80 protein-coding genes (1 of these 80 running past the window's edge) are annotated in these 115,343 nt (G+C 35.5%); 49 read left to right on the plus strand and 31 right to left on the minus strand.

The genetic code is table 11. The annotated features are described in order from the left end of the window. The 9 genes from BXU10_RS17490 to BXU10_RS17595 form a co-directional block, all read left to right on the plus strand. Window positions 1–363: hypothetical protein (locus tag BXU10_RS17490; protein ID WP_123922043.1), on the plus strand; the 363-nt coding region annotated here is incomplete at its 5' end. A 188-nt stretch (window positions 364–551) separates the two neighbouring features. After that, window positions 552–1,844, plus strand: coding sequence for a hypothetical protein (locus BXU10_RS17495; RefSeq protein ID WP_078226714.1), 1,293 nt, complete (start codon window positions 552–554; stop codon window positions 1,842–1,844). 104 nt (window positions 1,845–1,948) lie between these two features. Next, complete coding sequence (locus tag BXU10_RS17500) at window positions 1,949–2,371, plus strand: hypothetical protein (protein WP_078226713.1); 423 nt, start codon at window positions 1,949–1,951, stop codon at window positions 2,369–2,371. Next, window positions 2,368–3,837 carry a gliding motility protein SprC gene (gene sprC, locus BXU10_RS17505; protein ID WP_078228872.1) on the plus strand — a complete coding sequence of 490 codons (1,470 nt, stop codon included), beginning with the start codon at window positions 2,368–2,370 and terminating at the stop codon, window positions 3,835–3,837. Before BXU10_RS17500 ends, sprC begins: the two co-directional genes overlap by 4 nt. A 1-nt stretch (window position 3,838) precedes the next feature. Next, the gene (locus BXU10_RS17510) at window positions 3,839–8,011 is read left to right on the plus strand and encodes a type IX secretion system membrane protein PorP/SprF (protein ID WP_078228873.1); all 4,173 of its coding nucleotides are present in this window, start codon (window positions 3,839–3,841) and stop codon (window positions 8,009–8,011) included. A 129-nt stretch (window positions 8,012–8,140) separates the two neighbouring features. Next, window positions 8,141–38,302, plus strand: coding sequence for a T9SS type B sorting domain-containing protein (locus BXU10_RS24845; RefSeq protein WP_123922044.1), 30,162 nt, complete (start codon window positions 8,141–8,143; stop codon window positions 38,300–38,302). Between the two features lie 43 nt (window positions 38,303–38,345). Beyond that, window positions 38,346–39,320: a type IX secretion system membrane protein PorP/SprF gene (locus BXU10_RS17585; protein ID WP_223255506.1), complete on the plus strand. Its 975-nt coding sequence runs from the start codon at window positions 38,346–38,348 to the stop codon at window positions 39,318–39,320. Window positions 39,321–39,476: 156 nt separating this feature from the next. After that, window positions 39,477–40,580, plus strand: coding sequence for a sensor histidine kinase (locus tag BXU10_RS17590; RefSeq protein ID WP_078228874.1), 1,104 nt, complete (start codon window positions 39,477–39,479; stop codon window positions 40,578–40,580). Then, complete coding sequence (locus BXU10_RS17595; RefSeq protein WP_078228875.1) at window positions 40,577–41,269, plus strand: LytTR family DNA-binding domain-containing protein; 693 nt, start codon at window positions 40,577–40,579, stop codon at window positions 41,267–41,269. Before BXU10_RS17590 ends, BXU10_RS17595 begins: the two co-directional genes overlap by 4 nt. An 85-nt stretch (window positions 41,270–41,354) precedes the next feature. On the opposite strand, the gene BXU10_RS17600 is transcribed toward BXU10_RS17595, so the two are convergent. After that, window positions 41,355–42,038: a LytTR family DNA-binding domain-containing protein gene (locus tag BXU10_RS17600; protein WP_078228876.1), complete on the minus strand. Its 684-nt coding sequence runs from the start codon at window positions 42,036–42,038 to the stop codon at window positions 41,355–41,357. Continuing rightward, entirely contained in the window at window positions 42,035–43,087 is a 1,053-nt protein-coding gene (locus BXU10_RS17605; RefSeq protein ID WP_078228877.1) for a sensor histidine kinase, read from the minus strand. The genes BXU10_RS17600 and BXU10_RS17605 overlap by 4 nt, the downstream gene beginning before the upstream one ends. A gap of 305 nt (window positions 43,088–43,392) precedes the next feature. Between BXU10_RS17605 and BXU10_RS17610 the strand changes: the two genes are divergently transcribed. The 12 genes from BXU10_RS17610 (at window position 43,393) to BXU10_RS17665 (ending at window position 58,310) form a co-directional block, all read left to right on the plus strand. Beyond that, window positions 43,393–44,796, plus strand: coding sequence for a DUF3500 domain-containing protein (locus tag BXU10_RS17610; protein ID WP_078228878.1), 1,404 nt, complete (start codon window positions 43,393–43,395; stop codon window positions 44,794–44,796). Between the two features lie 19 nt (window positions 44,797–44,815). Further along, window positions 44,816–46,162, plus strand: a complete 1,347-nt coding sequence (locus tag BXU10_RS17615; protein ID WP_078228879.1) for a HupE/UreJ family protein — start codon at window positions 44,816–44,818, stop codon at window positions 46,160–46,162. Between the two features lie 29 nt (window positions 46,163–46,191). Beyond that, window positions 46,192–48,405 carry a TonB-dependent receptor domain-containing protein gene (locus BXU10_RS17620; RefSeq protein WP_078228880.1) on the plus strand — a complete coding sequence of 738 codons (2,214 nt, stop codon included), beginning with the start codon at window positions 46,192–46,194 and terminating at the stop codon, window positions 48,403–48,405. A 253-nt stretch (window positions 48,406–48,658) separates the two neighbouring features. Further along, entirely contained in the window at window positions 48,659–49,414 is a 756-nt protein-coding gene (locus BXU10_RS17625; RefSeq protein ID WP_031457572.1) for an intradiol ring-cleavage dioxygenase, read from the plus strand. Between the two features lie 13 nt (window positions 49,415–49,427). Then, window positions 49,428–50,120 carry a hypothetical protein gene (locus BXU10_RS17630; RefSeq protein WP_078228881.1) on the plus strand — a complete coding sequence of 231 codons (693 nt, stop codon included), beginning with the start codon at window positions 49,428–49,430 and terminating at the stop codon, window positions 50,118–50,120. A 6-nt stretch (window positions 50,121–50,126) separates the two neighbouring features. Next, window positions 50,127–50,630: a hypothetical protein gene (locus BXU10_RS17635; RefSeq protein ID WP_078228882.1), complete on the plus strand. Its 504-nt coding sequence runs from the start codon at window positions 50,127–50,129 to the stop codon at window positions 50,628–50,630. 247 nt (window positions 50,631–50,877) lie between these two features. Continuing rightward, window positions 50,878–52,065, plus strand: coding sequence for a phosphoglycerate kinase (gene pgk, locus BXU10_RS17640; protein ID WP_078228883.1), 1,188 nt, complete (start codon window positions 50,878–50,880; stop codon window positions 52,063–52,065). A 110-nt stretch (window positions 52,066–52,175) separates the two neighbouring features. Beyond that, the gene (locus tag BXU10_RS17645; protein WP_078229254.1) at window positions 52,176–53,987 is read left to right on the plus strand and encodes a LysM peptidoglycan-binding domain-containing protein; all 1,812 of its coding nucleotides are present in this window, start codon (window positions 52,176–52,178) and stop codon (window positions 53,985–53,987) included. Window positions 53,988–54,035: 48 nt separating this feature from the next. Next, on the plus strand, window positions 54,036–55,010 hold the full coding sequence (locus BXU10_RS17650; RefSeq protein WP_078228884.1) for a DUF4837 family protein: 975 nt from the start codon (window positions 54,036–54,038) through the stop codon (window positions 55,008–55,010). Window positions 55,011–55,061: 51 nt separating this feature from the next. Further along, entirely contained in the window at window positions 55,062–55,703 is a 642-nt protein-coding gene (locus BXU10_RS17655; protein WP_078228885.1) for a DUF1579 domain-containing protein, read from the plus strand. A 155-nt stretch (window positions 55,704–55,858) separates the two neighbouring features. Further along, window positions 55,859–56,305, plus strand: coding sequence for a GNAT family N-acetyltransferase (locus tag BXU10_RS17660; RefSeq protein ID WP_078228886.1), 447 nt, complete (start codon window positions 55,859–55,861; stop codon window positions 56,303–56,305). A gap of 346 nt (window positions 56,306–56,651) precedes the next feature. Continuing rightward, window positions 56,652–58,310 carry a S41 family peptidase gene (locus BXU10_RS17665; RefSeq protein ID WP_078228887.1) on the plus strand — a complete coding sequence of 553 codons (1,659 nt, stop codon included), beginning with the start codon at window positions 56,652–56,654 and terminating at the stop codon, window positions 58,308–58,310. Here BXU10_RS17665 and BXU10_RS17670 read toward each other — a convergent pair. The 3 genes from BXU10_RS17670 to rnpA form a co-directional block, all read right to left on the minus strand. Then, window positions 58,307–59,110 (minus strand): OmpA family protein, encoded by an 804-nt coding sequence (locus BXU10_RS17670; protein WP_078228888.1) that lies wholly within the window; start codon window positions 59,108–59,110, stop codon window positions 58,307–58,309. The two genes, BXU10_RS17665 and BXU10_RS17670, sit on opposite strands and share 4 nt — an antisense overlap. Window positions 59,111–59,115: 5 nt before the next feature. Continuing rightward, on the minus strand, window positions 59,116–60,753 hold the full coding sequence (locus BXU10_RS17675) for a S41 family peptidase (RefSeq protein ID WP_078228889.1): 1,638 nt from the start codon (window positions 60,751–60,753) through the stop codon (window positions 59,116–59,118). Window positions 60,754–60,854: 101 nt separating this feature from the next. After that, window positions 60,855–61,259: a ribonuclease P protein component gene (rnpA, locus tag BXU10_RS17680; protein WP_078228890.1), complete on the minus strand. Its 405-nt coding sequence runs from the start codon at window positions 61,257–61,259 to the stop codon at window positions 60,855–60,857. Between the two features lie 126 nt (window positions 61,260–61,385). Between rnpA and BXU10_RS17685 the strand changes: the two genes are divergently transcribed. From BXU10_RS17685 to BXU10_RS17700, 3 genes are all read left to right on the plus strand, one after another. Continuing rightward, window positions 61,386–62,126 (plus strand): 1-acyl-sn-glycerol-3-phosphate acyltransferase, encoded by a 741-nt coding sequence (locus BXU10_RS17685; protein ID WP_078228891.1) that lies wholly within the window; start codon window positions 61,386–61,388, stop codon window positions 62,124–62,126. A gap of 53 nt (window positions 62,127–62,179) precedes the next feature. Then, window positions 62,180–63,172, plus strand: coding sequence for an acyl-ACP desaturase (locus tag BXU10_RS17690; RefSeq protein WP_078228892.1), 993 nt, complete (start codon window positions 62,180–62,182; stop codon window positions 63,170–63,172). A 225-nt stretch (window positions 63,173–63,397) separates the two neighbouring features. Continuing rightward, the gene (locus BXU10_RS17700) at window positions 63,398–64,051 is read left to right on the plus strand and encodes an HD domain-containing protein (protein WP_078228894.1); all 654 of its coding nucleotides are present in this window, start codon (window positions 63,398–63,400) and stop codon (window positions 64,049–64,051) included. A 110-nt stretch (window positions 64,052–64,161) separates the two neighbouring features. On the opposite strand, the gene BXU10_RS17705 is transcribed toward BXU10_RS17700, so the two are convergent. The 5 genes from BXU10_RS17705 to BXU10_RS17725 all read right to left on the minus strand — a co-directional run bounded on the left by BXU10_RS17705 (window position 64,162) and on the right by BXU10_RS17725 (window position 68,408). Further along, the gene (locus tag BXU10_RS17705; protein ID WP_078228895.1) at window positions 64,162–64,284 is read right to left on the minus strand and encodes a FeoB-associated Cys-rich membrane protein; all 123 of its coding nucleotides are present in this window, start codon (window positions 64,282–64,284) and stop codon (window positions 64,162–64,164) included. Between the two features lie 6 nt (window positions 64,285–64,290). Next, entirely contained in the window at window positions 64,291–66,390 is a 2,100-nt protein-coding gene (gene feoB / locus BXU10_RS17710; protein WP_078228896.1) for a ferrous iron transport protein B, read from the minus strand. Further along, window positions 66,390–66,629 carry a FeoA family protein gene (locus BXU10_RS17715; protein ID WP_031457556.1) on the minus strand — a complete coding sequence of 80 codons (240 nt, stop codon included), beginning with the start codon at window positions 66,627–66,629 and terminating at the stop codon, window positions 66,390–66,392. Before BXU10_RS17715 ends, feoB begins: the two co-directional genes overlap by 1 nt. Before the next feature lie 102 nt (window positions 66,630–66,731). Further along, on the minus strand, window positions 66,732–67,397 hold the full coding sequence (locus BXU10_RS17720; protein WP_078228897.1) for an SCO family protein: 666 nt from the start codon (window positions 67,395–67,397) through the stop codon (window positions 66,732–66,734). 72 nt (window positions 67,398–67,469) lie between these two features. Then, window positions 67,470–68,408: a DMT family transporter gene (locus BXU10_RS17725; protein WP_078228898.1), complete on the minus strand. Its 939-nt coding sequence runs from the start codon at window positions 68,406–68,408 to the stop codon at window positions 67,470–67,472. 158 nt (window positions 68,409–68,566) lie between these two features. Between BXU10_RS17725 and BXU10_RS17730 the strand changes: the two genes are divergently transcribed. After that, complete coding sequence (locus tag BXU10_RS17730; RefSeq protein ID WP_078228899.1) at window positions 68,567–70,627, plus strand: M13 family metallopeptidase; 2,061 nt, start codon at window positions 68,567–68,569, stop codon at window positions 70,625–70,627. A 70-nt stretch (window positions 70,628–70,697) separates the two neighbouring features. Here the strand turns inward: BXU10_RS17730 and BXU10_RS17735 are convergent, their stop codons facing one another. Beyond that, window positions 70,698–71,105, minus strand: coding sequence for a c-type cytochrome (locus BXU10_RS17735; protein ID WP_078228900.1), 408 nt, complete (start codon window positions 71,103–71,105; stop codon window positions 70,698–70,700). Window position 71,106: 1 nt separating this feature from the next. Then, window positions 71,107–72,099 (minus strand): porphobilinogen synthase, encoded by a 993-nt coding sequence (gene hemB, locus BXU10_RS17740; protein WP_078229255.1) that lies wholly within the window; start codon window positions 72,097–72,099, stop codon window positions 71,107–71,109. A gap of 224 nt (window positions 72,100–72,323) precedes the next feature. Here hemB and BXU10_RS17745 point away from each other — a divergent pair, with 224 nt between their 5' ends. Both BXU10_RS17745 and BXU10_RS17750 read left to right on the plus strand, forming a co-directional pair. After that, window positions 72,324–72,956 (plus strand): hypothetical protein, encoded by a 633-nt coding sequence (locus BXU10_RS17745; protein WP_078228901.1) that lies wholly within the window; start codon window positions 72,324–72,326, stop codon window positions 72,954–72,956. 14 nt (window positions 72,957–72,970) lie between these two features. Further along, window positions 72,971–74,767, plus strand: a complete 1,797-nt coding sequence (locus BXU10_RS17750; RefSeq protein ID WP_078228902.1) for a hypothetical protein — start codon at window positions 72,971–72,973, stop codon at window positions 74,765–74,767. Between the two features lie 57 nt (window positions 74,768–74,824). Here BXU10_RS17750 and hemF read toward each other — a convergent pair whose 3' ends face one another. The 10 genes from hemF to BXU10_RS17800 all read right to left on the minus strand — a co-directional run bounded on the left by hemF (window position 74,825) and on the right by BXU10_RS17800 (window position 82,422). Then, entirely contained in the window at window positions 74,825–75,727 is a 903-nt protein-coding gene (gene hemF / locus BXU10_RS17755; RefSeq protein ID WP_078228903.1) for an oxygen-dependent coproporphyrinogen oxidase, read from the minus strand. 10 nt (window positions 75,728–75,737) lie between these two features. Then, window positions 75,738–76,136, minus strand: coding sequence for a hypothetical protein (locus BXU10_RS17760; RefSeq protein WP_078228904.1), 399 nt, complete (start codon window positions 76,134–76,136; stop codon window positions 75,738–75,740). Window positions 76,137–76,169: 33 nt separating this feature from the next. Then, window positions 76,170–76,556, minus strand: a complete 387-nt coding sequence (locus BXU10_RS17765; RefSeq protein ID WP_078228905.1) for a hypothetical protein — start codon at window positions 76,554–76,556, stop codon at window positions 76,170–76,172. Window positions 76,557–76,570: 14 nt separating this feature from the next. Then, a complete protein-coding gene (locus tag BXU10_RS17770) occupies window positions 76,571–76,933 on the minus strand; it encodes a hypothetical protein (RefSeq protein WP_078228906.1) in 363 nt (120 codons plus the stop codon). A 39-nt stretch (window positions 76,934–76,972) separates the two neighbouring features. Further along, complete coding sequence (gene hemE, locus BXU10_RS17775) at window positions 76,973–77,998, minus strand: uroporphyrinogen decarboxylase (RefSeq protein ID WP_031456722.1); 1,026 nt, start codon at window positions 77,996–77,998, stop codon at window positions 76,973–76,975. An 86-nt stretch (window positions 77,999–78,084) separates the two neighbouring features. Continuing rightward, entirely contained in the window at window positions 78,085–78,750 is a 666-nt protein-coding gene (locus BXU10_RS17780; RefSeq protein WP_031456721.1) for a uroporphyrinogen-III synthase, read from the minus strand. Continuing rightward, window positions 78,750–79,673: a hydroxymethylbilane synthase gene (gene hemC, locus BXU10_RS17785; protein WP_078228907.1), complete on the minus strand. Its 924-nt coding sequence runs from the start codon at window positions 79,671–79,673 to the stop codon at window positions 78,750–78,752. Before hemC ends, BXU10_RS17780 begins: the two co-directional genes overlap by 1 nt. 43 nt (window positions 79,674–79,716) lie before the next feature. After that, window positions 79,717–81,021 (minus strand): glutamyl-tRNA reductase, encoded by a 1,305-nt coding sequence (gene hemA / locus BXU10_RS17790; RefSeq protein WP_078228908.1) that lies wholly within the window; start codon window positions 81,019–81,021, stop codon window positions 79,717–79,719. A 360-nt stretch (window positions 81,022–81,381) separates the two neighbouring features. After that, window positions 81,382–81,969, minus strand: coding sequence for a hypothetical protein (locus tag BXU10_RS17795; protein WP_078228909.1), 588 nt, complete (start codon window positions 81,967–81,969; stop codon window positions 81,382–81,384). A gap of 18 nt (window positions 81,970–81,987) precedes the next feature. Continuing rightward, window positions 81,988–82,422, minus strand: coding sequence for a hypothetical protein (locus BXU10_RS17800; protein ID WP_078228910.1), 435 nt, complete (start codon window positions 82,420–82,422; stop codon window positions 81,988–81,990). Window positions 82,423–82,789: 367 nt separating this feature from the next. Between BXU10_RS17800 and BXU10_RS17805 the strand changes: the two genes are divergently transcribed. The 8 genes from BXU10_RS17805 to BXU10_RS17840 all read left to right on the plus strand — a co-directional run bounded on the left by BXU10_RS17805 (window position 82,790) and on the right by BXU10_RS17840 (window position 89,413). Beyond that, window positions 82,790–83,656: an AraC family transcriptional regulator gene (locus BXU10_RS17805; protein WP_031456716.1), complete on the plus strand. Its 867-nt coding sequence runs from the start codon at window positions 82,790–82,792 to the stop codon at window positions 83,654–83,656. A 68-nt stretch (window positions 83,657–83,724) separates the two neighbouring features. Continuing rightward, the gene (locus BXU10_RS17810; RefSeq protein WP_123922045.1) at window positions 83,725–84,120 is read left to right on the plus strand and encodes a hypothetical protein; all 396 of its coding nucleotides are present in this window, start codon (window positions 83,725–83,727) and stop codon (window positions 84,118–84,120) included. 232 nt (window positions 84,121–84,352) lie between these two features. After that, a complete protein-coding gene (hemH, locus tag BXU10_RS17815) occupies window positions 84,353–85,366 on the plus strand; it encodes a ferrochelatase (protein WP_078228912.1) in 1,014 nt (337 codons plus the stop codon). Window positions 85,367–85,441: 75 nt separating this feature from the next. Next, window positions 85,442–85,990, plus strand: coding sequence for a CopD family protein (locus tag BXU10_RS17820; protein WP_031456713.1), 549 nt, complete (start codon window positions 85,442–85,444; stop codon window positions 85,988–85,990). A gap of 129 nt (window positions 85,991–86,119) precedes the next feature. Next, window positions 86,120–87,535: an ATP-binding protein gene (locus BXU10_RS17825; RefSeq protein ID WP_078228913.1), complete on the plus strand. Its 1,416-nt coding sequence runs from the start codon at window positions 86,120–86,122 to the stop codon at window positions 87,533–87,535. A 10-nt stretch (window positions 87,536–87,545) separates the two neighbouring features. Then, window positions 87,546–88,328, plus strand: coding sequence for an enoyl-CoA hydratase/isomerase family protein (locus BXU10_RS17830; protein WP_078228914.1), 783 nt, complete (start codon window positions 87,546–87,548; stop codon window positions 88,326–88,328). 100 nt (window positions 88,329–88,428) lie between these two features. After that, window positions 88,429–88,830 carry a hypothetical protein gene (locus BXU10_RS17835; protein WP_078228915.1) on the plus strand — a complete coding sequence of 134 codons (402 nt, stop codon included), beginning with the start codon at window positions 88,429–88,431 and terminating at the stop codon, window positions 88,828–88,830. A 55-nt stretch (window positions 88,831–88,885) separates the two neighbouring features. Then, window positions 88,886–89,413, plus strand: a complete 528-nt coding sequence (locus BXU10_RS17840; protein WP_078228916.1) for a hypothetical protein — start codon at window positions 88,886–88,888, stop codon at window positions 89,411–89,413. A 61-nt stretch (window positions 89,414–89,474) separates the two neighbouring features. Here the strand turns inward: BXU10_RS17840 and BXU10_RS17845 are convergent, their stop codons facing one another. The 3 genes from BXU10_RS17845 to BXU10_RS17855 form a co-directional block, all read right to left on the minus strand. Continuing rightward, complete coding sequence (locus BXU10_RS17845; protein ID WP_031456708.1) at window positions 89,475–90,128, minus strand: metal-dependent transcriptional regulator; 654 nt, start codon at window positions 90,126–90,128, stop codon at window positions 89,475–89,477. A gap of 94 nt (window positions 90,129–90,222) precedes the next feature. Further along, window positions 90,223–92,091: an Nramp family divalent metal transporter gene (locus BXU10_RS17850; protein ID WP_078228917.1), complete on the minus strand. Its 1,869-nt coding sequence runs from the start codon at window positions 92,089–92,091 to the stop codon at window positions 90,223–90,225. Window positions 92,092–92,165: 74 nt separating this feature from the next. After that, on the minus strand, window positions 92,166–92,558 hold the full coding sequence (locus BXU10_RS17855; RefSeq protein ID WP_078228918.1) for a Fur family transcriptional regulator: 393 nt from the start codon (window positions 92,556–92,558) through the stop codon (window positions 92,166–92,168). 96 nt (window positions 92,559–92,654) lie between these two features. Between BXU10_RS17855 and BXU10_RS17860 the strand changes: the two genes are divergently transcribed. From BXU10_RS17860 to BXU10_RS17890, 7 genes are all read left to right on the plus strand, one after another. Then, on the plus strand, window positions 92,655–93,008 hold the full coding sequence (locus tag BXU10_RS17860; RefSeq protein ID WP_031456705.1) for a MerC domain-containing protein: 354 nt from the start codon (window positions 92,655–92,657) through the stop codon (window positions 93,006–93,008). Window positions 93,009–93,019: 11 nt separating this feature from the next. After that, window positions 93,020–93,925 (plus strand): NAD(P)/FAD-dependent oxidoreductase, encoded by a 906-nt coding sequence (locus BXU10_RS17865; RefSeq protein ID WP_078228919.1) that lies wholly within the window; start codon window positions 93,020–93,022, stop codon window positions 93,923–93,925. 115 nt (window positions 93,926–94,040) lie between these two features. Beyond that, on the plus strand, window positions 94,041–96,263 hold the full coding sequence (locus tag BXU10_RS17870; protein ID WP_078228920.1) for a TonB-dependent receptor: 2,223 nt from the start codon (window positions 94,041–94,043) through the stop codon (window positions 96,261–96,263). A 108-nt stretch (window positions 96,264–96,371) separates the two neighbouring features. Continuing rightward, on the plus strand, window positions 96,372–96,836 hold the full coding sequence (locus BXU10_RS17875; RefSeq protein ID WP_031456702.1) for a thioredoxin family protein: 465 nt from the start codon (window positions 96,372–96,374) through the stop codon (window positions 96,834–96,836). Between the two features lie 17 nt (window positions 96,837–96,853). After that, on the plus strand, window positions 96,854–98,011 hold the full coding sequence (locus tag BXU10_RS17880; protein WP_078228921.1) for a lycopene cyclase family protein: 1,158 nt from the start codon (window positions 96,854–96,856) through the stop codon (window positions 98,009–98,011). 238 nt (window positions 98,012–98,249) lie between these two features. After that, complete coding sequence (locus BXU10_RS17885; RefSeq protein ID WP_031456700.1) at window positions 98,250–98,660, plus strand: BrxA/BrxB family bacilliredoxin; 411 nt, start codon at window positions 98,250–98,252, stop codon at window positions 98,658–98,660. A gap of 270 nt (window positions 98,661–98,930) precedes the next feature. After that, window positions 98,931–100,292 carry a rhodanese-related sulfurtransferase gene (locus tag BXU10_RS17890; RefSeq protein ID WP_078228922.1) on the plus strand — a complete coding sequence of 454 codons (1,362 nt, stop codon included), beginning with the start codon at window positions 98,931–98,933 and terminating at the stop codon, window positions 100,290–100,292. 85 nt (window positions 100,293–100,377) lie between these two features. On the opposite strand, the gene BXU10_RS17895 is transcribed toward BXU10_RS17890, so the two are convergent. The 5 genes from BXU10_RS17895 to BXU10_RS17915 form a co-directional block, all read right to left on the minus strand. Next, window positions 100,378–101,334: a hypothetical protein gene (locus tag BXU10_RS17895; protein ID WP_123922046.1), complete on the minus strand. Its 957-nt coding sequence runs from the start codon at window positions 101,332–101,334 to the stop codon at window positions 100,378–100,380. Between the two features lie 19 nt (window positions 101,335–101,353). Further along, window positions 101,354–102,301: a DUF6175 family protein gene (locus BXU10_RS17900; protein WP_078228924.1), complete on the minus strand. Its 948-nt coding sequence runs from the start codon at window positions 102,299–102,301 to the stop codon at window positions 101,354–101,356. A 66-nt stretch (window positions 102,302–102,367) separates the two neighbouring features. Further along, window positions 102,368–102,520, minus strand: a complete 153-nt coding sequence (locus BXU10_RS25055) for a hypothetical protein (protein ID WP_189328108.1) — start codon at window positions 102,518–102,520, stop codon at window positions 102,368–102,370. Between the two features lie 276 nt (window positions 102,521–102,796). Next, the gene (locus tag BXU10_RS17910) at window positions 102,797–103,309 is read right to left on the minus strand and encodes a hypothetical protein (RefSeq protein ID WP_078228926.1); all 513 of its coding nucleotides are present in this window, start codon (window positions 103,307–103,309) and stop codon (window positions 102,797–102,799) included. A gap of 16 nt (window positions 103,310–103,325) precedes the next feature. Next, complete coding sequence (locus BXU10_RS17915; protein ID WP_078228927.1) at window positions 103,326–104,573, minus strand: hypothetical protein; 1,248 nt, start codon at window positions 104,571–104,573, stop codon at window positions 103,326–103,328. Between the two features lie 560 nt (window positions 104,574–105,133). On the opposite strand from BXU10_RS17915, the gene BXU10_RS17920 reads away from it, so the two are divergent. The 7 genes from BXU10_RS17920 (at window position 105,134) to BXU10_RS17950 (ending at window position 115,068) form a co-directional block, all read left to right on the plus strand. After that, complete coding sequence (locus BXU10_RS17920) at window positions 105,134–106,492, plus strand: regulatory iron-sulfur-containing complex subunit RicT (protein ID WP_078228928.1); 1,359 nt, start codon at window positions 105,134–105,136, stop codon at window positions 106,490–106,492. Beyond that, complete coding sequence (locus BXU10_RS17925) at window positions 106,476–106,955, plus strand: gliding motility lipoprotein GldH (RefSeq protein ID WP_078228929.1); 480 nt, start codon at window positions 106,476–106,478, stop codon at window positions 106,953–106,955. The genes BXU10_RS17920 and BXU10_RS17925 overlap by 17 nt, the downstream gene beginning before the upstream one ends. A gap of 9 nt (window positions 106,956–106,964) precedes the next feature. Continuing rightward, entirely contained in the window at window positions 106,965–109,274 is a 2,310-nt protein-coding gene (locus BXU10_RS17930) for a penicillin-binding protein 1A (RefSeq protein ID WP_078228930.1), read from the plus strand. Between the two features lie 167 nt (window positions 109,275–109,441). Beyond that, a complete protein-coding gene (locus BXU10_RS17935) occupies window positions 109,442–110,143 on the plus strand; it encodes a CoA transferase subunit A (protein ID WP_078228931.1) in 702 nt (233 codons plus the stop codon). A gap of 90 nt (window positions 110,144–110,233) precedes the next feature. Continuing rightward, window positions 110,234–111,124 carry a class A beta-lactamase, subclass A2 gene (gene bla / locus BXU10_RS17940; RefSeq protein WP_078228932.1) on the plus strand — a complete coding sequence of 297 codons (891 nt, stop codon included), beginning with the start codon at window positions 110,234–110,236 and terminating at the stop codon, window positions 111,122–111,124. A gap of 91 nt (window positions 111,125–111,215) precedes the next feature. Next, complete coding sequence (locus tag BXU10_RS17945; protein WP_078228933.1) at window positions 111,216–111,869, plus strand: CoA transferase subunit B; 654 nt, start codon at window positions 111,216–111,218, stop codon at window positions 111,867–111,869. Window positions 111,870–112,302: 433 nt separating this feature from the next. Further along, window positions 112,303–115,068, plus strand: coding sequence for a M4 family metallopeptidase (locus BXU10_RS17950; RefSeq protein ID WP_078228934.1), 2,766 nt, complete (start codon window positions 112,303–112,305; stop codon window positions 115,066–115,068). A gap of 184 nt (window positions 115,069–115,252) precedes the next feature. Here the strand turns inward: BXU10_RS17950 and BXU10_RS17955 are convergent, their stop codons facing one another. Next, window positions 115,253–115,343, minus strand: partial view of a TonB-dependent receptor gene (locus BXU10_RS17955; RefSeq protein WP_078228935.1) — the final stretch only. The gene runs 2,564 nt beyond the window's last position; the window shows 91 of its 2,655 coding nt (coding positions 2,565–2,655); the start codon falls outside the window, past its right edge; it ends in the stop codon at window positions 115,253–115,255.

A 115,343-nucleotide genomic window follows, 5' to 3' on the forward strand; every position in this document is an offset into this window, starting at 1 on the left:
ATTAGTACTACAGCTCTTATTCGTAAATATCACGATCAAAAGGAATTGAGTGGAATGCAAAAAGGAGAATTATTAGAGTTGTATATTGAGCGTATTAAAGTTTTAGTAAAAACACTTCCTTACATTGCTTTGGTTACCAAACCTGGTGTTACTATGGCAGACTTAGGTATACCAGACGATAATGAACACAAAAAATCTTTAGAAAATCAAGCTTTAGGAACTAGTGCATTTTTAGATACTACTGTAGATTTTCAAAGAAAAATGATGCCTTATTCAGACAAGGCAAATTTAATAGCAGCAATTTTATTTTACGAAGGAACATTGAAATCTTTACATGAATTCAACGAATTGAACGAAATGTAATTTTTTAAATATTTTTGAAACCCTTTTTAAAATGTTTACGTAAATGGATTAAATTTCATTTAGCATTTTAAAAAGGGTATTAAAAACAGCTCGTTCTCGATGTATTCTGATTTTTTTGGAAAACGCGGGATGAGTTTTTATAATTTACGCATACCCAAATTTATTATTAACCCTAATACCCCCTTATCATGAAAAAATTTACTCAAATTATCTGCGTTCTTTTGACAGTTGCAAGTATGAGTGCTCAACAAGAAAAAGGAATTATGGGCTACAACAATTGGTTGAATAACTGGACCGAATTTAAGCCTAACAAAGTTGAATACGGTGAAGCCAACCAAATTTTAGCTGGAAACATTTCAACAAACACAAAACTGCTTAAGAAAAACATTTATGTTTTGCAGGGAAATGTTTATATTACTAACAATGCTGTTTTATCAATTGAGCCGGGAACATTAATTATCGGTGATTTCGAAACAAAAGGAACATTGGTAGTCACAAAAGGTGCATCAATTATTGCAGACGGTTTAGAGACTGACCCAATTGTATTTACTTCTAACAGAAGTCAGAAAAAAGCTGGTGACTGGGGAGGTATTGTGATTCTTGGCGATGCTCCGATTAATAAATTTGGAAATGTTGGTTCTTATAATTTAGATCTTGATCCTACAAAAACTACTTATGGTGGTGATAATGTTGCAGGAAACTCAGGGATATTAAGATTTGTAAGAATTGAATTTGCCGGTAAAAAAGTAAAAGGTTCAGGAACTTTCAATGGTCTAACACTTGCTGGTGTTGGAAATAAAACAATCTTAGAAAATGTAATGGTAAGTTATTCTGCAGGAGATTCATTTGGATTTTTTGGAGGAGATCTTAATGCTACTAAATTAGTTTCTTATAAATCTATCAATGATGATTATAAGTTTACTCAAGGAGTTCAATGTCGTTTGCATAACTCACTTGCAGTAAGATCTTCTTACTTATCAAGTAACAAAGATGGATCCCGTTGTTTAGAAGTTGCTTCATATGAGAAAAAGAGTGAAACAGATTTTACTAAAAAACAAACTTTAGTTGTAGCATCAAACATTACAATGCTTAATGATAGTGAAAATATAAATGCAGATATTCAGTCAGGTTTAGTAAAAGAAGCTGTATATATTGCTGAAAATGCTTCATTGGAAATAAAACGTAGTGTAATTTCAGGTTTTAATCCTGCAGTTTTATTAGATAGTAAAACAGAGATTAACGATGCTAATCTCAAGAAAATTAAATTTGAAGAAATGTTTTTCAACCTATGTAAAGGTAATATATTTACAGAATTCAATTCTAACAATGAAGATTTAGAGAGTTGGTATGGTAACAGTGTGTTTTTTAACGTATACTCTCAAAGTGATAACAAAGAAACTTTTATAGATATTTTTAATCCAAAAAAACCAGATTTCAGACTTCAATTAGGAAAAATTACTGCTTCAAGCGGTAATAGATAATAGATTTAGATTTTTATTTCAAAGCGTAAATTTTATTAATAAAAGTCCCCAGACAATTTATGTATATGTCTTAAGACAGGACCCAAATAAAGATCAAATAGAATATGGCTCCAAGTATTAAAAAGTATTTTATATATACAATATTTTTGGTTTCCCCTTTATCGTTAAGTTTATATGCCCAATGCAAAATTGAAAAACCTATAAATTCAAATGTTGCTGTTGGTCAACAAGATCATACGTTAAAAAATTTAAACCAAATAACGGAAATTACATCTGTAATTGATTTAGAGTATTCTAAACAGTTTATAGTAGAGCTATCCATCCCCAAGGGTAGCTTTGCTGTAGAAGCTGAAGGAATTGACAAAACAAATAGAGCTGTCAATTCAGAAAAAGAATCAAAAAAAATCTCATCTTATTCTGTTCTTGCAAAAGATATTATTGAGAATTATAAATATGACTTTTCTGAAACTTTTATAGACATTTTGTTTTTTGAAGATATAGACTTAGCAAGAATTCGTACTATATGATGCAAAAAACTACTCTTTCTCTGATAAAAACATTACTTTTTTCAGGAGTATTTTTATTTACCGTTTACCATTCTAATGCGCAAACAATTTCAGCCAGTAAGTTTGATTTTGTAAATATTTGCGCAGGAGATATAGTAAGCGGCATACCCTTTAATGAGTATAATGTGACCTTTACATATAGCGATTTCTCTTCAGATGTCGTTTTTGATGTAGAATTAAGTGATGAGAACGGAGTATTTGTAACTTCGGCTCCAATTCTTGCTACAAAATTAGATGTAAGTAATCCGTCTGTAACTCAGCAAACAATAAAATTTGCTATTCCTGCCGGAATCAAAGGATCTAATAATTATAGCATAAGAGTTAGAAGTAACAAAGGAATAAATAGTACAAGAATTAGAAATTTTGCTAACGCAACTTCTTTTGCAGTATACTACAAAGATTATGTAAAAGCATTTACAATTAATAATCAAGGCACTTCTGCAACATTTTGTTCAGGAGGAAGCCTTACTCTTTCTGTTGATAATCCGACACCAAATACAACTAATTCATCTCCGGCAAATTATCCAAACCTTAAATACAAATGGTATAAAGATGACGTATTAATTTCAGGACAAAGTGATAAAATTTTGACTGTTAATGCTACTGGAAGCTATTATGCGGAGTTGGATTATGGAGTATGCTCAGATGTTAATTTTAGTTCTAATCGTGTTACTGTAACGAGTGCATCCGGATCAGGTTCATCTACAACTATTAGCTCCAGTTTAGGAAATCCTTTTTGTGCAAACGGAAGTAACACTATCCTGACTGCTACTGGTGGTGGAAATAGCTATATATGGAAAAAAGATGGTTCTGTAATTGCAGGAGCAACTAGCAGGACATACAGTACTATTGAATCAGGAGTTTATACAGTAGATATTAATTTTGGCGGCTGTTCGGGTTCAGGAAGTATAAATCTGATACGGAATAGTTTCGATGCTAGTATTGATGTTGCTGATGAAACATCTATCGACGAAGGTGAAACTTTAAGTGTAACTGTAACAGATGATGCTTCAAACCCAACTTATGAATGGTATTTGAATGGTAATCTTATTGCAGGAGCAACTACTGATACTTATTTAATATCTTTTAGAGGAAAATATAAAGTAAAAGTTTCTCAGGCAGGTGGGTGTATTTCTACAAAAGAATTTAGTTTTAAAGTTAACGGGCCAGCGGGTAATGCTACAGTAATTCCAAATATCATTAAGCTAAGTGATTCTCCATATTGGAATATCCCTGATGTTTATAGAAATGAAAGCACAAAGGTTATAATTATAAGCTCAAGTGGCGAAAAGGTTCTGGACGTTGTCAATTATCAGGGTGATTGGCCACAGACAGGATTAGATATTAAAAATGTAAATCCGGTATATTACTATGTTATTAAAGGCGATGCAGGTGAAAAAAAAGGATCAATAACGGTGCTGAAATAATATGAAGAAATTTTTACTATTCTTAACTTTATTATGCGGTACATCACAGTTACTCTATTCTCAGGATACAAATGAGAATGGAGTTGTTTCGTTTTCATTACCTGTCCGAAATTCATTAAAGTTTAATAGATATTTAATCAACCCAACATTCAGTTTTGTTCGTGAGCAAAACCCAATGGTAAGTTTTTATAATAAAAGACAATACGTACAATTTGATGATGCACCTAATACTTACCTTTTTAATTATTCAGGACGTTTAAAAGAAAATGATGGTTATGCTATAGGTTTGTTTCAGCAAAATTACGGTTTAATGACCGTTTTTGGAGGAGTTGTCAATTTTGCCCATAATATTGTTCTACAGGAAGACAGTAATTTAACTTTTGGATTAAACGTTGGTGCTTATCAAAGTGGTTTAGACAAAGGAAAAATAATATCTGATGATGTAGTATTAGATACTGATTATCCATCAAATACTTTAATTGCTATAAATCCAGGTATTAATTACGGAACTGCTTTTCTTGATTTCGGATTATCCATGAATAATTTGGTACTGTATAATTTTGGTTCTGGAATGGTAAAAGACGATCCTGAAAAAGCCATTCAACTGCATGCTATGTACACAGGCTACATAGACAGTTACGGATTTTTTGATCAAAGTAAATTTTCAGGAATTGTAAAAACAGAAATTAAAAAAGACAATACGATTATTTCTGGACTTGCCATGCTTACTATGCCTCAGGGAATTTGGGCACAAGCAGGTTATAATACTCTATATGGTCTTTCCGGTGGATTAGGAGTTAACATAACAGCTAATATCGCAATTGAATACAATTATGAAAGAGGTTTAGGTAATTTCACAAATTTAGGAGCTTCTCATGAATTTGTTATTGCGTACAAATTTAAAAATACAAGATACTATTATGGAGATGATGAAGAAGGTTCTTTAATAGATACTTCAAAACCAAAACCTGTAATAGCAAAAAAATCGACTCCTACTGTTACAAGAGTAGATGGTGCTACAAAAGCAAAATTAGCTGCAGAAGCAAAAGCAAAAGCTGATGCTGAGGCACAGAAAGTTAGATTAGCTGCTGCAGAAAAAGTTAAGGCAGATGCAGAAGCAGCAGCAAAAGCAAAATTAGATGCTGATAATAAGGCTAAAGCCGATGCAGAAGCATTAAAAATCAAATTAGCAGCAGAAAACAAAATTAAAGCCGATGCAGAGGCTACTAAATCGAAATTATTAGCAGAAGCCAGAGCCAAAGCTGATGCAGAAGAGGCTAAACGTAAAGCAGAAGCCAAGGCAAAAACAGAAGCTGCAGATTTGCAATCTATCATAGCTGCTGATGCTAAAGCAAAAGCCGATTCAGATGCATTACAAGCCAGAATAGCTGCAGAATCAAAAGCTAAAGCTGCGGCTGAAGCTAAAACAAAAGCTGCGAAAGATGCAGCAATCAAAGCTAAGGCTGCTGCTGATGCTAAAGCCAGAACAGCTGCATTATTAGCAGAAAAGGAAAGATTAGCTGCTGAAGCTAAATTAAAAGTAGATGCAGAAGAGAGACAAGCCAGAATTGCTGCAGAAGCCAAGGCAAAGGCTGATGCAGAAGCGTTACAGGCCAAACTTGTTGCTGATGCTAAAGCAAAAGCTGATGCAGAAGCCCTTAAAATAAAACTTGCAGCCGATGCTAAAGCGAAAGCCGATGCAGAAGCGTTACAGGCTAAACTTGTTGCTGATGCTAAAGTTAAAGCTGATATGGAAGCATTACAAGCGAAATTACTTGCTGATGCTAAAGTTAAAGCTGATGCAGAAGCAACTAATAAAGCAAAAGCAGAACAAGAAGCAAAACAGTTAAAATTAGCTGAGGAAGCAAAAGCTAAAGCGAAAGCTGATGCAGAAGCCCTTCAGGCCAAACTTGCAGCAGACGCTAAAGCAAAAGCTGATGCAGAAGCTCTTAAAGCGAAATTAGCAGCAGACGCTAAAGCAAAAGCTGATGCAGAAGCCCTTCAGGCCAAACTTGCGGCAGACGCTAAAGCGAAAGCTGATGCAGAAGCTCTTCAGGCAAAACTTGCCGCAGATGCGAAAGCTAAAGCTGATGCAGAAGCTCTTAAAGCGAAATTAGCAGCAGACGCTAAAGCCAAAGCTGATGCAGAAGCCCTTCAGGCCAAACTTGCTGCAGACGCTAAAGCGAAATCCGATGCAGAAGCGTTACAGGCTAAACTTGCAGCAGATGCTAAAGCAAAAGCTGATGCAGAAGCTGATGCAGAAGCTCTTAAAGCGAAATTAACAGCAGACGCTAAAGCCAAAGCTGATGCAGAAGCCCTTCAGGCCAAACTTGCTGCAGACGCTAAAGCGAAATCCGATGCAGAAGCGTTACAGGCTAAACTTGCAGCAGATGCTAAAGCAAAAGCTGAGGCAGAAGCTCTTAAAGCGAAATTAGCAGCAGACGCTAAAGCCAAAGCTGATGCAGAAGCCCTTCAGGCCAAACTTGCGGCAGAAGCCAAAGCGAAATCCGATGCAGAAGTGTTACAGGCTAAACTTGCAGCAGATGCTAAAGCAAAAGCTGATGCAGAAGCTCTTAAAGCGAAATTAGCAGCAGACGCTAAAGCAAAAGCTGATGCAGAAGCGTTACAGGCTAAACTTGCAGCAGATGCGAAAGCTAAAGCTGATGCAGAAGCTCTTAAAGCGAAATTAGCAGCAGAAGCGAAAGCCAAAGCTGATGCAGAAGCCCTTCAGGCCAAACTTGCTGCAGACGCTAAAGCGAAATCCGATGCAGAAGCGTTACAGGCTAAACTTGCAGCAGATGCTAAAGCAAAAGCTGATGCAGAAGCTCTTAAAGCGAAATTAGCAGCAGACGCTAAAGCTAAAGCTGATGCAGAAGCCCTTCAGGCCAAACTTGCGGCAGAAGCCAAAGCGAAATCCGATGCAGAAGCGTTACAGGCTAAACTTGCAGCAGATGCTAAAGCAAAAGCTGATGCAGAAGCTCTTAAAGCGAAATTAGCAGCAGACGCTAAAGCAAAAGCTGATGCAGAAGCCCTTCAGGCCAAACTCGCAGCAGATGCTAAAGCAAAAGCTGATGCAGAAGCTCTTAAAGCGAAATTGGCAGCAGACGCTAAAGCAAAAGCTGATGCAGAAGCCCTTCAGGCCAAACTTGCAGCAGATGCGAAAGCTAAAGCTGAGGCAGAAGCTCTTAAAGCGAAATTGGCAGCAGAAGCGAAAGCCAAAGCTGATGCAGAAGCCCTTCAGGCCAAACTTGCGGCAGATGCTAAAGCGAAATCTGATGCAGAAGCATTAGCCGCTGCAGCTCAAAAAGATGAAACTGCGAAAGAATTAGACAACTTAACACAATTAGTTGAAAATTCAGGGAAAGCACAGTCAGACTTAATTGCTCAGTTCAATTCTACAGTTGCTAATAAGCAAAAAGACTTGAATGATATGAAGGAAGAAAATGATTTGAGTGAAAAAGGTATTTACAAAGAACCTAAACCATTTAAGAGTGTAAGTGCTGAAAATGCTCAGATAGAATCATTAAAAGGTCAAATAGCAGATGCTAATTTTGCTCAAAAGACTGCTATTGCTAATTTGACAAACTTATACAACGAAAGACTTAAAAAAGTTCCTAATAAAGATGATGCTTTAAATAGAGCTTATTTAGAAAAAATAAATCAATTGAAAGCAGCTCAGTTAAAAGCTGAACAAGATAATATCGCTTTGATTGCAAATTTAGAGCGTATTAAAACAGAGACAGAAATTGAGAAAAAACGTAGAATTAAACGTGCGGCATATGAAAACGATCAAGGAAGATATGCACAAGATCTTGCAGCTCTTAAACGTATAAAAGAAACAACAAAATTGAGTAGCACGCCATTAACAGAAAGCGATTTTGACTTTGGAGAAGACCAGTCAAACATGCAAATTATTAAGAATATTAAAAATTCTGAAAGTGGTTATTATCTAATTATTGCTGTTCATAACAGCGTTGAAAAACGTGATGAATTTTTAACAAAAGCAGTTGCTGCAGGTCGTTCAGATGTTAATTTCTTTTACAATGTAACGACAAGTAAATATTACATTTATTATGAAAAACATGAAGATTTATCAGAAGCAACTAAAGCGTTAGAAGCAAAAGGAAATAAACCTTACAATAGCAGAATGGCTATTGTAAAAGTTGAAAATTAATAATAGAAATAAAAAGCCAGTATTTCTTAAAATTCAAGAGATACAAAAAAATAAATATTTTTAAAGTGCCAAAGTTTTATTTTTTAACGCCCCTTAAAAAATAAAATGCAGCCCCAAAAAAAGTAAACCATGAAAAAACCTACGATTCTGAAAATTGCATTATTGTTTTTGTTCTTTTTACTAAGCAATGTTGGGTCTTCCCAGAATTTAAAACCTTTTGTTAGGCAGTATAATCAACAGCTCAAAGGAGATTTTCTTGTAATTGGGAATAACATACTTAATAGACGTTCTGTAAGTAATAATGGTACTGTTACCGGTCCTAATACAGCTTATAATGGCACTGGTTTGAATGGTGATTTTGATATGCGCTATATTAATATCGACAATGGTGCTACTTCCGGAATTTTTAGTTCGAGTAGTGCTAACTTAACCGTACCAAATAATCAGGCTCCTGCAGATCCATGTTATAGAATTGCCTATGCCGCTTTATATTGGTCCGGCACTTTAAAATCTCCTGCTGACAGATCAAATATTAATAAAGTAAAAATTAAGGTACCCAACACTGCTAATAATTCTTATCAGGATATAACAGGTACAATTATTCACGATATCACAACTAGTGCTGGGGGTATTAACCCGGATAATACTCAGGCATATGCTTGCTTTGCTGAAATAACAAGTTTGCTAAGTCCTACAAATCCTAATGGAACATATACCGTTGCCAATGTCGTTGCAAGTCAGGGATTTAATGGGGGGACAGGTAATTCTGCGGGTTGGTCGCTTTTTATAGTTTATGAAGATTCCAGTTTACCATCAAAGGCAATTTCTACATTTAATGGATTTACTGCGAGGGCACAAGGCGGTGGGCCAAATAATACTGTCATTAGTGGTTTTACTACTATACCTACTGGTCCTGTTCAGGCAAGGTTTGCATTTGCTGCTCTTGAAGGAGATTATGGTTATACAGGGGATTATCTTCAGATAAACGGAACTACAATCACTCCAGCAAGAAGGCCTTTACAAGGTGGTCAAAATAATTTTTTCAACAGTTCGATAAATTCTCTAAATACATCTTTTACAAATAGAGTTCCAAATAGTACTAATACTTTAGGTTTTGACACAGGTGTTATTGATATAGATCCTTCGTCAAATATTATTAAAAATAATGATACATCTGCGACAATAACTTTAGGTACGAGTAGTGATATTTTTATTTATTATTTTACAGCATTTTCTGTAGACATTATTGCACCTAAAGTTATTCTAACCAAAGGAGTAAGAGATGCAAGTAACAATGATGCAAGTAACGCGCCTGTTAATTTGGGTGATGTTTTAACCTATGAGTTAGGTTTTAAAAATGATGGTAATGATAATGCCAGAAACTATGTAATTACAGACGAATTACCTATTAATACCGAGTTTAATTTTCCTACTGACATCCTTACATTGCCTACCGGGATGACAATGCCAACTACTGCAGCGGGTAATCAATATGTGCAATATAATGCTACTACAAGGGTTTTAACTTTTACGGTACCAAATAATTTATTAGAAATAAATGATCCAGTATCACAAATTCGTTTTAAAGTTAAAGTAGTAGATGATTGTTCTAAATTAACTAATGCTTGTTCTAATTTAATAAAGAATACAGCATATTCTAATTATTTAGGAACTAATAACACGGGTACATTTAATGACCAAAGTTATACTTCGGTTGCGGGTTGTACTATTGTACCTCAATCTACCAATTTCTTAGTTGGTGTAGATGCGTGTAAAAATAGAAGACAAGAATTGTGTGGTGCAGGTATGACAATTTCTGCATCTGGAGGCTACAAATCTTATTCATGGTCTACCAGTTCTACAGGTTCCCCAGTCATTGGCACTTCGCAAACATTGACAATAACACAACCAGGAACTTATTATGTTTATAATACAGCGAATCCTCCTTGTGTAGATTTACAGGAAATTATAACGGTTGAACCTTATAATCAGTTTAAAACAAATCCGATAATTGAATATGCTGATAATAAAGAATCAAACGGAAGTATTATTGTTTGTCCGGATAATGGAAAACCGCTTCCTAAAATTTTTCTCTGTGGAGCAAATGATTCAAGGTTATTAGACACAAAAATTACAGGAGCGACTAGTATCGTTTGGGAAACTACTACTTGTCTTCCTCCTGCGGCTTTGTCAGACCTTTGTGCAAATGAAGGTAGTACATGTGAAAATCAATGGGTGTCCGCAGGACCTAATGGACCTACTTTTAATGCTAACACAGCAGGACAATATAGAGTGACAATTAGTTCAGGAATTTGTTTTAACCGTTATTATTTTAATGTTTATAAAAGTAATTTAACGATAAATGAAACTCACAAAGATATTATTTGTAATAACAAAGGTAATATAACGGTAGATAAATTAACAGGATATGAGTATGTTTTAGCTAATGCAAGCGGAAACAATATTACTGGTTATCAGGATAGTAATGTATTTGATATATGGAATCCAGGTACTTATATTGTCAAGTATCGTCTTAAAGGTGTTGCAAAAACTTGTGAATACAAAACAAATACCATTGAAATCCGTCAAATAAATTTAGATGCTAAAGTTGATAATCCTAACGTACAGCCACTTTGTTATGGAGAGAAAGGAAGTATTCAGGTAAGTGCCAGTGATGGTCTTTCAGGATACTACTTCGCTTTATATGATGGTGGGACACTGTTACAACAGGTAGGTCCATTATCAAGCCGTGTTCATGAATTTTCAAATTTAACGCCTGGAAAATATTATGAAGTTGAAGTAACTACCAGAGATGAAAATAATAATGTTCAATGTAGACAGCGCGTTGGTAAATATATCAATGGGACTGCTTCAGATATAAAACTTACAGGACTTATTATAGAACCACTTACAAGTTGTAGTGAAGGAAAGATTAAAATTTCCGCACAAGACGGCAATTGGGGATTCTCCTTTTTTGTTAATGGCTCAACAGAACCTCAGGCATCTTCTTTAAATGGTAATACAGACTCTAATGCTATTATAATTTTAGCTCCAACCCCAGGAAATTATACAGTTTTAGTACGTGATTCGAAACTTTGTACAAAAACAATTACTGTAAATGTTCCTGATAATACCAAACCAATTTATAGCTATACTAAAACAGATAGTAATTGTTATAATGATGGTGCTCGCATAGATGTAAATTTAATTAGCGGAGGTAATGGATATTCAATACAATATAGTATCAATAATGGCGGTACTTTTCAGTCAAGCCCTACGTTTTTAAATTTAACACCAGGAACTTACAATTTAGTAGTAAGATACGGTATTACGTATACTTCAGAATGGAATGGCCAGCAAACCAAATATTGTACCGATCCTGCACAACAAATTACCATTTTAGGACCAACCTCTGCTGTAACTGCTTCGGCAGGTGTTGCAGAATTAGCAGGTTGTGGACCTTTACAGGGAGGCCAGCCAACAGGATTAATCAGATTTACCAATGCACAGGGTGGAACATCCCCTTATCAATATAGTTTTGATGGTGGAGCAACATGGCAGGCTTCTCCAGAAAAGTATGTAGTATCATCAACTGCTTCTTATGATTTACGTGTAAAAGATAGTAAAGGATGTATTTATAAAATTCCTTATGATATCATTTTAGATCCTAAACCTGAGGATCCGGTTATTGATAGTAATATTAATCCGGTATTTAATTGTGATGGTACCGCTACCGCTACTGTTGTAGTCAATACTCCAACAACTTCTGGATCAACAACCTATACTTATGAGTACTATTTAAAAACAGGATCAGCAGCTCCTGTTCCAAATACTCCAATAACAAATAATGTCTTTACTGATGTTCCTTCAGGAAACCACACTGTAATTGTAAAATACAATATCACTACAGTTTCTACTTATAGCAATTTGTTGCAGGAAGATTTTGGAAAAGGCGGTTATACAACTATTCCGGGAATTAGTCCTCTATATTGTTTTGAAGATGAAACAACACCACACCCTGCCAGTTGGCCAGCATTATGCGGTAGTATTACAGATTATCAAATCAATGATGGTAAATATGCAGTAGCAAGTTCAATTAAAACTAATTTTGGAGGCACTTGGCTGGTAGCTAAAGATCATACTACACCATCTGACCCATTAGGAAGATTTTTATGTGTAAATGTTGGAGGTTCAGCTGGAGTTGGAGGTATATTATATAGTAAGCCAATCAAGGATGTTATACCTAATCAACCTGTAATTATTTCGTTATGGGCAGAGAATTTGATTAAGAGTAGTGCTGGATCCGGTTATGCTGATCCAAAATTAACGATTCAATTAATTAATAACTTAAATGGTGTTGGTGGTACAGAGACCATTGTTGCTACAACCCCTGTAGCCGCTCCTTGGGTTGTTCCTAAATCTGACAAATGGGAATATAATGAACTATCATTAAACCCGGGAACTTATAATAACTTAAGTTTTGTTATTCGTTCATATGATACTAATTTTAATGGAAATGATGTACTTCTTGATGATATTTGGGTTCGTCAGATACCAAAATCATGTGGTAATGAAAAAAGTTTCCCAATTGTTATTGATTCAAACAGCGCTTTTAATGTACCAACTCCTGGAATTCAGGATGCGAAATGTAGTACTTCAAATGATGGAAGTATTACTATTAATGCAACTAATTTTAATACCACGACAGGATTTTATTATTCTACAGATAACGGTTTGAATTGGCATACTTCAACTACTTCACCAGTAACTATTTCTGGATTAGGTGAAGGTACTTATAAGGTAATTGTAAAACATAATACTACAGATCCTGCAGGAAAATGTGAATTTAGATTTGATTCAGTTATTAAAGCACCTCAGGCAATTCTTATTGTTCAGGTAGATAAAACAGCACCAACTTGTACTGTACCAGCAACTATAACTGTTACTACTGTTACAGGGGGTACAGGAAGTTATCAATATCAGTTAAGCGATGGTTCAGGAATTGTAAAACCATTCCAGTCAAGCAAGACGTTTACAAATGTAGCACAAGGAACATACACAGTTCTGGTAAGAGATGCCAATAACTGTTTATCTCCAGCCTCTGCACCTATAACAATAAGTACATTAACTTCTCCATCTGCAACTTTAGCAGCAACTACCGACTGGTGTTATACGCCATCAAATCCTGCTAGTTTAGTTGTTACTGCAACTGGAGGTGTTGGGCCTTACACTTATAAATTAGACAATAATACACCAGTTACTACAAATACTTTTAATAATGTAGCGCCAGGTACACATACTATTTTAGTGACAGACAGTAATAATTGTACTGCGCCTGCAATTACGAATATTGTTATTGAACCTCAATTACAATTGAATGCAACTTTAGTACAAGATTTAACATGTTTGGTTGATGCTTCAATTAATACAGCAGTAACAGGCGGTTATGCAGGACCTTATACTTATACCGTTTCTCGTAATGGTGGTACAGCAACAGCTGTTGCTTCTTTTCCTTATACGGCTGCACTTGCCGGAAATTATGTATTTACAGTTACAGACAGCAAAGGTTGTAATGCAACAAGTAATACTATCGTAGTTTCCCCAAAAACAACGCCAGCTTTAACAACTAATAAAACAGATATTACCTGTAATAATGCAAATGATGGTACTATTACAGTAACGGCTTCAAATGGTGCCACTACTGTTTATACGTATGCAATTAAATTAAGTTCTGCGGCTGCTTATACTACTCAGTCAACAAATCAGTTTACAGGTTTGTCTGCAGGTACTTATAATATTAAAGTAATTGACAGTAAAGGCTGTGAATCTGCAGTAAGTAATGTTACGATAGTAAATCCAATGGCCGTTACAGGAAATATTGGCACTAATCAGTTAAAATGTAGTGCTTCTGGAACTGTTTCTGCAGTAGTTACGGTTACTGCTTCAGGAGGATCAGGATCTTACCAATATAGTTTTAATGGAACATCTAATTTTACAAATACAAATACTTACTCTACTTCAGTTGCTGGAACAGTTACGGCATATATTAAGGATGCGAATGACTGTCAATTTGGACCATTATCTGTAATTATTGGTGCATTAGAACCAATTACAGATATAACAATTGTTGATAATGGTTATGATTGTTCAGCTACTCCAGTAGGAGGTCAAGTAACAATTACGGCTGTAAAAACAGGTGCTCCAAATCCTTTCAGTTATCAAATTATATCAGGTCCTGCAGGATATAACGCAACAGCAAATACTACAGGGATTTTCCAAGGCTTAGCTGCTGGAAGTTATGTTTTCCAGGCTACAGATACCCAAACGGATTGTAAATTTACAAAAACACATACTATCAGCGGAATTCCTGCCATTACAGCCGGAGGTTCTGTTACTGCACCAATTTCATGTTATGGAGGGACAGGTAATATTGAGTTTACAGTTTCAGGAGTTAGTACAAGTGGTTACGATTATGTTGTTAAAAATCCATCAAACGCAACGGTAGATTCTAATACTAATCAAACGGCAAATACTGTTAATTTGAATAATTTATCTGCGGGTAGTTATACCATTACAGTAACCGATATTAAGACAAAATGCCCTGCTAATTATAGCGTTACGCTTACACAGCCATCAGCAGTATTATCTATTACAAATGCTGTTGGTACCAATATAAATTGCAATAATGACAATTCACAAATAACGGTAACTGTTACAGGCGGTACGCCGGCATATACTTATGCATATGCGATAAACCCATCTACAGTTCCTACATCAGCATATGCTTCAGGTTCAGTTTTCACGATTGATACAAATTCAGGAGCGAATTTGGCTTGGGATATTTATGTAAAAGATGCCAATGGATGTATAGCAAAAAGGAGAGTTGACATTATAAGCGACAACACGCCTACAGTTACGGCTTCTGTAAGCAACCAATGTACAGGCTCGGGCAGTGGCTTTACCATTACCGCTACAGGTACAGGTTTGGCCCCATTGAGTTATAGTATTGGCGGAGCTACTGGCACATTCCAGACAGGCAATACTTTTAGTGTTTCGGCAGGTACTTATACGGTTCATGTTAAGGATGCCAACGGTTGTATCGTTCCATCAGCAGCAGTAACTGTTTATCCACAGTTGACAGCAAATGCAGCAGTAACCAGAGAGCTTAGCTGTTCAGCTACAACACCTCAGGCACAAATTACCGTTACGGCATCAGGAGGCAGAACAGTCTATACGTATGAAGTTTCTAGTAATGGAGGTTCTAGCTACACAGCAATGGCAAGTAATGTTTATACGACAGCTACGGCAGGCACTTATACTTTTAGAGTTACAGATTCTAATACTCCAGGGTGTACAGTTACCACTACAGCTACAGTAAATACGATTTCAGATCCTACAGTCACAGCTACCCAGGTAAATGTGAGCTGTAACGGAGGAGCATCCAATGGTTCAGTTACCTTGACAGGTGCTGGCGGTTCAGGTGGTTATACTTACAGTAATAATGCTACAAGCGGATTTACTGCCACGGCTATCTTTACAGGATTGGCTGCAGGTTCTTATACTTTTTATGTTAAGGACAGCAAGGGTTGTACAGGTCTGGTAAATGTAACCATTACCCAGCCAACAGCCTTGACTACTACGGCATCAGCGACCGCATTTAGCTGTAATACCACAAATGTTAAACAGTCTGCAGTTGTTACTGTTGCAGTACCAACTACAGGAACTGCTCCATATACATATAGTTTTGAGGGAAGTGCTTTTACAGGAACCAGAACTTTCACGGTTTCCGATAACGGAACAGACCAGACTATAAACTATATAGTAAAAGACAACAATGGCTGTACTTTCCCAGGATCAGTTGTTATCAACAGATTAAATCCACCATTAATTTCAGGTATTACCCATACCGATATTTACTGTACGCCAGCTTCTCGTACTACCAGTACCGTTACTGTTGCTAAGACAGCAGGAACAGGAGTTGGTACGACCTTTACATATGAAATTACAGCACCGGCAGCTTCAGTTACTTCAAACAATACGGGTATTTTCACTGGATTGTCCGGAGGCGTTACTTATAGCTTTAAAGTGACCGATGCAAGCGGCTGTTATACTACAGGTTCTCATACAGTTCCTGTTGTTACCCCAATAGCAGCGATTGCTACCAAGTTGAACGATGTATATTGTAATGGAGGTTCTACAGGTTCTATTAGATATGATGTAAGCCAGTTTACTACTACTTACAGTTATAAGGTCAACACAAATCCTGCAGTTACGGCTCAGAGTGGAGCTTCGTTTACCTTGCCAAACCTTGGAGTAGGTTCTTATAATGTTGTTTTCACAGATGAGACTACAGGATGTACAGCATCTACATCTATCACTATTACCCAGCCTAGTTTATTAGGAGCTACAGCTTCATCGGTAAATGCCAATTGTAATGTTGCTACCTCTAAGGTTACCGTAACTGCTACCGGCGGTACACCGGTTTATACGTATGCTTACAAACAGGACGGTGTTGCTCCTGTAGCATCAGATTATATTGCCAGCAATAGTTCGGATTTAAACCCGACTACAAATACCAACTGGGATGTTTGGGTAAAAGATGCCAATGGCTGTACATTTAAAGTAGATGTTACTATTGCAACAGATAATGCGCCTACAGTTACGGCTTCTGTAAGCAACCAATGTACAGGCTCGGGCAGTGGCTTTACCATTACCGCTACAGGTACAGGTTTGGCCCCATTGAGTTATAGTATTGGCGGAGCTACTGGCACATTCCAGACAGGCAATACTTTTAGTGTTTCGGCAGGTACTTATACGGTTCATGTTAAGGATGCCAACGGTTGTATCGTTCCATCAGCAGCAGTAACTGTTTATCCACAGTTGACAGCAAATGCAGCAGTAACCAGAGAGCTTAGCTGTTCAGCTACAACACCTCAGGCACAAATTACCGTTACGGCATCAGGAGGCAGAACAGTCTATACGTATGAAGTTTCTAGTAATGGAGGTTCTAGCTACACAGCAATGGCAAGTAATGTTTATACGACAGCTACGGCAGGCACTTATACTTTTAGAGTTACAGATTCTAATACTCCAGGGTGTACAGTTACCACTACAGCTACAGTAAATACGATTTCAGATCCTACAGTCACAGCTACCCAGGTAAATGTGAGCTGTAACGGAGGAGCATCCAATGGTTCAGTTACCTTGACAGGTGCTGGCGGTTCAGGTGGTTATACTTACAGTAATAATGCTACAAGCGGATTTACTGCCACGGCTATCTTTACAGGATTGGCTGCAGGTTCTTATACTTTTTATGTTAAGGACAGCAAGGGTTGTACAGGTCTGGTAAATGTAACCATTACCCAGCCAACAGCCTTGACTACTACGGCATCAGCGACCGCATTTAGCTGTAATACCACAAATGTTAAACAGTCTGCAGTTGTTACTGTTGCAGTACCAACTACAGGAACTGCTCCATATACATATAGTTTTGAGGGAAGTGCTTTTACAGGAACCAGAACTTTCACGGTTTCCGATAACGGAACAGACCAGACTATAAACTATATAGTAAAAGACAACAATGGCTGTACTTTCCCAGGATCAGTTGTTATCAACAGATTAAATCCACCATTAATTTCAGGTATTACCCATACCGATATTTACTGTACGCCAGCTTCTCGTACTACCAGTACCGTTACTGTTGCTAAGACAGCAGGAACAGGAGTTGGTACGACCTTTACATATGAAATTACAGCACCGGCAGCTTCAGTTACTTCAAACAATACGGGTATTTTCACTGGATTGTCCGGAGGCGTTACTTATAGCTTTAAAGTGACCGATGCAAGCGGCTGTTATACTACAGGTTCTCATACAGTTCCTGTTGTTACCCCAATAGCAGCGATTGCTACCAAGTTGAACGATGTATATTGTAATGGAGGTTCTACAGGTTCTATTAGATATGATGTAAGCCAGTTTACTACTACTTACAGTTATAAGGTCAACACAAATCCTGCAGTTACGGCTCAGAGTGGAGCTTCGTTTACCTTGCCAAACCTTGGAGTAGGTTCTTATAATGTTGTTTTCACAGATGAGACTACAGGATGTACAGCATCTACATCTATCACTATTACCCAGCCTAGTTTATTAGGAGCTACAGCTTCATCGGTAAATGCCAATTGTAATGTTGCTACCTCTAAGGTTACCGTAACTGCTACCGGCGGTACACCGGTTTATACGTATGCTTACAAACAGGACGGTGTTGCTCCTGTAGCATCAGATTATATTGCCAGCAATAGTTCGGATTTAAACCCGACTACAAATACCAACTGGGATGTTTGGGTAAAAGATGCCAATGGCTGTACATTTAAAGTAGATGTTACTATTGCAACAGATAATGCGCCTACAGTTACGGCTTCTGTAAGCAACCAATGTACAGGCTCGGGCAGTGGCTTTACCATTACCGCTACAGGTACAGGTTTGGCCCCATTGAGTTATAGTATTGGCGGAGCTACTGGCACATTCCAGACAGGCAATACTTTTAGTGTTTCGGCAGGTACTTATACGGTTCATGTTAAGGATGCCAACGGTTGTATCGTTCCATCAGCAGCAGTAACTGTTTATCCACAGTTGACAGCAAATGCAGCAGTAACCAGAGAGCTTAGCTGTTCAGCTACAACACCTCAGGCACAAATTACCGTTACGGCATCAGGAGGCAGAACAGTCTATACGTATGAAGTTTCTAGTAATGGAGGTTCTAGCTACACAGCAATGGCAAGTAATGTTTATACGACAGCTACGGCAGGCACTTATACTTTTAGAGTTACAGATTCTAATACTCCAGGGTGTACAGTTACCACTACAGCTACAGTAAATACGATTTCAGATCCTACAGTCACAGCTACCCAGGTAAATGTGAGCTGTAACGGAGGAGCATCCAATGGTTCAGTTACCTTGACAGGTGCTGGCGGTTCAGGTGGTTATACTTACAGTAATAATGCTACAAGCGGATTTACTGCCACGGCTATCTTTACAGGATTGGCTGCAGGTTCTTATACTTTTTATGTTAAGGACAGCAAGGGTTGTACAGGTCTGGTAAATGTAACCATTACCCAGCCAACAGCCTTGACTACTACGGCATCAGCGACCGCATTTAGCTGTAATACCACAAATGTTAAACAGTCTGCAGTTGTTACTGTTGCAGTACCAACTACAGGAACTGCTCCATATACATATAGTTTTGAGGGAAGTGCTTTTACAGGAACCAGAACTTTCACGGTTTCCGATAACGGAACAGACCAGACTATAAACTATATAGTAAAAGACAACAATGGCTGTACTTTCCCAGGATCAGTTGTTATCAACAGATTAAATCCACCATTAATTTCAGGTATTACCCATACCGATATTTACTGTACGCCAGCTTCTCGTACTACCAGTACCGTTACTGTTGCTAAGACAGCAGGAACAGGAGTTGGTACGACCTTTACATATGAAATTACAGCACCGGCAGCTTCAGTTACTTCAAACAATACGGGTATTTTCACTGGATTGTCCGGAGGCGTTACTTATAGCTTTAAAGTGACCGATGCAAGCGGCTGTTATACTACAGGTTCTCATACAGTTCCTGTTGTTACCCCAATAGCAGCGATTGCTACCAAGTTGAACGATGTATATTGTAATGGAGGTTCTACAGGTTCTATTAGATATGATGTAAGCCAGTTTACTACTACTTACAGTTATAAGGTCAACACAAATCCTGCAGTTACGGCTCAGAGTGGAGCTTCGTTTACCTTGCCAAACCTTGGAGTAGGTTCTTATAATGTTGTTTTCACAGATGAGACTACAGGATGTACAGCATCTACATCTATCACTATTACCCAGCCTAGTTTATTAGGAGCTACAGCTTCATCGGTAAATGCCAATTGTAATGTTGCTACCTCTAAGGTTACCGTAACTGCTACCGGCGGTACACCGGTTTATACGTATGCTTACAAACAGGACGGTGTTGCTCCTGTAGCATCAGATTATATTGCCAGCAATAGTTCGGATTTAAACCCGACTACAAATACCAACTGGGATGTTTGGGTAAAAGATGCCAATGGCTGTACATTTAAAGTAGATGTTACTATTGCAACAGATAATGCGCCTACAGTTACGGCTTCTGTAAGCAACCAATGTACAGGCTCGGGCAGTGGCTTTACCATTACCGCTACAGGTACAGGTTTGGCCCCATTGAGTTATAGTATTGGCGGAGCTACTGGCACATTCCAGACAGGCAATACTTTTAGTGTTTCGGCAGGTACTTATACGGTTCATGTTAAGGATGCCAACGGTTGTATCGTTCCATCAGCAGCAGTAACTGTTTATCCACAGTTGACAGCAAATGCAGCAGTAACCAGAGAGCTTAGCTGTTCAGCTACAACACCTCAGGCACAAATTACCGTTACGGCATCAGGAGGCAGAACAGTCTATACGTATGAAGTTTCTAGTAATGGAGGTTCTAGCTACACAGCAATGGCAAGTAATGTTTATACGACAGCTACGGCAGGCACTTATACTTTTAGAGTTACAGATTCTAATACTCCAGGGTGTACAGTTACCACTACAGCTACAGTAAATACGATTTCAGATCCTACAGTCACAGCTACCCAGGTAAATGTGAGCTGTAACGGAGGAGCATCCAATGGTTCAGTTACCTTGACAGGTGCTGGCGGTTCAGGTGGTTATACTTACAGTAATAATGCTACAAGCGGATTTACTGCCACGGCTATCTTTACAGGATTGGCTGCAGGTTCTTATACTTTTTATGTTAAGGACAGCAAGGGTTGTACAGGTCTGGTAAATGTAACCATTACCCAGCCAACAGCCTTGACTACTACGGCATCAGCGACCGCATTTAGCTGTAATACCACAAATGTTAAACAGTCTGCAGTTGTTACTGTTGCAGTACCAACTACAGGAACTGCTCCATATACATATAGTTTTGAGGGAAGTGCTTTTACAGGAACCAGAACTTTCACGGTTTCCGATAACGGAACAGACCAGACTATAAACTATATAGTAAAAGACAACAATGGCTGTACTTTCCCAGGATCAGTTGTTATCAACAGATTAAATCCACCATTAATTTCAGGTATTACCCATACCGATATTTACTGTACGCCAGCTTCTCGTACTACCAGTACCGTTACTGTTGCTAAGACAGCAGGAACAGGAGTTGGTACGACCTTTACATATGAAATTACAGCACCGGCAGCTTCAGTTACTTCAAACAATACGGGTATTTTCACTGGATTGTCCGGAGGCGTTACTTATAGCTTTAAAGTGACCGATGCAAGCGGCTGTTATACTACAGGTTCTCATACAGTTCCTGTTGTTACCCCAATAGCAGCGATTGCTACCAAGTTGAACGATGTATATTGTAATGGAGGTTCTACAGGTTCTATCAGATATGATGTAAGCCAGTTTACTACTACTTACAGTTATAAGGTCAACACAAATCCTGCAGTTACGGCTCAGAGTGGAGCTTCGTTTACCTTGCCAAACCTTGGAGTAGGTCCTTATAATGTTGTTTTCACAGATGAGACTACAGGATGTACAGCATCTACATCTATCACTATTACCCAGCCTAGTTTATTAGGAGCTACAGCTTCATCGGTAAATGCCAATTGTAATGTTGCTACCTCTAAGGTTACCGTAACTGCTACCGGCGGTACACCGGTTTATACGTATGCTTACAAACAGGACGGTGTTGCTCCTGTAGCATCAGATTATATTGCCAGCAATAGTTCGGATTTAAACCCGACTACAAATACCAACTGGGATGTTTGGGTAAAAGATGCCAATGGCTGTACATTTAAAGTAGATGTTACTATTGCAACAGATAATGCGCCAACAGCAGTTACAGCTATTGGAGCTGGTTGTTTGGGTACTCCGGGAGGATATACTATCACTGCATCAGCAACAGGAGGAACAGGAACGTTATCTTACAGTATTAATGGAGGAGGTTCTTATCAGGTATCTAATATTTTTACAATAACATCGATAGGTACATATACTATTCGTGTAAAAGATGCTAACGGTTGTACTGCAGACAGCAACCCGGTTACAGTAGCTCCGCAATTAACGTTAAGTGCAGTTTTAAATAAAGATATTACTTGTAATCCGGCACCAACTGCTGCACAAATTACGTTAACTCCAACAGGTGGTGCAGGATCGTTTACTTATACAAGTTCTCCAAATACCGGTACTTTTGCAGGTAATGTATTTACAACAAATACGCCAGGAAATTATATTTTTACAGTTACGGATTCTAATACATGTTCGGCTTCAACAACAACTGCAATTGTTGTTACTCCAACGGTTAATCCTGTAATTGATGATATTGCTTTACCAGGAAACATTGGAGTTACTCAAATACAATCTATTAATTGTAATGGAGATGATACTGCAGCAATTGCAATTGCAATAGATAATACGAAAGGTCTAGCTCCTTTCATATTCAATATAAGAAATAATACAACGGGAGTTGATTACGGTACACAAACCTCAGGTTTGTCTGCTGGTGTTTATACAATTACACTAACTGATGCTAGAGGATGTACGGATACTGAAGACATTACAATTGTTGAACCAAATCTTATTGTGGTTGATTTTGATGTTGATCCTATTACTTGTGGCGCCGGAGGGATTTCATTAGGAAGAATTATCGTAAATGGAGTAACCGGTGGAACTCCAAATTTTACTTATCATGTTACGGGAGTGAATGGCTACAATCAGAAGTTCACAAATCAGCCAGGTACATCACAAGTATTTGATATCGTTAATTTTGGATTGTATGAATTAATTGTTACTGATGCAAATGGTTGTCAGAACCTGCACCAAAACATTTTGGTTGCATCACCACCAGATGATTTAGATATTACTGTTTCACCATCTCCGGTAGTTTGTTCGGGAACTGGGTCTGCACTTGTCGCTGTAAGTTCTTCTCCGACAAGTACCATTGGTAACGGACCATTTTATTTCAGTTTATATACAGGATCTGTTCCTTCATATCCATCAGGTGTATGGTTGGCAGAAGATGCAGTTGGTAGTAAAAAAACTACATTTAGTAATTTGATTGCAGGTGTGACTTATACTTTTGTAGTATATGATGCAGATGCAACTCATGGAGGTACAGGAACAGGATGTTATTATTTCGAAACATCACAATTTCCAATTGGAACAAATTCAACAATTACGGTCACTCCTTTAACAGAAAGTAATATTACTTGTAAAGGAGCAGCAAACGGAAATGTAACATTCACAATGAATCATACTTATGGAGTAGCTACACCAGTTACATACCAAATTTACAATTCACAAAATGTTACACCGGTTGGTGGATTAGTTAGTACAATTATTCCGGCTAGTGGATCATTGGCTGTAAATAATTTTGGAACATTGCCATTCGGTAATTACTTTGTGTTAATTACTGAAGATGCGGGTGCAACAAATGCAGGTTGCAGTGTTGCTTCAGCACCATTTGAAATTACAGAATCTGCTATTGATTTATCAGTTGCAGTTTCAAAAATTAAAAATGTAAATTGTAATGAAGACGGTGTTATTGCTGCTCAGGCTAAAGATGGTACAGCACCTTACACCTATCAATATTTGTTAGCATCAGCTACAGCACCAACAGCAAGTACAGCAGGTTGGAATGGAAATACAACTTTTGCAACAAGTGTAACAGGAAATTATATTGTTTACGCAAAAGATGCTTATGGTTGTATTAAAACTGCAGCTGTAACATTAGATGCAGATGATGCACCTATAGTTACTCCACCAGCAACTTCGGTTTGTTATGATGGAACACCTTTTACCATTACTTTTTCAGGAACAGTTGATCCTGACTTAGTAGGAGGAGCTACTTATAGTGTTAACGGAAGTGCTTTCCAAAGTTCACCAAGTTTTACATTTAATGCCTCAGGGACTTATAATTTAGTGATTAAAGATGGAAACGGATGTACGGATGATGTTGATTTTGAAGTATATCCTAAGTTAAACTTATCTGCTTCATTGACTAAAGAATTAGATTGTACACCAAGCCCAGAAGCAGAAATAACTTTAACGACTACAGGAGGAAATACAACACCTGCTGCTAATTATACTTATGAAGTATCTTTCAATAGCGGAGGATTCGTTTCAGCTTCTAATCCATATTTAGCTGCGGTAGCAGGAAATTATGTTTTTAGAGTTACAGACGCTAACAATGCAACAGTATGTCAAACGACAACAAGTTTTGATTTAGACCCGATTACACCAACGGTATTTACTACAACAGAAACAAATGTAAGTTGTAATGGTTTTGCCGATGGTACTATTACTGTGAATGTAACTTCAGGAGTAGGTCCTTACGAATATCGATTGGATGCGGGAGCTTTCCAAGCTTCTAATGTCTTCACAGGATTAGCAGCTGGAACAACTTATACTATTACGGTTAAAGATGCAAAATCATGTCTTTATCCAAAAACTCCAATTACGATCACAGAGCCTTCAGTATTGGCAGCTACCGATGTTGTTACGCCATTTGGCTGTAATTCGGGCAATGTTGCACAACCGGCAGTTGTTACAGTAACGGCTACTGTGGGTACAGGTACAGCACCATATACTTATAGTTTTAACGGATCTGGTGTTTATAGTTCAGTTAATACTTTGGTTGTAGCGGATAACGGTACAGACCAGATTATTGCTTACTCTGTTAAGGATGCCAATGGCTGTATTGTTAACGCAAGCACTACGGTAAATAGATATTTACCATTGACCGGTATTACGTTTGCTGTGACTACAGCACCTGTTTGTCCGACCAATGTTGCCGATATTACTCTGACAGTATCTGGCGGATATGTGCCTATGGCTAAATACGAGATCATTTCACCAATCACTGTTGACAATGGAACTAATCCATTGTTTACCGGCTTGGCTCCAGATACTTATTTATTCAAGGTGACCGATGCTAATGGCTGTTCAATTGAAAGAAATTATACAATTGTTCCGGTAACCCCAATTGCTATTGCAGGAGTTATGCTTACTGATATTTCATGTAATGCTGCAGACGGTACTACCAATAACGGTTCAGCGCAGTTTACCGTTACAGGATTCAGTGTATCTGGTAATTATAGTGTTGTAACTTCTCCGACAGTTGCAGCAGCACAGGTTTCACAAGCTGGTGATGTTATTACATTAACAGGATTATCAGCAGGTACTTATACCGTAACAGTACAGGACAATACGACTCATTGTTCAGAGAGTGCCGCTATTACTATAACAGAACCGAACCCTATTGCTTTCACCGCAGTTGGAACTAAAGTTTTCTGTTCACAGGATATTTCTAATATCACAGTTAGCGCAGTAACAGGGGGAACAGGCTCTTATACTTATGCAGTTGTAAACGGTGGTTCAGCCGCTCCTGTTGCATCAGCTTACAGTACTAATTCAGTACTTTCAGTAGATACTAACCTGGCAGACCTGTCATGGGATGTTTATGTAAAAGATGCTAACGGCTGTATCCATATGGAGAATGTTATCATCACAAACAATGCTGCTCCGTCTATTAATCCGGCAGCACCGCAGTGTTATGCAGGTTCAGCCTTGACAGTTGACTTAGATGCCTTGACTACGAGCTATAATGGTGTTAAATCATACACAGTAAACGGATCGGCTATAGCTACATCAACAGCTACATTTACATCACCGGGTACTTATACCTTAGGAATTAAGGATGATAATGGCTGTGAGGCATTTGTAAACTATACAATTGAAAAACAATTGTTGGCTACAGCTACATTGACCAAAGACTTGTATTGTGCAGGATCAGTTAATGCTACTATTGATGTTGTTATTACAGATGGGGTTGCACCATATACTTACCAAATGTATGTAGACGGAGTTGCTTCAGGATTAGCAACGCCAACAGCAACAGGCTTTACAGCTTCAGTTTCAGCAGCAGGCAGCTATACTTTTGTCATTACAGACAGCAATGCGGCAGTTTGTTCAGTAACAACAAACGCAGCAGTTGTAACTACCCCTGCAACGCCAACGGCTAATGCAGTTCCAACGGCAGTAATCTGTAACGGAGAGAATAATGGAACAATCACAGTAACGCCATCAAACGGAGTTGCACCTTATACTTATGTTCTTAGCGGAACAGGAGCTAACACAACAGGTGATGCTACAGGAATCTATACGGGATTGATTGCAGGAACAACTTATTCAGTTGTAGTAACGGATGCCAAAGGATGTCCTTCAGCGGCTATTCCGGTAACGATCACAGAGCCTTCAGTATTGGCAGCTACGGATGTTGTTACGCCATTTGGTTGTAATTCGGGCAATGTTGCACAGCCGGCAGTTGTTACAGTAACGGCTACTGTGGGTACAGGTACAGCACCATATACTTATAGTTTTAACGGATCTGGTGTTTATAGTTCAGTTAATACTTTGGTTGTAGCGGATAACGGTACAGACCAGATTATTGCTTACTCTGTTAAGGATGCCAATGGCTGTATTGTTAACGCAAGCACTACGGTAAATAGATATTTACCATTGACCGGTATTACGTTTGCTGTGACTACAGCACCTGTTTGTCCGACCAATGTTGCCGATATTACTCTGACAGTATCTGGCGGATATGTGCCTATGGCTAAATACGAGATCATTTCACCAATCACTGTTGACAATGGAACTAATCCATTGTTTACCGGCTTGGCTCCAGATACTTATTTATTCAAGGTGACCGATGCTAATGGCTGTTCAATTGAAAGAAATTATACAATTGTTCCGGTAACCCCAATTGCTATTGCAGGAGTTATGCTTACTGATATTTCATGTAATGCTGCAGACGGTACTACCAATAACGGTTCAGCGCAGTTTACCGTTACAGGATTCAGTGTATCTGGTAATTATAGTGTTGTAACTTCTCCGACAGTTGCAGCAGCACAGGTTTCACAAGCTGGTGATGTTATTACATTAACAGGATTATCAGCAGGTACTTATACCGTAACAGTACAGGACAATACGACTCATTGTTCAGAGAGTGCCGCTATTACTATAACAGAACCGAACCCTATTGCTTTCACCGCAGTTGGAACTAAAGTTTTCTGTTCACAGGATATTTCTAATATCACAGTTAGCGCAGTAACAGGGGGAACAGGCTCTTATACTTATGCAGTTGTAAACGGTGGTTCAGCCGCTCCTGTTGCATCAGCTTACAGTACTAATTCAGTACTTTCAGTAGATACTAACCTGGCAGACCTGTCATGGGATGTTTATGTAAAAGATGCTAACGGCTGTATCCATATGGAGAATGTTATCATCACAAACAATGCTGCTCCGTCTATTAATCCGGCAGCACCGCAGTGTTATGCAGGTTCAGCCTTGACAGTTGACTTAGATGCCTTGACTACGAGCTATAATGGTGTTAAATCATACACAGTAAACGGATCGGCTATAGCTACATCAACAGCTACATTTACATCACCGGGTACTTATACCTTAGGAATTAAGGATGATAATGGCTGTGAGGCATTTGTAAACTATACAATTGAAAAACAATTGTTGGCTACAGCTACATTGACCAAAGACTTGTATTGTGCAGGATCAGTTAATGCTACTATTGATGTTGTTATTACAGATGGGGTTGCACCATATACTTACCAAATGTATGTAGACGGAGTTGCTTCAGGATTAGCAACGCCAACAGCAACAGGCTTTACAGCTTCAGTTTCAGCAGCAGGCAGCTATACTTTTGTCATTACAGACAGCAATGCGGCAGTTTGTTCAGTAACAACAAACGCAGCAGTTGTAACTACCCCTGCAACGCCAACGGCTAATGCAGTTCCAACGGCAGTAATCTGTAACGGAGAGAATAATGGAACAATCACAGTAACGCCATCAAACGGAGTTGCACCTTATACTTATGTTCTTAGCGGAACAGGAGCTAACACAACAGGTGATGCTACAGGAATCTATACGGGATTGATTGCAGGAACAACTTATTCAGTTGTAGTAACGGATGCCAAAGGATGTCCTTCAGCGGCTATTCCGGTAACGATCACAGAGCCTTCAGTATTGGCAGCTACGGATGTTGTTACGCCATTTGGTTGTAATTCGGGCAATGTTGCACAGCCGGCAGTTGTTACAGTAACGGCTACTGTGGGTACAGGTACAGCACCATATACTTATAGTTTTAACGGATCTGGTGTTTATAGTTCAGTTAATACTTTGGTTGTAGCGGATAACGGTACAGACCAGATTATTGCTTACTCTGTTAAGGATGCCAATGGCTGTATTGTTAACGCAAGCACTACGGTAAATAGATATTTACCATTGACCGGTATTACGTTTGCTGTGACTACAGCACCTGTTTGTCCGACCAATGTTGCCGATATTACTCTGACAGTATCTGGCGGATATGTGCCTATGGCTAAATACGAGATCATTTCACCAATCACTGTTGACAATGGAACTAATCCATTGTTTACCGGCTTGGCTCCAGATACTTATTTATTCAAGGTGACCGATGCTAATGGCTGTTCAATTGAAAGAAATTATACAATTGTTCCGGTAACCCCAATTGCTATTGCAGGAGTTATGCTTACTGATATTTCATGTAATGCTGCAGACGGTACTACCAATAACGGTTCAGCGCAGTTTACCGTTACAGGATTCAGTGTATCTGGTAATTATAGTGTTGTAACTTCTCCGACAGTTGCAGCAGCACAGGTTTCACAAGCTGGTGATGTTATTACATTAACAGGATTATCAGCAGGTACTTATACCGTAACAGTACAGGACAATACGACTCATTGTTCAGAGAGTGCCGCTATTACTATAACAGAACCGAACCCTATTGCTTTCACCGCAGTTGGAACTAAAGTTTTCTGTTCACAGGATATTTCTAATATCACAGTTAGCGCAGTAACAGGGGGAACAGGCTCTTATACTTATGCAGTTGTAAACGGTGGTTCAGCCGCTCCTGTTGCATCAGCTTACAGTACTAATTCAGTACTTTCAGTAGATACTAACCTGGCAGACCTGTCATGGGATGTTTATGTAAAAGATGCTAACGGCTGTATCCATATGGAGAATGTTATCATCACAAACAATGCTGCTCCGTCTATTAATCCGGCAGCACCGCAGTGTTATGCAGGTTCAGCCTTGACAGTTGACTTAGATGCCTTGACTACGAGCTATAATGGTGTTAAATCATACACAGTAAACGGATCGGCTATAGCTACATCAACAGCTACATTTACATCACCGGGTACTTATACCTTAGGAATTAAGGATGATAATGGCTGTGAGGCATTTGTAAACTATACAATTGAAAAACAATTGTTGGCTACAGCTACATTGACCAAAGACTTGTATTGTGCAGGATCAGTTAATGCTACTATTGATGTTGTTATTACAGATGGGGTTGCACCATATACTTACCAAATGTATGTAGACGGAGTTGCTTCAGGATTAGCAACGCCAACAGCAACAGGCTTTACAGCTTCAGTTTCAGCAGCAGGCAGCTATACTTTTGTCATTACAGACAGCAATGCGGCAGTTTGTTCAGTAACAACAAACGCAGCAGTTGTAACTACCCCTGCAACGCCAACGGCTAATGCAGTTCCAACGGCAGTAATCTGTAACGGAGAGAATAATGGAACAATCACAGTAACGCCATCAAACGGAGTTGCACCTTATACTTATGTTCTTAGCGGAACAGGAGCTAACACAACAGGTGATGCTACAGGAATCTATACGGGATTGATTGCAGGAACAACTTATTCAGTTGTAGTAACGGATGCCAAAGGATGTCCTTCAGCGGCTATTCCGGTAACGATCACAGAGCCTTCAGTATTGGCAGCTACGGATGTTGTTACGCCATTTGGTTGTAATTCGGGCAATGTTGCACAGCCGGCAGTTGTTACGGTAACGGCTACTGTGGGTACAGGTACAGTACCATATACTTATAGTTTTAACGGATCTGGTGTTTATAGTTCAGTTAATACTTTGGTTGTAGCGGATAACGGTACAGACCAGATTATTGCTTACTCTGTTAAGGATGCCAATGGCTGTATTGTTAACGCAAGCACTACGGTAAATAGATATTTACCATTGACCGGTATTACGTTTGCTGTGACTACAGCACCTGTTTGTCCGACCAATGTTGCCGATATTACTCTGACAGTATCTGGCGGATATGTGCCTATGGCTAAATACGAGATCATTTCACCAATCACTGTTGACAATGGAACTAATCCATTGTTTACCGGCTTGGCTCCAGATACTTATTTATTCAAGGTGACCGATGCTAATGGCTGTTCAATTGAAAGAAATTATACAATTGTTCCGGTAACCCCAATTGCTATTGCAGGAGTTATGCTTACTGATATTTCATGTAATGCTGCAGACGGTACTACCAATAACGGTTCAGCGCAGTTTACCGTTACAGGATTCAGTGTATCTGGTAATTATAGTGTTGTAACTTCTCCGGCAGTTGCAGCAGCACAGGTTTCACAAGCTGGTGATGTTATTACATTAACAGGATTATCAGCAGGTACTTATACAGTAACAGTACAGGACAATACGACTCATTGTTCAGAGAGTGCCGCTATTACTATAACAGAACCGAACCCTATTGCTTTCACCGCAGTTGGAACTAAAGTTTTCTGTTCACAGGATATTTCTAATATCACAGTTAGCGCAGTAACAGGGGGAACAGGCTCTTATACTTATGCAGTTGTAAACGGTGGTTCAGCCGCTCCTGTTGCATCAGCTTACAGTACTAATTCAGTACTTTCAGTAGATACTAACCTGGCAGACCTGTCATGGGATGTTTATGTAAAAGATGCTAACGGCTGTATCCATATGGAGAATGTTATCATCACAAACAATGCTGCTCCGTCTATTAATCCGGCAGCACCGCAGTGTTATGCAGGTTCAGCCTTGACAGTTGACTTAGATGCCTTGACTACGAGCTATAATGGTGTTAAATCATACACAGTAAACGGATCGGCTATAGCTACATCAACAGCTACATTTACATCACCGGGTACTTATACCTTAGGAATTAAGGATGATAATGGCTGTGAGGCATTTGTAAACTATACAATTGAAAAACAATTGTTGGCTACAGCTACATTGACCAAAGACTTGTATTGTGCAGGATCAGTTAATGCTACTATTGATGTTGTTATTACAGATGGGGTTGCACCATATACTTACCAAATGTATGTAGACGGAGTTGCTTCAGGATTAGCAACGCCAACAGCAACAGGCTTTACAGCTTCAGTTTCAGCAGCAGGCAGCTATACTTTTGTCATTACAGACAGCAATGCGGCAGTTTGTTCAGTAACAACAAACGCAGCAGTTGTAACTACCCCTGCAACGCCAACGGCTAATGCAGTTCCAACGGCAGTAATCTGTAACGGAGAGAATAATGGAACAATCACAGTAACGCCATCAAACGGAGTTGCACCTTATACTTATGTTCTTAGCGGAACAGGAGCTAACACAACAGGTGATGCTACAGGAATCTATACGGGATTGATTGCAGGAACAACTTATTCAGTTGTAGTAACGGATGCCAAAGGATGTCCTTCAGCGGCTATTCCGGTAACGATCACAGAGCCTTCAGTATTGGCAGCTACGGATGTTGTTACGCCATTTGGTTGTAATTCGGGCAATGTTGCACAGCCGGCAGTTGTTACGGTAACGGCTACTGTGGGTACAGGTACAGTACCATATACTTATAGTTTTAACGGATCTGGTGTTTATAGTTCAGTTAATACTTTGGTTGTAGCGGATAACGGTACAGACCAGATTATTGCTTACTCTGTTAAGGATGCCAATGGCTGTATTGTTAACGCAAGCACTACGGTAAATAGATATTTACCATTGACCGGTATTACGTTTGCTGTGACTACAGCACCTGTTTGTCCGACCAATGTTGCCGATATTACTCTGACAGTATCTGGCGGATATGTGCCTATGGCTAAATACGAGATCATTTCACCAATCACTGTTGACAATGGAACTAATCCATTGTTTACCGGCTTGGCTCCAGATACTTATTTATTCAAGGTGACCGATGCTAATGGCTGTTCAATTGAAAGAAATTATACAATTGTTCCGGTAACCCCAATTGCTATTGCAGGAGTTATGCTTACTGATATTTCATGTAATGCTGCAGACGGTACTACCAATAACGGTTCAGCGCAGTTTACCGTTACAGGATTCAGTGTATCTGGTAATTATAGTGTTGTAACTTCTCCGGCAGTTGCAGCAGCACAGGTTTCACAAGCTGGTGATGTTATTACATTAACAGGATTATCAGCAGGTACTTATACAGTAACAGTACAGGACAATACGACTCATTGTTCAGAGAGTGCCGCTATTACTATAACAGAACCGAACCCTATTGCTTTCACCGCAGTTGGAACTAAAGTTTTCTGTTCACAGGATATTTCTAATATCACAGTTAGCGCAGTAACAGGGGGAACAGGCTCTTATACTTATGCAGTTGTAAACGGTGGTTCAGCCGCTCCTGTTGCATCAGCTTACAGTACTAATTCAGTACTTTCAGTAGATACTAACCTGGCAGACCTGTCATGGGATGTTTATGTAAAAGATGCTAACGGCTGTATCCATATGGAGAATGTTATCATCACAAACAATGCTGCTCCGTCTATTAATCCGGCAGCACCGCAGTGTTATGCAGGTTCAGCCTTGACAGTTGACTTAGATGCCTTGACTACGAGCTATAATGGTGTTAAATCATACACAGTAAACGGATCGGCTATAGCTACATCAACAGCTACATTTACATCACCGGGTACTTATACCTTAGGAATTAAGGATGATAATGGCTGTGAGGCATTTGTAAACTATACAATTGAAAAACAATTGTTGGCTACAGCTACATTGACCAAAGACTTGTATTGTGCAGGATCAGTTAATGCTACTATTGATGTTGTTATTACAGATGGGGTTGCACCATATACTTACCAAATGTATGTAGACGGAGTTGCTTCAGGATTAGCAACGCCAACAGCAACAGGCTTTACAGCTTCAGTTTCAGCAGCAGGCAGCTATACTTTTGTCATTACAGACAGCAATGCGGCAGTTTGTTCAGTAACAACAAACGCAGCAGTTGTAACTACCCCTGCAACGCCAACGGCTAATGCAGTTCCAACGGCAGTAATCTGTAACGGAGAGAATAATGGAACAATCACAGTAACGCCATCAAACGGAGTTGCACCTTATACTTATGTTCTTAGCGGAACAGGAGCTAACACAACAGGTGATGCTACAGGAATCTATACGGGATTGATTGCAGGAACAACTTATTCAGTTGTAGTAACGGATGCCAAAGGATGTCCTTCAGCGGCTATTCCGGTAACGATCACAGAGCCTTCAGTATTGGCAGCTACGGATGTTGTTACGCCATTTGGTTGTAATTCGGGCAATGTTGCACAGCCGGCAGTTGTTACGGTAACGGCTACTGTGGGTACAGGTACAGCACCATATACTTATAGTTTTAACGGATCTGGTGTTTATAGTTCAGTTAATACTTTGGTTGTAGCGGATAACGGTACAGACCAGATTATTGCTTACTCTGTTAAGGATGCCAATGGCTGTATTGTTAACGCAAGCACTACGGTAAATAGATATTTACCATTGACCGGTATGGATTTATCAGCTACTCCTATTTATTGTAATACAGCAGGTACTGTTGCGACAGTAACAGTGAATTCAGTTTCAGGAGGAATAGCACCTTATACTTACGAAATTATTTCACCAGCTTCAGCAGTTACTGCTCCAAGTACAACAAATAGTTTTACTAACTTATCTCCTGAGGTTTATGTTATTAAAGTGACAAGTGCCAACGGTTGTAGCATTACTAAGACAATTGTTGTTGAAGAAGCTGATAAAATATTGGTAACAGCTCAATTAATTAATGACGTTTATTGTAATGGAGGTACTACAGGTACTGTAGATTTCACAGTATCAAACTATATTACAGCTGGTAATTATACATTTGCTTTATCTCCTAATGTGGGAACAATGACTCAAAATGGTGATGTCATTCGTTATACTGATTTACCGAAGGGTAATTATACTCTTACGGTTACTGATGGTATATCAGGATGTACAAAACCAGTTGCTATAACAATTAACGAACCGGCAGCTGCTTTAAGTTCAACTTCAATTGCAACAAATATTAATTGTAATGAAGATAATGCGACTATTACAGTAACTGCAAACGGAGGAACTGCACCTTACAGATATGCTGTAGCAAAAGCTGGTGATCCGGTTCCAACAAGTTTCGTGACTAATAATCAGTTGGTTGTAGATACCAATAATGGTGTTGATGTAAACTGGATTGTCTATGTATTAGACAGTAATAATTGTGATGCAAATAATGCTCTGACTATAATTCCGGATACCAATCCAACTATTGCAAGCGCAGTAGCTACACAATGTCCAAGTTTAACAGGCACTTATGAAATTACAGTAACAGCAACCGGATTCAGTACAGCATTGTTGTACAGTATAGACGGTGTTAGTTTTGATTCAAACAATGTTATTACAGTTAATGCTCCTGGTTTATACAATGTAACGGTAAAAGATGGTAATGGTTGTTCTTCAGCTGTTACTCAGGTTACTATTATGGAACCATTAATTCTTACGCCAACAGTAACAGCTTCTCCTTCTTGTATAGATGGTGATGGTGTTGTCGCTGTTGCAACTACAGGAGGTTCAGGAAATTTTGAATACAAAATAGATAATGGTCTTTATGGTGCAGTTGCACCATTTACAGGAGTGACTTCGGGTACACATACAATTTATGTTCGTGATATTAATACTAATTGTGAAAAGTCTGCTTCTATAGAATTAAAACCTGCTACTCAAATTACAGGATTTAAATTAGAACAAACACCTGTTACTTGTAACGGTGTTAGCGATGGTACTATTACAGCAAGTATGGATACTCCTGCAGATGGTATAAACGATAATCCAAAATACACCTATAGTTTGAATGGAGCTACTCCACAAGACTCACCTGTATTCACAGGATTAGCTGGAGGGAATTATACAGTTACAGTAAGATCAGAAAGAGGATGTGAAAAAACTCTTCCAGTTACTGTAGGTGAACCAGGTCCTATTGTAGTAAACAATGTTGATTTTTCTCAATTTGTTTGTAATACAGGAACGAACTTATCTAATTCCACAACGATTACAGTTGATCAGGTAACAGGAGGTTCAGGTACGTATACTTATGAATTCATTAAAAACGGTACTCAGGTTCAAACAGGAACTTCAAATACTTACACTGAATATGATTTATCTGGTGGAAGTTACACAATAAATGTTTATGATAGTAATCGTTGTATGGCTACTTATGCTAATCCTATAACAATTAATCCATACATTAAATTAGATAAAATAAATGTTGTAAAAACTGCAATTACATGTACTAATCCTGAAAGTATTACAGCTACAGCGGTTGATGCTGCAGGAACAGCGATAGCAGGTGTTCAATATACGTTGACAGATGTGAGTGGAGCAATTACATTCGCTTCTAACACAACAGGGAACTTTACAGGTTTACCGGTTGGACAATATATTATTACAGCATTTAATCCGGCAACACAATGTAGTATTCAGTTACCTCATTATGTAAACGAACCAAATACTTTCGACTTAAAAGCTGTTAAAACAGATGTTGTTTGTTATGGTTCAAATAGCGGAACAGCTAGTATTACCTTAATTGATAATATTGGTAATCCTGATGAAGCAGGAACCTTTACTTACACAGTTACAGGACCTGTAACAAGTTCAGGAACTTCTGCAACGGCTGGACCATTGACTTTAACAGGTTTAACGGCGGGTAATTATACTGTTACAGCAACATTGATCAATAGTCCATTCTGTCCAGTGTCTACTACATTCACAATTGGACAGCCTGATGCAGAATTGAAAATTACAGAGGATCATAGTCCTATTACTTGTATCCCAGGTAATAATGACGGAAGAATTGTAGCAACTGCAACTGGCGGATGGGCTGGCGGATATGAGTACAAATTGGTAAATAGTGCTAATGTTGTTATTTCTGACTGGTCTGCAACTTATGAATTCGCTAATTTAACAGCTGAAACATATACTGTAAGTGTCAGAGATACAAAAGGTTGTCCTGTAAGTACTTCTGTAGTTTTAAAAAATCCAGAACCAATTTTGATAAATGTTACTCCAAGTGCAACTATGTTGCTTTGTAATGGTGACAGAAGTGCTACAATTACTGTAGTGGCAACAGGTGGTCAGGAAAGTAACTATTTATACACTTTGAATACAATAATATCACCGACTGAAACAATTTCTTCAGGACCACAACCTTTACCAATCTTTACTGGTTTAGGAGCGGGTACTTATAGTGTTACGGTAACTGACGGATTTAGTTGTAGTGAAGTTTCAGGTAGTATTACTATTAACGAACCAACAATTGTAACGGCAGATTTGCGTCAATCATATGATCCAACTTGTAAAACTCAGGCAAGCTTAACTTTAAGTGCTACAGGAGGAACAGGATCGTATACTTATAGTGCTGATCCTAACTTTGGAACCATACTTGGTTCATTCACAGCTGCAATTCCTGCTGTTATACCTAATGTAGCTCCAGGTAAATATCAGTATTATGTGAGAGATGCGAATAATTGTGTTGGATTTGTTTCAAGTGGTATTGAAGTTTTACCTATAGAAGATCTTAATATTCATTTGGATGTAAGGAATGCTGTTGTTAATTGTAAAGGTGATGAAACTGGTGTTATTGTTGCGACAGCGACTGGTGGTTTAGGAAACTATGTTTATACTTTATTTAGAAATGGAACTCTATTTAAGGGGCCTCAATCAAATGGTAACTTTACTGATCTTCCAGTAGGTGTGAACTATGTTGTTCGTGTAGATAGCGAAGATTGTGATGCCTCTGAAGTAGCAGGTGATATCGAAGAACCGATCAGTCCATTATCATATACACCAGAAGTTACAAACGTGACCTGTAATGGTACTAATGATGGTAAAATTGTAATTAATGCTACAGGTGGAACCGGGAAAATTATGTATGCAATTTCTCCTGATTTAGATCAGTTCTTTAGCAGTAATGTATTTGATAATTTAAAACCAGGTAAGTATCAGATAATTGCTCTGGATGAATCAGGCTGTTATTACCTTCCTCAAGAGATTGAAATTACTGAGCCAACAGCTTTACAAGTAGCAATTATTGATGAAATAGTACCTGAAGGATGTAAAGGAGATAAAAATGGTGCATTCAAAATTGAAATAAAAGGTGCAATAGCTCCATATAGTTTTAGTTTAGATAATAAAGATGGTCCTTTTGTTGTTATAAATGGCACTTATGATAATGTTACCGGAGTACAATATTCTTTTACAGGTATAGCAGGAGGTAATCACATCGTTTATATTAAAGATGGTAAAAATTCAGTATGTGTAGAGAGACTTGATGTTGATGTGCCAGAGGGTGTAGTACTTGATCCAAAAGCGATAGTAAATTACGACTGTGTCAATAATGCAGCTGCTAATTCAGTAACAATTACTGTTGATGAAAGTAATACAAATCTAGCTGATATTGATTATTCTCTTGACGGATTGACATATCAGGCAAGTAACATTTTTACGAATCTTGCTCCAGGAAAATATATTGTAAAGGCGAGACATAAAGATGGTTGTGAAGTTTCAACAGAGGAATTCGTAATTAAGGCTGTTGCTCCATTGACCTTGGCAGTATCTGCTGGACAACAGGAAATGAATGTAATTTCAGTTACAGCAGCAGGTGGATCTCAACCTTATATGTATAGTTTCAATGGTGAGGATTTTACATCTTCTAACAAATACAAAATCTACAAATCTGGAGATTATGAAGTGATAGTTAGAGATCAAAATGGCTGTACAGCAACATTAATAGTACCTATGACTTATGTTGATGTTTGTATTCCGAATTACTTCACTCCAAATGGTGACGGTCTTTATGACGAATGGGGTCCTGGTTGTACGAATATTTACAACAACCTTGAGTTCTCTATCTTCGACAGATACGGTCGTGAGATTGCAAAATATCGCTACGGTCAAAAATGGAACGGTAAATATAATGGCGAGGAATTACCAACAGGTGATTACTGGTATGTTCTTAAACTAAATGACAAGAAAGATGATAGAGAGTTTGTTGGACACTTCACTTTATACAGATAACAAAATAATAGCCCCTATGATGTTATCTAAAAAAATTATTAGAATGAAAAAATTAATAGTATCCTTAGTACTCTTGGCTGTAACATCAGGTTACAGCCAAGAGTTAAACCTACCAGTGTTTACACAATATTTGGCTGATAACCCTTTTGTAATTTCACCTGCCTACGCTGGTATTGGTGATAATGTTAGAATCAGGATTAATGGATTGACACAATGGGTGGGAATTAAAGACGCTCCGGACAACCAGTCTGCCTATATTGATTTTAGGCTTCTTGATCGTTCAGGCGTAGGTATTTCAGTTTACAACGATAAAAATGGCTACACCAGACAAACAGGTGCCAAGGTTTCGTTTGCCCACCACATCATTCTAGACTATTATTCTAAACAATACATGTCTTTTGGTATTTCGTATAATTTTAATAGTTTTAGGATTGATACAGATGAATTTGATACAGATATTGAACATCCTGTTTTAGATCCTTCAATTACCAATAATCGTTATACATCAAACAATAACTTTGATATTAGTGCTTTATACCGTAATAAAAACTTTTATTTGAGTTTTAATGCGAATAACGTTTTGAAGAAAAATACAGATAAATTTAGAGGTGTAGAACCAGACTTGTTGTCTAATTATCAGGTATATACTGGCTTTACATTTAGAGATGCCGAAAACAATCGTATCGAATATGAACCATCAGTATTTTATCAGTATTTTGCCAGTGATAAGCGTTCGTCTACCGATATCAACTTCAAGTACAGACGTTACAATCGATACGAAGATTATTATTGGGTTGGGGTTTCTTATCGTATGTTAAATGACCAGTTCCCAAAGCCCTTATCATTAGGACCAATGGGAGGTTTTATGAAATCTAAATTCTATTTTGCATATTCTTATCAGTTTATGTTTAACGATTTAGGATATTATAACTCCGGAACACACGTAGTAACCTTAGGATTTGATTTCCTTCAAGCATTAAGTAGCTGTCCTTGTACGGATAGTCCTGTTCATGATTAATTTGTTTTAAAGAAATTTTAAGAGCAAATAAGCTGCTAGTATAAGCAAGTTGCAAATTTTATATGTTTTTACCGCAATAATTTGAAATAGAATAGTAATACGTTAAATTTGACTAATATCATTTTGTCTGTCAAAAGGGATGTTAAATTTAATTTTATGAAAGCAAAATTTTCATTTTATGCGAAACATGGATTTTTGTGCCTTGCTTTTTTATTTTTGCCGTATGCCTTTACGTCAACAAATAGTGCCTTTTCATTGCCTAATTTGTATTCCAATAATCATGACCGTATTTATCTCTTTATCTATTTTAGTTTACTTTGCTTTTTTTATTTCAACTACTATTATTTAATTCCAAAATATTATTTTTTAAACAAGCAATTTTTATATTTTATAATCATTGCTTGTTTTCTTTTGTTTTTTCTTTGGATTTCAAGATTCTTAGATCATCCGGATCATAATTTTTTAGATTTTGGAAACCATCCGGAACCCTTTTTAAATCATCCGAATCCTTTTGAAAGAGGACTAAAGCTGCCTCCACATTTTCAGGATATGCCACCGAAACGAATGCCTTTTGATACGATGGGCGGACCTCCAACTCAATATGGACATACTGCTTTGGTTTATTTGCTGGGAATAATTTCAAGTTTATTGTTTGCTATTTCCAACAGACTACAAAATGTAGAAAGAGAAAAAATGAAATCTGAACTGGCTTTTTTAAAAGCACAAATTAATCCGCATTTTTTGTTTAATACGTTAAATAGTATTTATGCTCTTGCTTTAAAAAAAGATGATAAAACGCCTGATGCAGTGATACAATTATCCGAACTAATGCGCTATATTATTACTAATGCGAACGATCAGGTAATAGATTTAAACAAAGAGATCAATTATATTAATAATTTTGTTTCACTTCAAAAAACACGATTGGGTCAAACTGTGAATGTTGATTATAAAGTAAACGGAAATTCTTATGGTAAAGCAATTACTCCGCTTATTTTGATTTCTTTCATAGAAAATGCTTTTAAGCATGGTGTAAATCCCGATCAAACTTCTGTAATTTGTATTTATATTGATATTGTTGATGAAGAATTGACTTTGTTCGTATCTAATAGAAAAACATTTTCGGTTAAGTCTGAAACGGGAATTGGACTGCAAAATACAATTGAAAGATTAACGTTATTATATCCAGACAGGCATCAGCTTAAAATTGAAGATGCTATAGACAAATATATCGTAAATTTATCCATAAAAGTAGGATGATCAAAACAATAGCATTAGATGATGAGCCTTTGGCATTAGAGATTTTACAAAATTTATGTTCAGATATTGCGTATATAGATTTGCAAAAAACCTTTACTAAATCTGAGGAAGCTTTTAAATATCTCAGAAAATATCCTGTCGACTTGTTGTTTTTAGATATTGATATGCCATCCATTTCAGGATTGGATTTTTATAAAAAAATGCAACATAGAACAATGGTAATATTCACAACGGCCTATTCTGAATATGCAGTTGATGGTTTTACATTGAACGCAACGGATTATCTTTTAAAACCCATTTCGTTCTCCCGATTTCAACAAGCTGTCGAAAAAGCTTTTCAACAATGGAAAACTCAAAATCAAAATTCAGAACAGCAATATCTTTTTATTCGTGCGGATTATAGTTTGATAAAAATACTTTTTACAGATATTTTGTTCATAGAAGGATTAGACGATTATATTAAAATTCATATTCAGAATCAAAAAACTGTTGTGGCCAGAATGACTTTAAAAACACTGATAGAAAAACTTCCTTCACCAGAATTCATTCGTGTACATCGCTCTTTCATTGTTCCTGTTTCTAAAATAGAAAAAGTTAGAAACAAAACCATATACATTAAGGAAGCAGAAATTCCTGTAAGCGCAAGTTACGAAACAGCATTTTTTGCGTTGTTCAATAATAATAGCTGAGTCTGCTATTCGGTCTATAAAGTTGTAGGTCTTTAATTTTCTTGAACACCATTTAATTTTTAGCTAAATAGAATTTTTTATCTTTTTAATTATTCAGAATTTGTAAAAATTCAGCTTCATAGCTTGTTCCCAAAGGGATTTCCTTATCGTTTAAATAAATGATTTTATTGCGATATGATTCCATATTTGGTATTGAAATTATATAAGAACGATGTACTCTTATGAATTCTGTTGGAGACAATTTTTCCGACAAGGATTTCATTGTCATTCTTACAACTAAAGTCTTTTGATTTTTGATATGTACTTTTAAATAATTATCTAGCCCCTCGATATATAAAATATCCGACAGCAACACTTTCGTCAAACCATAATCAACACGGAAAAGAATATAATTTTGTTTATCACCTTTTTGAATTTGATTTAGCTTTTTTACTTTATCAACAGCTTTCAAAAAACGGTCATAACTAAATGGTTTCATTAAATAATCTACAGCATTCAATTCATAGCTTTCCGCAGCATATTCTGAATAGGCTGTTGTGAATATTACTGTCGTTTGCTGTGAGATTGACTTATAAAAATCAATTCCGGAAACAGAAGGCATATTAATGTCCAAAAAAAGTAAGTCTACCGGGTATTTTTCCAGGTAAAACCGTGCATCTTGGGTTTTTGTAAAGAATTTTACTAAATTCACTTCTTTGCTTTGATTGCAAAAAGCTTCTAAAACTTCCAGTGCCGGTAATTCATCGTCTAATGCAATTGCTGTTATCATGTTAGTTCTATTCTTAGATTTACATTGTAAACATGTTCGTCTTCCTCAATTTTTAAAGTATGTTTTTTTGGATAATAAAGCTGCAATCTATCATATGTATTTTGCAGACCAATTTTTGAAGACTCTATATTTATAATGCTTACTTTATGATTAAAAACCGTCATGTTTAAATGATCTTGAAACACTTCGATTGTTATTTTTATAACAGAATTTTCATCCGGGTTTACACCATATTTAAAAGCATTTTCTATAAACGGGAATAATAATAACGGAGCAATTTTGTATTTCGAAAAATCCCCATCAGTTTTATATTCCAAATCGATTGAATTTCGCAATCGTGATCTCTGTAAATCAATATAATTATCAATATAGGTGATTTCTTTTTCTAAAAACACTTCATTCTGATTCGAATCTTTAAGTAAATACCGCATGAATTCTGATAATTTTACAATTGTATCTGCAGCTTTATCATCTTTTTTAATAGACAATGCATAAATACTATTTAAAGTATTGAATAAAAAATGCGGATGAATTTGTGTTTTAAGGTGTGAAAGCTCCGCTTGTAATTTTTCGTTCTCTATGATTTTGTTACGAACTTTTTCCCGAAGAAACGCTGAAGAAAAAATGACAGCTGTAAACAGAAAAATATGGTGCCTGATTTCCTCAAGAAAAAAGAATCCGTTTGGACGTTTTTTTGGCATAAAACCCTTCATCGGATTATGAAATTCAGGAAGGAAATCATCATTTGGAGTAAAAGGATTGTGTCCGGTAATAACAGAAGGCACAATACAAACTATCAATAGGCAAATGATGATGATAAAACCATATAAAACATACTTCTTCTTTATATAAAGTGTTTCTATTAAAAGATAAAAATTCAGAAAAAAGAAAAGAAGCATTAACAAATTGGCTAAAAAATCTCGTTGAGTAGCTTTTGTAAACAAATAATTTTCTTCTTCAGGAGGACGAGGAGAAAAAAATAGAGGAAGAAACAGGAAGACTAAACTTCCTATAATTAAAAACAAATATGATTTTAGTTTCTTTTGCATAATGATGTAAAATTATGCAATATTAAACAGTAACAAAAAAAATGTGGTGAAATCGAAGAATGTGGTTGTGTATGCTATTATCCAAATTTTAAATGAACAAAAAAAGGCAGAATTAGTTTATCATAATTCCGTGATGCAAAAACATATTTTTCAGGGTATATTTTAAATTACAAAGACAAAAAAGAGATGATTTTCATTTGTTTACCACTACAAAAGTGCTGTTAACCACAAAAAATGACTACGCTGAAATAATCATTTAATTTTGAGGTTTTTAAGTTTTAAAAACCATAAATCTTTAAACAACTATGAAAAAACCACAATTATTTTTTTTAGGAGCTATTGCTTGTCTATTGACAATTGCATTCGCCTGCAGCAAAAGTGACGATGATGATTCTTCTTCCAGTAATTCAGCTTCTGTTACGGCACTTACAAGTGCTTCTGCTGTTTTTTCTTCAACAGCTATCATTAATGTTGCTTATACCGGAACTGCCACACTTCCTTACACTGGTGGTAATGGGGTAGCCTATTCAGCAGGAACAGCGGTTTCATCAACTGGAGTTACGGGTTTAACAGCTACATTGGTAGCAGGAACACTGGCCAACGGTGCTGGCAACCTCACCTACACTATTACAGGTACGCCTACATCCTCAGGGACGGCCAGTTTTGTAATTACATTTGGAGGACAAACCGTAATCATTACTTTGACTGTAAATTCTGTCGCTACTGCCGATTGTTCATCAGCTACAGGAGTTGCAAAGGTAGTTTGTTTGGCGAATGCTTTTTTGGCGACATTAACTACAACACAGCAAGCATCAGTAGTGCTTACATTAAATCTTTCCAATGCCAAGAGATGGTCTAATTTACCTTGCGGTTTATCTTGTCGCAACGGATTAGCTTTTAGCAGTCTAACAGCAGTTCAGCTTGCAGCGGCAAAAGCAGTTATAGCTGCGGCAAGCGGTATAGGCACAGAGGAAGGGTATAATGAATTTATTGGAATTAATACGGCTGATGATTATTTGGGCACGCTTTCTTCAGGAGGCTATTCTTCAGGTTATTATGTAATTGCATTTTTAGGTACACCAAGTACAACAGGTAAATGGCAATTGCAATTTGGAGGTCACCACTACGCTCAAAATATTACTTATGATTCAGGGGCAGTTGTTAGTACTACACCATCACATCAAGGAATTGAACCTACAACTTTTACGTATAATGGAACAACATATTCACCAATGGCAGCTGAAAAAGCCGCAATGGCAGCTATGTTAGCCTCTTTTACTACAGCTGAATTGGCTAGTGCAAAGATTTCATCTACATTCTCTGATGTCACAATGGTTCCGGGTTCTACTACCAATACATTTCCGACGACAAAACTTGGGATTAAAGTGAGCGCATTAAGTACAGCCGCTCAAGCTAAAGTTTTAGCAGCAATGGCTCCATGGATTAATGATTTAGATGCTACTTCAGCGGCAGCATTTACAACACTTTATACCAACGCTTTGGCTGATACGTATGTAACTTATGCAAGTAATACCAGCGGAGTTTCGGGCAGCGAGAGTTCTTTTTTTACAAAAAACACCGATTATGTTCGTATTGATGGTCCTCGTGTTTGGATAGAATTTATATGTCAAACGGGTGTAGTAGTTCCGAATCAAATTCATTATCACAGTGTCTATAGAGATCATACAAGTGATTATATCGGATTGTAAACATAAATCGTTATCAACAATGACTCACAAATTAATTATAAACAACCGCCATTTCAAAAAATGGTGGTTGTTTTTATTTCTGCTCTTACTTTGCTTTCCGCAAGGAATATTTGCACATCAAACGCCAAGTACCATTGTGTTATTAGATGTAAATCCTAAAACGGTTTCTGTCGAACTCCAATTACCTCTTGGGGAATTAGAACTTGCTTTTGGGCATGAAATCACAAAAGATCCGAACCATTTAATTGAAAAATTTGGGTCACAGCTCAAAGAATATTTATTGGCCCATATTCATCCAATGACAACCAAAGATAAACCCTGGCTAGTTGAAGTTACCAATATGACTGTTGGAAAAGCAGAACAAACCCAGAGCGGACCATATCAGGAAATTACAATACAGCTTGTTCTTATTCCCCCAACAGGAGAAAGTACCCGTAAATTCATTTTTGACTATGATGTAATTATGCATCAATTGGTTACTCATAGCGCTTTGGTTTCTATCCGTAGTGATTGGGAATTAGGAAAAACAAACAAAGAACCTGTAAAAGTTGGTGTTATAAGAGTAGACACCAGATCAACACTCATCTATCCATTAGAAGTAAATTTAGAAAAAGGCGGTAATTGGTGGACGGGTTTCAAAGGAATGTTTGCCTTGGGAATGGAGCACATCGAGGAAGGAACAGATCATTTATTGTTTTTACTTGTCTTATTACTACCAGCTCCTCTTGTTGTAAATCGCAAAAGATGGGGAAATTTTGGCGGAACTAAATACAGCATCATGCGTTTGTTGAAAATTGTTACAGCTTTTACAATTGGACATTCCATTACACTTTTAATAGGCGCATCAGGCTGGATCAATCTGCCTGTGAAACCTGTTGAGATCTTAATTGCGGTTTCTATTTTAATTTCTGCTATACATGCCATCTATCCTATTTTTCCAAACAAAGAAGTTTATGTGGCGGCTGGTTTTGGACTCGTTCACGGTTTGGCTTTTGCTACTGTACTTTCGGTTTTAAATTTGGATGCAGGTGTTATGGTTTTAAGTATTTTGGGTTTTAACATTGGAATTGAAATCATGCAGCTATTTGTAGTTATTCTCATAATTCCATGGTTAATTCTGTTGAGTCAGACTCCGGTATATAAATGGGTTAGAATTGTATGGGCGCTGTTAGCCGGAATTACTTCCCTTGCCTGGATTTTGGAAAGGGTTTCCGAAAAACCAAATAGGATATCAATTTTAATACAAAGTAATTATGAATATGCCCCTTGGGGAATTTTAATATTGGCACTTTTTTCCTTAACTATTTTTGGAGTGAATTACTGGATCAAACGTAAAAAACACACAAGTCAATATACTATTTCCTAAATTGTTCTTAAAAACCATTAATTTGAATAATGAAAGAATATACATTAATTGTCACGCTATTATTTAGTTTAAACGCTTTCACTCAGACTCAAAAAGGAATTGTTATTGATGAAAACGGAAAACCAATAGAAAACGTGACTATTACTAATCCAAAATCAAATACGCATTCGCATACTAATGAAACAGGGGTTTTTAATATTGATAAATCCAATATTGGGGATGTTCTGAATGTAATTGCATTGGGATACAAGAAGAGGATTTATGCAGTTACCGATTCTGAAATTAGCATTGTGATGGAAAGTGATAGTTTTAAACTGGAAGAAGTGATTATTCCCTCTAAAATAGCTGCCATTAATGTGATTTCAAAAATTGATCTGGAAACCACTCCGGTTAATTCTTCGCAGGAAATTTTACGTAAAGTCCCGGGATTATTTATTGGGCAGCATGCCGGCGGAGGTAAAGCTGAACAAATGTTTTTACGGGGTTTTGATGTCGATCACGGTACTGATATTGCGATTAATGTGGATGGAATGCCTGTAAATATGGTCTCTCACGCACACGGACAAGGTTATGCCGATTTGCATTTTGTTATCCCGGAAACGGTTGAGAAAATAGATTTTGGCAAAGGAACCTATTATGCAAACAAAGGTAATTTTGCAACGGCCGGATATGTTGATTTTGGCACAAAAGAAAAACTGGATTTTAGCAGTATTGCCGTAGAATTAGGGCAATTTAATACTTTTAGGACTGTCGGTTTGTTTGATCTTTTGGGAAATAACAAAAAGCAAAGTGCCTATATTGCTACTGAATATATTCTTACTGACGGACCATTCGATTCGCCTCAAAATTTTAACCGAATCAATTTATTTGGAAAATATTCTTTCGTGTTAGAAGATAATAGCCGTTTTTCAGTTACTGCTTCACGCTTCACCAGTAAGTGGGATGCTTCTGGGCAGGTACCGCAGCGATTGGTGGATGCAGGAACGATTTCAAGATTTGGATCAGTAGATGATACCGAAGGCGGGGCAACTTCCAGATCTAATTTTAATGTTTCATTGTTTAAACCAATTGATGACAATACTTTTTTGAAAGCCAATACCTTTTATTCAAATTATAAATTCGAATTGTTTTCGAACTTTACTTTTTTCCTGGAAGATCCTGTAAATGGTGATCAGATTAAGCAAAAAGAAGACAGAAATCTTTACGGAATTAATGCAGAACTGAATAAAAACATTCAGAAAGAATCGGTTGACCTGTTATTTCAATTGGGCTTTGGTATAAGAAATGACGCCACAACCAATACTGAATTGTCACATACATTGAATAGAAGCACCACCTTAGAACAAATCAAACTAGGAGATATTGATGAGTCAAATATATTTACGTATTTAAATTCGGAGATTCGTTTGGGGAAATGGCTGATTAACCCAGCCGTTCGACTGGATTATTTTAAATTCGGGTATCAGGATAAGCTGGCCGCTAATTACAAAACACAAACCGAAAGTCAGGCAAAAGTATCACCAAAACTAAATTTCGTTTATTCACAAAATAATAATTTGCAATTGTACATCAAAACGGGAACGGGTTTTCATTCCAATGATGCCAGAGTTGTCGTAGCAAATAATGGAAAAGAAATTTTGCCAACAGCAGCTGGAATAGATTTAGGTACGATTTGGAAACCGTTTCCAAGATTAATTGTTAATTCCGCTTTATGGTATTTGTATTTACAGCAAGAGTTTGTATATGTAGGCGATGCAGGAGTTGTAGAACCAAGCGGTAAAACGGGAAGGTCAGGTTTTGATTTGGGTATTCGCTATCAATTAAGTGATTATTTCTTTTTTAATCTGGATGCCAATTACACCTATGCACGAAGCATTAATGATCCTAAAGGGCAAAATTACATTCCGCTGGCCCCGGATTTTACATCTACTGGGGGATTAAGTTTTCAAAACTGGAAAAACTTTTCAGGCGGTTTGCGCTATAGATATATGAAAGACAGACCAGCCAACGAAGACAATTCGATAGTTGCAAGAGGATATTTTATATCAGATTTCAATATAAACTATACTTTCAAAAGAATAGCTTTTGGTATCACGATCGAAAATATATTCAATTCGAAATGGAATGAAACACAGTTTGCTACAGAATCCAGATTAAAAAATGAAACTGCAAGTGTAGAAGAAATTCATTTTACTCCCGGAACTCCTTTTTTCCTGAAAGTTGGAATAAATTACAAATTTTAATTCTTTGAAATCATTGCACCTTTTTTAGTGACAATATCTAAACAGTAATTAAACTGGAGAAATTCAGGGTAATTTTTAATAGCCCATCAACCCTCATTCATTTGCGAAATAGATATAAAAAGTTTTAAATTTTAAAAGGAATAAATTTTATTTTAACAATTTTACCTCATAAAAACCTGTCATTACCTCATAAATTTTAAGTTCATTATAAGTTTAAATATTTTTACAACCATAAACTGTAAATGGTGTTATTATGAAAAGAAAAGATTTTTTAAGAGGTCTGGGTTTAGTAGGAATAGGCTCTTTGGCTATTCCAATTTTAAACGCATGTAGCAAAGACGATGATTCTTCAGAATCCTCAACCGATACAGAAACAGCTACTGATACTGGTGCTAACTCTGGCTCTTCAGCAGATTGTTCGGTTACTTCTTCAGAAACGGCTGGTCCATTTCCTACCATTTCTCCATCGTCTTTGGTAAAATCAAATATTGTTATGGACAGAACAGGCGTCGCTTTTACGATTAATATCACTATAAAAAACACAAAAGCCAGTTGTGCTGCTTTAAAAGGTGCTATTGTAGATATTTGGCATTGTGACAAAGATGGATATTATTCTGAGTATGGTGGAACTTCAATGCAGTCTGTCAATTATACAACATACCATTTTCTAAGAGGAAGACAAACTACAGATGATAACGGTTTAGTAACTTTTACTTCTATTTTTCCGGGTTGGTACACGAGCCGTGCCACACATATTCATGTTCATATTTACAATGCTAGCGGAACCTCGCTACTGGTGACTCAAATTGCATTCCCAGAAGGTTCGGGAAGTGCTGTTGCTTTGGTAAATGCATCAAGCGCGAATGGATATACAAAAGGTTTATCCGGTTACACTTATAATGCATCTGATAATGTCTTTTCTGATTCGGTGGCAAACGAGCTGGCAACAGTTACAGGTAGTATCGCAGAAGGTTTTGTATTAAAACATACTATAAATGTTGCCAGTTAAAAAAATCTAAAAAATGATTAAGCAAATTCCAGCTCAGATTTATAAGTCAGAAACAAGAGGTGTTTTCAAATCAGAAAAATACAATTGTTTTGCCACTTTTAATTTTGATCAGTATCAGGAGTTGTCCAGATTACCATTTGGTTCGTTACAAATTTTAAACGAAGAAATACTTGCTCCCCAACATTGTATTTCCAGAGTAATAAAAGCGAATACAAATGTGATTATTTTACCCTTATTTGGCGGTATAGAATATAAAGACAATCTTGGTAATGCTGAATTTTTAAGAGTTGAGCAAATTAGGGTAATTGGTGTAGAGGAAGAAATAACCGTAGAAATTTTTAATCCTTATGAAAATGAAAACGTCAGTTTTCTTACCATTCATTTTGAAATGGATACGCGATATTTTAAAAATTATTTCCAGAAATCTGAAATCAATTTTACGGTCAGAAACAAATTAATTCAATTGTTTGAGATAGATAAAGCAATTGGTAGTATTGGCATATTTGACGGAAGAAAGAAAGGCTTTTATACTTTAAAAAATCCTAAAAACGGTATTTTCGTATATGTTGTTAATGGTGCTTTTGAAGTCGAAGATAGACTTTTAGAACCAAAAGACGGTTTAAGTATGGAAAAAACAGAAATGATTGAATGGGAAGCATTATCAGAAAATGCTGTTTTATTGGTGTTTGAAGTTGCTTTAAAATAAGAACTTATGAAAATATCAAAAATAAAGCTGGCTTATCGCGTAATTATTGATAGTTCTTCTAGAATAATCTGGGATAAATATGTTTTTGAAGATACTTTTAAGGAATATAAAATGCAAAGCCAGCAATTCAATTCGGCTGAAAATCCTAAAAATACGTTTAGGGAATTATTATCTGAAAATGAAAAGGCCTCTCAGCTGCATTTTTTGGTTGGAATTGCGGCAGACGGGTATGTGCAACAATTAAAAGGAAATTTTCACAGGGTTTCAGATGTACTTGGTAATCAGTATTTTTCTTTTGTCAATTATCAGCTCGATATTGTCAATACTGATATTACAGATCATTCCAAACATAAAATAGGAATTACATTTTATTCACCATTATTAACTTATTTCGGAATTATAGAAGGTAACTATGTCGTTTCTAAAAACACCGAAAACACAAACGAATACGAAACCATTATGTTTCCCGTACAGCCCCATTTGTCAGTCTGTTATATTCAGCAGGAATAGTTAAACAAAAACATTATTATTTTTTGCCTTTTCTAACTTAATACTTTATTAGAAAAGGCTTTTTTTATCTTTTGACTGATTATTCGTCTTATAAATTTGTGTTTAATATTTAATAAAGAAATTTATTTGTGAAATTATAACGATTTCGTTCTTTAAATTATCGGTTTTTTAGTTTATCCGAATTTATAAGAACCTTAAAAGTTCTATATTTGTTTTTCTTTCAAAAAAACCATAAAATAATTATCAAATGAAAACTCTAAACGATTTCGATTTTAAAAATAAAAAAGCAATTATCCGTGTAGATTTTAATGTGCCTTTGGATGAAAATTTCAATGTAACAGATGCAACACGTATTGAAGCTGCAAAACCAACTATTGATGCTATACTGGCTCAGGGCGGAAGCGTGATTTTAATGTCACACTTAGGAAGACCAAAAGGAGCTGAAGAAAAATATTCATTAAAGCATATTTTAAAAACGGCTTCTGAAATTTTAGGAGTAAATGTTCAGTTTGCAGAAAACTGTGTGGGTGAGCCTGCTCAGACTGCTGCCAAAAACTTAAAACCGGGAGAAGTTTTATTACTTGAGAATCTGCGTTTTCATGCTGAAGAAGAAGCAGGAGATGTTGCTTTTGCAAAAGAATTAGCCTCACTAGGAGATATTTATGTAAATGATGCTTTTGGAACGGCTCACAGAGCGCATGCTTCAACAACTATTATTGCACAATTTTTCCCAACTGAAAAATGTTTCGGAACATTATTGGCAAAAGAAATTGAAAGTTTAAATAAAGTACTTAAAAATAGCGAAAAACCAGTTGTGGCTATTTTAGGAGGTTCTAAAGTTTCTTCTAAAATCACGGTTATCGAAAATATCCTTGATAAAGTTGACCACATGATTATTGGTGGCGGTATGACTTTTACCTTCGTGAAAGCGCAAGGCGGAAAAATTGGAGAATCTATCTGTGAAGATGACAAACAGGATTTAGCACTTGAAATTTTAAGACTAGCTAAAGAAAAAGGAGTTCAGATTCACATTCCGGTTGATGTAATTGCTGCTGATGATTTTTCAAATACAGCCAATACTCAGGTAGTAGATGTAACGGCAATTCCTGATGGATGGCAAGGTCTGGATGCAGGTCCTAAATCTTTGGAAAACTTCAAAAAAGTAATTTTAGAATCGAAAACGATTTTATGGAATGGTCCTCTTGGTGTTTTTGAAATGGAAACTTTCTCAAAAGGAACTATTGCTTTAGGTGACTATATTGCTGAGTCAACTGCAAATGGTGCTTTTTCACTTGTTGGCGGAGGTGATTCTGTAGCAGCAGTAAAACAATTCGGTTTTGAAGATAAAATGAGTTATGTATCTACAGGCGGAGGAGCTATGCTGGAGATGTTAGAAGGAAGAATTTTACCTGGTATCGCTGCTATTTTAGACTAAAATATAACAATTAACATTTTTTTTTACGTTTTTTAGCGTTATTCTGCTTAAGTTTGTAAAAATACCATTTCTGTAATTATTTGGATTATAGAATTTTAAAAAAATGTTATATGATTATAAGAAAAATTTCCTTAGCGGTTTCAGTCTTTTTTTCAATAACTGGTTTTGCACAAGATGTAGTAAAAGCAGATACCGAAATAAAGCCTGAAGTAAAGATTTCGTACTTAGATTCAGTAAAAAATTCATTTGTAAAAAATGACTTAGCCATTCGTGTAGATAGTCTCTGGATGAATGAATTAACAAGTCTGGATATCTATGATGATCTGTGTAAGGATATTCAAACAATTAATAAAGACGTTACAATTGATCAGGAATTGCCAACAGAGCTATTAAAACAGCGTCTTCAGGTAATGAATGAAAAATCACCGTTTGAAATAGAATACAATCAGGGATTAGAAAATATAATAAAGTCATTTCTTAAAAATCGTAAAAAATCGTTTTCCCGATTAATGGCTTTATCAGAATATTATTTCCCAATTTTTGAGGATGCGTTTGCGAAGCAAAATGTTCCTTTAGAAATTAAATATTTAGCCGTTGTAGAATCTGCTTTAAATCCTAAAGCAGTTTCTAAAATGGGCGCTACCGGACTTTGGCAATTCATGTACGGTACCGGAAAACAATACGATCTTAAAATTGATTCCTATATTGATGAACGCAGTGATCCGCTTAAAGCAACTGCAGCAGCATCAGAATATATGACTAAAATGTTTAATGTTTTTGGCGACTGGGAACTTGTTTTGGCTTCATACAACTCAGGCCCTGGTAATGTAACAAAAGCAATTCGTCGTTCAGGCGGGAAAACGAAATACTGGGATATTCGAAATTATCTTCCAAAAGAAACACAGGGGTATGTACCTGCATTTTTAGCCACAATGTATCTTTTTGAATTTCATAAAGAACATGGTATTAATCCGCAAAGAGCTGTTGTGAAAAACTTTGAAACAGATACAATTCGAATCAAAGAAAAAATGTCTTTTAAACAAATTGCCGATTTGTTAGACATGCCGCAATCTCAATTAGAACTTTTAAACCCTTCCTACAAACTAAAAGTCGTTCCATATTACCAAAACGAAGAACACTTTTTACGTCTGCCAAAAGATAAAATCGCAACTTTTGTAAATAACGAGGATAAAATTTACGCTTACGTAAAACATGATTCCAATATCTATAAAATGCCTTCTCGTCTTGCACAGAAATTAACTCCAAAAATAAAGACAAAGTCTATAAAAGTTCCTGAACCATTAGATTTGGAATCGTATATAGTTCAGAAAGGAGATAATTTGAGTTCGATTGCTGAAAAATATGATGTTGCTGTAGCAGATATTAAACAATGGAACAACCTTAAGAACAATTCAGTAGTAGTAGGGAGATCTTTAAAAATAAAACCTAAGGATTTAATTTCAAAAACTGCTCAGGAAGTAATTAAAAAACCAACTGAAACAGCAGTAGCATCTACTGAGATCTCAAACAAAAATGAAATTGAAGTAGAATATGTTGTGAAAAATGGAGATAATCTGGGTAATATTGCAAAAAAATTCGGAGTTACTTTATCAGAATTAAAAGAATGGAATGGCCTTACATCAAACAATCTTGCATTAGGCAAAACATTAGTTGTTTCAAAAAAGGAAAATACTGTTGTTGAAACTACAACTACAGTTGTTGCGTCAAATTCAATTGATTCTTTTAAGAAAAAAGCAGCTACCGCGAAAAGTATTGGAGAAGATTATTACGTTAAAAAAGGAGATTCTTTGTATAGCATCTCGAAAAAATATCCAGGTGTGACCATTTCAGATATTAAAAAATGGAACGGCATTAAAGATGAGGATATCAAACCAGGAATGAAGCTTAAAATAAACGGATAAATAAAATATCTTACCTAAATTTGGGTTTTATTTCATATAATTTTTAAAATGAATAAAACCCATTTTTTGTTTCTGCTACTTTCTGTTTTACTGGTTTCCTGTTTTCAAAAAAATGAACATCAGGCTCAGCCAAATGCTGGTAAAACCAACACAATTTCCATAATCATTGACGATCAGTTGTGGTATGGCGAAGTAGGTGACAGTATTCGAAATAAATTCGCATCACCGGTTTTAGGCCTAACACAAGAAGAGCCTTTATTTACAATCAATCAATATCCTGCAAAACTACTTGAAGGTTTTGTGACAGACAGCCGAAGCATTATTGTAATAAAAAAGGCTGCTACAGACAAGTTTGAGGTTAAAACCAATACTAAAGCCTTACCGCATAATACTTTTCGAATTTACGGGAAATCAAATGAAGATTTAATTTGCAGTATCGAAATGAACTCGCCGGAAATCATTAAAGCAATTCGTCAAACAGAAATTAGAAAATTGCAGCAGGATAACCAAAAATCACTTCTAAATCCGGCAATTATCAAAAACAAATTTCATATCGATTTGCAAGTTCCAACGGGTTACGAATACATGTTACATAAACGCAATTTCATTTGGCTGAAGAAAGAAATTATTAGCGGGAGTACCAGTCTGCTTGTTTATCAGATTCCCTTAAACAGACTGATGAAAAATCCCAATGTTGTTGGTAATATTGTTAGAATGCGTGATTCGGTTGGACATTATATTAAAGGGCGCGAAACAAATACCCAGATGATTACCGGAGAAGATTATGCACCTTATTTTTCCATTACAACTTTAAACGGAAAAAAGACTTTTGAGACAAAAGGGACATGGGAGTTAAAAAACGATTTTATGACAGGGCCTTTTATCAACTATGCGATAGTAGATAAAGTTTATAATCGAATTTTGGTAATTGAAGGATTCTGTTACTCACCCTCCAATCAGGAACGTGATTTAATGTTAGAACTGGAAGCGATTATAAAATCGGTAAGAATAGAAAAGAGATAGTAAATTTATTTTCCATACTTTTGTTTGTAACAAACATTAAATCAGGAAATTATGAAAAATTTATTTGTAACATTATTGATGTTAGTTTTGTGTTTTTCTTCTTGTAAAAAAGAAGTAAAAACAGAAATTGAAAGTTCTAAAGCTGTTGATAGTATAAAAACAGAAGATTCAATTGCTGAAATGCCTTTAGATTCTGCTGCGCAAATCAAGGCATGGATGGAATATGCAACGCCGGGATCGCCTCATAAAATGATGGCTGATGAAACCGGAACATGGAATTGTGACATGACTTTTTGGGAAGAAGAAGGAGGTAAACCTGAAAAGGCAAGTTCTACGACAAATATAAAAATGATTCTGGGAGGTCGTTATCAGGAAGCTAATTATCAGGGAACGATGATGGGACAGCCATTTGAAGGAAAATCTACATTAGCCTACAATAATGCCAGTAAAGAATACACCACTACTTTTATTGACAATATGGGGACGGGCATGATGGTTGCTACAGGTAAATATGATGATAAGACTAAAAGTATGGAACTTAAAGGCGAAATGGTAAACCCAATAAACGGAAAAAAAACACCATATCGTGAAGTGTACACGATCGTGGATGCAACAACCCGTAAAATGGAGATGTATGATACAAAAAAAGGGAAGGAATATAAAAGCATGGAAATCATTATGAAGAAAAAATAATCTACATTCCTAATGATTAGAAAAAATAGAAAAAATCCCGATTGCGAGATATCATCGGGATTTTTTGTTGAAACACATAGATGTATTCTTTCTGTTTTCATTTTTTAAATTAATTTTACTCTTTTGAATTAGAATAAATAATAAAATAATACGCAATGGAATTAAAATGGAAAATAAAGTCTTTTGAGGCCTTAACGGTTCATGAACTATATGATTTATTGAAACTAAGAAGTGAAATCTTTGTAGTGGAACAAAATTGCGTTTATTTAGATCTTGACGGGAAAGATAAGAATGCTTTACATCTAATAGGAGAGTATGATGGTAAAACCGTTGCTCATGCGCGATTATTAGATGCGGGAATAAGTTTCGATAATGCTTCAATAGGAAGAGTAGTTGTTGATCTCAATTACCGTGACCGTAAATGGGGACATGATTTAATGCGGGAAGCCATTGCAGGAATAAAGTCAAATTTTGGAAAAGAAAAAATTACAATAGGTGCGCAGTTATACCTAAAAAAATTCTACGAAAGTCATGGATTTATACAAACCAGTGAAATGTATCTGGAAGATGATATCCCGCATATTGAGATGGTAAGGAATTAAGCTTTACCAAAAATTTAATTTTTCTAAAAGATTTTATAAAAAGCCTTGAACTTACCAGGAGGGCACTGAAAAAGTGGCTATTTATCAAAAGAGGTTGTTTTCAAATATGAAAACAACCTCTTTTTCTTTAATGTATTCGGATAGGTGATTGAGAACACTTTCGTACAGACGATTCTCAGAGCCTCCATTTTACTTGTAAAATTACCTTTTTAATTTTAAAGGACTTTTTCAGTGCCCTCCTTACCAGATGGAGGCTTTTTATTGCCTGTAACTTTATGATTATAATAACATTATTTAATATTCACTTGTCTATTTTAGTTTCTGTAATTAAGAAAATTTATAATAAATGGATAAAATAAAGTGGGTTTTGGTTTTTTGTTATTTTAGTTTTTTAAGTTTCGGTCAAAACCAATCGATCGACAAAACGGATAAGAAAAAAGTTGAAAATCTGGCAAGTTTGGCAAAAATTTGGGGATTTCTTAAATATTATCATCCAAATGTTGTGAAAGGCAGTTTTAACTGGGATGAACAATTATTGGAAGTATTACCTAAAGTTGAAAAAGCTACAACAAGGGAGGAATTGTCTAAAATCTATCTTGACTGGATTGTTGGTCTTGGAGATTTAAAAGAATGCCAATCGTGTAAAAACGATGTCAAAAAGAAGTATTTTGAAAAGAATTTAGATTTTTCATGGATGGATGATTCGAATACTTTTACTACTGAGCTTTCTCAAAAACTCAGATATATAGAATCAAACAGGTTTCAGGGCAAGAACTTTTATGTTACAACGACTTCACGTGACAACATTCAGATAACTAATGAACCTGAGTACAAAAACTTCGAATTTCCGGGGCGAAATCTGCGCTTGGTAAGCTTATTCCGATATTGGAATATTGTAGAATATTTTTTTCCTTATAAATATATGACCGATCAAAACTGGAATTCTGCTTTGGAAGAAATGATCCCTAAGTTTTTGAATGCTGAGAATACAACTGCGTATCATTTAGTGATGTTAGAAACAGTTATTAAATTAGATGACACACATGCTAATTTTTACACCAATCATATTGGAAATTTTTTTGGAACCAAATCTTTACCGGTATTTTTTAACCTGGTAGAAAATCAAATTGCAATTACAGGATTTCCATATCATTCAGGAACAGAATGGGATGGACTCAAGACAGGTGATATTATCGAAGAAATAGACAATAATAATGTTTTGAAAACTATCAGTGAAAGAAAAAAATACATTCATGGCTCTAACCAAAATACAAAAGCAAGGAATTATGATTATTTGGTTTTAAGCAGCAGTACAGATTCTGTCAATCTTAAATTAAGAAGAAATGATCAGTTTTTTTATAAAAACGTAAAACTGCTGGAAGGAAACAAATTCATTGGAAAAATAAACGCTAACACTAAAAAGTATTATATAGACGAAAATAATATTGGATATATAGATCTGGCTCTTTTAGAAATAAAAGATCAGGATGAAATGATGCAGAAACTAAATTCGACAAAAGCTCTTATAATAGATGTTAGGAATCCGAATTTTATACCATTTAGAATTGCCAGTAGGTTAATAACGACAAATAAAGAGTATGCGAAAATTGTAAAACCGGATTTAAGTTATCCGGGAAGATTTATCTGGGAAAAGCCTCTGATAAATACTCCGATTAAAAATGAATACTATACAGGAAAAGTGGTTTTAATAGTGAATGACCAAACGCAAAGTTCAAGTGAATTTATGGCGATGCTCTTACAATCCGGAAACAACGTTACAACTCTGGGAAGTCAAACAGCCGGGGCAGACGGTGATATTTCGAAAGTAGAATTTATAGGGTTTAAAGCAGTTATGAGCGGACTTGGTGTTTTTTATCAGGATGGAACCCCAACTCAACGTACAGGTGTAAAGATAGATATTACGGTTCATCCTACAATTAAAGGTATTCAGGAAGGTAGAGATGAATTGATGGAAGCAGCACAAAAGTATTTGCTGGAAAACTAAATCTTAGTAATATAAAATTCAACTCTCCGGTCTAAATTGTCCCCTTTTCCAAGCGGATATTTGTTGCCGCAGCCCTGAAATGTCATGCGGCTTTTGGATATTTTTTTCGATGCCAAATAGAAAAACACTGTTTTGGCACGATTCCAGGAAAGTCTTCTTTCGTTATTTTCCCGGTCTATTCCGTCTGTGTACATTTCAGGAGTACAGCACACATGACCTCTGATTTCAAACTGAATGTTTTTTTTGGATTGCAGAATGGTAACAATTTTATCTAATTCTTTTTTAGAATGGTACGTTAGTTTTGAACTCCCAAGATCAAACAATATGTTTTCCAGTAAAACTTTATCACCTACGTTTAATTCGCTTTTTAATGAATTACGAATTCCTTTTTCGTAACTGTTTTTTTTAACGGCAATCAAATCGACCCTGCGGTTTTTTGATCTCGTTTCATGTAGGTCTTCAACGGTATCGCTCCTGATTATAACCCGTCCTTTTCCTTCAAGAATAATTATTTTACTTTTGTTAAAGCCTTTTGAAACTAATATTTCCTGTATAGTATTTACCCTGTCATAAGATAAACGGTAGTTATATTCGTCATTGCCACGATCATCGCAATAGCCGTAAATCTGTATGGATTCTATTTTTGTGGTGTCTAAGTTTTTTACAAAATCGGTGATGACTTTGGTTTGCTGACTGGTAAGGACGTATTTGTCAAAATCAAAATAAATGGTTTCGATGGGTTTTTGCTGCGCCGATAAATTGTAAATGAATAACAGAAATAACGCTTTGCAAAGTTTCATTTTTTCTACATTTTTAAAATCGTTTTGTACTCAGTTTGATTATTTAAGACTGTCACCGCTTTTTTAATTTCTGAATTGTTTTTAATGTAATATTGATATAGACCTTCCTGATATTGGTATCTTTTGATAAGTTCTTCCAGAATCAGGTTTTTAATTTCTTTTTGATTTTTATCTAATAGCGTAGTTTCACTTTTTTCAAGTGCATTTAATAGTTGCTTATATTCAATAACAATTGCTTCATCAATTTGTTCGTTTTTGGCCGCTGCCAAAGTGTTTTTCAAAGCCAGTTCGGTTTCTGTATCGAAAGTAAATTTATTGGCTTTTAAATATTGTTTGAAAGCAATGTAATCAGCATCTGTAATCGTTGGAATCTTATCTCCTAAATTCGGGTTTTTATAATAATAGGTTGTGGCATAATCAAAAATTCCGTCGTTTTTTAATAGCGCATTTGTAATTGGACTCATTTTGGTTTCATCCAGTTCAATATCAGGCAAAACACCACCACCATCATAAACTGTTCGTCCTTTTCTTGTTTTAAAAGCATTAAAGTTTTTAGAATCAGTTTTTTGGGCTACACCATTTTTGTCTTTATGAGCATAATCCAGTGCCTGAATACAACGTCCTGAAGGAGTATAATAACGTGAAATAGTTACTTTTAGTTGTGTTCCGTAAGTCAATTCTACGGTACGTTGTACCAAACCTTTTCCAAAACTACGGCTTCCTAAAATAACGGCACGATCTAAATCCTGCAAAGCTCCGGAAACAATTTCTGATGCCGAAGCACTTTTTCCGTTTACCAAAATAGCCAGTGGAATCTGAGTATCTATAGGTTCTTTAGTAGTTTTATAGGTGTTATTGTGTTTTTCAATTCTTGATTTTGTAGTTACAATCACTTCATTTTTGGGAACAAACAAATTGCAAATATCAATGGCTTCATTTAATAAACCGCCGGGATTTCCTCTCAAATCGAGCACAATTTGAGTAGCTCCCTGAGTTTTTAGTTTTTCAAGAGCCTCTTTTACTTCAGCTGCCGCTTTTCGACTAAAATGTGCCAAAACAATATATCCTGTTTTATCATCAATTTTTCCATAAAACGGAACCGACTTAATATCAACTTCATCCAAAACCAAATCGGTAGTATAGGTTTTTCCCTGACGCAGGTATTTTATTTTGATCTTAGTGTTTTTTGTTCCTTTAAGCAATTGCGATGCATCGTCCTTAAAATCGGCAATCAAAACATCTCCAATTTGTATAATTTCGTCTCCGGCTTTCAATCCCGCTTTATCCGCAGGATAATTTTTATAAGGCTCACGAACAATTAAGCGGTCTTTTTTACGTGCAATCATAGCACCAATTCCGGTATATTCGCCGGTATTATTGATTTTAAAATTTACAACATCCTGTTCATTAAAGTAAACGGTATAAGGATCCAAACTCCCCAGCATACTTTTAATGCCTTTATCCATCAGGTCACCCGGATTAGTTTCATCGACATAATTGGTGTTAACGGCTTTGAATAAAGTGGTAAAGATTTCTATCTGTTTGGCTATTTCAAAGAAATCATCTTTGAAACTGGTTCCAATAAATAGAAATCCTATAGCAACGGCTGGTATAACAAATTTCTTTTTGAAATAAGAAGTCATAATTTTGAATTGTCTTAAATTATAAAGTACTAAAATAATAATAAATCACCAATTAAGGCGATTCGTTCAGGTGAATCTCAATTGGTATTTGAAATGATGGATTACATTTCTGTTTTATTTTCAGAATCTGTAGTTTTATTTATTTGCAGAAGAAATTTCTCAAACAACTGAATCGTTTTGGTATTGATTTCTTCGCAAGATAATTTGTCTTTAGTCTGATAAAAAAACATCAAAGAATAAGGCTGTTGCACATTATCCCAAAGCAAATTTTTGTTTAAACGGTAGGTTTCCCTTAAAACACGTTTGAAGTAATTGCGGTCAACGGCTTTCTTGAAATATTTCTTAGAAACGGAAACTCCAATTTTAATTTTTTCTTCTGAATCAGCTTCCGCCTGACGGTAAACCAAACGTAACGGATATTTCGAAACCGATTTTCCTTCAGAAAAAAGTAATCCAATTGTCGTTTTGCTCTTTAAGCGTTCATTTTTTGGGTATGTGAAGTTCATTTAATTCAGAAAAAATTTGCAATTTTAGAGGCAAAGGTACAATTAAACCAGAAAAGCGGTTATTGTTTTCAATTTTTATACCGCTAAAAATTTATTTATTACTTTTGGCAATTAATTTTTTTAAGCATGCAAAAGATAATTTCGTATCCAATCTCCGTAATTTATTATTTATGTTTTGGATTGTGTTTGCTGATTTTTCACCCAATACAATGGTTTTGCCTTAATGTTTTTGGTTATCAGGCTCACAAAATTAGCGTTGATTATTTGAATTTCTTCCTTTTAAGATGTACTAATCTTGTGGGAACCAGATATACAATTGAAAACAGAGAGACAATTCCCACGGGAGTTCCATTGATTTTTGTATCGAATCACCAAAGTATGTACGATATCGTGGCAATGATTTGGTACTTTAGACGTTTTCATTGTAAATTTGTAAGTAAGAAAGAGTTAGGTAGTGGAATCCCAAGCGTTTCATACAATTTACGCCATGGAGGTTCAGTACTAATTGACCGTAAAGACCCTAAACAAGCGATTCCTGTAATCAAAGGCTTGTCTGAATATATTGAAAAGAACACAAGATCTGCTGTGATTTTTCCCGAAGGAACCAGAAGTAAAACAGGAAAGCCTAAAGAATTTGCCCAAAGTGGTTTAAAAATCCTTTGCAAATATGCGCCTTCAGCTTATGTTGTTCCAGTGAGTATTAACAATTCATGGAAAATGGTAAAATATGGGTTTTTCCCTGTTGGTTTAGCAAATCATCTTACCTTTACCGCCCATAAAGCAATGGCCGTTAAAGATTATGATTTTGCTGAGTTAATGAGATTGACAGAAAAGGCAGTTGTAGAAGGAGTGAATGAATATAAATAGATTTTGTATTTAGAGAGAGAATTCTAATACTTAAATCCCAAATTAAACAAGTAATGTCTATAAAAAACATTAGATTAGAAGTAATGCAGTTTTTGGAAAAAAATGTAGATAGCTTCGTAGAACAGTATTTAATTCCTGTTGAAAAAATTTGGCAGCCAACCGATTTTTTACCTAATTCCCAAGGAGAAAACTTCTTTGAGGAGGTTAAAGAATTACGTGAAATTGCCAAAGAATTACCGTATGATTTCTGGGTAACTTTAGTAGGTGATACCATCACCGAGGAAGCTTTACCAACTTATGAATCCTGGCTGATGGATGTAGAAGGAGTGAATCAGGTTGAAAATGGTGGAAACGGTTGGTCTAAATGGATTCGTCAATGGACGGGAGAAGAAAACCGACACGGAGATTTACTAAATAAATACTTGTATTTGTCTGGTCGTGTAAACATGCGTGAAATCGAAATGACAACACAGCACTTAATCAACGACGGTTTTGATATTGGAACCGGATCCGATCCATACAAAAACTTTGTATACACTAGTTTCCAGGAGTTAGCAACTTATGTTTCGCATAACAGAGTAGCCCAAATGGCGAAAAAATTTGGTGATAACAAGTTGTCTAAAATGTGTAAAATGATTGCTGGTGATGAAATGCGCCATCATCATGCGTACAGCGAATTTGTTACCCGTATTTTTCAGGTTGATCCAAGCGAAATGATGTTGGCGTTTCAATATATGATGAAACAAAAAATCGTAATGCCGGCGCATTTTTTAAGAGAATCAGGTCAAAAAATCAGTACTGCTTTTGAGCAATTTTCAGATTCTGCGCAGCGTATCGGAGTTTACACTGCAAACGATTATGTAGATATCATGCAGAAATTAATCGATAAATGGGAAGTTGATAAGATTACAAACCTAACAGATGAAGCTGAAAAAGCACGTGATTATCTGATGAAATTACCGGCTCGTATGGCAAGAATTTCAGAGAGAATCGTAATTCCAAAAGAGTCTCATATTTTCAAGTGGGTAGAGCCGGCGAGATTATAATATTTAGATTTTAAATCAATTTTATTAAATGCAATTTCGTTGCGTTTAAAAACAAAGAGTATAAAGATGTTGATTGTTGAGGTTTTTAAATCTTTGACAGTCAGCATTTTTTTAATATTTCGTGGTCTCTTTTTTGAATAAAAATGTTTTTGAATTTTCAAATAAATTATAAAAAATACTGTTGTTATTAAAAAATAAAGCAAACGGTTAAGCATTAAAAATATCATGAATAATACAGCCTTAATACATAAAACAATCCAATTTGTAAAAGAAAAACTTAATGATGCAGAAGGAGGTCATGACTGGTTTCATATCGAGCGTGTTTATAAAAATGCATTATTGATTGCTAAAAATACAGATTGCGATTTAACAGTAATTCAATTAGGAGCTTTGCTTCATGATATTGCCGATAGTAAATTTCATAACGGAGATGAAACAATTGGTCCCAAAACAGCACGTTTGTTTTTAGAATCAGAAAATGTTTCCGAAGACATTATTGTACATGTTGTTAATATCATCGAAAATATCTCATATAAAGGCGGAAATTTCGAAAAGAAGTTTTCTTCTCTTGAATTGGATATTGTTCAGGATGCTGATCGTCTGGATGCAATTGGTGCAATTGGTGTAGCAAGGGCATTCAATTATGGGGGATTTAAAAACAGAGCTTTGTATAATCCGGAAATTACACCTGTAACCAACATGACCAAAGAAGAATACAAAAAGAATAATGCGCCCACCATAAATCATTTTTACGAAAAGCTGTTACTCTTAAAAGATAAAATGAATACCGAAACCGGAAAACAACTTGCCGAAGAAAGGCATCGTTTTATGGAAACGTTCCTTGCACAGTTTTATGCAGAATGGGAAGGTATTAAGTAAGTTTGTATTTCGCAAAGATTCACTAATAAGCGCAAAGATCCGCAAAGTTATTTTACATTTCTTTGCGGATCTTTGTGTTTTTTCTCTGTGTAGCTCTGCGGAATAAAAAATCAGCTGCAGCCACAATTCCCATCACCACAGTCCTTTTTCTTTTTAGATTTCCAGAAGAATTTTCTAATCAAAAAAGCAACTGCAAATCCTAATATGGCAAAAGCAATAATTTCCTGAATCATGACTCATTATTTTAATATTTGGTACGCAATCAAGGCGGTTAAATAGGCAAGTGCACTCATGAAGCCCAATTGCATGGCAGGCCATTTCCACGAATTGGTTTCTTTTTTGGTAATAGCCAATGTGCTCGCACACTGCATGGCAAAAGCATAAAACAGTAATAATGAAATTCCGGTTGCAAAATTAAAGACTTTTTCTCCTGTGTCAGAGTGAACTTCCGCCTGCATTTTGCTTTTTATGGTAGCTTCGTTCTCACTATCGCCAACGCTGTAAATTGTGGCAAGAGTTCCCACGAAAACCTCACGAGCAGCAAACGAACTAATTAAGGCAATACCGATTTTCCAGTCGTAACCCAAAGGTTCAATCGCCGGTTCAATTGCATGACCCATTAATCCGATATAGGAATTCTCCAATTTTTGAGAAGCTACTTCGTTTTCAAATTGAGTTTCTGTCAGGGTTGTATTTGCAAATCTATCTTTTACGATGGTTTCTGCTTCGTTAAAATCTTTTCCGGGTCCGTATGAGGCTAAAAACCACAAAATAATAGATATGGCAAGAATGATTTTACCGGCACCAACAATAAAAGCTTTGGTTTTTTCTACAACATTGATTCCAACGTTCTTAAAAAGGGGTAATTTATAACTTGGCATTTCAACAACGAAATACGTTTTGGATTCCAGTTTTAAAACCTTATTTAAAATATATGCCGATAAAATAGCAGCAAAAAAACCTAAAACGTAAAGCGCCATTAAGGTTAGTCCCTGCACATTTAAAACTCCAAAAACACGTTTACTGGGAATTACCAATGAAATGATAATCGCATACACCGGTAACCTTGCTGAACAAGTTGTAAAAGGAGTAACCAAAATCGTAATCAGACGTTCTTTCCAGTTTTCAATATTTCTCGTTGCCATAATTGCCGGAATGGCACAGGCTGTTCCTGAAATGAGAGGCACTACGCTTTTTCCAGATAAACCGAATCTGCGCATGATTTTGTCCATTAAAAATACAACACGGCTCATATAACCACTTTCTTCTAAAATCGAAATGAACAAGAATAGGAAAGCAATTTGCGGAATGAAAATGATAACACCGCCAATTCCCGGAATGATTCCCTGCGAAAGCAAATCGGTTAAAATACCGCTTGGAAGTTCTTCGGCAACCCTGCTGCTTAAAGAGGCAAAAGTGCTGTCAATGAAATCCATCGGAATCGTGGACCAGCTAAAAATAGATTGAAAGATCAGAAATAAAATGGCAAAGAAAATAGCGTATCCCCATATTTTGTGTGTTAATACACGATCCAGTTTTGCACGGATGTCTTTTGCCATCGAAGGATCGACTTTTAAACCTTCTTTCAAAACATCATTTATAAACTGATACCGTTTAATAGTTTCTTTTTGCTGAAGACGTTTTAATTCAGAGTGTGATTTTGTAAAAGTACTTCGGATTTCATTTCGGTCTAAATTCGAAAAATTGACATCCTGAGTAATAACCAGCCACAATTTGTATAACAACTGGTTCGGAAAAGCATGTTGTAATTTTTCAAAATAGGCTGCATCAATAACCGAAGCATTTAAACATGGCTCGTGCGGAACAGTTCGATAGGAAACTATTAATTCTTTTAAGGCATCAATTCCTAAACCTTTGCGTGAACTCACTAATGCAATTTTTGTTTTTAGTTTTTCTTCTAAATACGGAATATCAAGAGTAATTCCTTTACGTTCCATACGATCAGACATATTGATGACCAAAATTGTTGGAATTTCCAGGTCTTTTATCTGAGTGTAAATCAGCAGATTTCGTTTCAGGTTTTCAACATCTGTTACTACTACTGCCACATCCGGATATAATTTATCGTTTTTGTTCAGTAAAAGTTCGATCACCACACTTTCATCCATTGAACTGGCATTCAGGCTGTACGTTCCGGGTAAATCCAGAATATTGGCTTTAATGTTGTGTGGCAGTTTACAGAAACCCATTTTTTTCTCAACAGTAATCCCGGGATAATTTCCAACCTGTTGGTTTAAACCCGTAAGCTGATTAAAAACAGAAGTTTTTCCTGTGTTTGGATTCCCAATAAGGGCAACATTGATATTCTGAACGCTCATTATAAATTGTTTTTGATAAGTTCAACTTCAATTTCACGAGCTGTTTCAATACGAATTGCAACATGGGAGCCATTGATATCCAAATATAAAGGATCTCCAAAAGGAGCAATTTGAAGCAATTCAACCAAGCTGCCAGGCAAACAACCCATTTCTAATAATTTTAGAGGAATAAGATCGATATCAAAATCTTTGATAATGGCTTTGTCGCCTTTTTTCAGAGTGTGGATAGTATTTTGCAAGCTTATTTAGATTGAATTTAGATTGCAAAAATAGGCAATAATTCTTTATTTAAGGGAATTTAATACAGCCGAATATGCTAAATGTTTCTAAAAATAAGGGTTTTATTCTTTACACAAGAAATCAATATCTTCTAAAAGACGTTTAATATCTTCTTTGTCTGTTCCATCATAAAATCCGCGAACGCGTCGTTTTTGATCCACCAGGATAAAATTTTCTGTATGAACCATATCATAAAGCTGATCAGGTCTTCCTAGTTTTACGGCCAGATACGATTTTCTGGCCATGGTATAAATCTCTTTTTTATCGCCGGTAACCAGATTCCATTTGCTGTCAACCACTCCATGTTTTATCGCATAGGCTTTTAAAACCGGAATACTGTCTGTTTCAGGAAAAACGGTATGAGAAAGCAGCATAACCTTTGGATTATTTAAAACTGCTTTTTGAACATCAGCCAGGTTGGTTGTCATTTTTGGACAGATTGATCCACAGGTTGTAAAGAAGAAATCGGCAACATAAATCTTTCCTTCATAATTTTTTTGGGTAATGGTAGCGCCATTTTGGTTCACAAAAGAAAAATCGGCAATGGTATGATATTTACTTTTGTATTGTACCGTGCTGTCTACCAATTCAGGATTTACATCAGCCGGATTGTAGACAGGCAAGATTTTTTGCGGTTTTAAAGCGAAGTAAAACAGGGTTATGGTAATAGCCGAAAATACAATTAAAACGATAAAAAATTTTCGGTATTTATAAAGAAGCGATTTCATAAAAATAATTTGAATGCAAAAATACGAAAAGGACTTTTTTTAAAACTTTAAATTGTCATGATTTTAACCAAATTACTGCAATTGCTTTTTCTTTTTTGGTTTTGGTATGGATCTGTTCACCAGATATAATCCTGCCAAGGTTATTAAAACGCCAATTGCAATAGCCTTTGTAAGTATTTCTCCAAAAATAAAAAAACCAAGAACAATGGCTACAATTGGATTAATGTAAGCATAAATACTGCTGATTTCTTTTGGAAGATGTTGGAGCGAATAGATAAAAGCAATAAAGGTTAATACTGAGCCAATTATTACCAGATATCCAATTGCCCACCAGGATGTAACCGGAATTTGGTTTAGCGGAATATTAATACCTGCAGATTCTGTAATTCCTAAAAGAATAAAACTGGATATAAGCATTTGTAATCCTAAACTAAAGTACGGGTTGAAACTTGTTGCTTTTTTCTTAATATGTAAAGTTCCGAATGCCCAGGTAATAGTTGCGATAACAGATAAAATAATTCCAAATTGAAAATCAGGTTTTAAGAAATCAGCTAAATGGTCCATGAAAATAACACAAATTCCACAAAAGCAGATCAACAGTCCTAATACGGCCAATTTTGACACTCTTTCTCCTCTAAAAAAACAAATGATTACAATCCAAATCGGAAATATGGCAGCAATAATTGCCCCAAGTCCGCTACTGATATATTTAACACCCCAAGTGCTCAAACCATTACTCAGACAAAAGTTTAGGAAAGCCAGAACCAAAATTGTTCTCCATTGCTTCCCTTTTGGCCAGGGTTCTCTCTTGATAATAAAATACAAAACATATATCATTCCTCCTATGAACTGTCTTATTGTTACCAGTTGTAAAGCTGGCATATGTTTGACCCCTTCTTTTGATGCCAGCCAGGTAGTTCCCCAAAAAAAACTCACACAGCACAAAGCTAAAATCGGTAATCCGATGGCATCTATTCTTTTTGAAAAGGCATTTTGGATTTTTGCTTTCACCTTAAATTATTTTTAAGCAAATATTCCAAAAACAATTTGAATTCAGGAAGTAAATACATGAAATGTTATCTTTTTAGGAAAGTTAAAAATCAGATTTTTAACACAACTTTTCAAATAATAACAATATGTTTGCATATTGTCTATAAACTTAAATAAAAATGAAAAAAGTGCTTACTAAACCTACTTTTTATGCTATTTCTGCAATGCTTTCCTTTGCTGCAGTACAAGCACAAACCACACCTCAAAAGGAACCGGGGATTAATGTTTCTTATATGAAAAAAGACATTAGCCCTAAAGAAAATTTCTTTCAATATGTAAATGGTACATGGCTGGATAAAACAGAAATCCCGAGTGATCGTACAACCTGGGGAAGTTTTAATGAATTAATTAAAAAAACAGACAAGGATGCAATGGAAATTTTGAAAAGTGCTTCAAAAAATCCAAAGTATAAATCGAATACAGATCAAGGCAAAGCAGTGAACTTGTTCGCCACAGTTTTAGACACTGTTGGCAGAAACAAAAGAGGTATTGAACCATTGAATCCGTTTTTGAAAAAGATTGATGCTATAAAAAATGTGGCTGATCTTCAAAAATATTTAGTCGAAATGGAACCTCAGGGAGGAAATGACTTTTTTAAGATTTACATAGGAGCTGATGAAAAAAACAGTTCTAAAAATTCTGTAACTCTCGCCGTTAGCCGATTAGGTTTGTCTGATAAAGATTATTACACTGCTGAAGATAAAGATTCTAAAGAGAAACTTGCTAAATATGAACTTCATGTAGCAAGAATGATGCAGTTTATTGGAGAATCTGCTGAAAAAGCCAAACAAAGTGCATCAGAAATTGTAGCATTAGAAAAAGCTTTATCAACTCCAAGATTAGACCGTGTCGAAAGCAGAGACAGTCGTTTACAATACAATCCGATGACTGTGGCAGATCTTCAAAAATTAACTCCAGCTATTAAATGGGATGCTTATTTTACCGGGCTTGGTCTTGCAAAGTTAGATACAGTCGTGGTTTCAGAAACACGTTACATGAAAGCACTTCAAAATGTTTATACTGAAAACAAAGTTTCACAATGGAAAGAGTATTTAAAATGGACTTTACTAAACAGGTCAACATCGCATTTGACTACTGATATTGAAGCCGCAAACTTTGATTTTTACAGTAAAACCCTGAGAGGTGCCCTGAAACAATTGCCCAGAGAAGAGATTGCTTTGCAAATTGTAAACCGAAGTATTGGAGAAGCTCTTGGTAAATTATACGTAGAAAAAGTATTTCCTGCCGAAGCAAAAGCAAAAGCAACAGATATGATTCACAATATAATTCTGGCTTACCAGAACCGTATTAATAATTTATCATGGATGTCTGATGCTACTAAAGTGAAAGCTATCGAAAAACTGAATAAAATTACAATAAAAGTTGGGTATCCTGATAAGTGGAAAGACTACTCTGCTTTAGAAATCAAAAGTGTTGCTGATGGAGGCAGTTACTTTGAGAATTCAAGAAATTTGGCTAAATGGAATTTTAACAAAGGTCTGGAAAAATTAAAAAAGCCAGTAGATAAGTCAGAGTGGGGAATGTCTCCTCAGACTGTAAATGCTTATTATAACCCTTCTTATAATGAAATTGTTTTCCCTGCTGCTATTTTGCAACCGCCATTTTACAATTATCAGGCTGATGAAGCAGTAAATTATGGTGGAATAGGGGCTGTAATTGGTCACGAAATCTCACACGGGTTTGATGATTCAGGTGCACGATACAATGCTGATGGGAATCTTGTTGACTGGTGGACTGCAGAAGATTTGAAACAATTTACACAATTAGGAACTGCTCTTGCTGATCAGTATAGCGCTTTGGAACCTTTGCCAGGAATTCATGTGGACGGAAAATTCACTTTAGGAGAAAACATAGGAGATTTGGGTGGAATCAATGCTGCGTATGACGGTCTGCAATTGTACTTGAAGGCAAATGGAAATCCGGGATTAATTGACGGATTTACACCTGAACAGCGTTTCTTTATTTCATGGGCTACAGTCTGGAGAACTAAATCAAGAGATGAGGCTATTAAAAACCAGGTAAAAACAGATCCGCATTCACCGGGAATGTACAGAGCATATGTCCCAATTCAGAATGTTGATGCTTTTTATGATGCTTTCGATATCAAAAAAGGAGATAAAATGTATGTTGATCCGGAGAAGAGAGTAAAAATCTGGTAATTCAGAACAAAAAAATGGAGCTAAATTTAGCTCCATTTTTTGTTAATTATAGTATGTTTGAAATAGTGTTTTATTTCAAATTACTATAAATATAAGTTTCAATTGCTTTTAGTTCTTCATCAGACATTGCCTGTGTTACCGGAAAATTGGTTTTCATCACTGCAAACTGACTTGGATCTACAATTGGTTCTCCATTTCCTTTGAGAAAAGTAACTATATCTCCTTTTTTGTCTTTATAGATTTTGGCGATTTCCTGAATACTTGGGCCAATTACTTTTTGATCTACCTGATGACAAGAAGTACAATTTCCTTTACCCTCAAAAATCGATTTACCTAATTCTTCAGGAGTTTTAGTTTCTTCTGATTCACCTTCTGAATATGTTTCTGTCTTTTCGGTAGATTTTCCAAATGGCTCCTGACTGTCTTTTTTGCAGGATATAAATGCTAAAACAGCTATTAAAAATATAGTTTTTTTCATATTATTTATTTAAGATTATCGAAGCTTCTTTAGCAAAATAAGTTGAGATGATACTAGCCCCTGCACGCTTAATGCAATAAAGTTGCTCTATCATAATTTTGTCATGATCCAGCCACCCTTTTTCTGCTGCGGCCTTTACCATAGCGTACTCACCAGATACCTGGTAAACTGCAACCGGTACATGAACGGCATTTTTTACCTCGCGAACAATGTCTAAATAGGCCATTCCTGGTTTTACCATAACGATATCTGCACCCTCTTCAACGTCTAATAATGCTTCACGAATTCCTTCAATTCGGTTAGCATAATCCATCTGGTAAGTTTTCTTGTCTTTTGGAATATTTTGAGAATCCACTGGAGCAGAATCTAACGCATCACGAAAAGGCCCGTAAAAAGCAGATGCGTATTTGGCACTGTAACTCATGATTCCCACATTATGGTGACCATTTTCTTCCAGCGCTTTTCTAATGGCCAAAACTCTTCCGTCCATCATGTCGCTTGGTGCTACAAAATCGGCTCCGGCTTCAGCATGGCTCAGACTCATTCGGGTTAAAGCATCAACAGTAGCATCGTTTATCAATTGGCCGTTTTCTATAATTCCGTCGTGGCCATAAATCGAATAAGGATCTAATGCTACATCGGGCATGACAATCATTTCAGGGACTGCATCTTTAATAGCTCGAATAGTTTGCTGCATCAATCCATCTTTGTTCCAGGCTTCAACACCTTTATTGTCTTTAAGGCTCTCGCTTACTTTTACATAAATATTCACTGCTTTGATTCCTAAATCCCAGGCTTCTTTGACTTCTTTAATAGTGTTGTCCAGTGAATGGCGATAAATTCCGGGCATAGACGGAATGGCGACTTTTACATCTTTTCCTTCGGCCACAAACATTGGAAGCATAAAATCCTGTGGACTTAAACTGGTTTCACGAACTAAAGAACGAATAGATTCATTAGTTCTTAAACGGCGGTTTCTTTGTAATGGGAACATAGAGTGTTTTTTTATTAAATCTAAAAAGAATATTCTCTCTAAAGAGTTCATATTCATTATTAAAGTGAAATTAAAATAAGTGCCGCAAAGTTAAAGAAAAAACGTCCAAATAAAGAGTGAGTAATGCCGTAGAATTCGTTAATATTATCTAAATTCGTATCGCTTTTTTAAACTTCTGTTAAGAATCTTCTTATGGAATGTTTTTTCAACTTTAAATCTCCCAAATGAAGAAAATATTTGCATTATGTTGCTGTTTACTCTTAACAAGCTGTTTCGAAATAACAGAAAGAATCAAACATCATGATGACCAGAGTGGCGAATATACCTTGATGGTTGATTTTTCGAAGTCATGGCTTAAGACAAAATCAGCTATCTGGCTGGAAGAAGTTGACGGTGTGAAAATTCCTAATGAGCAGGAAATCACACAAAAGTTAACCGATTTTAAATCCAAAGTTTCAAAAATTGAAAACATTTCAAATGTCACCACCAAAACAGATTTTGATCGTTATATTTTTATCATCAAATTGGATTATAAAAGTTTAAAAGCGCTGAACGAAGTAGTTAATACATTGAATAAGCAAAAAAATCAGATTCATTTTACAGCAAATTCAAAGAGTTTTGAAAGAATCGCATCGTACCCAATTCCTGAAAATCTGCTGAAAGACGAAAAGAAAAAAGAAGATCTGGAAAAAGCCAATATTGTATCTATTTACACTTTTGACCGTGACGTTTTAAATGCAAGTAATGCCAATTGCAAAATTTCTCCAAACAAAAAGACCGTTTTTTTAAAGCAAAGTATGTACAGCGTTCTTAAAAAATCATCACTTATGAATAATACTATTCAATTAAATCAATAATCCTTATACATCACATGAAACAATTTTTTATTTTTTTAATTCTGCTTACATTCACTTTGGCTCACAGCCAGACACTGTCTCCAAAACAGGATTATTTTGTTCAGTTTAACGGCAGTCAGCTTTCTAAAAAAGTAAGTATTGCTGAGGTTATAAATCATTCTTTTTTAAAGAAGTATAAAGACGGAAAAATGAATCTGGACATCAATCAATATGCAGATCTTATAAAATTAGATCAGAAAATAACTGTTCACGGTAATTATTCTGACAGTATTCCGTATTATCAGGTTACCATTCCTATAAAAGATAAAAATGCTATTAAAAACTTTCTGATTCAAAAGAACAAGGAAAATGATTCACTTGGAAAACCTCTTATTGAAGATTTTGGTCAGTATTCAGTATATAATTCTCCAGATAAAAAAACAACCGTAGCCTGGAATGACAGCTATTTAGTGTTTTTTGGATTAACAAAAAAACACGAGTATAAAGATTATTCGTATCCGGAAGTTGAGGTAGACTCAGCAGCAACTGCAGTAACAGGTGATCCTTCAGAAGTTTCGGAAGTTGTTGTAGAAACAAACGAGGTACCGGTTGTAGATACAGCTTATGTAGATTATTCGGATAATTATTATGCTAATTTTCAAAAAGAACAGATTGCTTTTGACAGCATTCAGGCCATAAGTCAAAACAGATTTGTAAAATTGCTTTTTGAAAATGGTTTTACAGTTCCAGCTTCTGAAAAGGTACATGAAAATGCTGATATTTCATGCTGGGTAGATTATGGTGCGGCAATGTCGAGTTTTAATACTGCCTATGCGGCTTTGGCAAGGTTTACGACTTATAATAAATTTTTGCTAGGCCAAAATAACTTAGGCAATTTCGTTAAAGGGATAAATGTTGATTTTTATTTTGATAATGATAATGCCAGAGTAGAAGAAATTGTGGAATACTCGAAACCAATGGCTGATATAGTGGGCAAAATCAGTAATCGGAAAGTAAATAAAAACATCTTTAATTATTTTCCGTCTCAAAAACCGCTGGGTTACATGACGTATCATTTTAACACAAAAGAAATACTCAATAGTTTTCCTGCTTTTAGTACCGAGATTTTCTCCAATCCTTATATTTTAAAAGAGGATATTAGTGTTGCAACAGATCTTATTTCAACAATTATTGATGAAGAAGCCACAGCGACTCTTTTTGATGGTGATATAAGCGTATTTCTTTATGATGTTGTCGAAAGAGAAGTGACTTCAAAAACTTTCGAATATGATGAGAATTATGAGTCAAAAGAAGTTGTGAAAACGATAAAAAAAGCAATACCGCAGTTTTCAGTGATTTTTACTTCGACACATCCAACTTTTGCTGATAAACTCATCCAGTTAGGAGTTCGCAAAAAAGGATTAGTTCAAAAAGGGAATTATTACGAAATAAAAGGAACCCAGGAATACGGTAATTTGTTTATTTTTAAGGATAAAGATGTTGTAGTTGTTGGTAATAATATTGATGCAATTTTTCCGAAAGACAATTCATTTTCGAAAGAAGTTAAAAAAGAACTGAAACAGCATTATATTTCGGCAAAAGTGAGTTTGGATAAATTGGTAACAGCCTATTCTAATACAGGTGAAGCCAAGGAATCTGAAATTAAAAGCTTCAATCGACTGGCTCAGCAGTTTACGGATGTTACTTTATATTCTGCCAAAAAACTAACAGATAACAAACTGAAATTCGAGTTAAAGCTAAACTCATCCAAAGGAGATAAAAATATTATTCTTCAGACCTTAGATTTAGTTGACGAACTAAGTACTAAATAATTCTAAATGAAAAGCCCTAAAAAATCAATTTTAGGGCTTTTTTATGTTTTGAAGTGATTAAATCCAGTCTACAGGATTTTCCAACACTTTTAATAATTTCTCCTCGTCACTTCCCGTTTCCGGATGATGATCATAAACCCATTGCACGTGCGGAGGTAAACTCATCAAAATACTTTCGATTCTTCCGTTGGTTTTTAAACCAAATAATGTGCCTTTGTCGTGAACCAAGTTAAATTCCACATAACGGCCACGTCGGATTTCCTGCCAGTTTCTGTTTTCCGGAGTGTAAGAAAGATTCTTTCTTCTTTCTACAATTGGTACATACGCTTCCAGGAAACTGTTTCCAACTTCAGTTACGAAATCGTACCAGTTTTCCATTGACATTGACTCATTTGCTTTGCAATAATCAAAGAATAAACCGCCAAGACCGCGGGCTTCGTTTCTGTGTGCATTCCAAAAATATGAATCACACTGTTTTTTATATTTCGGATAAAACTCCGGATTGTGTTTATTGCAGGCCGTTTTGCAAGTTTGGTGAAAGTGTTTGGCATCTTCTTCAAACAAATAATATGGGGTTAAATCCTGTCCGCCGCCAAACCATTGCTGAATCACATTTCCTGATTCGTCGTACATTTCAAAATAGCGCCAGTTGGCATGAACCGTCGGAACCATTGGGTTTTTCGGATGAATCACCAGACTTAATCCGCAGGCAAAGAAATCAGCTTCGCCAACGCCAAACATCTTTTGCATTGTTTCCGGAAGTTTTCCGTGAACGGCTGAAATGTTTACACCGCCTTTTTCGAAAACAGCTCCGTTTTCAATAACGCGTGTTCTTCCACCGCCGCCTTCCGGACGTTTCCATAAATCCTCACGGAATTTTGTAGTTCCGTCAACAGCTTCTAATCCTGCACAGATTTGGTCTTGTAATTGTTGTATGTAGGCGTAAAATTTGTCTTTCATGATTTGAAATCTATTTTAATTTAAAATGAAATTTGTTCTCATCGTAAATATCATTATAAATTATACTATCTGTTTTATTAAGAATTATTTCTTTCGAATTTTTCTTTTTAATAATTGAATCGCCTTTATGTACTTTTTTATAAATAGAATAATAACCTATTATTTCTGTAGAATCTGTTAGTTTTATATAAACCACATGATGATAAAGCCATTTTCGATGTACAATTCCCTGAAAATCATCTTTTATATGGTTTTTGTAAAATTCTCCTCGATAATCATAATTTGCATCTTTATAAATGTTATAACCAACAAAAAAGGATCCCAAACCAAATACAAAAGCAAAGAAAAAATATTTAGTCCAGGAATTACTAAACTCTAAATCGAAGATACTTTCTCTTTCTGTAAACATTTAATTTACTTTTTATGATCCGTAGCAGATAACTTATTTTGTGTTAATGTTTTTTAGCGAAGCAATTTTATAATTTATCCCAAAAGAAAAAACCTTGCTTTCTGTCTGAATATATTGGTAAAGAGCCAAAGCTTTACTTTCAAAATTATAGTTTTTGACTTTTGAAAAATCCATTAAAAAATCTGCAAACAGTTCTAATTGTTCCCAGTCAAAATGAAGACGAATCAACAAATCGATTAAATCTTCATTGGAATGATCAACTAAGGTTTCAATGTTTAGCGCGAATTCTTTTAATTGATTTTCAATATTCGTTTTATCTAAATTATTCAAAGGCTGAGGTACAAAAACAAGAGTACGCAATGTTTTTAGAACATTGTCGATTCTGATTTTCTCTTCGTCTCTTAAACCTTTGTTGAGCATTTATCAGTTGTTTTTTATTCGAAATATACCCGATTGTCAAATGTCATTGCAGTATAGCAAATAATAACTAAAAGAATCAGGCTTGGAAGCCACGCAATTCCAATAAGTTTAAAATATAAGGACTGTTTTTTTATTTTGGCGTATTGAATATGACCTAAAATATAAAAAGTATATAAAAAAGGTAAAACAAATGAACCAATGTTATAAATGATAATTTCAAACATTTGTTTTTCTCCGGATAAATAAAAATGACCAAAACCAAAAGTACTGATTACATTATACCACCAAATTATAAATACAAACGATACAACGGTATTAAATCTAATGAAATTTTTACCAATTTCTTCAGTTGCAGAAACAGTATTGTTTTGTTCCATACAGGTTTGGATTTTAGCAGATCAAATCTTACTATTAAATTAGTTCCCGTATTCTTTCACCGCGTCAATAAATGCTTTGGCATGATCTACAGGGATATTTGGTAAAATTCCGTGACCTAAATTTACGATATATTTATCTTTTCCGAATTCGTCGATCATTTCATGAACCATTTTTTTGATAGTCGGAATTGGAGAAAGCAATCTTGACGGATCGAAATTTCCTTGTAAAGTAACATTTCCGCCAGACAGGTAACGTGCATTTCTTGCAGAACATGTCCAGTCAACTCCTAATGCAGAAGCTTTACTTTTACCCATTTCGCCCAAAGCAAACCAGCATCCTTTTCCGAAAACAATAACCGGAGTAACCTCGGCCAATGCTTCAACAATCTGGTTGATGTATTTCCATGAAAATTCCTGATAGTCAACCGGAGAAAGCATTCCTCCCCACGAATCAAAAATCTGAACCGCATTTACACCAGATTTTACTTTTTCTTTTAAATATAAAATAGTGGTATCCGTAATTTTTTGTAATAAAGTATGTGCTGCAACCGGATTTGAAAAACAGAATCCTTTTGCAGTATCAAAACTTTTAGAACCTTTTCCTTCAACAGCATAGCAGAAAATAGTCCATGGTGAACCTGCGAAACCAATTAATGGTACCTCATCGTTCAGCATTTCTTTAGTCAATTTCACAGCGTCAAAAACATAACCTAAAGTTTCATTTACATCTGGAACAAAAACCTGATTTACCTGTTCCATCGTACGAATCGGATCCGGAATAATCGGGCCTAGATTGTCTTTCAATTCTACGTGAATTCCCATAGCACGTGGCACTACCAAAATATCCGAGAATAAAATCGCAGCATCCGGAGCAATTCTGCGAATAGGCTGAACGGTAATTTCTGCAGCCAATTCCGGAGTTTCACAACGTGTAAAGAAATCATATTTATCACGCAAGGCTCTGAATTCCGGCAAATATCTTCCTGCCTGACGCATCATCCAAACTGGTGGACGCTGAACTGTTTCTCCTTTTAATGCTTTTAAAAATAGGTCGTTTTTTAACATTGTTTTTTGCTTTAGGCTTTAAGCTTTAGGCTTTAAGCGTTTGTTGTTTAAATTTTAGCTTACGGCTTAGAGCCTAAAGCTTATTGCTATTTATATTCCTGAATTACATCTTCGATCACATCTTCAATTGTAGGCTGATCTGCGACGATGATGTTTTTGGTGATTTTTGATAAAGCGTCTGCGGTTGTATCACCAATACAGAAACAGATTTGTTTATTTATGGAATTGTCTTTCAGATAACTCTTAACACCAGAAGGACTGAAAAACAATACTGCTTCAGGATTTCCTTTTATTTTTTGCGGCTGCAATGTTGTGTCGTAAACCTGAATTTCATTGAATTTAATTCCGTTTTCTTTTAAAGCTTCGGGCAAAGTATCTCTTCTAAGATTCCCGCTGAAAAAGGTATAACTCTCACTACTGTAAATCAAAGTGATAATTTCTGCCAAATCTGAAGCGTAACCTGTATAGGCAATAACGTTGAATCCGTTATCTGTCAATAAGGTTTTGGTTTTAAGTCCAACGCAATACACGTTTTTCTTTTTGAGTTCTTCCGATTTTGGATGTGATAAAACGCTATGAACGGCATTCTGACTTGTAAAAATCAGGCTTTCGTTGAGGTCTTTTAATTCGAAAGGTTTGTTTTCGGTTTTGATGAAATCGGCTTCGATTACTTCAATACCATATTTCATCAATTCCTGCTTATGAAGAGGCGATAATATTTTAGTTGATAGTATTTGAACCTGGTTTGCCATTATTTTTTCAAGGATTCTTTGATTTTTTGCATTAATTCAGTTCCTCCATTATTCAAAATCTCCTGAGCCGAGTTAAAACCTAATTTTTTCCATTCTGAGATATCAACTGTTTTATCGATTTCCAATTTTTGTTTCCCGTCAATAGAAAGTAAAACGCCTTGAAAATGTAAAGTATCTTCGTCTTCATTATAGGTAACCAAAGCTCCGATTGGTGCTGTACATCCGCCTTCAAGTGTTCTTAAAAACTGACGTTCTATATAAGTACAAATCTCAGTTTCAATATGATTTAATTGCGAAAGTGCATCAAGCGTATAATTGTCATTTTCCATTGCCACAACCAGCATTGCACCTTGTGCGGGCGCTGGAATCATCCAATCCAGATTAATAACATTTTCCGGTTTTAGGTTGATGCGTTCCAAACCTGCAGCAGCAAAAACGGCTCCATCCCAGTCGTTATCCTGAAGTTTCTGCATACGCGTATTTACGTTTCCGCGCAAATCAACTACAGTATGATTTGGATATTTATTGAACCATTGTGCCTGGCGACGCAGACTTCCGGTTGCAATGGTACTTGGATTGGTAAAATCAGGATTTCCTTTATGAACTAAAATATCCAGAACATTTGCTCTTTCCAAAACTGCTGCCTGAACAATTCCTTTTGGCAAAGCCGTTGGAACATCCTTCATAGAATGTACCGCAATATCAATATCGCCATTGATCATGGCAATGTCTAAAGTTTTGGTAAAGATTCCCGTAATGCCGAGTTCATAGAGTGGTTTGTCGAGTATAATATCTCCTTGAGATTTTACGGCAACAATTGAAGTTTTAAAGCCTAAATCGTTTAATTTTTTTTCGACAGTATGAGCTTGCCAAAGCGCGAGCTCACTATCGCGGGTTCCTATTCTGATAACTTTTTGAGCCATATTTTTTTGGATCCTTAAAAGTAAGGAACATTCTGTTTAACTATTATGAGAGGTTGATTTTATATTTTTCTTCAACCGGGGAAGGAATATTTTTTGGTGCAAGCTGTCCAATCTGAAATACTTTTTCAATAAACTCGATACTTTCATCAATTGATGTATTTTCGTTTTTTAAGTGACTGGCAAACTGACTGGTAATTTTTTGTATAATTCGGGAACTTATTAGTTCAGCCTGTTCTTCATCAAAGTTAAGCATTTTCTTTTTTTGAAAGGCCAGTTCTCCGGCAACAAGATCGTTTAGTTTTGCTTTAAGAGCATGAATAGTTGGCGCATATTTACGGCCATTCATCCAGGTATTCAATTCTAATTTCATATCCTCGATTATCGCCTCGGCAGCAGGAATATGCTGTTTTCTTCTTTCAAGAGTGTCATCTGTCATCTGTGACAAATAATCTAAATGTATTAAAGTTACGCCCGGTATTTGTTCTACATCAGGATTTACATTTCTTGGGATAGATAAATCCAGAATCAATAAAGGTTTCTTTAAATTCAGTAATGTTTTGTCAATAGTTGGGTTTTTTGCTCCTGTAGCTACAACCAATACATCAGCTTGTTGCAGTTCCTCCTGTAAGTTAGCATAATCTTTTACGATAACATTTAGTTTGCCAGCCAGGATTTCGGCTTTGTTTTTGGTTCTGTTGATAAGCGTAATGTGACCGTTTTTAGTATGTTTTACCAAATTTTCGCAGGTATTTCGGCCTATTTTTCCAGTTCCGAACAGTAGAATATTTTTGTTTCCAATCTCTTCTACGTTTTTAATGATATATTGAACCGATGCAAACGAAACGGATGTTGCACCAGAAGAAATTTCAGTATCTGTTTTGACTTTTTTACTTGCCTGAATAACGCTATTGACAAGTCGATCAATAAAAGTATTAATTAAACCTTCTGATTTACTAAGGTTGAAAGCGATTTTAATCTGGCTGATGATTTCAAAATCACCTAAAATCTGACTGTCTAAACCTGTTCCTACACGAAACATATGGTTTACGGCTTCCTGATTTTTGTAGATATAGGCAACTTCGCGAAATTCCTCAACGGAACCATTACTGTTATCGCAAAGTAATTTGATTAATTCGTATGGATGATTGGCAAAACCATAAATTTCAGTTCTGTTGCAGGTAGAAGTGACAATTAATGATTCTATTCCTTCGGTTTTAGCCTGAGCCAGTAAATCAGATTGTGCTTTAGCATCTAAACTAAATTTTCCTCTAATAGTGGCATCTGCTTTTTTATAACTTAAACCTAAGGCGTAAAAAGTGGTAGTTCTGGACATATTAAAATTTTCCATATTATACTTTTGTTAAAAAGTGCAACAAAATTATTACTAACTAATTTATAAAAACAACGCTAGAGGTACTTTTTATATCGCTATGGAATAAATTGATACATTTTGGCTATTCTAAATAGTATTTATTGCCATTTATAATGATATCAAGGATTCGACAACCCGTTATGTATATTTGTTCTAAATAACAGTCTGGCTTTTGTTTTAAATATTCTACGAAAAAATATCGCTATGAGTTCGTATAAATGCTTTTTGGGTTTTATATCCCATTCACTTTCACGATTCTGGAAAGTTTAGATATAAAAACAGCTTCGTTAAATAAAACCCTACCTTAAATTAAGGCAGGGTTTCAAAAGAAATAAATTATTTTTGAACGATTGGCGTTCTCAAAGACTCTAATACAGCAACGATATCCGTATAAAGAACTGTGTTTGAAGCAACACCATTTGCATTGGCAGCAGCGCCAACATACCCTTCAAATTTGGTATAATCTGCATTGCTGGATTTTGTTCCCATACGTGCATTTATTGCCGGATCATGTGCAGCAACCATATTCAAACCGGAATAAGTATTAACAGCATTTGTTCCTCCTGTATTGTAAGAGAAGAAATCAGTTAAATTGTCAGATAATTTTGCAATACTGGTAGCCTGAGTATTTCCTGTTTCTGCTAAAACCGGAGCAAAATGTGCCTGTAAGTTTCCTGAAGCATTAGACTGAATATCGGCTACGATTAATCCTATTGTTGAGTTCACTACTTTACGAAAACTTAAACGGCCCTGTTCGATCATCTGTCCTGAGTTATCAGGATCTGCAACCATTTTTGTTCCGCCTAAACGTTCGTATATAGATGCTTTTGCTGGTGCTGGAGCGTCATCGTCATTATTGCAGGAAGTTAAAGTTGCTGATGCAGCTACTAATACACTAAGTGTGATTTTTGAGAAATTTTTCATGATAAAATATTTAAAGGTTTAATTAAAAAATTGATTTACTTTTTTAGATAATTTATAACTCATACTGTTTTGATTTACCGGGCAAACTTCCTTACTGGCCAGGTGTGCCGGTAATATATAACGCTGGGCATCATATTGTCCTTTGGTCATTAATTCATCAAATACTTTTTTAGAGTCAGTAATTTTATTGTTGTGGAAATAGACTACCACATTTCTTTTAACAATAATAGAATCAGAAGTTAGTCCTTTGATAGATCGTAAATCCGAACATATTTGCTTTGCCTGAAGAGAATCTATATCTTGTTTGAAATCGATTCTGCTTACCTGCAAATTTGGACTTTCGTAAACTGCCGGTTTGGCTGTAATAATGTGGAAAAGGAAAATGCCGATAAATAATACAATGACTATGAGTCCTGACCAAAGTATCTTTTTAATTGTTTTGTTCGTTTTCATATCGATAATTTTAAAATGATTAGATTTTGAAATTACATACGAGAGCTTTTTTGGCTTGGTTTTATTATTTATAAGAAAAGTATTAATTTAGAATTGCTATAAATAGCTAAAACGTTATCGTTCATTTTTAGAAAGTAAACTTATTGCGGGTTTTAATCCTGAAAGGGAGTGGCAAAGCCTATAGCTTAAGGCGTTGCCATACAAAAATCATTACAGCCAAAGGATTTGAATTTGTTAAAGACTAAAACGATAAAGATTTTATAAATTTAGGTGCAGATAATCGATAAACCATCAAAAAGATTTAATTTTGGATGTCCAATTATTCGTTTTATCAAAAACGGGAATAGTAACCTGAATAAAGAAATCAATGGAGGAAGAAATAAAAATTGAGGATGACTTTACGCTTATACGTTTTCAAAACGACGGCTCAGAACCATTTTTTGCTCAGCGTGAAGTAGGCAGTGGCCTGATACAGTTTCATTTCGGACTAAAAGGCAATGCTAAATTTCTTTTCAATCAGGGCAATTATGCTTTGGAACTAAAAGAAGAAAAATCTTTGCTATTGTATAACCCGCAGAAGGAATTGCCACTCAATTTAGAATTAGCTCAAAATTCCTGGGTAATCTCTGTAATTGTTTCTATAAAGAAATTTCACGCTTTATTTTCTGCCGAGGCGAATTATATCACGTTTTTAAGTCCTGATAATAAGGATAAAAAATATTACAACGAGGGAAATATCAGCCCGTCAATGGCAATTGTTTTAAGCCAGCTGTTTCATTATAATCTTCATCCATCCATAAAAAACTTGTATTATAAAGGAAAAGGATACGAATTGTTGAGTTTGTATTTCAACAGAACCGAAGACCCAAACGCAGAACAATGTCCGTTTTTGATTGATGAGGATAATGTTTTGAAAATCCGAAAAGCAAAAGAAATCGTAATTGCTAATATGGCAGAGCCTCCAGGATTACAAGAATTAGCAGATCAGATTGGTTTGAATCTGAAGAAACTGAAAATGGGTTTCAAGCAAATTTATGGCGACACGGTTTACGGATTTCTGTTTGATTACAAAATGGATTTCGCCAGAAAATTGTTAGACAGCGGTTCTTATAACGTAAACGAGGTTGGATTGAAAATCGGCTATAGCACAGGAAGTCATTTTATAGCGGCATTCAAAAAGAAATTTGGCACAACGCCTAAAAAATATTTGATGTCAATTAATGCGAATGTTTAATGGTTAGAAAGTATTCAATTGTTTTATTGCTTTTCATAATGCTGTCTTGTAAATTAAAAGAAGATAAAATGTTTTTTGATTTTGATAGTGTTGAATATTATTCCTTGAATAAAAGTAAAGATGAAGAAGTAAATGACAATAATAGAAAAGGTATTAAAGATTCAATCTTAAACAATATTCTGTATTCTGAATTTCCAGAGAAGCTAAATAATGGTGTTTTTTACAAAAAAATTAATTCTGATGGATTTTCTAAATCTGAATTATCTCAAGAAGATGTTGAGTATTTAAAAAATGATGTTTTTGTAGAAAAATTTTCTCTGAAAATGTTTGAAATGAGTAAAGCCTGTGCCCCAGAGTATCGGGATATTTTAGTTTTTAAGAAGGAGAATGAAATTTCGGGGATTGCTAAAATCTGTCTTTCTTGTGGTCATTTTTATTTTGTTAGTTCTAAAAAAAAAGATTAATACAGAAGATTTTGGGACAGAAAGAGACTATGAATCGTTAGGAAAATTATTTAGTACTTACAAGAAGTATAAAAATTAAAACATGTTCTAACGATCAATTTTAAAAATAACACCATAATAGAAAAGTAATAATTATCATATTTCGAAGAAGTAACAAGTACTACTTTTGACGAAATTTTTAAAAACAAATAAAAAGCTTAAAGCCTAGTGCTTAAAGCCTAAAGCAAAAAATATGAAAGGCGTATTATTAGTAAACTTAGGTTCCCCGGAAAGTCCAACACCAAAAGATGTAAAACCGTATTTAGATGAATTTTTAATGGATAAATACGTAATCGATGTTCCGTATTTATTAAGAGCATTATTAGTTCGAGGGATTATTCTGAGAAAAAGACCCGAAGAATCCGCACACGCTTACGCGAAAATCTGGTGGGAAGAAGGTTCTCCATTAGTTGTGCTGTCTGAAAGAATGCAGAAAAAAGTTCAGCCTTTAGTAAATGTCCCGGTTTCTCTGGCAATGCGTTATGGAAGCATGACAATCGAAAAAGGACTTCAGGAGCTGCACGATAAAGGAGTTACTGATGTAATGCTTTTTCCATTATATCCGCAATATGCAATGGCTTCTACCTTAACTATTTTGGTTAAAGCCGAAGAAATTCGCAAAAAGAAATTTCCTCACATGAAATTTACAGATGTTCCGGCATTTTACAATAAACCGGATTACATCAAAAATTTAGCAGATTCAATCCAGAAACATTTAGTTGGATTTGAATACGATCATTTATTGTTTTCGTACCACGGAATCCCGGAGCGTCATATCCGAAAAACGGATGTGACAAAATCACATTGTAAAATCGATGGTTCCTGCTGTAACACGCCATCTCCGGCACATGAATTCTGTTATCGTCACCAATGTTATGAAACTACGAAACAAGTCGTTAAATTGCTGGGACTTCCAGAAGATAAATACAGTTTAACTTTCCAGTCTCGTTTGGCAGGTGATAAATGGCTAGAGCCTTACACTGATGTTGAAATTGACAACATGCCTGCAAAAGGAATCAAGAAATTAGCGGTTGTAACACCGGCATTCGTTTCAGATTGTTTAGAGACTCTGGAAGAAATTGCCATGCGTGCCAAAGAAGATTTTGAAGCAAATGGAGGAGAAGAGTTTCTTGCAGTTCCATGTTTGAATGACGATGATGAATGGTGTGAGACGGTTTCTAACTGGATTAATGATTGGGCGAAATAATATTTGTTTCAGGTTTAAGGTTTCAAGTTTCAACTTTGAGAAAACCTTAAACTTGAAACTTGAAACAAATAATTAATGGAATACTATAATTATCTAAAATCACTGCACATTATCTTCGTACTAACCTGGTTCGTAGGATTATTTAATATTGTGCGTTTGTTTGTATATCAAATAGAAGCAAATGATAAGCCATCTCCCGAAAAAGAAATTTTGCAGGCGCAATTCAAAATAATGAGTTATCGTCTGTGGTATATTATCACATGGCCATCAGCAATTTTAGCCAGTATTTTTGCTTTTTGGATGCTGTTTTTCACGGATTTAGGAAATGCGTGGCTCAAAATGCCCTGGATGCACATTAAATTAGGTTTCGTTTTTCTATTGTATCTGTATCATTTAAAATGCCATCAGATTTTTAAACAATTACAAAATAATGAGGTGAAATATTCCAGTAATTATATGCGTTTATGGAATGAAGGCGCCACTATTATATTATTTGCTATTGTTTTTTTAGTAGTTTTAAAAAGTGCTTTCAACTGGATCTTCGGCGTAGTCGGAATCATTTTATTCTCCGTTTTACTTATGTTAGGCTTTAAATTTTATAAACGAATTAGAGAAAAAAAATAGTTTTTTTAGTTTCAGGTTTCAAGTTGAAAAATGTAACGTAACCTGAAACCTGAAACAAATAAAACAAAAGTAATGCTGAACAACTTCAAAATGTCAATGCTTTCACTGCGAATCAGGATTTTTCTGTCGATGATTGTATTGATTGTTGTGGCATCTTTTTTAATGGCTTCCATATCGATTATTCAGTTTAAAAATGAAGCCAAAGAATACCATCAGGAACGATTAGAGCGTAAAGAAAATGCCGTAAAAGAGCACATCAATTATGTCTTGGCAACGACAACTTATCCATTGAAAACGGGTAATTTAGATCTGATTTTCAAAGATAAAATTCACGAACTGGCTCAGATTCATAAAATAGAAATCAACATCTACAGTCTGAACGGAATATTGCTTAAAACTTCCAAAGAATCTTTTGCTGTTGATAAAGTAGCCCCGCCTGTTCCGGATTATATTCTGAAATTAGTGCGTTCTTCTATTGAAAAACGTTTTGTAGATATTAAAACTATCGACGGAGTCAAAAACAGGTCTTCTTACAGTTTAATTAAAGATGAGAAATTTAAACCTCTCGGGATATTAAATTTGCCTTATTTGGAGGACGATGGTTATTATGACAACGAATTAAATACTTTTCTAATTCGATTAAGTCAGGTATATTCTTTTATGTTGGTTGTGGCTTTTGCATTGGCTTATTTTCTTTCGACTTACATCACAAAATCACTTAAAACGATTTCTGATCGTCTGGAAGAAACAAACTTAGATCAGAAAAACGAAAAAATTGTTTTGGAAGCAAACAGTAAAGAAGTGAACTTTTTGATTAAGGCCTACAACGGAATGGTCGATAAACTCGAAACAAGTGCCATTAAACTTGCCCAAAGCGAACGTGAAGAAGCCTGGCGGGAAATGGCGAAGCAAGTCGCACACGAAATTAAAAATCCGCTGACACCTATGCGTTTGACGGTCCAGAGTTTTCAGAGAAAGTTTGATCCTAATGATCCTGATGTGAAACAGAAAATGAACGATTACTCTGAAACTTTAATTCAGCAAATTGATACAATGACAGCCGTAGCTTCTGCATTTTCAAATTTTGCTTCGATGCCGGCACAGCAAAATGAAACCCTAAATGTTGTTGAGGTAGTAGAACTGGCATTGGATATTTTTAACGAAGATTATATTGTTTTTGAAAGTGATGAAGAAGAAATCATCTCAAAAATGGATCGTACCCAATTGATTCGTGTCATTACAAATTTAGTTAAAAATGCTACACAGGCGATTCCGGAAAGCCAGTTTCAGAAATCAATTCTGGTTACTGTAAAACGTAAAAATAATAATGTTGAAATTGCAGTAAAAGATAACGGAGTCGGAATTCAAAAGTTGGATACCAACCGTATTTTCGAACCAAAATTTACCACCAAAACCAGCGGAATGGGACTTGGTCTCGGAATTATAAAAAACATTATCGAAAATTACAAAGGAACAATTACCTTTGAGTCAACTTATGGTAAAGGAACGACGTTTACAGTTTCCTTACCTATTACAAACTCATAAAAACAGCGTCATGAACTACGAAAATCTTTTAATAGCCATTGAAGAAAAAATTGCAACCGTAACAATCAACAGACCTGCAAAACTAAATGCTTTAAATAAAGCGACCATTAGTGATTTGAGTAAAGCGGTAAAGTTATTGGGTAAAAATGAAGAAGTTCGTGTAATTATTATTACCGGAAGTGGCGAAAAAGCATTTGTAGCCGGAGCCGATATTTCAGAATTTGCAAATTATACTATTATCGAAGGAACACAATTAGCCGCTGAAGGACACGAATCGCTTTTTGATTATATCGAAAATCTAAAGAAACCAGTCATTGCAGCTATAAATGGTTTTGCATTGGGTGGCGGATTAGAACTGGCAATGGCCTGTCATTTCAGAATAGCTTCTGACAATGCCAAAATGGGTTTGCCGGAAGCTTCTTTAGGATTAATTCCGGGTTATGGAGGAACACAACGTTTACCGCAATTAATTGGCAAAGGACGAGCGATGGAAATGATTATGACGGCAGGCATGATTTCTGCCGATGAAGCAAAACAATACGGATTAGTAAATCATGTTGTTCCTCAGGCAGAACTTTTATCATTTACAAATGTAATTGCCCAAAAAATCATCAAAAATGCCCCGTTTGCAATCAATAAAGCAATAAAAGCCATCAATGCAAATTATAAAGATGGAAAAGATGGTTTCGAGACAGAAATAAAATCATTCGGAAAATGTTTCGGAACTCAGGATTTTAAAGAAGGAACAACGGCATTTTTAGAAAAACGAAAAGCGCAGTTTACAGGAAAATAAAATTATACCACAAAGTTGTATAGAGATTTTATACAGGTACACAAAGTAATTAAAAAACACACTTTGAATCTTGAAACCTTAGCAACTAAAACATTAAAAAATGTCATACGAACCTATATTTGCTCTTTTTTGTGAACGCGTGAAAGAAAGCATTCAAAGCGGTACCTTTGCCAAACTTACGTTAGCTAAAACCATTGGCGATACAGAACTGAAAAATATTTATTTCAGATTGGTTTTAAATGAAGATGAGACCTTCTCAATTTCGTTAACTTTTCGCTATAAAACTGAAGAAATGGAAAGTATCCATACTCTCGATGAAGCTTTGTTGGTTTTAGGCACTTATATCAAAAATCCATTTTTGACAGCACTTTTATTCACAATAGAAAATGATTTGACTTTCAAAGTGAATAAAAAAAATGCCGGAAGCATTATCGAACAGCCGCCGACTTTCAAAAATGCGTCGCCGGTTATGTTGGAAATGATTGAGAAAGGTATTGTTTAACAGAGCTTATAACTAAAATTTAAGTTTAAGAAATCCAATAATTAAAATTTAACCAATGAACAAAAAAATTATCATTATTATAATTGCTTTGGCTTTTATAGGTACTGGCGTTACTGCTCAGACTAAAATGAAAGAATATAAAGCCGGACATGTTTTTAATATTAGTCTACCGGATTATATGAATAAAACGGCAGGAATAAATACATCTTCGGCTATTCAGTATAAAAGCGAGGTTAAGGAAGTTTACGGATTTGTCATATATGATACTAAAGAAGAATTAGGGTATTTAGAATTAAATTACAATTCTATAAATGATTTTTACGACGATTTTATGAAAGATTTTTTAACGGATGAAGACAAGAAAGAGATTTCTAAATCTGTTTCTAAAAAAATAGGGGAAAATAATTTTATAGAGTCAGATGCTACTTATTTTGATAAAGATGCCAATATGGAGATTTATTATCTGATTGGGATTGTCGAAACTAAAAAAGCATTTTATAAAGTGTTGTCATGGACTTCTAAAGAAAAGAAAGATACGTTTAAAATCGATTTTCAAAAGATATTATATAGTTTGAAAGACTAAATTGCAAAAGCCCAAAAAGACTAAATTTTCTTTTTGGGCTTTTTTAAATAGTATGTTGAACTTAGATCAGTTTCACAAATAAATTAGAAGCAATTTTGTTTGAAATAGATAATTCTCTTTCATCCACTTTGATTTTTACCGATAAATCAAAAGCTTCTTTCGACTGAAACATAATTTTAGATCCCAAAGCTATTCCTTGTTTATCCAGATATTTTAAAAACTCAGACGAAGTATCTTTTACACCTACACAAACACCAATTTGTTTTTCTGCCAATTCTGAAAGTAAGTGTTTTTCAATTTTAATGATTCGTCCGTTAGCATCCGGAATGGGGTCTCCATGCGGATCCTCTGTTGGATTTCCCAGAAAATCATCCAAACGGTTGATTAGTTGTTCTGATTTGATGTGTTCAAGCTGTTCAGCAATATCATGCACTTCATCCCAGCTGAAATTTAATTTTTCTACTAAAAAAACTTCCCACAAACGATGTTTTCTAACAATCATTTTTGCAGATAGTTTTCCGTTCTCAGTCAATGAAACTCCCTGGTATTTTTTATAATTCACCAAATCCTTTTCGGACAGTTTTTTAAGCATATCAGTAACCGATGATGCTTTGGTTTCCATCATTTCGGCTATGGCATTAGTGCTGACTTCAGTTTCTAATGAAGCCGTAAGATGGTAGATCGCTTTAAGGTAGTTTTCTTCTGAGAAAGTCATTTCTTTTGAGGTTCTAAGGTTCTGAGATACTAAGGTTCTAAGTTTAAAAGCATTCAAAGAAAAACCTTAGCAACTTAGGGCCTCAGCACCTTTTTTATTTAACAATCAACAAAGGTATTGAAATTTTATGTCTCAATTTGTCTACTGTTGTGCCAAAAAGAATATCTTTTAATCCTGTGTGACCGTGCGTTCCCATTACTAAAATATCAAAATTGCCCTGATTGATTATCTTCGGAATCACGCTGTCAGGTTTTCCAAAACCAAGTGCAGTTTCTATTTTGAAGCCTTTATTCGAAAGCAGCTCTTTATATTCTAATAATAATTTTTCGTCTATTGTTGTTTCGTGATCATCAACATTGCCGCCATACATTAAGGCACCAACAGTTTCAACAATATGAATTATGGTATATTGTGCATCGATTCCGCCCAGCTCGAAAGCGTTGTTTAGTGCGGCTTCATCAGCTTTTGAAAAATCGACGGAGATGGCTATATTTTTCTTAGTATAAGTTTCTTTTGGAGTGTATTGTAATTTTAAATGATGAGGTGAATGATTTTCAATATTTGATTTTGCTCTTGCAATAAAAGGTTTAAAAACGATATAAAGTAAAAGTCCGAGAAATCCAAATGCTAAAGGGACAACCGTAAACCAGAGAATCGCTGGGTTACTGGAGTTTTCTAGCCAGGAAGTGATTTCGTCATAAACTAATTTGGCATTTAGGGAAACGATGATAGAAGCAATAATCCAGGCAGCAATTTGAGTAGTTTTTGAAATATGAAAACCTTTCATTTTAGTTTTATCGCTCACAAAGTGTATTAATGGAATAATCGCAAACCCTAATTGTAGACTCAAAATAACCTGACTTAAGATCAATAATTTTCCGGTTACGCTTTCTCCGTAAATTAGAATCACAACAACAGCGGGAACAATCGCAATCAACCGTGTTATGATTCGACGAACCCAGGGCTGAATCCTTAAATTCAAATAACCTTCCATCACAATCTGTCCGGCTAAGGTTCCGGTTACAGTTGAACTTTGTCCAGCGGCAATCAAGGCAACAGCAAACAATATTGGGGCCCATTTGGTTCCCAGTAAAGGTTCTAAAAACTGATGTGCATCCTGAATTTCGGCCACTTCAAACATTCCGTTTTTGTAAAATGTGGCTGCTGCCAAAATTAGAATGGCTGCATTTACAAAAAAGGCTAAGTTTAAAGCAATTGTCGAATCAATAAAGTTGTATTTCAAAGCCTGTTTGATTCCGGCTGGTGTTCTGTCGAATTTTCTGGTTTGTACCAATGAAGAGTGCAGGTACAAGTTGTGAGGCATTACCGTTGCACCAATAATTCCGATTGCGATATATAAAGCTGCTGAACTTGGCATTGATGGAACCAGTCCGTAAATCACTTTGTCAAGCTCCGGTTCAGCAAAAATCATTTCAAAGATGAAAGAAAAACCAATAATAGCAACTAAAACTATAATAAAGGCCTCCATTTTTCGGATTCCTTTATTAATTAGAAACAGTAATAGAAAAGTATCCAAAACAGTTATCAAAACCCCTTCAATAAGCGGAATATCAAATAATAAATTAATCCCGATTGCCATTCCCAAAACTTCTGCTAAATCACAGGCTGCAATGGCAATTTCGGCTAAAAAGTATAATATGTAATTGATGAATTTCGAATACGTTTCACGAGATGCCTGAGCCAGGTCACGCTGAGTCACAATTCCCAGTCTTGCACTTAAACTTTGAAGTAACAAAGCCATTAAGTTGCTCATCAATAAAACCCAAAGCAAAGAATATCCAAACTGACTACCGCCGGCAATATCTGTGGCCCAGTTTCCGGGATCCATATATCCAACGCTTACCAAATAAGCGGGACCTAAAAAGGCTAATATTTTACGGAATCCGGTTTTTTTGTGCTCTGTAGCAACCGATTGGTTTACTTCGTCTAAAGATCTTGTCATTTTTAAAAATGTTGTTTTAACAAATATATATAAAAATCATATTCGCACAACAAAATTTTTAGACAAGTCTAAAACTAAATGTTCGAATTTAAACAATTAGGGCATAATCCTGATAAAGTGAAATTTATATTATTTACTTTATAATTATGGGGTATGATATAACTTGGTTTTACATTTTCGAGGCAAGTTATTTCAAGACACTTTTCACAGCTGAAATGAGCATGATTATGAATGTGAACCCGTTGTGCATGATGGTTACATTTTGCATATTTTACAGTACCGTCAAGATCAACTATTTTGTGCACGATATCATCATTAACCAGACGGTCTAAAATTCTGTAAACAGTAACGCGATCACAGACATCTTCAATTTGTTTGTAAATTTCTGTGTGTGACAGAGCAGTCTTAGATTTCCCAAAAATCTCTAAAACGGCCGTCTTTGCTGTGGTATTTCTAGTTGTTTTCATTTTTTTTCGAATAAAAAATAATATCGCAACATTGTTGCAGTTTGGTTTTTATGTATATATTTGCAACAAAATTGCATTAAAGCAAATGTACGTGAAATGAAGAAAACTGCAACACCTTTTTATGATATTTTAGGATTGTCAACAGCTACTATTTGTTTAGTGCATTGTTTGATTTTTCCACTTTTAACTATTCTCCCTTTTGGGCTAAATCATAATCCGGTAATTGATTTGTTGTTTGCTTTAATTGGTGTTTTTGCTATTTTCAAAATTATAAAAAAATCATCGGTTTTAGTATCCTCAATTCTGGTTGTTTCGATGAGTCTTATTTGGATTAGTATTTTAGGTGAAATGATATTTGAAATTCATATTGACTTAATTTACTTAGGAGGAATCGGAATGATCATCGGACATTTATTGAATTATAAATTACACAAAAAACAAAATCATTAAAAATTACCCTTATGGAAAAGAATTTTGAAGTGATTATTATTGGAGGCAGTTACAGCGGTTTATCTGCAGCGATGAGTTTAGGACGTTCTTTACGTCAGGTTTTACTTATCGACAGTGGTTTGCCTTGTAATAGGCAAACACCACATTCTCATAATTTTATTACTCACGATGGGGAAACTCCTGCAGAAATTTTGGCGAAAGCTAAATTGCAGGTTGAATTTTACAAGACAGTTCAATTTTACAATGGACTTGCCAGTGAAGTTGTTAAAACACAAAATGGTTTTGAAATAAAAACAGAATTGGGGGAACTATTTACGTCTAAAAAGCTATTATTTGCAACAGGCGTTAAAGATTTATTTCCGGAGATTAAAGGTTTTGCAGCATGTTGGGGGATATCGGTTTTACATTGTCCGTATTGTCATGGTTATGAAGTCAAAAATCAAAAAACAGCTATTGTTGCCAATGGCGAAATGGGTTTTGAATATGCAAAACTGATTTCGAACTGGACTAAAGATTTAATTTTATGTACAAACGGTAAATCAGAATTAACTTCTGAACAAACGCAAATTCTTAAAAAGCATGCTGTTTTGATTTTGGAAGAAGAATTAGAGTCTTTTGAACATAATGACGGATACATTTCGAATATTGTTTTCAAAAACGGAGAAAAGATTGATGTAAAAGACATTTATGCAAGACCGGCATTTAAACAGCATTGTTCGTTGCCACAAATTTTAGGCTGTGGGCTCAGTGATCATGGATTAATAAAAGTCGATTTGATGCAAAAGACAACTGTTTACGGTGTTTATGCAAGCGGAGATGCTACGACTCAAATGCGTTCTGTGGCTTTGGCAGTTTCGTCCGGATCTTTTGCTGGGGCGGCAATTAACAAAGAACTTATTGAGGAATCATTTGTTTGAGCTATTGTTATGTTTAAAGAGAAATATAACATCTTGATTTAAATTGAATTGTTTTTTTTGATTTATAATCATTGTTTGTCAAATTTAATTTTTAGTTTTGTCTAAATTTAATTTTATGATAACGAAAAACTCAATAGTAATATTGATTCTGTTTACTTTACAATTTTCTTATGCACAGGAAATCACTTCTGTTTCCGGTTTTATTTCAGCTGAAGGAAGAAAAATACAAGCTGCAAACGTTCATTTATTAGGTACAAAACAAAAAACAGTTACGGATAGTTTAGGATATTATTCGCTCGAAAATGTTGCTGTTGGAAATTATACGATTCAAATTTCTCAAATGGGTTTTCAGAGCTTGAAAAAGAAAATTCAAGTTATTAAAGATGCTGTACAATCCTATAATTTTGAATTGACTGATAATGATAATCAATTAAATGAAGTGGTAGTTTCCGGAACTTTAAAACCGGTAAAACGATTAGAAAGTGCTGTACCTGTTGAAGTTTATTCTTCAGTTTTCTTCAAAAAAAATCCAACTCCAAGTATCTATGATGCACTGCAAAACATTAACGGTGTTCGACCACAGCTCAATTGTGGTGTCTGCAATACAGGAGATATTCACATTAACGGATTAGAAGGGCCGTATACATTGGTTTTAATTGATGGTATGCCCATTGTCAGCAGTTTATCGACAGTTTACGGGTTATCCGGGATTCCAAATTCTTTGGTGGAACGAATTGAAATTGTAAAAGGGCCGGCTTCTTCTCTGTATGGAAGTGAAGCGGTTGGAGGCCTAATTAATATTATCACTAAAAATCCAACAAATGCACCGGTTTTTTCTGCAGACTATTTTACAACTACTTATTTTGAAAGTAATCTCGATTTAGGAATGAAGTTTAATGCCGGAAAAAAAGCAACTTCAATTTTAGGGGTTAGTTACTTTAACTATGATCAGATAATAGATAAAGACAAGGATAATTTTACAGATGTAACCCTTTCAGAAAGGATTTCGGTTTTTAATAAATGGAGTTTTCAGCGAAATAATAATCGGTTATTTACTATCGCAGCCCGCGGAATGTATGAAGATCGATGGGGTGGAGATGTACGCTGGGAGAAGAAATACCGTGGAGGTGATGAGATTTACGGTGAAAGCATATACACAAAAAGAGGAGAATTAATAGGAAGTTACCAATTGCCTTTTGAAGAAAAACTGATGCTTTCATTCTCCGGGAACATACATTACCAGGACAGCCGCTACGGGACGACATCGTATATTGCTAACCAAAAAATTGGTTTTTTGCAGTTAACCTGGGATAGAAAGATTGGTCAAAATGATTTGCTTGCCGGAATTGCAAATCGCTATACATATTATGACGACAATACAGCAGGAACAAAAGATGCCGAAAGTACATGGCTACCCGGAATTTTTATTCAGGATGAAATTACGTTTTCGCCAAAAAGTCAGGTTTTGTTGGGAGCGCGTTACGATTATAACTCTATTCATGGTTCCATTTTTACACCAAGATTTGCTTATCGTTTCAAAGCAAATGAAAACTCCATCTTCAGATTAAATGCCGGAACCGGATTTCGCGTTGTAAATTTATTTACAGAAGATCACGCTGCACTTACAGGTTCAAGAGATGTTGTAATTGCTAATAATTTAAAACCGGAGAAATCTGTAAATGTGAATTTAAATTATATTCAGAAGATAAATTTTGGAAATGGAACTTTTATAGGAATTGAAACGACAGCTTTTTATACTCGTTTCAGCAATAAAATCATTTCAGATTACGAAACCGATCCCAATAAAATCATTTACGACAATATCGATGGTTATGCTTTAAGTCAGGGAATTAGTACCAATGTTGATCTGAATTTTCCTTCGGGCTTAAAATTTATTCTTGGCGCAACATTTTTAGATAACAAAAATGTACAGGATGTGATTTCGGAACGGCCTTTTCTGACAGAGAATTTTACAGCAACTTGGAGTGTTTCCTATAAAGTAAAACCACTAAAGTTGTTAATAGACTATACAGGTAATGTATACAGCCCAATGAAATTGCCTTTGCTGGGCGAAACCGATCCAAGAAGTCCTGAGTCGCCCAGGTACAGCATTCAGAATATTCAGTTTACGTATTCCGGCTGGAAGGATTTTGAAATTTACGGTGGAATCAAGAATCTGCTAAATTTTACACCAATGCAGAATAACCCGTTTTTGATTTCCGGTGCTGATGATCCGTTTGATAAAAATCCGGATGGTTTACCTTTTGATACCACCTATGTATATGGGCAGAATCAAACTATTCGAGGTTTTTTTGGGTTGCGGTATACTTTCAGGTAAATGCAGATGTCTGGAAAACATTTGTCCGGCTGAGCGGAGTCGAAGCACTTTCCAATTTACTAGCCTTCGACTCCGCTCAGGTTGACATCGGATTTAAAAAACTAACAAATGAAAAAGCTAGCTATAATTCTCCTCTTTCTCGGAATCAACTCAACAGGATTCAGTCAGCTTCAAAACAGATCATTTGAAGCAATGGATAGTTTACAGCAAATTCAAAAGCGAAAAATAATCGTTTTTATCCATACTGACTGGTGTCAGTTTTGCCAGCGTATGAAAGCGACGACTTTCAAAAATCAGGAAATTATTGAAAAATTAAATTCAAATTTTTATTTTATTGATTTGAATGCAGAAGAAAGAAGAGATATAACTTTTAATAATCAGTTGTTTAGATATAAACCTTCAGGAAATAATGTGGGTGTGCATGAACTGGCTTTACAGCTGGGAAGGATAAATAACCAGATTGTATATCCGGTTTTATGTGTTTTAAATCAAAAAAATGAAATCATCTTTCAGTATAATAGTTATTTAAGCCCGAAGGATTTTAAAATTCTTTTACAAAAATTGGAAGAATAAAATTGCTATTTTTGAGAATGAATTCTTCAGAAATCAAACACTTCGATTATATTTTTACAGGAACAGGTCAGGCTGCTTTGATGACGGTTTACAAGATGATTTTGTCCGGAAAATTCGCGGATAAACTTATTTTATTGTTAGATCAGGATTCAAAAAAAACAAACGACAGAACCTGGTGTTTTTGGGATAAGAATGAAAGTATGTGGGATTCTGTTATTTCAAAAAAATGGGATTTGGCTTTGTTTGCCAATGAAAATTTCAAGCGAGATTTAGAGCTCAGGCCTTATCAATACAATAAAATTAACGGGTTAGATTTTTATAATTTTATTTTTAAAGAGATTTCTAATAATTCCAATATCACTTTTTTGACTGAAAAAGTAACGGATATCAATGAACTAGATACTCATGTTTTTGTAGGTACAGAAGAAAACAGATATACGGCCAATTACTTATTTAACAGCATTTATACTAAGGATTTTACTCAGAATCAGAAAAAATATCCCGTTTTACAACAGCATTTTACAGGTTGGTTTGTGAAAACAGAAGCCGAAGTTTTTAATCCTGAAAAAGTAACTTTTATGGATTTTTCGGTAAAACAAAAAGGAAATACAAGGTTTATGTACGTTTTGCCTACTTCTAAAACTGAAGCTTTGGTCGAATATACATTGTTTTCAGAGAAGCTGCTTGAAAAAGCAGAATATGAAAAGGAAATTCAAATTTATCTTAAGAATTTTGGCGCCGATCAGTATGAAATTATCGAAAAAGAACAAGGCAGCATTCCGATGACCTGTTTTCCATTTTGGAATAAAAACACTAAAAGAGTATTAAATATTGGTACTGCAGGAGGCTGGACAAAAGCAAGTACAGGTTATACGTTTAAAAATTCAGATAAAAAATCATCTGAATTGATTGCTTTTCTTGAGACTGAAAATTTTAAAATGTCATCGTTTCATAAAAAAAGCAAATTCTGGTTTTATGATTTATTACTTTTGGATATTCTGTATAGAAATAACGAATTAGGAAGCCGTATTTTTTCATCTTTATTTAAAAAAGATAATCCAGCATTGATTTTTAAGTTTTTAGATGAAGAAACCAATTTAATAGAAGACCTCAAAGTGATTTTAAAATGCCCTAAAATACCATTTATAAAGGCATTGTGTCGGTATTTATTTTAAACATAATTTTTGTCATTCCATAGGAATCTCAAAGTCTGTAAGCTACAAATTTAGATTTCTATAGCATGACAAGATTGAACTTATATCAGGATGCCTTTTGACTTTCAACTTTATGCCTTTCAAACTTTCGACTTTTTAACAATTGAACTATAACAAAACTTTATACTTCAAATTAAGTTGTTGCCACTAAACTTTGTAACTTTGCAAAATCAAAAGTTAAATTTAAAAGATAAATAATATGTATCCACAAGAAATGGTAAAACCAATGGAAGCTGAATTGACATCTGCTGGTTTTCAAGATTTACATAGTGCTGACGCCGTAGATAACGCTATCAAAGCTGAAGGTACCACTTTAGTAGTTGTAAACTCTGTTTGTGGTTGTGCTGCAAGAAACGCACGTCCGGGAGCAAAAATGAGTTTAGAAGGTGCTAAAAAACCAGATCATTTAATTACGGTTTTCGCTGGTGTTGACAAAGAAGCGGTTGATGCTGCAAGACAACATATGTTTCCATTTCCTCCATCATCGCCATCTATGGCTTTGTTCAAAAACGGAGAATTGGTTCACATGTTAGAGCGTCACCACATCGAAGGACGTCCGGCAGAATTGATTGCTGAGAATTTGCAAGACGCGTTTAACGAGTTCTGTTAATTAAGTTACGAATAAGCTATATGAAGACTGTCTATTTATTTAGGCAGTCTTTTTTATTTGAAGCTATTCCGGCTGTCCGCTCTATCTTTTGTGCCGAACCCCTGCACAAAAGGATGCCGCTCCCATCCGGGCTAAAAATCAAAGTCTCAAAGACCTTTAGGTTTTCAACGACTTTTTAAAACATAGGAACTTAGAATCTTTGCAACTTAAGCGCTTTTTTCTAACTTTGCACCTTTCAAAAAATAATTCTAAACTTAAACTGTTTATAGCATGCAACTGTACAACACCTTAAGCGCAGAAGAAAGAGCCATCATGATCGATCATGCCGGTAAACAACGACTAACGTTGTCTTTCTATGCGTATGCCAAAATTCAAGATCCCAAAAAATTTCGCGACGATTTATTTATAGCCTGGAACAAGCTAGATGCTTTAGGCCGAATTTACGTTGCCACAGAAGGAATAAATGCTCAAATGAGTATTCCTGAAGAAAATCTGGAGGCTTTTAGAGCCACTCTCGAAGTTTACGATTTCATGAAAGGCATCCGTTTAAATGAAGCAGTAGAACATGACGACCATTCCTTTTTAAAATTGACTATTAAAGTTCGCGATAAAATTGTTGCTGACGGTTTAAACGACGAAACATTTGATGTAACCGATATAGGTATTCACCTGAAAGCTAAAGAATTTAACGAAATTCTTGATGATCCAAATACAATTGTGGTTGATTTTAGAAATCATTACGAAAGTGAAGTAGGGCATTTTAAAAACGCTATCACTCCCGATGTGGAGACTTTCAGAGAGAGTCTGCCGATTATCAACGAACAGCTTCAAAATCATAAGGAAGATAAAAACCTCGTAATGTACTGCACAGGTGGAATTCGTTGTGAAAAAGCAAGTGCTTATTTTAAACATCAGGGTTTTAAAAATGTTTTTCAGTTAGAAGGCGGAATCATCAATTATGCTAAACAGCTTAAAGAAGAAGGTTTGGAAAGCAAGTTTATCGGGAAAAACTTTGTATTTGATAATCGCCTTGGCGAAAGAATTACAGATGATATTATCTCACAATGTCACCAATGCGGAAAACCTTGTGACAATCACACCAATTGCGAGAACGACGGCTGTCATTTATTGTTTATTCAATGTGATGAATGTAAGGCAGCTATGCAAAACTGCTGTTCTGCAGAATGTCTTGAAGTGGTAAACATGCCTTTGGTAGATCAGGTCAGGTTAAGAGCAGGAAAACAGGTTGGGAACAAGGTTTTCAGAAAAGGAAAATCAGAGAATTTAAAATTCAAACATTCAGGAGAGTTACCTGATGCTGCTTTAGCTTCTGCAGAAAAGCCAATTGATATCCGTCAAAAGGTAAAAGTGAAAAAAGTATTACTGGGCAAAGCCGAACATTACTACGTAAAAGCACAAGTTGGACAATTTACCGTTGAAAACCACGAATTGAACAGCGGTGATAAAATCTTAATTTCAGGTCCCACAACAGGGGATCAGGAATTGGTTTTAGAAAAGTTAATTGTAAATGGAGCAGAAACTTCATCTGCTACTATTGGCGATAAAGTCACTTTCGAAGTTCCGTTCAGAATCCGGTTGTCAGATAAAATATATAAGATTTTGGCTTACTAACCTTAGTGTGTAAATCTTTAAATCAAAAAAACACTCATAAATTGGGTGTTTTTTTGTTGTAATTTCTAAATAAAGATGATTTTAATTACCACCAACCAATAACAGTATAGTTTATGGATGTTGATTTCGCATAAGCAACAGCTATATCTCTTTCTGCTTTCAGGGCCGCTTTCTCAGCAGCAACTTCATCCTGATAGACCTTCATTCTAAAATTCCATTCTCTTTTTTCATCAGCCAGAATTTTAGCTGCAATTTTATTAGAGAATTCCTGAGCTTCCTTATAGCAACTGGCATTTGGGCTTATTTGAATTAAGGATTCGCCTGCAGAACTGGCACCATATTCGTTTTGACTGCCATTCCAGCTGTTTTTTGCCTCAGCTAATCTAATTTTGCATTCATTATCAATGAATTGTTTGTAGATTGTTTTTGCAACAGGAGCACTTTTATCATAACATGCTTTGCATTCTCCGGGAATTGTGGACAATTTAAATAATGCTGAATCAAATTGGTTTTGACTTGCCAATACCTTCGCCTCTTTAATTATCAAATCACATTTAAGATTGTAATATTCTATAATTTTCGATTTTCCTTTACTAATAAAAGCTTGATATTGCGGATCATTTACCTTTATATTTTTCAGGGCCGACATATAGGCTTTGGTTTCATTTTCTCCAACTCCTTTTAAAGTTAAAGAACAAGAAGAAAATTTAATGCCTTCCATACCATCACCAATATATAGATTTAGGCCCAAAGTATACGCCTGCATAGGTGGTGCAGTTGGTGTAATGTCTTTTGTTAGAACCACTACATTGGCCGTGATGATAAATCTGGAGTCACCAGAACTAACTCCTGCACCATTTGCCAGTACAATTTGTGAGAGTTTGTTTTCGAGATTGTTTCTTGCAATTTCAGTCAATCCTTCTACTTGTTCCGGTACATAGGCCGTAAGTTCAATCTGCGAACCGGCTTGAGATGCGCCGGACGTTTGAGCTTTTGCAATCATTATTGCAAACAAAAACAGTATTAAAAATATTTTTTTCATTTTTTTAAATGTTTATGATTTATTTCTCACCTACAACAATTGAAGCTTGTCCTAATCCTTTTGTCATCAATTTTGACTCAATTTTGTAAGTGTCTTTTAAAAATTTCTGAAGTCCTTTTGCCCAGCCTCTTGCATCTATTGCTTTTCCGTTGGCATCAAAAAGCGGAATTCTGACTTGTTCGAAAAGCATCATGTTTTCAGTAACATCAGTAGCGCTAAAACGTCCTTTTACGGTATTGTTCTTCATCCAATTGTCTATTTGATTCCCTAATTCGTCTCCGCCGTAATCTGTTTCAAAATCTCCGGCAAACGAATCAAATTTTTTCAATCTGACAGTAATCTCTCTTCCATTTGCAAAAAGATCATCAAAGTGGCTCATCAATTGTACATTAAAATTATCAATATGCGATAAAACAGCCGTTTCTAACATAACCGGAAGATTAGAGCCTATTAACTCGCTACCTGTTCCTGAAGCTCCTGCAACTTGTTTGTCAGTATAAGCATCTAGTCCCTGAATGGTAAATGTTACAGAATGTTTAGGTCCCATGTTGTTCACATTCCAAGTTACCTGCATAATAATGTCTGCTTTAGCGACTTTTTTTAATTTATCAACCGGACTTTCAGCAATTCCTGCGCCACTCGTTTTGCTTGTTAGCATGGCATTTTCTGCAGCTTCACTTTCTAAGGATTTTATGGCTGATTCCATGTTTTTTAAAGGAAATCCTCTGGCAGCCATCAACTCATTGATTTTACTAATTACAGTTATAAGTTCTGAACTTTCCTGAAGTGCTGTTTTATAATCCGGTACTTTTACATAAGTTCCCTGATTGTCAAATTCTAGCATATAACCTCTTTGATTACACCAAACATCGCTTGGTACCACCATAATTGTTGGTTTTTTTGCCTGTGCATTAAGCATCATTGTTGCATTTATAAAAAGCGCAACTATTAAAACAATTCTTTTCATTAGTATAGATTATTTAATTATTTGGTCCTGAACCAGTTTTTTTTAAATTAGATTGTAAAACCGTGATCACGATTCCAATAGTGGTTTTATTTGCTGAAGGTATAATGACAGCATTTTTTCTGATTTATCTGCATCAATGAAATTCAGGTAAATACCTTTGTCTGAAAAAAAATCATCAAAATAAGCTTTGTTTTTTTCGTAAGCATTTACTTCTGTCACCAGCGGTTTTGTGTTGCAATTTGGTTTTCCGTCTAATATCCCCTGAAACAATATGGCCTCTAACGCATTTTTTTTAGCCTGACTTATAGCTTCATTTTTGTTTTCGCCTTTGCTCCAGGCTTTAAGAACTATTGTGCCATTGATTTATTATCTAAACATTCTGTTTTGTAATTGTAATTTCCTGCTACAGACGTAGAAAATGGCTTACATCCAAAAAGTAAAGGCATGGAAATACAAAAGGAAATAATTACAGCTTTTCTTTTCATTTTCAGAATCTTAGAAACCACTAGAAAGAGATTTAATAACTCCGGCATTTTCTAAATCTTTTCTAAGTTCTGCAACATTTACAGAAACGATTACGCCAATTTTGTATTCTTTTCCAATTTTCATTCTGTCTTCAGCGGCAACTGCACCGGCATTAGATAAGGTTACGAACTTTAAATATTTACCACCTTCTTCAAAAAAAGGTTTAAAAAAATCTTCTTTTTCGACTTCTAAATTCGGATTGTTAGCTAATGGACTTTGGCCAGGAATTCCTGCCTTTCCTGAAAATCCCTTAAAAATTACACCGTGAATTGCATTTTTCTTGGATTGTTCTGTAGCTAGTTCCGGTTTTTTAGAATAAGACCAAACCTTAATTAAATAAGTTCCCTGAGTACCTGTTTGTACAGCTTCAATTTCATAGCGCCAGGCTTGAGTGTCTTTATTCTCTCTTCTTTGAGATTGAACAGTATTGGTGTAGAATATTGTCACTAAAAATAAAGTCAAAATCAGTTTTAGGTTGTTCATATTAAGATATTTGTAATTAATTAATTTGTCTAATCAACATTCCAGGATAATATTTGCTTCCTCCATCGAAAGTTGTCGATTGTATAGATTTAATTTCCGCACCATTTTCATCTGTTACAGGAAGTCCCATATTATATCGGTTGTCCCATATCTGATTTTTTTCAACTTTTATAATACCTTTCTTTTTGTACTCGATAACTCCTGTTTTAGGATCCATGTTTGCTTCTAAAACTTCGAATTTCTCTCCCCCTTCAAGGCCTTCTTTCAATCCTATTTTTGCTGTTATTGGGTTTCCTGTAAATAGTGGTACTTTAGTTTTGAAAACATCATAATTTTTTTGAAGTTTTGAATATACTTTGTCAATATTTCGAGTAACAGATAAATCAATTATTTGATCTTCGGTTCTTTTTTGAGATAAAGAAAAAGTTACAAGACTAGTTGAATTCTCGGATCCTATAAATTCAAGTTGAAATAATTCTGATTGATCAAATGCTGCTTTTTTTTGTGCAATATTTTCCTGAGTCGTTTTATCTATCCATAAATCCTGATAAAAAGTGTTGCTGGTAGCATCGTCCCATTTTAATTTGTATAAATAAGAAGTAGTCCAAACAGAATATCCTTCTTTTGCTTTTTCATATGCTTTGTCAGCAGCATCAATTGCTTTATTTCTTAAAAGCGATATTGTTATTGCGTTGGCAGTCTGTATAGCAACCTCTCTGGCAACCCTTGCAACAGGTTCGTTTTCGTAGAACTTCATTTTTGATACCACAACAAAGGTGTTGTTGATCAATTCTAAACCTGCAGATTCCAGTATTGCTTTTCCTTCAGCAGATGCTTCAGCAGTTTTAATATCAGTAAATGATGCATTTAGAAGGCCTCTTTGGCTTATTAATCCAATATCAAATGTGCCATCAGTTTTTCTGTCAAACCATTTTGCAACTAATTTGTTAGCAATTTTATTTTGTTGCAAATACTGTCCTATAGCAGCAATAGTTTCTTTTTCTGTAGATTCTTTTACAATTCCGTATTTTTTCAAATCAAATGATTTTTCTCCAATAGTATGATTGTCATATTTATCTGGAAAAGGGGCGTTATAATACGCCTGTATAACTTTTTCTTTTCTTGGGAAATTTTCAGATTCTATTAAAATGGTGTGTAAAGAACTTCTGCGATATTTTGCATCTATCACATCCTTATTGGATTGTGCAAAATTTGTTGAAGTAATAGTAGTCAGTAAGATAAGGAGTAGTTTTTTTAATTTCATATAATTTTTTATATTTTCTTACTCTTTTGGATTTTCAGTTACTCCCCGTTTTTTCAGTGGTTTCTAGTCTCCACTATTACTATAATTGGGTCTAAATTGTAGAATATTTTTTCGCAACACTTATTTTTAAGAAATATACTACAAATAAAAAAAGCATTTTTGATTTCTTTTTTAATAAAATCAAATTTAGAGATAAAAATTAAAAACCATTAATGAGAATTTTCTGCAATTATACTACGAACCTTACAACAAAGCAAATTATACTGGTTATTTTTTTTTAACAAAAATGAATTGATTTTTATTTTTTTTTCGTATCTAATTGTAAGATAATGTACTAACCATTTAAACTGAGTTTTTGATTTTTTTATAAAGCCATTCTTGAAATTGATTTAATTATGGAAAAAGATTTTAAAACTTACTTTCTATCATTTAAATCAGGTTTTTATATTTAACACCCCTTTAGTTTTAATCCATAAAACGCAAACTAAAAAAAATACTATCTTTACCGATCAAACGTTTATGAACTTAAGTTGCACTTTTGCAACACTACATATAGAATTATGGCATGTACAAGTTGTTCAACCTCTGATGGTGGCGCACCAAAGGGTTGTAAAAATAATGGGACTTGCGGTACCGACAGCTGCAATAAATTAACGGTTTTTGATTGGCTCGCGAACATGAGTCCGTCTAATGGAGAGGCAATTTTTGATTGTGTTGAGGTACGTTTTAAAAACGGACGCAAGGAATTCTTTAGAAATTCAGAGAAATTAACTTTAAGTATTGGTGATATTGTAGCAACTGTTGCTTCACCAGGACATGATATCGGAATTGTTACTTTGACAGGCGAATTGGTAAAAATTCAAATGAAGAAAAAAGGGGTAAATCCTGATAGTAACGAAATTCCTAAAATTTACAGAAAAGCATCTCAAAAAGATATTGATATTTGGTCTGTGGCTCGTGATCGAGAGGAACCGATGAAAGTTCGTGCTCGTGAACTGGCAATTCAGCACAAACTGGAAATGAAAATTTCGGATATCGAGTTTCAGGGAGACGGATCAAAGGCAACATTTTACTACACAGCAAACGATCGTGTCGATTTTAGAATGCTGATTAAGGATTTTGCAAAAGAATTCAGTACAAGGGTCGAAATGAAACAGGTTGGTTTCCGTCAGGAAGCGGCACGCCTGGGCGGAATCGGTTCTTGCGGACGTGAACTTTGCTGTTCAACCTGGCTGACAGACTTTAGAAGTGTCAACACATCGGCAGCACGTTACCAGCAATTGTCTCTTAATCCGCAAAAATTAGCCGGACAATGCGGAAAATTGAAATGTTGTCTCAACTATGAATTAGACACGTACATGGATGCGTTGAAGGATTTTCCGGATTATGATACTAAATTAGTAACCGAAAAAGGGGATGCTATTTGTCAGAAACAGGATATTTTTAAAGGGTTAATGTGGTTTGCTTACACGAACAATTTTGCAAACTGGCATGTTTTAAAAATTGATCAGGTAAAAGAAATTATTGCAGAAAATAAACAGAAAAACAAAGTTTCTTCATTAGAAGATTTTGCTATTGAAGTAACTTCAGAGCCTGAAAAAGACTTTAATAACGCAATGGGTCAGGAAAGTTTAACGCGTTTTGACCAGCCTAAAAAGAAGAAAAAGCCAAACCGCAAACGCAAGCAGAATGCTGAACCTGCAATAGTAGCGACTCCTGCCAAACCTCAACAGGGAAATAATAATAATAAGCCTGCAGCAGGAAATAATAATAGGCCGAACAATAATAAACCCAATAATCAGAATAAATCAAACAATAACAATAAACCCAATCATTCGAATAAACCCAAATCGAATGATAATAAACCAGCTGAACCAAGGAAACCTATAATTATTACTAAAAATGAGAATAAAAAATAGCGGAATTCTTCTTTTGGCAGCCGTACTTCTTTTTTCATGTGATAAAAAAAGAGTATTTGATGAGTACAAATCTGTTGGAAGTGCCTGGCACAAAGACAGTATTGTAACCTTCGATTTGCCAGTATTAGACTCTACAAAACGATATAATTTGTTTGTAAATTTGAGAGATAACAACAATTATCCTTTTAAAAATCTGTTTTTAATTGTTTCTCTCGAAATGCCAAATGGCTTTACAAAAATTGATACATTAGAATATGATATGGCTGATGCCGAAGGTAATCTGTTAGGAAACGGATTTACGGATATTAAAGAAAGTAAATTGTTTTACAAAGAAAATGTAAAGTTTAGAGGAAAATATAAAGTAAATATCAAACAAGCTGTCAGGCAGTCAGGAAAAATTCCGGGAGTTCAGGAATTAGAAGGTATTACAGATGTAGGTTTTAGAATAGAACAAAAAGATTAGAAAATAGTTATGGCTACTAAAAAAAACAATCAAACAAATAGTATAAAAGATATTAAATACTATCAAAAAAAATTCTGGAGATTTTTTGCTTATGGATTAGTTGGTATTCTTGCCTTCTTTTTATTTGCTTCATGGGGTATTTTTGGGTCTATGCCATCTTTTGAAGACTTAGAAAACCCGGATTCTAATTTAGCCACTGAAATTATCTCTTCAGATGGAGTTGTTATTGGAAAGTATTTTAAAACAAACAGGTCTCAATTGAAATATTCGGATTTACCGAAAAACTTAGTAGAAGCTCTGGTCGCTACAGAAGATGCCCGTTTTTATGAACATTCAGGAATTGACGGGCGTGGTACTTTAAGAGCTATTTTTACGTTAGGTACAAATGGTGGTGCGAGCACGCTGACACAGCAATTGGCAAAACAATTATTTCATGGAGAAGGATCTAAATTTCTTCCTTTCAGAATAGTGCAAAAAATAAAAGAATGGATTATTGCCATCCGTCTGGAAAGACAATATACCAAAAATGAAATTCTGGCGATGTATTGCAACGTTTATGATTTCGGAAATTATTCAGTTGGGGTAAGTTCAGCTGCACAGACTTATTTTTCCAAAGATCCCAAAGACTTAACAGTAGATGAATCGGCCATTTTGGTTGGAATGTTCAAAAACTCAGGTTTATATAATCCGGTTCGTAATCCAGAGGGTGTTAAAAATCGTCGTGATGTAGTACTGGGCCAAATGGTGAAAGCAAAGATGATTACCGAGTCTCAAAAAGAAAAATACAAGGCATTACCAATTTCTTTAAAATTCAAACTTGAAAGCCACCGTGAGGGAATGGCAACTTATTTCCGGGAATTTCTTCGCGATTACATGAAGAAATGGATGGCAGAAAATAAAAAAACGGACGGTTCTGATTATGATATTTATAAAGATGGCCTGAAAATATATACAACTATCGATTCAAGAATGCAGGGCTATGCAGAAGAAGCTGTAGCAGAACACATGAAGAATCTGCAACAGCAGTTTTTTATTGAAATGAAAACCAATAAAAATGCGCCTTTTGTAAATATTACCAAAGCTGAAACAGACAGAATCATGATGCAGGCGATGAAAAATTCTGTTCGTTGGGCCCAGATGAAAGAAATGGACAAAAGCGAAGATGATATCATTGCTTCATTCAAAGTAAAAACAAAAATGAGAATCTTTACCTGGAAAGGAGAGCGTGATACGACTATGACGCCAATGGATTCCATTCGTTATTACAAGCACTTTTTACAATCTGGTTTAATGGCAATGGAACCACAAACCGGAAATATCAAAGCATGGGTTGGAGGAATTAATTATAAATATTTCCAATACGATCACGTAGGGCAGGGGGCGAGACAAGTAGGTTCTACTTTTAAGCCTTTTGTTTATGCTACAGCAATTGAACAATTAAATATGTCGCCTTGTGATTCAATCTTAGACGGACCGTTTATGATTCACAAAGGACGCCATCACGTAACAGAGGACTGGGAACCAAAAAACTCAAACCATACCTATCGCGGGATGGTAACTTTAAAACAGGCGTTAGCCGGTTCCATCAATACCGTTTCTGCAAAATTAATAGACAGAACTGGTCCTGAGGCTGTTGTAGAGCTTACACGAAAATTAGGCGTTAAAACTGAAATTCCGGTACAGCCTTCTATCGCATTGGGAGCTGTTGATATTACGGTTGAAGATATGGTTGCCGCATACAGTACATTTGCGAATCAGGGTGTATATGTGAAACCTCAGTTTTTGAGCCGTATTGAGAATAAAAGCGGAGAGGTGATTTATGAACCAATTCCTGAATCACACGACGTTTTAAACAAAGACATTGCTTTTGCTGTGATCAAATTGCTTCAGGGTGTTACAGAGACAGGCTCGGGAGCTCGTTTGCGTACGCAAGGAGGGGGTAGTGGAGACAACCGTTGGACAGGTTATCCGTATATGTTTACGAACCCTATTGCGGGTAAAACCGGAACAACGCAAAATCAGTCAGATGGATGGTTTATGGGAATGGTTCCAAATTTAGTTACAGGAGTTTGGGTTGGCTGCGAGGACCGTTCGGCACGATTCAAAAGTTTAACTTACGGACAGGGAGCTACAGCTGCATTGCCGGTTTGGGCTTACTTTATGAAAAAATGTTATGCTGATCCTGCACTTCAGGTTTCAAAATCAGAGTTTGAGCGTCCGGCGAATCTTTCAATCAAAGTAGATTGTTACACCAGACCTGCTGCCGTTGTAAAAGATACTACTCAGACAGAACAAAATACAGAAGAGTTCGAACTATAGCTTTAGCTTTTTAAATTTAAAAATATCCTTTTGTTACCATCTTAAATAAGATGAATGCAAAAGGATATTTTTTTGATATACAATAGATTTATTTTTACGAAATCGTTATAATTCAATCTAAAAATCTTATTTTTATCAAAATTACCCAGTAATAAAGACAGTTTGTTATGATTACAAAAAAAGTAAACAGTGTACACGACGCAATAACAGGTATCGAATCCGGAATGACCATTATGTTTGGAGGATTTGGTTTATGCGGAATTCCTGAAAATACCATTGCATCCTTAGTAAAAACTCCAATTACTGATTTAATCTGCATCTCTAATAATGCAGGCGTTGATGATTTTGGTCTAGGTTTGTTGCTTCAAAAAAGACAAATCAAAAAAATGATTTCTTCCTACGTTGGAGAAAATGCTGAGTTCGAACGTCAGATGCTTTCAGGTGAACTCGAAGTTGAATTAACGCCTCAGGGAACTTTGGCTGAAAAATGCCGTGCTGCTCAGGCCGGAATTCCTGCTTTTTTTACTCCTGCAGGCTACGGAACTGAAGTAGCCGAAGGGAAAGAAATTCGAGAATTCAACGGAAAAATGCACATTATGGAACACGCTTTCAAGGCCGATTTTGCCATTGTAAAAGCATGGAAAGGCGATGAAGCAGGAAATTTAATCTTCAAAGGAACAGCCAGAAATTTCAACGCCTGCATGGCGGGTGCTGCAAAAATTACCATTGCTGAGGTAGAAGAGCTGGTTCCGGTTGGTACTTTAGATCCAAACCAAATCCATATTCCGGGAATTATGGTACAGCGTATTTTTGAGGGAGAAAAATTTGAAAAACGTATAGAACAACGTACTGTAAGACAAAGGAATTAGATAATGAGATAATTTGTCAATTAAATAAATATTGAGTGTAAGGAAGAGCATTTGTCTAATTATCAAATTAACACATTCAAAATTAATAAGATGACTAAACTTTTTTATACAATTCTGGTTTCTTTTTTATCGTTTCACACTTTTGCCCAAAGTACAAATGAACTTCGTGAAAAATTAGATCAGATTATTTTAGGAAAGAATGCAACGGTTGGGATTTCTATTAAGAATATTGAAGATAAAGATACTTTGAGTATTAATGGAAAACTAAAAGCTCCGTTGATGAGCGTTTTTAAATTTCATATTGCTTTAGCAGTTTTAAGCCAGGTTGATCATGGAAAACTTTCATTAGACCAAAAGATTTTTATTAAAAAGAAAGATTTACTTCCTGATACCTGGAGTCCTATCAGAGAAGATTTTCCAGAAGGGAATATTTACTTAACTCTGGATAAATTGCTGCGTTATACTGTTTCGCATAGCGATAATAATGGATGTGATATATTGATCAATTTAGTTGGAGGTACAAAAACAGTACAAAAATTTATAAATAAACAAGGAATTAAGGATTTCGTTATCAAGGTCAACGAAGAGCAAATGCAATCTTGGGAAAACCTTTATGTAAATACTTCAACTCCTTTAGCAACAACTGAATTGCTTGAAAAATTTTATAAAGGAGCAGTTTTAAAAGAAAATACAACCAAATATTTATACCAAATAATGGTAGAAACATCAAGAGGGCTTACCTGGATGAAAGCCGGACTTCCCGAAGGAACGGAATTGGCACACAGAACAGGTATATCAGGAACAAATGATAACAATCTCAGAGTTGCCCTGAATGATGTAGGCATTGTGAAACTTCCAAATGGAAAGCACTTTATTCTTTCGGTTTATTTAAAAGAAATCACTGAAAGCAAAGAAGATACAGAGAAAATAATTGCAGATATTACAAAAGCAACCTGGGAGTATTTTACGAAAAAGAATTAGATAATGAGATAATTTGTCAATTGAATAATTAATGTTCAGTATAACTAGAGCATTATCTAATTGACACATTAAAAAATTGAAACATGAAGATATGTTAACAAAAGAAGATATAGCAAAACGAATTGCAAAAGAAGTAAAAGACGGCTATTTTGTCAATCTTGGTATTGGGATTCCAACACTGGTTGCAAATTATGTAAGAGATGATATTTCCGTAGAATTTCAAAGTGAAAACGGAGTTCTCGGGATGGGACCTTTTCCTTTTGAAGGAGAAGAAGATGCCGATATTATCAATGCGGGAAAACAGACTATTACAACACTCTTGGGGGCGAGTTTCTTTGACTCTGCTTTTAGTTTCGGAATGATCCGTAGCCAGAAAGTTGATTTAACGATTTTGGGAGCGATGGAAGTTTCTGAAAACGGTGATATTGCCAACTGGAAAATTCCGGGTAAAATGGTAAAAGGAATGGGAGGCGCTATGGATTTGGTGGCTTCTGCCGAAAATATCATAGTAGCCATGATGCACGTTAACAAAGCAGGAGAATCTAAAATTCTTAAAAAATGTACTTTACCCTTAACAGGCGTAGGATGCGTTAAAAAAGTAGTAACCGAGCTTGCAGTTCTCGAAGTCACGAAAAATGGTTTTAAGCTCTTAGAACGTGCGCCAGGTGTTTCTGTTGAATATATTATTGCTTCAACTGAAGCGGATTTGATAATTGAAGGAGAAATTCTGGAAATGGAAAGATAATTAATTTCGTTCTGCTAAAATAGGAGGAGGCTGTCCGAAAAGTATGGACAGCCTCTTTTTTATACTAAAATATTTGGACTCCTATTGGAGACGAATTTCATTTATGCAATTCTCAGAGGCTAGCTTCGACTTTTCGGACAGCCTCTTTTTTGTTGAATAAATTCTAAAATGCCTTTCTTTTTTCTATTAATTATTGTTTTACAATATTTTATAATTAAGTAATATATCGTTTTTGATGTAAATTTTTACAAAATCTTTACATATTGTTAAATAAAAGTGAGTTTAAGACAAAAAGTGTTGTATTTTATCGATTAAAGGCAAAATTCGTCGATAAAATAACAAAATTGAAATATTTTTGTCATAAATTAAAGTATTTAGCTACATTAAATATTTTGTTTTAATTTATTTACCAAAATTTTAAACCCCTTTTATTATGGAAAAAAAATTACCAAAAATTGTCACTACGACAGTTATTATGTTCACATTTTCTTTAACCGCATTTTCGCAAATAACAGACAAACGCGTAAGTCAGAAAAATGTATCCGAAAACGGATTACCAAGTTCAATTATCTTTAACGAAAGTGCTTCTTACAAAGATTCCGATTCAAGAAAGGTCTTTCAGGATCAATTAGGGCTAAAAGAGAATCAGTCTTTTGCCAAAATCAGGACCGAAACGGATAAAGATGGTTATACTCATGAAAAATTTCAATTGTATAATCAGGGAATTAAAGTTGAGTTTGCAAACTATAGTCTACATTATAAAAGTGGCAAATTAATTTCTATGAATGGTGAATATTATGACCTTGAAAATGTAGAAATAACACCTAAACTTTCTACAGATGAAGCTTTTAATAAAGCAATAAGCCAAATTGGCGCAAAGCAATATCTGTGGGAGACTCCGCTTGATGCAAAAGAAATGAATTATGAAAAACCAAAAGGAGAATTGGTCCTTTTACCAGCGATGGAAGATCAGGGTCAAAAAAGGACAAGGGATAATGTTCGTTTAGCTTACAAGTTTGATATTTATGCCACAAATCCCGTAAGTCGTGGTGATGTTTACATAGACGCTAGTACCGGAAAAGTTTTATTTTACAATGCAACGATAAAACATCTTGGGAAATATAGCCATGGCAAATCAAAAGCAACAAGTATAGACCACTCAAAAGCATCTTCCAGCTCTAAAGTTGCCATTGTAGCCGCTAATGCAGCTACACGTTATAGCGGAACGCAGGTTATACAAACTACTCTAAGCGGATCTTCTTATAGATTGGCAGATGCAACAAGAGGGTTGGGTATTAATACCTTTAATATGCAAAAAGGAACCAGCTACACTGCTGCAGTAAATTTTACAGATGCAGATAATAACTGGACCGCAGCCGAGTATGCAAATACAAACAAAGATAATGGTGCATTAGACGCCCATTGGGGAGCAGAAAAAACCTATGATTACTGGTCTAGTGTACATGGCAGGAACAGTTTTGATAACGCAGGTACTATCATAAAAAGTTATGTGCATTACAGCAATGCATATGATAATGCTTATTGGAACGGAAGTGTAATGACTTACGGAGATGGCAGTGGAACCTATTTTGATATTTTAACATCTATTGATGTAGCTGGTCATGAAATTGGTCATGCCATTTGTTCCTACACAGCAAACTTAGCTTATCAAAAAGAATCCGGAGCAATGAACGAAGCTTTTTCGGATATTTGGGGAGCCTGTATTGAGTATTTTGCCGCACCAACAAAATCTATCTGGTTAATTGGAGAAGATATAGAAAGAAGATCAGGACATGCTGCTTTACGATCAATGAGTAACCCAAATGCTGAAGGGCAACCAGATACTTATGGCGGAACCTATTGGATAAACCCAAATTGTACACCCACTGAATCCAATGATTATTGCGGAGTGCATACAAATTCTGGAGTCCTAAATCACTGGTTTTATATTCTGGCAGTAGGTAAGACAGGTACAAATGATATTGGAAATGCCTATAACGTTACGGGTATTACAATTGACAAAGCAGCAAAAATAGCGTATCGCCTAGAGAGCGTTTATTTAACAGCTAATTCAACTTTTGCAAATGCAAGAACTTCCGGAATACAATCGGCAATTGATTTATATGGTGCAGGATCAGCTGAGGTTATTGCAACAACAAATGCATTTTATGCAGTTGGGGTTGGAGCAGCTTACAGCAGTTCTACAGATACAACAGCGCCAACGGCACCGGCAAGTCTGGCAGCTTCAGGTACTACAGGCGCAACAACAAACTTATCATGGACGGCCTCAACAGATAATGTAGCTGTTACGGGGTATAATATTTATCAGGGAACAACTTTAAAAGGATCATCCACAACAACAACTTATGCCGTAACAGGTTTAAGCGCTTTAACGGCTTATAGTTTTAGTGTAAAAGCCAAAGATGCTGCAGGAAATCTTTCTGCTTCCAGCAATACTGTAAATATTACTACTACTGCAGCGACTGTAACCTATTGTACTTCTCAGGGAAATAGTGCCGCAGACGAGAGAATTGGTAAAGTGGTATTTGGAACAATTAATAATACTTCAACAGGAACTACCGGTTATGAAAATTACACTGCTGTTTCTACAAATGCAGCAAGAGGAAATGCTTATACTATTACGATTACTCCAAGCTGGACCTCTTCTGTTTATAGCGAAGGTTATGCTGTTTTTATAGATTATAATCAGGATGGTGATTTTGCCGATTCAGGTGAAACTGTTTGGACAAAAGCCACATCAACAACAACTCCGGTAACGGGAACAATCACAATACCGGCAACAGCAACACTTGGAACAACCAGAGTTAGAGTTTCTATGAAATACAACGGAATTCCAACATCTTGTGAGGCTTTCTCTTATGGTCAGGTAGAAGATTATTCGATAAACATTACAGCTTCAGGGGCCATTACAAACGAAGAAATTGCTGCAGGATTAGTCGAAACTACTGAAACTTCAAGTTTTGCATTATACCCAAATCCGGTAGCCGATGAGTTAAATGTATCGTTTTTAAACAATTCAGGGTATACTTTTAAAATTGTAAATACATTAGGACAACAAATTATTACTGGAGCATTTTCAGGAAACCCTATTGATGTAAGTACATTAAATACGGGGGTTTATATTATCGAATTAAATAACGGAAGTAAAAAAATCGTTAAGAAATTTGTTAAGAAATAATTGAATTTGAGTTAGTAAAAACGGAATGCCTCGCAATTTTGCGGGGCTTTCTTATGTAGATTTTCAACTAGTAATTTCAAAAAGAACCGAAGTAAAATAACCGCCTATTTGGGCGGTTATTGCTTTTTTAGACACTTTACTTCTCCGGGGTTTTGCTACTTTTTGCCTTATTTTTGGTTAAAAATTATAAAGTTAAACTCAATCTTCCAAAATAATAAGCCCCTGTAGTTCCCATCTGAACCGGAGCATATTTGAATACTCCGAAATAGCTGTTT

Origin of the sequence: Flavobacterium sp. LM4, from assembly GCF_002017935.1 — a bacterium.
GTDB classification, from domain to species: Bacteria; Bacteroidota; Bacteroidia; order Flavobacteriales; family Flavobacteriaceae; genus Flavobacterium; species Flavobacterium chungangense.

Coding starts and splice junctions, on each gene's coding strand:
- BXU10_RS17895 (WP_123922046.1), bottom strand. CDS start 101,334: ATGAAAAAAATATTTTTAATACTGTTTTTGTTTGCAATAATGATTGCA.
- BXU10_RS17635 (WP_078228882.1), top strand. CDS start 50,127: ATGAAAATATCAAAAATAAAGCTGGCTTATCGCGTAATTATTGATAGT.
- BXU10_RS17705 (WP_078228895.1), bottom strand. CDS start 64,284: ATGATTCAGGAAATTATTGCTTTTGCCATATTAGGATTTGCAGTTGCT.
- hemF (WP_078228903.1), bottom strand. CDS start 75,727: ATGAAAGACAAATTTTACGCCTACATACAACAATTACAAGACCAAATC.
- BXU10_RS17605 (WP_078228877.1), bottom strand. CDS start 43,087: ATGCAAAAGAAACTAAAATCATATTTGTTTTTAATTATAGGAAGTTTA.
- BXU10_RS17745 (WP_078228901.1), top strand. CDS start 72,324: ATGAAGAAAATATTTGCATTATGTTGCTGTTTACTCTTAACAAGCTGT.
- BXU10_RS17910 (WP_078228926.1), bottom strand. CDS start 103,309: ATGAACAACCTAAAACTGATTTTGACTTTATTTTTAGTGACAATATTC.
- BXU10_RS17585 (WP_223255506.1), top strand. CDS start 38,346: ATGAAAAAATTAATAGTATCCTTAGTACTCTTGGCTGTAACATCAGGT.
- BXU10_RS17835 (WP_078228915.1), top strand. CDS start 88,429: ATGTCATACGAACCTATATTTGCTCTTTTTTGTGAACGCGTGAAAGAA.
- BXU10_RS17945 (WP_078228933.1), top strand. CDS start 111,216: ATGTTAACAAAAGAAGATATAGCAAAACGAATTGCAAAAGAAGTAAAA.
- hemB (WP_078229255.1), bottom strand. CDS start 72,099: ATGTTCCCATTACAAAGAAACCGCCGTTTAAGAACTAATGAATCTATT.
- BXU10_RS17930 (WP_078228930.1), top strand. CDS start 106,965: ATGGCTACTAAAAAAAACAATCAAACAAATAGTATAAAAGATATTAAA.
- BXU10_RS17510 (WP_078228873.1), top strand. CDS start 3,839: ATGAAGAAATTTTTACTATTCTTAACTTTATTATGCGGTACATCACAG.
- BXU10_RS17810 (WP_123922045.1), top strand. CDS start 83,725: ATGTTTTTTGATTTTGATAGTGTTGAATATTATTCCTTGAATAAAAGT.
- BXU10_RS17495 (WP_078226714.1), top strand. CDS start 552: ATGAAAAAATTTACTCAAATTATCTGCGTTCTTTTGACAGTTGCAAGT.
- BXU10_RS17700 (WP_078228894.1), top strand. CDS start 63,398: ATGAATAATACAGCCTTAATACATAAAACAATCCAATTTGTAAAAGAA.
- BXU10_RS17825 (WP_078228913.1), top strand. CDS start 86,120: ATGATTGTATTGATTGTTGTGGCATCTTTTTTAATGGCTTCCATATCG.
- BXU10_RS17765 (WP_078228905.1), bottom strand. CDS start 76,556: ATGCTCAACAAAGGTTTAAGAGACGAAGAGAAAATCAGAATCGACAAT.
- BXU10_RS17880 (WP_078228921.1), top strand. CDS start 96,854: ATGAATTCTTCAGAAATCAAACACTTCGATTATATTTTTACAGGAACA.
- BXU10_RS17730 (WP_078228899.1), top strand. CDS start 68,567: ATGAAAAAAGTGCTTACTAAACCTACTTTTTATGCTATTTCTGCAATG.
- BXU10_RS17855 (WP_078228918.1), bottom strand. CDS start 92,558: ATGAAAACAACTAGAAATACCACAGCAAAGACGGCCGTTTTAGAGATT.
- BXU10_RS17860 (WP_031456705.1), top strand. CDS start 92,655: ATGAAGAAAACTGCAACACCTTTTTATGATATTTTAGGATTGTCAACA.
- BXU10_RS17630 (WP_078228881.1), top strand. CDS start 49,428: ATGATTAAGCAAATTCCAGCTCAGATTTATAAGTCAGAAACAAGAGGT.
- BXU10_RS17870 (WP_078228920.1), top strand. CDS start 94,041: ATGATAACGAAAAACTCAATAGTAATATTGATTCTGTTTACTTTACAA.
- BXU10_RS17600 (WP_078228876.1), bottom strand. CDS start 42,038: ATGATAACAGCAATTGCATTAGACGATGAATTACCGGCACTGGAAGTT.
- BXU10_RS17900 (WP_078228924.1), bottom strand. CDS start 102,301: ATGAAAAGAATTGTTTTAATAGTTGCGCTTTTTATAAATGCAACAATG.
- BXU10_RS17875 (WP_031456702.1), top strand. CDS start 96,372: ATGAAAAAGCTAGCTATAATTCTCCTCTTTCTCGGAATCAACTCAACA.
- BXU10_RS17830 (WP_078228914.1), top strand. CDS start 87,546: ATGAACTACGAAAATCTTTTAATAGCCATTGAAGAAAAAATTGCAACC.
- BXU10_RS17780 (WP_031456721.1), bottom strand. CDS start 78,750: ATGGCAAACCAGGTTCAAATACTATCAACTAAAATATTATCGCCTCTT.
- BXU10_RS17625 (WP_031457572.1), top strand. CDS start 48,659: ATGAAAAGAAAAGATTTTTTAAGAGGTCTGGGTTTAGTAGGAATAGGC.
- feoB (WP_078228896.1), bottom strand. CDS start 66,390: ATGAGCGTTCAGAATATCAATGTTGCCCTTATTGGGAATCCAAACACA.
- BXU10_RS17865 (WP_078228919.1), top strand. CDS start 93,020: ATGGAAAAGAATTTTGAAGTGATTATTATTGGAGGCAGTTACAGCGGT.
- BXU10_RS17735 (WP_078228900.1), bottom strand. CDS start 71,105: ATGAAAAAAACTATATTTTTAATAGCTGTTTTAGCATTTATATCCTGC.
- pgk (WP_078228883.1), top strand. CDS start 50,878: ATGAAAACTCTAAACGATTTCGATTTTAAAAATAAAAAAGCAATTATC.
- BXU10_RS17690 (WP_078228892.1), top strand. CDS start 62,180: ATGTCTATAAAAAACATTAGATTAGAAGTAATGCAGTTTTTGGAAAAA.
- BXU10_RS17760 (WP_078228904.1), bottom strand. CDS start 76,136: ATGTTTACAGAAAGAGAAAGTATCTTCGATTTAGAGTTTAGTAATTCC.
- BXU10_RS17750 (WP_078228902.1), top strand. CDS start 72,971: ATGAAACAATTTTTTATTTTTTTAATTCTGCTTACATTCACTTTGGCT.
- bla (WP_078228932.1), top strand. CDS start 110,234: ATGACTAAACTTTTTTATACAATTCTGGTTTCTTTTTTATCGTTTCAC.
- BXU10_RS17850 (WP_078228917.1), bottom strand. CDS start 92,091: ATGACAAGATCTTTAGACGAAGTAAACCAATCGGTTGCTACAGAGCAC.
- BXU10_RS17925 (WP_078228929.1), top strand. CDS start 106,476: ATGAGAATAAAAAATAGCGGAATTCTTCTTTTGGCAGCCGTACTTCTT.
- BXU10_RS17805 (WP_031456716.1), top strand. CDS start 82,790: ATGGAGGAAGAAATAAAAATTGAGGATGACTTTACGCTTATACGTTTT.
- BXU10_RS17885 (WP_031456700.1), top strand. CDS start 98,250: ATGTATCCACAAGAAATGGTAAAACCAATGGAAGCTGAATTGACATCT.
- hemH (WP_078228912.1), top strand. CDS start 84,353: ATGAAAGGCGTATTATTAGTAAACTTAGGTTCCCCGGAAAGTCCAACA.
- BXU10_RS17660 (WP_078228886.1), top strand. CDS start 55,859: ATGGAATTAAAATGGAAAATAAAGTCTTTTGAGGCCTTAACGGTTCAT.
- BXU10_RS17915 (WP_078228927.1), bottom strand. CDS start 104,573: ATGAAATTAAAAAAACTACTCCTTATCTTACTGACTACTATTACTTCA.
- hemA (WP_078228908.1), bottom strand. CDS start 81,021: ATGGAAAATTTTAATATGTCCAGAACTACCACTTTTTACGCCTTAGGT.
- BXU10_RS17795 (WP_078228909.1), bottom strand. CDS start 81,969: ATGAAAAATTTCTCAAAAATCACACTTAGTGTATTAGTAGCTGCATCA.
- BXU10_RS17670 (WP_078228888.1), bottom strand. CDS start 59,110: ATGAAACTTTGCAAAGCGTTATTTCTGTTATTCATTTACAATTTATCG.
- BXU10_RS17920 (WP_078228928.1), top strand. CDS start 105,134: ATGGCATGTACAAGTTGTTCAACCTCTGATGGTGGCGCACCAAAGGGT.
- BXU10_RS17665 (WP_078228887.1), top strand. CDS start 56,652: ATGGATAAAATAAAGTGGGTTTTGGTTTTTTGTTATTTTAGTTTTTTA.
- BXU10_RS17770 (WP_078228906.1), bottom strand. CDS start 76,933: ATGGAACAAAACAATACTGTTTCTGCAACTGAAGAAATTGGTAAAAAT.
- BXU10_RS17720 (WP_078228897.1), bottom strand. CDS start 67,397: ATGAAATCGCTTCTTTATAAATACCGAAAATTTTTTATCGTTTTAATT.
- BXU10_RS17655 (WP_078228885.1), top strand. CDS start 55,062: ATGAAAAATTTATTTGTAACATTATTGATGTTAGTTTTGTGTTTTTCT.
- BXU10_RS17650 (WP_078228884.1), top strand. CDS start 54,036: ATGAATAAAACCCATTTTTTGTTTCTGCTACTTTCTGTTTTACTGGTT.
- BXU10_RS24845 (WP_123922044.1), top strand. CDS start 8,141: ATGAAAAAACCTACGATTCTGAAAATTGCATTATTGTTTTTGTTCTTT.
- hemE (WP_031456722.1), bottom strand. CDS start 77,998: ATGTTAAAAAACGACCTATTTTTAAAAGCATTAAAAGGAGAAACAGTT.
- hemC (WP_078228907.1), bottom strand. CDS start 79,673: ATGGCTCAAAAAGTTATCAGAATAGGAACCCGCGATAGTGAGCTCGCG.
- BXU10_RS17935 (WP_078228931.1), top strand. CDS start 109,442: ATGATTACAAAAAAAGTAAACAGTGTACACGACGCAATAACAGGTATC.
- BXU10_RS17615 (WP_078228879.1), top strand. CDS start 44,816: ATGACTCACAAATTAATTATAAACAACCGCCATTTCAAAAAATGGTGG.
- BXU10_RS17685 (WP_078228891.1), top strand. CDS start 61,386: ATGCAAAAGATAATTTCGTATCCAATCTCCGTAATTTATTATTTATGT.
- BXU10_RS17610 (WP_078228878.1), top strand. CDS start 43,393: ATGAAAAAACCACAATTATTTTTTTTAGGAGCTATTGCTTGTCTATTG.
- BXU10_RS17595 (WP_078228875.1), top strand. CDS start 40,577: ATGATCAAAACAATAGCATTAGATGATGAGCCTTTGGCATTAGAGATT.
- BXU10_RS17500 (WP_078226713.1), top strand. CDS start 1,949: ATGGCTCCAAGTATTAAAAAGTATTTTATATATACAATATTTTTGGTT.
- BXU10_RS17645 (WP_078229254.1), top strand. CDS start 52,176: ATGATTATAAGAAAAATTTCCTTAGCGGTTTCAGTCTTTTTTTCAATA.
- sprC (WP_078228872.1), top strand. CDS start 2,368: ATGATGCAAAAAACTACTCTTTCTCTGATAAAAACATTACTTTTTTCA.
- BXU10_RS17800 (WP_078228910.1), bottom strand. CDS start 82,422: ATGAAAACGAACAAAACAATTAAAAAGATACTTTGGTCAGGACTCATA.
- BXU10_RS17820 (WP_031456713.1), top strand. CDS start 85,442: ATGGAATACTATAATTATCTAAAATCACTGCACATTATCTTCGTACTA.
- BXU10_RS17890 (WP_078228922.1), top strand. CDS start 98,931: ATGCAACTGTACAACACCTTAAGCGCAGAAGAAAGAGCCATCATGATC.
- rnpA (WP_078228890.1), bottom strand. CDS start 61,259: ATGAACTTCACATACCCAAAAAATGAACGCTTAAAGAGCAAAACGACA.
- BXU10_RS17950 (WP_078228934.1), top strand. CDS start 112,303: ATGGAAAAAAAATTACCAAAAATTGTCACTACGACAGTTATTATGTTC.
- BXU10_RS17620 (WP_078228880.1), top strand. CDS start 46,192: ATGAAAGAATATACATTAATTGTCACGCTATTATTTAGTTTAAACGCT.
- BXU10_RS17840 (WP_078228916.1), top strand. CDS start 88,886: ATGAACAAAAAAATTATCATTATTATAATTGCTTTGGCTTTTATAGGT.
- BXU10_RS17590 (WP_078228874.1), top strand. CDS start 39,477: ATGAAAGCAAAATTTTCATTTTATGCGAAACATGGATTTTTGTGCCTT.
- BXU10_RS17845 (WP_031456708.1), bottom strand. CDS start 90,128: ATGACTTTCTCAGAAGAAAACTACCTTAAAGCGATCTACCATCTTACG.
- BXU10_RS17675 (WP_078228889.1), bottom strand. CDS start 60,753: ATGACTTCTTATTTCAAAAAGAAATTTGTTATACCAGCCGTTGCTATA.